At 74.8% G+C, this 115,343-nt stretch carries 99 protein-coding genes, 1 rRNA gene and 1 pseudogene (1 of these 101 running past the window's edge); 23 read left to right on the top strand and 78 right to left on the bottom strand.

Annotated elements, in window-relative coordinates; translation table 11 throughout:
* From Q0840_RS11770 to hflX, 3 genes are all read right to left on the bottom strand, one after another.
* Positions 1–625, bottom strand: the 5' portion of a protein-coding gene (locus Q0840_RS11770) for an L-lactate dehydrogenase (protein WP_298459669.1). 380 nt of this gene lie to the left of the window's left edge; only the first 625 of its 1,005 coding nucleotides appear in the window; it begins with the start codon at positions 623–625; its stop codon lies beyond the left edge, outside the window.
* Between the two features lie 51 nt (positions 626–676).
* The gene (locus Q0840_RS11765; protein WP_298459780.1) at positions 677–2,935 is read right to left on the bottom strand and encodes an ATP-dependent DNA helicase; all 2,259 of its coding nucleotides are present in this window, start codon (positions 2,933–2,935) and stop codon (positions 677–679) included.
* A gap of 157 nt (positions 2,936–3,092) precedes the next feature.
* Complete coding sequence (gene hflX / locus Q0840_RS11760) at positions 3,093–4,652, bottom strand: GTPase HflX (RefSeq protein WP_298459668.1); 1,560 nt, start codon at positions 4,650–4,652, stop codon at positions 3,093–3,095.
* 174 nt (positions 4,653–4,826) lie between these two features.
* On the opposite strand from hflX, the gene Q0840_RS11755 reads away from it, so the two are divergent.
* Positions 4,827–5,558: a class I SAM-dependent methyltransferase gene (locus tag Q0840_RS11755; protein WP_298459667.1), complete on the top strand. Its 732-nt coding sequence runs from the start codon at positions 4,827–4,829 to the stop codon at positions 5,556–5,558.
* Here Q0840_RS11755 and Q0840_RS11750 read toward each other — a convergent pair.
* The 4 genes from Q0840_RS11750 to Q0840_RS11735 are packed head-to-tail and all read right to left on the bottom strand — an operon-like array spanning position 5,545 to position 8,791.
* Positions 5,545–5,898: a thioredoxin family protein gene (locus tag Q0840_RS11750; RefSeq protein ID WP_298459666.1), complete on the bottom strand. Its 354-nt coding sequence runs from the start codon at positions 5,896–5,898 to the stop codon at positions 5,545–5,547. The genes Q0840_RS11755 and Q0840_RS11750 overlap by 14 nt on opposite strands.
* Before the next feature lie 39 nt (positions 5,899–5,937).
* Positions 5,938–6,984 carry a diaminopimelate epimerase gene (gene dapF, locus Q0840_RS11745; protein WP_298459665.1) on the bottom strand — a complete coding sequence of 349 codons (1,047 nt, stop codon included), beginning with the start codon at positions 6,982–6,984 and terminating at the stop codon, positions 5,938–5,940.
* Positions 6,981–7,952 (bottom strand): tRNA (adenosine(37)-N6)-dimethylallyltransferase MiaA, encoded by a 972-nt coding sequence (gene miaA, locus Q0840_RS11740; RefSeq protein WP_298459664.1) that lies wholly within the window; start codon positions 7,950–7,952, stop codon positions 6,981–6,983. The genes dapF and miaA overlap by 4 nt, the downstream gene beginning before the upstream one ends.
* The gene (locus tag Q0840_RS11735) at positions 7,949–8,791 is read right to left on the bottom strand and encodes a hypothetical protein (protein WP_298459663.1); all 843 of its coding nucleotides are present in this window, start codon (positions 8,789–8,791) and stop codon (positions 7,949–7,951) included. Before Q0840_RS11735 ends, miaA begins: the two co-directional genes overlap by 4 nt.
* Positions 8,792–8,907: 116 nt before the next feature.
* Between Q0840_RS11735 and Q0840_RS11730 the strand changes: the two genes are divergently transcribed.
* Positions 8,908–9,543 (top strand): YbjN domain-containing protein, encoded by a 636-nt coding sequence (locus Q0840_RS11730; protein ID WP_298459662.1) that lies wholly within the window; start codon positions 8,908–8,910, stop codon positions 9,541–9,543.
* Positions 9,540–10,049 carry a YbjN domain-containing protein gene (locus Q0840_RS11725; RefSeq protein ID WP_367183119.1) on the top strand — a complete coding sequence of 170 codons (510 nt, stop codon included), beginning with the start codon at positions 9,540–9,542 and terminating at the stop codon, positions 10,047–10,049. The genes Q0840_RS11730 and Q0840_RS11725 overlap by 4 nt, the downstream gene beginning before the upstream one ends.
* 82 nt (positions 10,050–10,131) lie before the next feature.
* Here Q0840_RS11725 and miaB read toward each other — a convergent pair whose 3' ends face one another.
* Positions 10,132–11,745, bottom strand: a complete 1,614-nt coding sequence (miaB, locus tag Q0840_RS11720) for a tRNA (N6-isopentenyl adenosine(37)-C2)-methylthiotransferase MiaB (protein ID WP_298459776.1) — start codon at positions 11,743–11,745, stop codon at positions 10,132–10,134.
* A 232-nt stretch (positions 11,746–11,977) separates the two neighbouring features.
* Between miaB and Q0840_RS11715 the strand changes: the two genes are divergently transcribed.
* The 4 genes from Q0840_RS11715 (at position 11,978) to Q0840_RS11700 (ending at position 15,445) form a co-directional block, all read left to right on the top strand.
* Positions 11,978–12,769: an amino acid ABC transporter ATP-binding protein gene (locus Q0840_RS11715; RefSeq protein WP_298459661.1), complete on the top strand. Its 792-nt coding sequence runs from the start codon at positions 11,978–11,980 to the stop codon at positions 12,767–12,769.
* Between the two features lie 90 nt (positions 12,770–12,859).
* Entirely contained in the window at positions 12,860–13,744 is an 885-nt protein-coding gene (locus Q0840_RS11710; RefSeq protein ID WP_298459659.1) for a glutamate ABC transporter substrate-binding protein, read from the top strand.
* A 154-nt stretch (positions 13,745–13,898) separates the two neighbouring features.
* Positions 13,899–14,549 (top strand): amino acid ABC transporter permease, encoded by a 651-nt coding sequence (locus Q0840_RS11705; protein WP_298459658.1) that lies wholly within the window; start codon positions 13,899–13,901, stop codon positions 14,547–14,549.
* Positions 14,546–15,445 carry an amino acid ABC transporter permease gene (locus Q0840_RS11700; protein ID WP_298459657.1) on the top strand — a complete coding sequence of 300 codons (900 nt, stop codon included), beginning with the start codon at positions 14,546–14,548 and terminating at the stop codon, positions 15,443–15,445. Before Q0840_RS11705 ends, Q0840_RS11700 begins: the two co-directional genes overlap by 4 nt.
* 28 nt (positions 15,446–15,473) lie before the next feature.
* Here Q0840_RS11700 and rny read toward each other — a convergent pair whose 3' ends face one another.
* The 4 genes and pseudogenes from rny to Q0840_RS11680 form a co-directional block, all read right to left on the bottom strand.
* The gene (gene rny, locus Q0840_RS11695) at positions 15,474–17,048 is read right to left on the bottom strand and encodes a ribonuclease Y (protein WP_298459656.1); all 1,575 of its coding nucleotides are present in this window, start codon (positions 17,046–17,048) and stop codon (positions 15,474–15,476) included.
* Between the two features lie 39 nt (positions 17,049–17,087).
* Positions 17,088–17,816, bottom strand: coding sequence for a regulatory protein RecX (locus Q0840_RS11690; RefSeq protein WP_367183118.1), 729 nt, complete (start codon positions 17,814–17,816; stop codon positions 17,088–17,090).
* A gap of 56 nt (positions 17,817–17,872) precedes the next feature.
* A pseudogene (gene recA / locus Q0840_RS11685) lies at positions 17,873–18,862 on the bottom strand (recombinase RecA); the annotation flags it as partial.
* A 270-nt stretch (positions 18,863–19,132) separates the two neighbouring features.
* Positions 19,133–19,366 carry a DUF3046 domain-containing protein gene (locus Q0840_RS11680; RefSeq protein WP_298459655.1) on the bottom strand — a complete coding sequence of 78 codons (234 nt, stop codon included), beginning with the start codon at positions 19,364–19,366 and terminating at the stop codon, positions 19,133–19,135.
* Between the two features lie 62 nt (positions 19,367–19,428).
* Here Q0840_RS11680 and Q0840_RS11675 point away from each other — a divergent pair, with 62 nt between their 5' ends.
* Complete coding sequence (locus tag Q0840_RS11675; RefSeq protein WP_298459654.1) at positions 19,429–24,687, top strand: DEAD/DEAH box helicase; 5,259 nt, start codon at positions 19,429–19,431, stop codon at positions 24,685–24,687.
* A gap of 3 nt (positions 24,688–24,690) precedes the next feature.
* Positions 24,691–25,491, top strand: coding sequence for an Fpg/Nei family DNA glycosylase (locus tag Q0840_RS11670; RefSeq protein WP_298459653.1), 801 nt, complete (start codon positions 24,691–24,693; stop codon positions 25,489–25,491).
* Between the two features lie 153 nt (positions 25,492–25,644).
* Here Q0840_RS11670 and Q0840_RS11665 read toward each other — a convergent pair whose 3' ends face one another.
* The 3 genes from Q0840_RS11665 to pgsA form a co-directional block, all read right to left on the bottom strand.
* Positions 25,645–25,992, bottom strand: a complete 348-nt coding sequence (locus Q0840_RS11665; RefSeq protein ID WP_298459652.1) for a helix-turn-helix domain-containing protein — start codon at positions 25,990–25,992, stop codon at positions 25,645–25,647.
* Between the two features lie 214 nt (positions 25,993–26,206).
* Positions 26,207–26,746, bottom strand: coding sequence for a CinA family protein (locus Q0840_RS11660; RefSeq protein WP_298459651.1), 540 nt, complete (start codon positions 26,744–26,746; stop codon positions 26,207–26,209).
* A 102-nt stretch (positions 26,747–26,848) separates the two neighbouring features.
* Positions 26,849–27,424: a CDP-diacylglycerol--glycerol-3-phosphate 3-phosphatidyltransferase gene (gene pgsA, locus Q0840_RS11655; RefSeq protein WP_298459650.1), complete on the bottom strand. Its 576-nt coding sequence runs from the start codon at positions 27,422–27,424 to the stop codon at positions 26,849–26,851.
* 91 nt (positions 27,425–27,515) lie between these two features.
* Between pgsA and Q0840_RS11650 the strand changes: the two genes are divergently transcribed.
* Positions 27,516–28,817, top strand: a complete 1,302-nt coding sequence (locus tag Q0840_RS11650; RefSeq protein ID WP_298459649.1) for a CapA family protein — start codon at positions 27,516–27,518, stop codon at positions 28,815–28,817.
* Positions 28,818–28,842: 25 nt separating this feature from the next.
* Here the strand turns inward: Q0840_RS11650 and Q0840_RS11645 are convergent, their stop codons facing one another.
* Together Q0840_RS11645 and Q0840_RS11640 are read right to left on the bottom strand one after the other, a co-directional pair.
* Positions 28,843–31,059, bottom strand: coding sequence for a bifunctional diguanylate cyclase/phosphodiesterase (locus Q0840_RS11645; RefSeq protein WP_298459648.1), 2,217 nt, complete (start codon positions 31,057–31,059; stop codon positions 28,843–28,845).
* Positions 31,056–33,806, bottom strand: coding sequence for a DNA translocase FtsK (locus Q0840_RS11640; RefSeq protein WP_298459647.1), 2,751 nt, complete (start codon positions 33,804–33,806; stop codon positions 31,056–31,058). The genes Q0840_RS11645 and Q0840_RS11640 overlap by 4 nt, the downstream gene beginning before the upstream one ends.
* Before the next feature lie 343 nt (positions 33,807–34,149).
* On the opposite strand from Q0840_RS11640, the gene Q0840_RS11635 reads away from it, so the two are divergent.
* The 3 genes from Q0840_RS11635 (at position 34,150) to Q0840_RS11625 (ending at position 37,520) form a co-directional block, all read left to right on the top strand.
* Positions 34,150–35,562, top strand: coding sequence for an ABC transporter substrate-binding protein (locus Q0840_RS11635; protein ID WP_298459646.1), 1,413 nt, complete (start codon positions 34,150–34,152; stop codon positions 35,560–35,562).
* Between the two features lie 78 nt (positions 35,563–35,640).
* The gene (locus Q0840_RS11630; protein ID WP_298459645.1) at positions 35,641–36,588 is read left to right on the top strand and encodes a carbohydrate ABC transporter permease; all 948 of its coding nucleotides are present in this window, start codon (positions 35,641–35,643) and stop codon (positions 36,586–36,588) included.
* On the top strand, positions 36,588–37,520 hold the full coding sequence (locus Q0840_RS11625; protein WP_298459644.1) for a carbohydrate ABC transporter permease: 933 nt from the start codon (positions 36,588–36,590) through the stop codon (positions 37,518–37,520). The genes Q0840_RS11630 and Q0840_RS11625 overlap by 1 nt, the downstream gene beginning before the upstream one ends.
* Before the next feature lie 103 nt (positions 37,521–37,623).
* Here the strand turns inward: Q0840_RS11625 and Q0840_RS11620 are convergent, their stop codons facing one another.
* The gene (locus Q0840_RS11620) at positions 37,624–38,034 is read right to left on the bottom strand and encodes a hypothetical protein (protein WP_298459643.1); all 411 of its coding nucleotides are present in this window, start codon (positions 38,032–38,034) and stop codon (positions 37,624–37,626) included.
* Positions 38,035–38,117: 83 nt separating this feature from the next.
* Here Q0840_RS11620 and Q0840_RS11615 point away from each other — a divergent pair, with 83 nt between their 5' ends.
* Complete coding sequence (locus Q0840_RS11615; RefSeq protein ID WP_298459642.1) at positions 38,118–38,789, top strand: TetR/AcrR family transcriptional regulator; 672 nt, start codon at positions 38,118–38,120, stop codon at positions 38,787–38,789.
* An 83-nt stretch (positions 38,790–38,872) separates the two neighbouring features.
* On the opposite strand, the gene Q0840_RS11610 is transcribed toward Q0840_RS11615, so the two are convergent.
* Both Q0840_RS11610 and dapA read right to left on the bottom strand, forming a co-directional pair.
* Positions 38,873–40,558, bottom strand: a complete 1,686-nt coding sequence (locus Q0840_RS11610; RefSeq protein WP_298459641.1) for a ribonuclease J — start codon at positions 40,556–40,558, stop codon at positions 38,873–38,875.
* Positions 40,559–40,599: 41 nt separating this feature from the next.
* Positions 40,600–41,520, bottom strand: a complete 921-nt coding sequence (gene dapA, locus Q0840_RS11605) for a 4-hydroxy-tetrahydrodipicolinate synthase (protein ID WP_298459640.1) — start codon at positions 41,518–41,520, stop codon at positions 40,600–40,602.
* 221 nt (positions 41,521–41,741) lie between these two features.
* Here dapA and Q0840_RS11600 point away from each other — a divergent pair, with 221 nt between their 5' ends.
* A complete protein-coding gene (locus tag Q0840_RS11600) occupies positions 41,742–42,527 on the top strand; it encodes a glycerophosphodiester phosphodiesterase family protein (RefSeq protein WP_298459639.1) in 786 nt (261 codons plus the stop codon).
* A gap of 78 nt (positions 42,528–42,605) precedes the next feature.
* On the opposite strand, the gene Q0840_RS11595 is transcribed toward Q0840_RS11600, so the two are convergent.
* A complete protein-coding gene (locus Q0840_RS11595) occupies positions 42,606–43,124 on the bottom strand; it encodes a dihydrofolate reductase (protein WP_298459638.1) in 519 nt (172 codons plus the stop codon).
* Positions 43,125–43,131: 7 nt separating this feature from the next.
* A complete protein-coding gene (locus tag Q0840_RS11590; protein ID WP_298459637.1) occupies positions 43,132–43,947 on the bottom strand; it encodes a thymidylate synthase in 816 nt (271 codons plus the stop codon).
* Positions 43,948–44,038: 91 nt separating this feature from the next.
* Here Q0840_RS11590 and Q0840_RS11585 point away from each other — a divergent pair, with 91 nt between their 5' ends.
* Genes Q0840_RS11585 through Q0840_RS11575 form a run of 3 tightly spaced genes read left to right on the top strand, consistent with a single transcriptional unit; the run spans position 44,039 to position 46,641 of the window.
* Positions 44,039–45,514 (top strand): NAD-dependent succinate-semialdehyde dehydrogenase, encoded by a 1,476-nt coding sequence (locus Q0840_RS11585; protein WP_298459636.1) that lies wholly within the window; start codon positions 44,039–44,041, stop codon positions 45,512–45,514.
* A gap of 48 nt (positions 45,515–45,562) precedes the next feature.
* Complete coding sequence (locus tag Q0840_RS11580) at positions 45,563–46,327, top strand: AzlC family ABC transporter permease (protein WP_298459635.1); 765 nt, start codon at positions 45,563–45,565, stop codon at positions 46,325–46,327.
* Positions 46,324–46,641: an AzlD domain-containing protein gene (locus Q0840_RS11575; RefSeq protein ID WP_298459634.1), complete on the top strand. Its 318-nt coding sequence runs from the start codon at positions 46,324–46,326 to the stop codon at positions 46,639–46,641. Before Q0840_RS11580 ends, Q0840_RS11575 begins: the two co-directional genes overlap by 4 nt.
* A gap of 14 nt (positions 46,642–46,655) precedes the next feature.
* Here the strand turns inward: Q0840_RS11575 and Q0840_RS11570 are convergent, their stop codons facing one another.
* Positions 46,656–47,504, bottom strand: coding sequence for a mechanosensitive ion channel family protein (locus tag Q0840_RS11570; protein WP_298459633.1), 849 nt, complete (start codon positions 47,502–47,504; stop codon positions 46,656–46,658).
* A gap of 180 nt (positions 47,505–47,684) precedes the next feature.
* On the opposite strand from Q0840_RS11570, the gene Q0840_RS11565 reads away from it, so the two are divergent.
* Positions 47,685–48,275: a GNAT family N-acetyltransferase gene (locus Q0840_RS11565; RefSeq protein ID WP_298459632.1), complete on the top strand. Its 591-nt coding sequence runs from the start codon at positions 47,685–47,687 to the stop codon at positions 48,273–48,275.
* 66 nt (positions 48,276–48,341) lie between these two features.
* Here Q0840_RS11565 and Q0840_RS11560 read toward each other — a convergent pair whose 3' ends face one another.
* The 11 genes from Q0840_RS11560 to Q0840_RS11510 form a co-directional block, all read right to left on the bottom strand.
* Positions 48,342–49,112, bottom strand: coding sequence for a DUF6518 family protein (locus Q0840_RS11560; protein ID WP_298459631.1), 771 nt, complete (start codon positions 49,110–49,112; stop codon positions 48,342–48,344).
* 130 nt (positions 49,113–49,242) lie between these two features.
* Entirely contained in the window at positions 49,243–49,692 is a 450-nt protein-coding gene (locus Q0840_RS11555; RefSeq protein ID WP_298459630.1) for a hypothetical protein, read from the bottom strand.
* Positions 49,693–49,734: 42 nt separating this feature from the next.
* The gene (dapB, locus tag Q0840_RS11550; RefSeq protein ID WP_298459629.1) at positions 49,735–50,517 is read right to left on the bottom strand and encodes a 4-hydroxy-tetrahydrodipicolinate reductase; all 783 of its coding nucleotides are present in this window, start codon (positions 50,515–50,517) and stop codon (positions 49,735–49,737) included.
* Positions 50,514–51,881 (bottom strand): pitrilysin family protein, encoded by a 1,368-nt coding sequence (locus Q0840_RS11545; protein ID WP_298459628.1) that lies wholly within the window; start codon positions 51,879–51,881, stop codon positions 50,514–50,516. The genes dapB and Q0840_RS11545 overlap by 4 nt, the downstream gene beginning before the upstream one ends.
* A 1-nt stretch (position 51,882) precedes the next feature.
* Positions 51,883–54,120, bottom strand: coding sequence for a polyribonucleotide nucleotidyltransferase (locus Q0840_RS11540; protein ID WP_298459627.1), 2,238 nt, complete (start codon positions 54,118–54,120; stop codon positions 51,883–51,885).
* Between the two features lie 224 nt (positions 54,121–54,344).
* A complete protein-coding gene (rpsO, locus tag Q0840_RS11535; protein WP_298459626.1) occupies positions 54,345–54,614 on the bottom strand; it encodes a 30S ribosomal protein S15 in 270 nt (89 codons plus the stop codon).
* A gap of 119 nt (positions 54,615–54,733) precedes the next feature.
* Positions 54,734–55,861 carry a bifunctional riboflavin kinase/FAD synthetase gene (locus Q0840_RS11530; RefSeq protein ID WP_298459625.1) on the bottom strand — a complete coding sequence of 376 codons (1,128 nt, stop codon included), beginning with the start codon at positions 55,859–55,861 and terminating at the stop codon, positions 54,734–54,736.
* A gap of 140 nt (positions 55,862–56,001) precedes the next feature.
* Positions 56,002–56,994 carry a tRNA pseudouridine(55) synthase TruB gene (gene truB / locus Q0840_RS11525; RefSeq protein WP_298459624.1) on the bottom strand — a complete coding sequence of 331 codons (993 nt, stop codon included), beginning with the start codon at positions 56,992–56,994 and terminating at the stop codon, positions 56,002–56,004.
* Positions 56,995–57,084: 90 nt separating this feature from the next.
* Positions 57,085–58,305, bottom strand: coding sequence for a hypothetical protein (locus Q0840_RS11520; protein ID WP_298459623.1), 1,221 nt, complete (start codon positions 58,303–58,305; stop codon positions 57,085–57,087).
* Between the two features lie 227 nt (positions 58,306–58,532).
* Complete coding sequence (locus Q0840_RS11515; protein ID WP_298459622.1) at positions 58,533–62,453, bottom strand: glycoside hydrolase family 9 protein; 3,921 nt, start codon at positions 62,451–62,453, stop codon at positions 58,533–58,535.
* Between the two features lie 162 nt (positions 62,454–62,615).
* Entirely contained in the window at positions 62,616–64,388 is a 1,773-nt protein-coding gene (locus Q0840_RS11510; protein ID WP_298459621.1) for an FAD-dependent oxidoreductase, read from the bottom strand.
* A 165-nt stretch (positions 64,389–64,553) separates the two neighbouring features.
* On the opposite strand from Q0840_RS11510, the gene Q0840_RS11505 reads away from it, so the two are divergent.
* Entirely contained in the window at positions 64,554–65,027 is a 474-nt protein-coding gene (locus tag Q0840_RS11505) for an SRPBCC family protein (RefSeq protein ID WP_298459620.1), read from the top strand.
* 35 nt (positions 65,028–65,062) lie between these two features.
* Here the strand turns inward: Q0840_RS11505 and Q0840_RS11500 are convergent, their stop codons facing one another.
* The 6 genes from Q0840_RS11500 to rimP form a co-directional block, all read right to left on the bottom strand.
* Positions 65,063–65,929, bottom strand: a complete 867-nt coding sequence (locus Q0840_RS11500) for a hypothetical protein (protein ID WP_298459619.1) — start codon at positions 65,927–65,929, stop codon at positions 65,063–65,065.
* 130 nt (positions 65,930–66,059) lie between these two features.
* Entirely contained in the window at positions 66,060–66,500 is a 441-nt protein-coding gene (gene rbfA / locus Q0840_RS11495) for a 30S ribosome-binding factor RbfA (RefSeq protein WP_298459618.1), read from the bottom strand.
* A gap of 184 nt (positions 66,501–66,684) precedes the next feature.
* Complete coding sequence (infB, locus tag Q0840_RS11490) at positions 66,685–69,594, bottom strand: translation initiation factor IF-2 (RefSeq protein WP_298459617.1); 2,910 nt, start codon at positions 69,592–69,594, stop codon at positions 66,685–66,687.
* A gap of 106 nt (positions 69,595–69,700) precedes the next feature.
* A complete protein-coding gene (locus Q0840_RS11485) occupies positions 69,701–70,024 on the bottom strand; it encodes a YlxR family protein (RefSeq protein ID WP_367183114.1) in 324 nt (107 codons plus the stop codon).
* Positions 70,025–70,114: 90 nt separating this feature from the next.
* Positions 70,115–71,182, bottom strand: a complete 1,068-nt coding sequence (gene nusA, locus Q0840_RS11480; protein WP_298459615.1) for a transcription termination factor NusA — start codon at positions 71,180–71,182, stop codon at positions 70,115–70,117.
* Between the two features lies 1 nt (position 71,183).
* Positions 71,184–71,711, bottom strand: a complete 528-nt coding sequence (gene rimP / locus Q0840_RS11475) for a ribosome maturation factor RimP (protein ID WP_298459614.1) — start codon at positions 71,709–71,711, stop codon at positions 71,184–71,186.
* A 127-nt stretch (positions 71,712–71,838) separates the two neighbouring features.
* Between rimP and Q0840_RS11470 the strand changes: the two genes are divergently transcribed.
* On the top strand, positions 71,839–72,927 hold the full coding sequence (locus tag Q0840_RS11470) for a DUF4439 domain-containing protein (RefSeq protein ID WP_298459613.1): 1,089 nt from the start codon (positions 71,839–71,841) through the stop codon (positions 72,925–72,927).
* Positions 72,928–72,993: 66 nt separating this feature from the next.
* Here Q0840_RS11470 and Q0840_RS11465 read toward each other — a convergent pair whose 3' ends face one another.
* Positions 72,994–74,838, bottom strand: coding sequence for a proline--tRNA ligase (locus Q0840_RS11465; protein WP_298459612.1), 1,845 nt, complete (start codon positions 74,836–74,838; stop codon positions 72,994–72,996).
* 73 nt (positions 74,839–74,911) lie between these two features.
* On the opposite strand from Q0840_RS11465, the gene Q0840_RS11460 reads away from it, so the two are divergent.
* Positions 74,912–75,799 carry a DNA-formamidopyrimidine glycosylase family protein gene (locus Q0840_RS11460; protein WP_298459611.1) on the top strand — a complete coding sequence of 296 codons (888 nt, stop codon included), beginning with the start codon at positions 74,912–74,914 and terminating at the stop codon, positions 75,797–75,799.
* Positions 75,800–75,812: 13 nt separating this feature from the next.
* On the opposite strand, the gene Q0840_RS11455 is transcribed toward Q0840_RS11460, so the two are convergent.
* The 11 genes from Q0840_RS11455 to rpsB all read right to left on the bottom strand — a co-directional run bounded on the left by Q0840_RS11455 (position 75,813) and on the right by rpsB (position 87,175).
* Positions 75,813–76,700 carry a GNAT family N-acetyltransferase gene (locus Q0840_RS11455; RefSeq protein WP_298459610.1) on the bottom strand — a complete coding sequence of 296 codons (888 nt, stop codon included), beginning with the start codon at positions 76,698–76,700 and terminating at the stop codon, positions 75,813–75,815.
* A gap of 150 nt (positions 76,701–76,850) precedes the next feature.
* On the bottom strand, positions 76,851–78,005 hold the full coding sequence (ispG, locus tag Q0840_RS11450) for a flavodoxin-dependent (E)-4-hydroxy-3-methylbut-2-enyl-diphosphate synthase (RefSeq protein ID WP_298459609.1): 1,155 nt from the start codon (positions 78,003–78,005) through the stop codon (positions 76,851–76,853).
* 95 nt (positions 78,006–78,100) lie between these two features.
* A complete protein-coding gene (locus Q0840_RS11445) occupies positions 78,101–79,420 on the bottom strand; it encodes an RIP metalloprotease (protein WP_298459608.1) in 1,320 nt (439 codons plus the stop codon).
* 371 nt (positions 79,421–79,791) lie between these two features.
* Complete coding sequence (gene dxr / locus Q0840_RS11440) at positions 79,792–81,042, bottom strand: 1-deoxy-D-xylulose-5-phosphate reductoisomerase (protein WP_298459607.1); 1,251 nt, start codon at positions 81,040–81,042, stop codon at positions 79,792–79,794.
* 1 nt (position 81,043) lies between these two features.
* Positions 81,044–81,598, bottom strand: coding sequence for a DivIVA domain-containing protein (locus tag Q0840_RS11435; RefSeq protein ID WP_298459606.1), 555 nt, complete (start codon positions 81,596–81,598; stop codon positions 81,044–81,046).
* A complete protein-coding gene (gene rlmN / locus Q0840_RS11430) occupies positions 81,595–82,806 on the bottom strand; it encodes a 23S rRNA (adenine(2503)-C(2))-methyltransferase RlmN (protein ID WP_298459605.1) in 1,212 nt (403 codons plus the stop codon). The genes Q0840_RS11435 and rlmN overlap by 4 nt, the downstream gene beginning before the upstream one ends.
* An 18-nt stretch (positions 82,807–82,824) precedes the next feature.
* Positions 82,825–83,676 (bottom strand): phosphatidate cytidylyltransferase, encoded by an 852-nt coding sequence (locus tag Q0840_RS11425; protein WP_298459604.1) that lies wholly within the window; start codon positions 83,674–83,676, stop codon positions 82,825–82,827.
* Complete coding sequence (gene frr / locus Q0840_RS11420) at positions 83,676–84,233, bottom strand: ribosome recycling factor (protein WP_298459603.1); 558 nt, start codon at positions 84,231–84,233, stop codon at positions 83,676–83,678. The genes Q0840_RS11425 and frr overlap by 1 nt, the downstream gene beginning before the upstream one ends.
* Before the next feature lie 85 nt (positions 84,234–84,318).
* On the bottom strand, positions 84,319–85,047 hold the full coding sequence (gene pyrH / locus Q0840_RS11415; protein WP_298459772.1) for a UMP kinase: 729 nt from the start codon (positions 85,045–85,047) through the stop codon (positions 84,319–84,321).
* Positions 85,048–85,255: 208 nt separating this feature from the next.
* A complete protein-coding gene (gene tsf / locus Q0840_RS11410; protein ID WP_298459602.1) occupies positions 85,256–86,095 on the bottom strand; it encodes a translation elongation factor Ts in 840 nt (279 codons plus the stop codon).
* Between the two features lie 45 nt (positions 86,096–86,140).
* The gene (gene rpsB / locus Q0840_RS11405; RefSeq protein WP_298459601.1) at positions 86,141–87,175 is read right to left on the bottom strand and encodes a 30S ribosomal protein S2; all 1,035 of its coding nucleotides are present in this window, start codon (positions 87,173–87,175) and stop codon (positions 86,141–86,143) included.
* A gap of 374 nt (positions 87,176–87,549) precedes the next feature.
* On the opposite strand from rpsB, the gene Q0840_RS11400 reads away from it, so the two are divergent.
* Positions 87,550–88,152 (top strand): M23 family metallopeptidase, encoded by a 603-nt coding sequence (locus Q0840_RS11400; protein ID WP_298459770.1) that lies wholly within the window; start codon positions 87,550–87,552, stop codon positions 88,150–88,152.
* A 58-nt stretch (positions 88,153–88,210) separates the two neighbouring features.
* On the opposite strand, the gene Q0840_RS11395 is transcribed toward Q0840_RS11400, so the two are convergent.
* The 26 genes from Q0840_RS11395 to rrf form a co-directional block, all read right to left on the bottom strand.
* Positions 88,211–88,993 (bottom strand): FliA/WhiG family RNA polymerase sigma factor, encoded by a 783-nt coding sequence (locus Q0840_RS11395; protein WP_298459768.1) that lies wholly within the window; start codon positions 88,991–88,993, stop codon positions 88,211–88,213.
* A 221-nt stretch (positions 88,994–89,214) separates the two neighbouring features.
* A complete protein-coding gene (locus Q0840_RS11390) occupies positions 89,215–90,312 on the bottom strand; it encodes a tyrosine-type recombinase/integrase (RefSeq protein WP_298459600.1) in 1,098 nt (365 codons plus the stop codon).
* 218 nt (positions 90,313–90,530) lie between these two features.
* On the bottom strand, positions 90,531–91,862 hold the full coding sequence (locus Q0840_RS11385; protein WP_298459599.1) for a DNA-processing protein DprA: 1,332 nt from the start codon (positions 91,860–91,862) through the stop codon (positions 90,531–90,533).
* The gene (locus Q0840_RS11380; RefSeq protein ID WP_298459598.1) at positions 91,859–93,400 is read right to left on the bottom strand and encodes a YifB family Mg chelatase-like AAA ATPase; all 1,542 of its coding nucleotides are present in this window, start codon (positions 93,398–93,400) and stop codon (positions 91,859–91,861) included. Before Q0840_RS11380 ends, Q0840_RS11385 begins: the two co-directional genes overlap by 4 nt.
* Positions 93,397–93,753, bottom strand: a complete 357-nt coding sequence (locus Q0840_RS11375) for a YraN family protein (protein WP_298459597.1) — start codon at positions 93,751–93,753, stop codon at positions 93,397–93,399. Before Q0840_RS11375 ends, Q0840_RS11380 begins: the two co-directional genes overlap by 4 nt.
* Positions 93,754–93,905: 152 nt before the next feature.
* On the bottom strand, positions 93,906–94,229 hold the full coding sequence (locus Q0840_RS11370) for a DUF2469 domain-containing protein (protein WP_298459596.1): 324 nt from the start codon (positions 94,227–94,229) through the stop codon (positions 93,906–93,908).
* A gap of 34 nt (positions 94,230–94,263) precedes the next feature.
* Entirely contained in the window at positions 94,264–95,241 is a 978-nt protein-coding gene (locus tag Q0840_RS11365) for a ribonuclease HII (RefSeq protein ID WP_367183112.1), read from the bottom strand.
* 2 nt (positions 95,242–95,243) lie between these two features.
* Entirely contained in the window at positions 95,244–96,164 is a 921-nt protein-coding gene (lepB, locus tag Q0840_RS11360; protein WP_298459595.1) for a signal peptidase I, read from the bottom strand.
* A 176-nt stretch (positions 96,165–96,340) separates the two neighbouring features.
* Entirely contained in the window at positions 96,341–96,703 is a 363-nt protein-coding gene (gene rplS, locus Q0840_RS11355) for a 50S ribosomal protein L19 (RefSeq protein ID WP_298459594.1), read from the bottom strand.
* A gap of 233 nt (positions 96,704–96,936) precedes the next feature.
* The gene (trmD, locus tag Q0840_RS11350) at positions 96,937–97,716 is read right to left on the bottom strand and encodes a tRNA (guanosine(37)-N1)-methyltransferase TrmD (protein WP_298459593.1); all 780 of its coding nucleotides are present in this window, start codon (positions 97,714–97,716) and stop codon (positions 96,937–96,939) included.
* 1 nt (position 97,717) lies between these two features.
* Positions 97,718–98,329: a ribosome maturation factor RimM gene (gene rimM / locus Q0840_RS11345; RefSeq protein ID WP_298459592.1), complete on the bottom strand. Its 612-nt coding sequence runs from the start codon at positions 98,327–98,329 to the stop codon at positions 97,718–97,720.
* An 89-nt stretch (positions 98,330–98,418) separates the two neighbouring features.
* Entirely contained in the window at positions 98,419–98,658 is a 240-nt protein-coding gene (locus Q0840_RS11340; protein ID WP_298459591.1) for an RNA-binding protein, read from the bottom strand.
* Positions 98,658–99,083: a 30S ribosomal protein S16 gene (rpsP, locus tag Q0840_RS11335; RefSeq protein WP_298459590.1), complete on the bottom strand. Its 426-nt coding sequence runs from the start codon at positions 99,081–99,083 to the stop codon at positions 98,658–98,660. The genes Q0840_RS11340 and rpsP overlap by 1 nt, the downstream gene beginning before the upstream one ends.
* A 190-nt stretch (positions 99,084–99,273) precedes the next feature.
* Positions 99,274–100,374, bottom strand: coding sequence for an amidohydrolase family protein (locus tag Q0840_RS11330; protein WP_298459589.1), 1,101 nt, complete (start codon positions 100,372–100,374; stop codon positions 99,274–99,276).
* Positions 100,375–100,402: 28 nt separating this feature from the next.
* A complete protein-coding gene (gene ffh / locus Q0840_RS11325; protein ID WP_298459588.1) occupies positions 100,403–101,989 on the bottom strand; it encodes a signal recognition particle protein in 1,587 nt (528 codons plus the stop codon).
* Between the two features lie 42 nt (positions 101,990–102,031).
* The gene (locus Q0840_RS11320) at positions 102,032–103,849 is read right to left on the bottom strand and encodes a [protein-PII] uridylyltransferase (RefSeq protein ID WP_298459587.1); all 1,818 of its coding nucleotides are present in this window, start codon (positions 103,847–103,849) and stop codon (positions 102,032–102,034) included.
* A 3-nt stretch (positions 103,850–103,852) separates the two neighbouring features.
* The gene (locus tag Q0840_RS11315) at positions 103,853–104,194 is read right to left on the bottom strand and encodes a P-II family nitrogen regulator (RefSeq protein WP_298459586.1); all 342 of its coding nucleotides are present in this window, start codon (positions 104,192–104,194) and stop codon (positions 103,853–103,855) included.
* Positions 104,191–105,576: an ammonium transporter gene (locus Q0840_RS11310; protein ID WP_298459585.1), complete on the bottom strand. Its 1,386-nt coding sequence runs from the start codon at positions 105,574–105,576 to the stop codon at positions 104,191–104,193. The genes Q0840_RS11315 and Q0840_RS11310 overlap by 4 nt, the downstream gene beginning before the upstream one ends.
* Before the next feature lie 158 nt (positions 105,577–105,734).
* The gene (ftsY, locus tag Q0840_RS11305; protein ID WP_298459584.1) at positions 105,735–106,937 is read right to left on the bottom strand and encodes a signal recognition particle-docking protein FtsY; all 1,203 of its coding nucleotides are present in this window, start codon (positions 106,935–106,937) and stop codon (positions 105,735–105,737) included.
* A gap of 153 nt (positions 106,938–107,090) precedes the next feature.
* Positions 107,091–107,447 carry a hypothetical protein gene (locus Q0840_RS11300; RefSeq protein WP_298459583.1) on the bottom strand — a complete coding sequence of 119 codons (357 nt, stop codon included), beginning with the start codon at positions 107,445–107,447 and terminating at the stop codon, positions 107,091–107,093.
* A 100-nt stretch (positions 107,448–107,547) separates the two neighbouring features.
* The gene (gene smc / locus Q0840_RS11295) at positions 107,548–111,114 is read right to left on the bottom strand and encodes a chromosome segregation protein SMC (RefSeq protein WP_298459582.1); all 3,567 of its coding nucleotides are present in this window, start codon (positions 111,112–111,114) and stop codon (positions 107,548–107,550) included.
* An 80-nt stretch (positions 111,115–111,194) separates the two neighbouring features.
* Positions 111,195–111,632, bottom strand: a complete 438-nt coding sequence (gene ndk, locus Q0840_RS11290; RefSeq protein WP_298459581.1) for a nucleoside-diphosphate kinase — start codon at positions 111,630–111,632, stop codon at positions 111,195–111,197.
* Positions 111,633–111,675: 43 nt separating this feature from the next.
* Entirely contained in the window at positions 111,676–112,140 is a 465-nt protein-coding gene (locus tag Q0840_RS11285; RefSeq protein ID WP_298459580.1) for a DUF4233 domain-containing protein, read from the bottom strand.
* A complete protein-coding gene (locus Q0840_RS11280; protein ID WP_298459579.1) occupies positions 112,140–113,966 on the bottom strand; it encodes an MDR family MFS transporter in 1,827 nt (608 codons plus the stop codon). The genes Q0840_RS11285 and Q0840_RS11280 overlap by 1 nt, the downstream gene beginning before the upstream one ends.
* Before the next feature lie 152 nt (positions 113,967–114,118).
* The gene (locus Q0840_RS11275; protein WP_298459578.1) at positions 114,119–114,772 is read right to left on the bottom strand and encodes a TetR/AcrR family transcriptional regulator; all 654 of its coding nucleotides are present in this window, start codon (positions 114,770–114,772) and stop codon (positions 114,119–114,121) included.
* Between the two features lie 485 nt (positions 114,773–115,257).
* A 5S ribosomal RNA gene (rrf, locus tag Q0840_RS11270) occupies positions 115,258–115,343 on the bottom strand; the annotation flags it as partial.

Genomic DNA, 115,343 nt, shown 5'->3' with positions numbered 1-115,343 from the left:
CGATCGTGGCCGACGTCCACAGCGGGAACTCGGTGTCCCCGTGCTCGCCGGCGATGTAGGCGTGCACGTTCTGCACCGCGACCCCGGTGTGGTGGGCGACGAGGTAGCGCAGGCGTGAGGAGTCCAGCACCGTGCCGGACCCGAACAGCTGCTCGGGCGGCAGCCCGGAGATCTTCCCGGCGGCGTAGGTGACGATGTCGACGGGGTTGGTCACCATGACGAAGATCGCGTGCGGCGCCACCTCGACCAGGGCCGGGAGCATCGTGCGGACCAGCGAGATCGTGTTCTCGGCGAGGTCGATCCGGGTCTGGCCGGGCTTCTGCTTCGCCCCGGCGGTGACGACGACGACGTCGGCGTCCGCGCACACCGCGATGTCGTCGGAGCCGATCACCTCGGCCATCGGCATGAACTGGATGCCGTGGCCCAGGTCGAGGGCCTCCGCGCGCACCTTGGCCGCGTTGACGTCGTAGAGCGCCACCGTGCGCGCCGCTCCCCGCATCAGGGTCGCGTACGCCATCGTCGCGCCGACCGCCCCCGCGCCGACGACCGCGACCTTGGTGGTCCGGCGGGCGGGGGGCAGCGGCGCGGTGCCGTGGGGCTCGGGCTGGGTCGGGCTCTCGGTCACGGGGTCCTCCGCGGGGGTCGGTCGGTGCGCTCCGGCGGGCGCCGGTCCAGGCTAGGTGGGCAGTCGTCCGAGCGCGGCGACGACCCGCGACCGGTCGGTCGTCCGCCAGAAGTCCGGCAGGGACCGGGTCAGGAACTCCCCGTACCGGGCCGTCGCCAAGCGTGGGTCCAGCACCGCCACCACGCCGCGGTCGTCCGTGCCGCGGATGAGCCGTCCGGCCCCCTGGGCGAGCAGCAGCGCGGCATGGGTGGCCGCCACCTGCATGAACCCGTTGCCGCCGGCCGCCACGACGGCCTCTGACCGCGCCGAGCGGACCGGGTCGTCCGGCCGGGGGAACGGGATGCGGTCGATGAGCACGAGCCGGCAGGAGGGTCCGGGGACGTCCACGCCCTGCCACAGCGACAGCGTGCCGAACAGGCACGTGCCCGGGTCGTCGGCGAACCGCCGCACGAGCGTGGGCAGCTGGTCGTCCCCCTGGACCAGGACGGGCACATCGAGGCGCTCACGCATCGCCTCGGCCGCCGCCGTCGCGGCGCGCCGGGACGAGAACAGCCCCAGCGTCCGGCCGCCCGCCGCCGTGACCAGGGTGGCGATCTCGTCGAGCTGGGCGTCGGTGGTGGGCTCGCGTCCCGGGGCCGGCAGCCGCGAGGCGATGTAGAGGATGCCCTGGCGCCGGTAGTCGAACGGGCTGCCCACGTCGACCGCCCGCCAGGGTCGCTCCGCCTCACCCGACGGCCGCCCCGCTGCCGGCGGGCCCGTGGTACCGCCCGCCGTGCCGCCCGCGGCCGGGCCCGCCGTCGCCGTCCCGCCGTCCGTGACGCCCGGGGCCTCCGGCGCGTCCGAGGCGTCGGAGGCTGTCGGGGCGCCGGCGGGCCGGGCGCCGGCACGGGGCTCGGCGTCGGTGGCGGCGTCCGACCGGGCCGGCGTCCCCAGCCCCACGGCACGCGCGAGCGACTCGAACGACCCGCCCAGCGCGAGCGTCGCGGACGTCAGGACGCCCGAGCGCCCGGCGAGCAGGTGGGTCCGGATCAGCCCGTTCACCGCCAGGGGTGCGGCGTGCAGCTTCGACATCCCGCCGCCGCGCCGGCCGCCGGGGACGTCCTCCCCGCGCGAGCACCACAGGACGTCGTGCTGCGGGCGCGCGGGGTCGCCCGCCATCCGGTCGGCGATCTCGAACAGCGCGAGCATCGCGGACGCGGCCATCTTCACCCCGCCCTCGGCCGCGGCCTGCGCGGGGGCGCCGTCGGGCTTGAGCGCGCTCAGCAGGCCGCGCGCGGCGTCCCGGACGGCCGCGACGGCGTCGACCGCGGCCGGCGGCAGCCCGTCGCGGAACCGCCCCTCGGGCAGCTCCACCAGCACCGCACCGAGCGCCACGCTCGCCGCGTCGAGGTCGTCGGTCGGCACCCCGCCGTGGCGTCGGGCCAGCCGCGCGGCGTGCTCGATGCTCGCGACGGACAGGTCGACGGTCGCCTGGGCGGTGACCCGGTCGGTCAGCTCGTGCGCCTCGTCCACGACCAGGACGTCGTGCTCGGGCAGGACGCCAGGCGACCCGGACGCCGCGATCCCCAGCATCGCGTGGTTCGTCACCACGACGTCGGCCTCCTTGGCGAGCCCGCGCGCCCGGTTCGGGAAGCACTCCTCGATCATGGGGCAGCGCGGCCCCAGGCACTCCAGCGAGGTGACCGACACCTGCCGCCACGCGCGGTCGGTCACGCCGGGCACGAGGTCGTCGCGGTCGCCGGTGTCGGTCTCGTCGGCCCACTCGCGCAGCCGCAGCACCTGCGCCCCGAGGTCGCCGACGCGCTCACCCTCGGCCGGCGGGTGGTCGGCCGCGCCGGCGTGCTCGGCACGGGCGTCGACGGGCAGGGTGAACAGGGTGCCGCCGTCCTCGACGGGGTACCCCCCGGACGCCTTGTGCAGGCACAGGTAGTTGTGCCAGCCCTTGAGCAGCGCGACCTGCGGGGCACGCGGCAGGCTCGGCGCGATCGCCTCGGCGACGAGCGGCAGGTCGCGGGTGACGACCTGGCGCTGCAGCGCGAGGGTGGCCGTCGAGACGACGACGCGCTCGTCCTCGCGGACGGCGTGCCGGACCGCCGGGACGAGGTACCCCAGCGACTTTCCGGTGCCGGTGCCCGCCTGGACCAGCAGGTGCTCCCCCCGGTCGATGGCCTCGGCGACCGCCCGCGCCATCGCGTGCTGGCCGTCGCGTCGCCCGCCGCCGAGCCGGTCCACCGCCAGGTCGAGGAGCGCCTCGACCTCGTCCGCGGCCGACCGCGCCGGCGCTTCGCCGGACGACGTGCCCGACGCCACGCCGGAGGACGTGCCCGACGCCGTCGTCGAGGAGGTCGCAGACACCGGCACAGCCTAGTCGCCCGGCCCATGGGGACGGTGCGCGCCGGCCGACTGTGGAGCGCCGCCGGCCCGGCCGGCGGGCCGGGCCGTCCGCCGCCACCGGGCGGCCGCCCGGTCAGGAGGCGGCGACGGCCGCCTGCTCGAGCTCGGCCGCGAGCGCAGCGTCCACCTTGGCGCGCAGCGCGGTGCCGCGCTCGGTGTGCTGCTCGACCTCGATCTCGCCCTCGGTGTGCACCCGGCTGACCAGGTCACCGCGGCCGTAGGGGATCACCACGTCGACGTGCACGCCGGGCCGCGGCAGCTGGTCCGCGATCAGGCTCAGCAGCTCCTCGACGCCCTCGCCGGTGCGCGCGGACACGACGATGGAGTGCACCTCACGCGACCGGAGCCGGGCGACCACGGCCGGGTCGGCGGCGTCGGCCTTGTTCAGCACGATGACCTCGGGTACGTCCATGGCCCCGGGGATGTCGGCGAACACCTGCCGGACCGCGGAGATCTGCCCCTCGGGGTCCGGGTGGGACACGTCCACGACGTGCAGCACGAGGTCGGCCTCGGCGACCTCCTCCAGCGTCGACCGGAACGCCTCGACGAGCTGGTGCGGCAGGTGCCGGACGAACCCGACCGTGTCCGACAGGGTGTACAGCCGCCCGTCCGGCGTCTGGGCCCGGCGCACGGTGGGGTCCAGGGTCGCGAACAGGGCGTTCTCGACCAAGACCCCCGCGCCGGTCAGCCGGTTCAGCAGCGAGGACTTGCCGGCGTTGGTGTATCCCGCGATCGCGACCGACGGGACCCCGTTGCGTCGGCGCGAGGAGCGCATGGTGGCCCGCGCGGGCTCCATCGCGGCGATCTCCCGACGCAGCTTGGCCATCCGGTTGCGGATCCGGCGGCGGTCCAGCTCGATCTTCGTCTCACCGGGTCCGCGCGAGCCCATCCCGGCGCTCGCGCCACCGACCTGGCCACCGGCCTGGCGGGACATCGACTCGCCCCATCCGCGCAGGCGCGGCAGCAGGTACTCCAGCTGCGCCAGCTCGACCTGGGCCTTGCCCTCCCGCGACTTGGCGTGCTGGGCGAAGATGTCCAGGATCAGCGCGGTGCGGTCGATGACCTTGACCTTGACGACGTCCTCGAGCGCTCGGCGCTGGGACGGCGCCAGCTCGTCGTCGACCACGACCGTGTCCGCGCCGGACGAACGCACCAGCTGCCCCAGCTCGGCCGCCTTGCCCGAGCCGAGGTAGGTGCTGGGGTCGGGGTTGCGCCGACGCTGGATCAGCGCGTCGAGCACGACCGAGCCCGCCGTCTCCGCCAGCGCCGCGAGCTCGCGCAGGGAGATCTCGGCCTCCTCGGCGGTGCCCTCCCCGGAGATGCCCACCAGGACGACGCGCTCGAGGCGCAGCTGGCGGTACTCGACCTCGGAGACGTCCTGGAGCTCGGTGGACAGCCCGGCGACCCGGCGCAGCGACGTCCGCTCCTCCAGGTCCAGCTGGTCGCCGTCGTAGGACGTGTGCCCCGTCGGACCGGTCTGCACCGCGGCGCCCGCTCGCGCGAGAACCCGGGCGACGACGTCGCCGGCGACGTCCTGGGGGCTGCGCTCGGCGGTCGTCCCGTCGCCCGCGACGGTGCGGTCGTCGTCGGGTCGCCCGGTCGCGCCGGGGTGTCCGGTGTGGGGATGGGTCACGTGTCCTTCTCTCTGCTCTGGTCTGCGATCCAGCGTGACATGCGCCGTCCACGGTCGCGAGGCAATTCGCTGGCAGCGTGACGCGCCACCCGTCGCGACGTGCGGGCGCGCCGGGCCGGTCCCGCGCCGGTGCCCGGCTCGGGACCGCCGACGGCTCGGGCTAGGCTCGCGGGCGTGCCCGACGACCCCTCCGACGACGTCGCCCACGACCCCGGGGGGCCCGGCACCGCCGGGGAGCACTACTTCACCGCCCGGCCGGCCTCCGCGGACGAGCGCCGCACCCTCAGCGTGCGCCTCGCCGGACGTGACGTCACGGTGGAGACCGCCGGCGGTGTGTTCTCCCCCGGCCGGCTCGACCTGGGGACGGAGGTGCTGCTGCGCAGCGTGCCGCAGCCGCCGTCGACCGGGGACCTGCTCGACCTCGGCTGCGGGTGGGGGCCGGTCGCCCTCACCCTGGCGCTGGAGTCCCCGGACGCGCGGGTCTGGGCCGTGGACGTCAACGAGCGCGCGCTCGACCTCGTGCGGCGCAACGCGGACCGGCTCGGTCTGACCGGGGTCCGCGCCGTCACGCCCGACGCCGTGCCGGACGACGTCGCCCTGGCCGCGCTGTGGTCCAACCCACCCATCCGGGTCGGCAAGCAGGCCCTGCACGCGATGCTGGTCGCCTGGCTGCCCCGGCTGGCACCCGGCGCGCAGGCGCACCTGGTGGTGCAGCGCAACCTCGGTGCCGACTCGCTGCAGCGCTGGCTCGCCGAGGCGCTCGTCGGCGCTGGGCCGGCGACGGACCTCACCGACGAGGTGGGGTCGGCGGCCGGGCCGGGACCCGGCGAGCGCCTCGGCGAGCTGACCGTCGAGCGCGCCGCGAGCGCGAAGGGGTTCCGGGTGCTGCGGGTCAGCCGCGCCTGACCGGTCGGGAGTCGTCCGCCACGGCCGCCGCCCGCGCGACCGCCGCGCGCGCCTGGGCGAGGCTCGGCGCCCCCGAGGCCCGCTGGACCAGGACGCCGTCGCGGTCCAGCACCAGCACCGTGGGCGTGACCGTCACGTCGAGCCGCTCGCCGAGGTCGCCGCGGTCGGCGACGTCCAGCTCGACGTGCGCGACGCCGTGGTCGGTCGCGACCAGTCGCTCCAGGACGCGCCGGGTCGCGCGGCAGGGCGCGCAGAAGGTGGACGAGAACTGCACGAGCGTGGCGCGCGGCCCGAGCGGCCCGCCCAGGTCGTCGGCGGTCAGCCGGAGGTCCGTGGTCACGTGCGGTGGAACGCGTGCCCGTGGTCTCGTGTTCCGCGGTCAGTCGGCCGGCAGCCGGTCGAGCTCGACCTCCCCGGACCCCACCAGCACCGCCGGACCGGCCAGCTCGACGTTCCCCGACGGCAGCAGGCGGACCCGCACGGTGCCACCCGGGACGTCGACCAGCCACACGTCGGGCGCACCGGCGCCGGCCCAGGTGCGCACCGCCAGCGCGGCGGCGCACGCGCCGGTCCCGCACGACCGCGTCTCCCCCACGCCGCGCTCGTGCACCCGCATGCGCACCCGGCCCACCAGGTCCCCGCCGGCGGCGGTGATCTCCCCCAGCGGCACCACGAGCTCGACGTTCGTGCCGTGCGGGGGCACCGGGCGCACGTCCGGGGCGCGAGTCAGGTCGGCGCTGGCGAGCTCGCCCTCGTCGGCCAGCGCGAGCACCGTGTGCGGGTTGCCGAGGTCCAGGCTGAGCGCCGGCCGGACGACGTCCAGACCGACCACCGCCACCTCGGCGTCGAAGCCCGCGACGGCGGCGTCCGGACCGCCCGCGAGCCGCCACGGCCCCATGTCGACCGCGTACAGCCCGCCCGTCTCCCGGTGCACGGAGCGCACCCCGGCCCTCGTCCCGACCGCGAGCGCGCCCATGGGGCGGTCGGCGGTCCGCTCGGGCACCTCGGCGAGCCCGAGCCGCTCGAGGAATGCGGCGAACACCCGCACGCCGTTGCCGCACATCTCCGCGACCGAGCCGTCGGCGTTGCGGTAGTCCATGAACCAGGTCGCCGACGGGTCCTCGGCCAGCAGGGCGGCGCCCTCGGGGACGGCGTCGGTGCGGATCACCCGGATCACGCCGTCGCCGCCGATCCCGGCCCGCCGGTCGGCCAGCCCGCGCACGAGCCGCGGGGTCAGCTGCAGGGCGCCGTCCCGGTCGTCCAGCAGCACGAAGTCGTTCTGGGTGCCGTGCCCCTTGGTGAACCGCAGCGTCGCGGGACCCGCGGGCCGGCCGTCCGGGCTGCCGTCGTCGCCGCCGGCCGTGCCGCCGGCCGTGCCGCCGACCGTGCCGCTCACCGGGGACGGGGCGGTCGCGGACGCGTTCATGAACCCAGCGTACGGCGAGGTCCCGCGTCGCCCGGGTCGACGCCCGGCTGCCCGGCCGGCGCACGGTCGGCGGCCGCGACGACCGCGAGCGCCCGGTCGACCAGGTCGGGGTCGCGGGCGTCCAGCCACTGGACCCGCGGGTCACGCCCGAACCACGTCATCTGCTTGCGGGCGAGCCGGCGGGTCCCGGCGACGACGGCGTCGCGCGCACCGGCCTCGTCCAGCTCACCACGGACCATCGCGAGCACCTCGGCGTAGCCGACGGCGCGGGCGGCCGTCCGCCCCATGCCCCGGGCGAGGAGCTGCAGCGTCTCGGCGACCAGCCCCTGCTCCCACATGCGGTCGACACGAACCTCGACACGCGCATCCAGGACGCCGCGGTCGCAGTCCAGCCCGATCTGCACCGCGGGGACCCGGTAGACCTGCTCGGGGAGGTTGGCGGTGTACGGCCGGCCGGTGATCTCGATGACCTCGAGGGCCCGGACGATCCGGCGGGTGTTGGCCGGCCCGATCGCGATCGCCGCTGCCGGGTCGAGCCGGGCGAGCTCGTCGTGCAGGTGCCGGGTGCCGTGCCGCTCCGCGCGCTCCTCCAGCCGCGCCCGGACGGCGGCGTCGGTGCCGGGGAACTCCAGCTCGTCCAGCAGCGCCCGAACGTACAGTCCCGACCCGCCGACGACGACGGCGCGGTGCCCACGGTCGGCGATCGCCGCGAGGTCGGCGCGGGCCTCGGTCTGGTAGCGGGCCACGGAGGCGTCCTCACTGACGTCGAGGACGTCGAGCTGGTGGTGCGGGACGCCGCGGCGCTCGGCGACGGGGAGCTTCGCGGTGCCGATGTCCATCCCGCGGTACAGCTGGAGCGCGTCGGCGTTGACCACCTCGCCGTCGAGCCGCTCGGCGAGCGCCACCCCGAGGTCGGACTTGCCGGTCGCGGTCGGGCCGACGACGGCGACCACCGGTGGCTGCGTCACCGCGGGCTCCAGGTGACGACCGCGAGGGTCACGCCGTGCGGTGCCGCGACGTGGTGGACCTCCCCGGCGACCTCCGTGCCGCGGCCGATCCCGCCCATCGCCACCTGCCACGGCGCCCACGCGGTCACGGCCAGCTCGGCCGCCAGATCCGGGGCCATGACGGCCAGGCGGCGCCGGGCGTCCGGCCCGGCGTCGGCGAGATCGGCGAGCATGCCGCCGTCCACCGCGACGGCCCGCGGGTCCTCGGCCAGTGCGGCGTCGGGGCCGCGCCGGGCGCTGAGGGATCCGGCGACCAGGACACCGACCCGCTCGGGGCCACCGGTGACGCCGTACCCCAGGGCCGCGAGCTCCGCGGCGCGCCCGGGTGCCCGGGTCACGGCGTCGTGGCCGGGCGGCGCGACCTCGACCAGGGTCACCGGTCCGGCCCAGCCCACCTGGTCCAGCAGGAGCAGCGCGACGGACGCCGGCACGCCGTGCACGACGGTCGGCACGACGGTCGACCGGTCGGTGGGCCGGTCGGTCGGCCGGTCGGCCGGCCGGTCGTTCGACCCAGGCGTGGTCCCTGCGGTGGCAGCGGTGCCCGGCCGGGTGCCCGGCGCACCCCAGCCGAGGCCGGCGTCGTCGATGCCGGCCGCGGCGAGGGAGGGGGTCAGCGGGCCCGGCACCATGCGGTCGGCGTCGCCCGGCGCCACCACGACGACCCGCGCCGGCGCGGCGGCGACCAGCGCCCGGGCGGCGTCGAGCGCGGCGGACCGGACGTCGGGCAGGACGTCCGCGGTGCCGGCTGCGCCGGGCACGAGCAGGGCGGTGTCGGGCACGAGCGTGGCGATGGCGAGCACCCGCCGACGGTAGCCGGTGTGGTGGGGACGGCAGGACGCCGCGGCCCCACGCCGGCCGGGCGGGCGCGCGGGGGCGCGGGGCGGTCGGTGGCTGCGGTGCGAGGTACTGTGCGGCGATGGGCTTCCACTGGGGCGGTCGCCGGGGATGGTGGGCCGGACGCGACCCGGACCGTGACCGCGCCGGCGCCGGTCTCGACGACGACGAGCTCCAGGCCAAGGTCGAGGAGCTCCTGGCGCGCGAGCTCGGCGCGCAGCCGATCGGCGCGCCCCGGGCGGGCGGCTCCGCGGGTGCGCCGTCGTCGCAGGGCGGCCACGACGACGTCCCCGCTCCGCTGAGCGTCGCCCGGATCGTGGAGTGGTTCGAGGACAACGGCTTCAGCTACTTCATCGACAACGACGGCGACCTCGGCGGCCTGTGGCGCGGCCGGCTGTTCTACTTCTTCCTGTTCGGCGACCGGTCCGAGATCCTCCAGATCCGCGGCCAGTGGAACCGCGAGGTCGCCATCGAGCGCCTTGAGGAGGTGCTCGAGGCGTGCAACGAGTGGAACGCGGACCGCATCTGGCCCAAGGCGTACGTACGCGTGCGGGACAACGGGATGGTGCACATCGTCGCGGAGGTGGCGACCGACCTCGAGCACGGCGTCACCGACGCCCAGCTCGCGCAGCTGCTGCACTGCGGGCTGAGCAGCGGCAGCATGCTGTTCGACGCGATCGACGAGATGTACCCCGACCCGGCGGCGGCGGCCCCGTGACCCCCGACGCGCTGCCCGGCTGGATCCAGCGGATGTTCGGCAACGCCCGGCCGAAGCCGCACGAGGCGCTGCCCTCGCGCGAGCGCGCCGCACCGCTGACCCGCGACCGGATCGCCACCTACCTGCTCAGCCGGGGCTACCGCTTCCTGCTGGACGACGACGGCGACCTGACCGGCACCTGGGACGGGAGCCGGTTCTGGTTCCTGCTGCTCGGCGAGCGCGGGGAGATCCTGCAGATCCGTGGCCGCTGGCAGCGGACGCTGCCCACCAGTCGGCGCACGTCGGTGCTGCTGGCCGTCAACGACTGGAACCGTGAGCGGATCTGGCCGAAGGTCTACCTACGTGAGGAGGACGGGGAGCTCGCGCTGTACAGCGAGGTCTCGGTCGACCTGGAGCACGGGGTCACCAGCACCCAGCTCGCCCAGCTGATCGCCTGCGGGCTGGGCACGGGCGTGCAGATGTTCACGGTGCTGGACACGCTGCTGCCGGACGGCCTCGAGGACTGACGGTCCCGCCGGCGGGTGCGGTGCGCGTCGGTGGTCGCCGTTCCGAATCCGTCGCCGGGTCGCAGTGCCGTCGGCGGGGCGATCAGGCCGTGCGGACCGTCGGGAGCCCGAGGACGACCGGCCCGCCGGCCGCCGCCCCGCCACCGTCGTGCCCGCCGTGCCCGTGCCCGTCGTCGCCGATGCCCGCGCGGGCCCGCCCCCGCGCCGCCCAGGCGTCGCCCGCCCGGGTGCGGCGGACCGCGTACGGCCCTCCGGCCAGCGCCGAGTCGGCGACCAGGTGGTGCGGGGCCGCGTGCGTGACCGCCACCGTGACGAGGTCGCCCGGTCGGGGCAGCCGCGGGTCGACGTCGGGCAGCAGGCGCGGGTCCGGCGCGTCGGCGGCGTCGGGCCCGCCGGGCCGCGACCCGGCGGGCGACAGGCCCTGGGGCAGGGCGAAGTGCACGAGACGGTTGTCGGCGGCACGGCCGGACACCCGCAGCGACGCACCGTCCTTGCGGCCGTCGGTGTCGGCGACGAGCACCTCCACGGCCCGGCCGAGCTGCGCCCGGTTCTCCTCGAGTGCGATGCGCTCCTGCAGCGCCTGGAGCCGCTCGTACCGCTCCTGCACCACCGCCTTCGGCAGCTGGTCGGGCAGGTCGGCCGCGGGTGTCCCGGGGCGCGGGGAGTACTGGAAGGTGAACGCCGACGCGAAGCGGGCGGCCTCGACCACCCGCATGGTCGCGGCGAAGTCGTCCTCGGTCTCGCCGGGGAAGCCGACGATGATGTCGGTCGTGATGGCGGCGTCCGGCGTGCGGGCCCGGACCCGCTCCAGGATGCCGAGGAACCGGTCGGACCGGTAGGAGCGGCGCATCGCCCGCAGCACCCGGTCCGAGCCCGACTGCAGCGGCATGTGCAGCTGCGGCATCACGTTCGCCGTCTCGGCCATCGCCTCGATCACGTCGTCGGTGAACGCCGCGGGGTGCGGGCTGGTGAACCGCACCCGCTCCAGGCCGTCGATCGTGCCGCACGCCCGGAGCAGCTTCGCGAACGCGCCACGATCCCCGAACTCCACGCCGTAGCTGTTGACGTTCTGGCCGAGCAGCGTGACCTCGACGGCGCCGGAGTCGACCAGCGCCTGCACCTCGGCGAGCACGTCCCCGGGCCGGCGGTCGCGCTCCTTGCCACGCAGGTGCGGCACGATGCAGAACGTGCACGTGTTGTTGCAGCCCACGCTGATCGACACCCAGCCGGCGTAGACCGACTCGCGCCGGGTGGGCAGCGTGGAGGGGAAGACCTGCAGCGACTCGGCGATCTCGACCTGCGCGGCCTCGTTGTGCCGCGCCCGCTCGAGCAGCACGGGCAGCGCGTCGAGGTTGTGGGTGCCGAAGACGACGTCGACCCACGGCGCGCGGTCGACGATCCCGGCCCGGTCCTTCTGGGCGAGGCAGCCACCGACGGCGATCTGCATGCCGGGGCGGCCGCGCTTGACCGCCGCGAGCTGCCCCAGGTTGCCGTACAGCTTGCCGGCCGCGTTCTCCCGGACGGCGCAGGTGTTGATCACCAGCACGTCGGCGCTGCCGGCGGCGGCCTCCTGCGCGGAGGCCGGCACGTACCCGGCCTGCTCGAGCATGCCGGCCATGTGCTCGGAGTCGTGCACGTTCATCTGGCAGCCGAGCGTGCGGACGGCGTAGGTCTTCACCGCACCGGGTGGGGGCATCCGCGTCGAGGCGGAGGCCGACGTGAGGCTGGACGTCGACGCCGCCGACGCCGGCGCGGGGCGTGCGGGCACGGCGGCCCCCGGACCGCTGTCGGTCGGGGCGTGCGGGGAGGTCGGAGCGATCGTGTCCATCACCCTCCAGGGTAAGCGGCGTGCGTGGGTGCCCGGCACGTTGCGGTTCCGTGACCTGCGCAGGTAGCGACACGCAACCTGCGCCACCTAGGTTCAGCGCATGGTCGACCCCTCCTCCGCTGCCGCCGTGCCCCCGGCCGGCTCCCGTGCCACCGGTGAGCCGCTCGTCGTCCTGGACGGCGTGAACAAGCACTTCGGGGCGCTGCACGTGCTGCAGGACATCGACCTGACCGTCCACCGCGGCGAGGTCGTCGTCGTCATCGGTCCGTCCGGGTCCGGCAAGTCGACGCTGTGCCGGACGATCAACCGGCTGGAGACGATCGACTCCGGGACGATCACCATCGACGGCAAGCCGCTGCCCGCCGAGGGCAAGGCGCTGGCGCGGCTGCGCGCGGACGTCGGCATGGTCTTCCAGTCGTTCAACCTGTTCGCGCACAAGACGGTGCTGGAGAACGTCATGCTCGGGCCGGTCAAGGCCAAGGGCGTCAAGCGCGGCGAGGCCAAGCAGCAGGCGCTCGCGCTGCTCGAGCGGGTCGGGGTCGCCAACCAGGCCGACAAGCTCCCGGCGCAGCTGTCCGGCGGCCAGCAGCAGCGGGTCGCCATCGCCCGGGCTCTGGCGATGAGCCCCAAGGTCATGCTGTTCGACGAGCCGACGTCCGCCCTGGACCCCGAGATGATCAACGAGGTCCTCGACGTCATGGTGTCCCTCGCCCAGGACGGCATGACGATGATCGTGGTCACCCACGAGATGGGGTTCGCCCGCCGGGCCGCGCACCGCGTGGTGTTCATGGACGCGGGGCGGGTCGTCGAGGAGGCGGAGCCGGAGACGTTCTTCACGGCACCCCGCAGCGACCGCGCCCAGGACTTCCTGTCCAAGATCCTCACCCACTGACCATCCGGTCGGGCGCCCGCCGCCCGGCCGCGCCGCCGACAGCGGTCGTCACGCACCCTCGAGACGCCCGCTCGACGAAGGAGACACACCATGAAGATCCGTCACGCCGGGCTGATCGCCCTGCTGTCCGCCGGTGCCCTGACCCTGTCCGCCTGCGGCGGGGACGACGTCGCCGAGCCGGTCCCCGGCGACGCCGGGGGCGAGGAGGTCACGGAGGTCGGCGACTTCCCCGAGGGGTCGACGATGGCCGAGCTCGCCGAGGCCGGGGAGATCACGATCGGGACGAAGTTCGACCAGCCGCTGTTCGGTCTGGTGGGCCCCAACGGCGAGCCCGAGGGCTTCGACGTCGAGATCGGCACGATGATCGCCGCCGAGCTCGGGATCGCCGAGGAGGACATCAACTGGGTCGAGACGATCTCGTCCAACCGCGAGCCGTTCATCGAGTCCGGCCAGGTCGACATCGTTGTGGCCACCTACACGATCAACGACGCACGCAAGGAGATCATCTCCTTCGCGGGCCCGTACTACGAGGCGGGCCAGTCGATCCTCACGCTGGCGAGCAACGAGGACATCCAAGGCCCCGACGACCTCGCGGGCAAGCGGGTGTGCACCGTCTCCGGCTCGACCCCGGAGCAGAACCTGCTGGAGAACTACCCCGAGGTCGAGGTCGTCGCATTCGGCGCCTACTCCGACTGCATCGACCCGCTCAAGAACGGCCAGGTCGACGCCGTCAGCACGGACAACGTCATCCTCGCCGGCTTCGCCGCCGACGACCCCGAGCTCGAGGTCCGCGGCGACCCGTTCACCGAGGAGCCGTACGGCATCGGCCTCGCCAAGGACGACGAGGAGTTCCGGATGTGGATCAACGACGTCCTCGAGGCCAGCTACGAGGACGGCTCCTGGACGCAGGCGTGGGAGGAGACCGCCGGGACGGTGCTGCCGACGCCCGAGCCGCCGGCCGTCGACCGGTACTGACGCGACCCGTGATGCCCGGGGCTGGCCTGCCGCCCCGGGCACCGCAGGTCCGGGGCCCGGCCGGCCCGCGACGACCGCCGACGACGGCGCCCCACCCTGGCGCACCCGACCCGCGCCTTCCCATCCCCCCTGCGCGTGACCCGGAGGACAGCCCGTGGACGTCATCCCCGACAACCTGCCCGCGTACCTGGGCGGGTTCCGGACCACGCTGTCGCTGACCGTCGTCTCCGGACTGATCGCCCTGGCGGTCGGCGTCCTGCTCGCCGGGCTGCGGGTCTCGCCGCTGACCCCGCTGCGCGCCCTCGCGACGACGTACGTCGAGGTGCTGCGCAACACCCCGCTGACGCTGGTGTTCTTCTTCATGGCGTTCGTGGCACCGCAGTTCGGGCTGCTGGCCCCGCTCGGCTACTGGACGGCGGTCATCTGCCTGTCCGCGTACACCGCCGCGTTCGTGTGCGAGGCGGTCCGCTCGGGCATCAACAGCGTGGGGATGGGCCAGTCCGAGGCGGCCCGGGCGATCGGGCTGACGTTCGGCCAGACGCTGGGCCTGGTGGTGCTGCCGCAGGCCGTGCGGTCCGTGATCCCCCCGCTCATCAACGTCCTGATCGCGCTGGCCAAGAACACCTCGGTCGCCGCCGGGTTCGCCGTGGTGGAGCTCACCGCGAGCGGCCGCCGGCTGGCGCTGTCCAACCCGGCGGACACCCTGTGGGCGCTGGCCGGCGTCGCGCTGTTCTACCTGCTGATCACGATCCCGGCCGGTCTGCTCGCCGGGGTCGTCGAGCGAAAGGTGGCGTTCGCCCGATGAGCTCCGTCCTGTACGACGTCCCGGGCCCCGTCGCCCGTCGCCGCGAGCGGATCGGGTCCGTCATCGGCGCGGTCGTCGTCCTCGTGCTGGTCGGGCTGGCGGCGCGCTACGCCGCCGACCGGGGCATCTTCGCCGCCGACCGGTGGAACGTCCTGTACGACCCGCCCAAGGGGCAGACCGCGGCCGACGTGTGGCAGTCCATGATCGTCCGGGGGCTCGGGGCGACGCTGCGGGCCGCGGTCGTCGCGGCCCCGCTGGCGCTCGCGCTCGGCCTGCTGCTGGCGCTGTGGCGCACCGCCCGCGGACGGTGGGTCCGGCTGCCGGCGATCATGCTCATCGAGCTCTTCCGCGGGCTGCCCGTGCTGCTGATGATGCTGTTCGGTCTGCTCGGGTTCGGCTGGGACGCCTTCACCGCGGTCGTGTTCGGCCTGGTCGTCTACAACATGGCGATCATCGCCGAGATCCTGCGGGCCGGGCTGGCGTCGCTGCCCCGCGGGCAGGCCGAGGCCGCCTACGCCGTCGGGCTCACCCGGTCCCAGACGCTGCTGACGATCCTGCTCCCGCAGGCGGTGCGCACGATGCTGCCGAGCCTGATCGCCCAGCTCGTGGTGCTGCTCAAGGACTCCTCGCTCGGGTTCATCGTGGGCTACCCCGAGCTGCTCAAGTCGATCCAGAACAACGCCCAGTACTTCGGCAACGAGACCTACATCGCCCTGTTCGTGGTGGGCGCCGGCATCTACCTCGCGGTCAACCTGTCGTTGACCCGGCTGGCGGTCTGGCTGGAGCGGCGGACGGGCCGGACCTCCGCACCGACCCCGGGGCCCACGGCGGGGACGACGGACGCGGTCGGCTCGGCGCGCGTGGGAGGCACGTTCGGGACCGGCACGGACCGCTGACCCCGGCGTCCGGCCCCTCCCGGGCCGGTCAGCCGGCGGTCGCGCTGGCGCGGATCTCCCGGATGACGGTCACCTTGATCTCGCCGGGGTACGTCAGGTCCGCCTCGATGTGCCGGGCGATCGCGGTGGCCAGGCCCGGCAGGCTGTAGTCGTCGACCACCTCGGGCTGGACGATGACCCGGACCTCGCGGCCGGCCGACATCGCCAGGACCCGGCGGACGCCCTCGTGGTCCGCGACGAGCTTCTCGATGGTGTCCATCCGCTCGACGTACTGGTCCAGCTCGTCCCGGCGGGCGCCGGGCCGTGCGGCCGAGCACGCGTCGGCGGCCTGGACCAGCACCGCCTCGACCGACTCCGGCCGGACCTCGTCGTGGTGCGCGGCGATCGCGTTCACCACGACGTCGCTCTCGCCGCACCGGCGGGCGAGGTCGGCGCCGACCGCCGCGTGCGTCCCGCCCAGCTCACCGGTCAGCGCCTTGCCGACGTCGTGCAGGAACGCCGCCCGGCGGGCGACGTCGACGTCCGCGCCGAGCTCGGCCGCCATGGTCGCGGCGATCTGCGCGGTCTCCACGAGGTGGGCGAGCACGTTCTGCCCGTAGGACGTGCGCAGGCGCAGCCGGCCCATGGTGCGGACCAGCTCGCGGTGCAGCGGTCCGACGCCGGCCTGCTCGGCAGCGAGGTGACCGGCCGCCAGCGTGCGCTCGTCGGCGCCCGCGAGGGCCTCGGCGTACGCGGTCTCGATCCGCTGGGGGTTGATCCGCCCGTCCGCCATGAGGGCCTCCAGGGCGACCTGGGCCACCTCGCGCCGCTCGGCGTCGAAGCACGACAGCGTGACCGCGTCCGGCACGTCGTCGATGATCACGTTCACGCCGGTGAGCGCCTCGAACGCCCGGATGTTGCGGCCCTCCTTGCCGATGATCCGGCCCTTCATCTCCTCCGTGGGCAGACGGAGGTGCACCACCACGCCCTGAGAGCTCGTCGGGCCGGAGAGCCGCTGGACCGCCGTGGCGACGATGCGCCGGGCGCGCTCGTCGGCCTCGGCCTGGATCCGGGCCGCCGCCCGGCGCCCGGCCGCCTCGGCCTCGTGCGTGGCCTGCTCCACGACCTGCCGTTCGATCTCCGCGCGTGCCTGGGCGCGGGTCAGCCCGGCGACGGCCTCGAGCTCGGTGGCCAGTGCCGCGCGGTCGGCGAGAGCCGCCGCACGCTCGCTCCGGGCCGCCTCGTGCTCGCCCGCCGCGGCCGCGCGGTCCGCCGCCACGACGTCACGCTCGGCGGCCACGGCGGCGCGCTCGGCGGCCAGCGCGCGCGTGGTCTGCTGCTCGGACTCGGTGAGGGCCAGCGCCCGGTCGCGCAGCGACTGCGCGAGGTCCGCCGCGGCAGCCCGGTCCTGCGTCAGCGCCTGCTCGCGGGTCGCCACCGCATCGGCCCGGCGGTCGAGCTCGGCCTCGGCCCGCCGCAGCTCCTCGGCGGCCCGGGCCGCGTCGGCCGCCGCACGCCCGCGCAGCGTGGCCGCGGCTCGCCGTGCCGCGAGCACGATGGCCACCGCGACCACCACCGCGATCACGATCGGCCCGACGACGGCCAGCGCCTCACCCGTGGTCATGTGCGTCCCCCCGACGATCCCGGGTGTGACGGTACGGCGTCAGTGGTCCTGCGCGTACACCGGACCGTCGTCGGTCCAGCCGCCGTCGCCCCAGCCGTCGTCGGCCGAGGCGGCGTCGGCACCCGAGGTGCGGTCGGCCTCCTCCTCCGCGAGCAGCTCACGCACGAGCCGGTGCGCGAGGCCGCCGGAGTACCCCTTGCGGCCCAGCATCGCCGTCACCCGACGCACCCGGACCTCGCGAGCGAGCCCGGACGTCGCCGCGAGACGCCGGCGAGCGAGCTCACGCGCGGTCGTCTCCTCCTGCTCGGCGTCCACCGTGCCGAGCGCCTCCGCGGCCAGCTCGTCGTCGATGCCCTTGCGCCGGAGCTCGACACCGAGCGCGCGACGGGCGAGGCCGCGGTCGGCGTGCCGGGATCGGACCAGGATGCGCGCGTACTCGGCGTCGTCGATCAGGCCCACCTCGGTGAACCTGTCCAGCACGCGCTCCGCCACCGGCTCCGGGACGTCCTTGCGGGCCATCGCGGCGGCCAGCTGCGCACGGCTGCGCGGCGCCCCGGTGAGCAGGCGCAGCGCGATCGACCGGGCGACCGACTCGGGGTCCGGCTCGCGGTCGGCCGCGGCCGGCCCGTCGAGCGGCGGCTCCGAGGTGCGCGCCCGGCGCCCGGACCGCGGGCCGGGGCGCCGAGCACCCCGACTCACCGGGTCGTCCCCCGGTCCACGGTCGGCGCCGGGCCGCTGGTCGTGCTGGTCGTCCGCAGCGGCGGCCATCGGACTCAGAAGTCCACCGCGGGGCCGGGGTCGGCCGGGGCGTCCATCTTGGCGCCCACCCCGAGCTTCTCCTTGATCTTCTTCTCGAGCTCGTCGGCCAGGTCGGGGTTGTCCCGCAGGAACCCGCGCGCGTTCTCCTTGCCCTGCCCGAGCTGGTCGCCCTCGTAGGTGAACCACGAGCCCGACTTGCGCACGAAGCCGTGCTCGACCCCCATGTCGATCAGTCCGCCCTCACGGGAGATCCCCACGCCGTACAGGATGTCGAACTCGGCCTGCTTGAACGGCGGGGACATCTTGTTCTTGACGATCTTGACGCGGGTCCGGTTGCCGACCGCGTCGGTGCCCTCCTTGAGGGTCTCGATGCGGCGGATGTCCATGCGGACCGAGGCGTAGAACTTCAGCGCCTTGCCACCCGTGGTGGTCTCCGGGGAGCCGAAGAACACCCCGATCTTCTCGCGCAGCTGGTTGATGAAGATCGCCGTCGTGCCGGAGGCGTTCAGGGCACCGGTGATCTTGCGCAGCGCCTGGGACATCAGCCGCGCCTGCAGGCCGACGTGGCTGTCACCCATCTCGCCCTCGATCTCCGCCTTCGGCACCAGCGCGGCGACGGAGTCGATGACCACGATGTCGATCGCGCCGGAGCGGATCAGCATGTCCATGATCTCCAGCGCCTGCTCGCCGGTGTCCGGCTGGGAGACGAGGAGCGCGTCGGTGTCGACGCCGAGCTTCTTGGCGTACTCGGGGTCGAGGGCGTGCTCGGCGTCGATGAACGCCGCGATGCCGCCGGCGCGCTGGGCGTTGGCCACGGCGTGCAGGGCGACGGTCGTCTTGCCGGAGGACTCCGGGCCGTAGATCTCCACCACGCGCCCACGCGGCAGCCCGCCGATGCCGAGCGCGATGTCGAGCGCGATCGACCCCGTGGGGATCACCTCGACGGGGGCGCGGCCCTCGTCACCGAGGCGCATGATCGAGCCCTTGCCGAACTGACGGTCGATCTGGCCGAGGGCGGCCTCGAGAGCCTTCTCGCGGTCCTGGGGAGCGGGCATGTCACACCTCGTGTCTGAAGGCAGCGGTCGCTGCGCCTGTGGGACTGGTCTGTTGCTTCCCGGCGACGCTATGCCCGACCACCGACATCCGACGCGGCCCCTCCCCGACGTGTGGACGGGCCGCCGCCGTCATCACCTGTGGAGAGCCTAGCCGAACACCTGTTCGATCCGGGGCCGGCGCCCGCGACACGCCGCGGCGTGGTCCGGGGCTCGGTCCGCCACCGCGCCCGGAGACGCCGGCACGGCGCAGGACGCCCTCCCGGTGCTCGCTCAGCCGCGCGGCGGGGCCGGGCGTCGCACGTCCAGGCCCCACCGCTGCTGGTCCGGGACGTCCATCGCGTCGCACAGCACGTGCCACACGGTGCGCGGCTCGACGCCGTCCTCGATGGCCTGCGCGGCGGTCCGGTCGTCGAGCTCCCCGAGCACCTGGTCGGCCGCCAGCGTCCGGCCGTAGCGCTCCCCGAACACCTCGTCGACCAGCTGCCAGAACTCGCGGTTGCGCATGCACCCAGCCTGACACGGGCGACCCGGGGCGCATGTCGGTGGCGACCCGCACAATGGCACCCGTGACCACGGACGGCGGTGCGGGCGGACCCGGCGGCGACGCTGCGTCCGACCCCCTGGCGCGCTTCTCCCCTGCGACCCGGGACTGGTTCACCGGCGCCTTCGCGACCCCGACCACCGCCCAGGCCGGCGCGTGGGACGCGGTCGGCTCCGGCCAGCACGCCCTCGTGGTCGCTCCGACCGGCTCCGGCAAGACCCTGGCCGCGTTCCTGTGGGCGCTCGACGGTCTCCTCGCGCCGCGCGCCGGGGAGCCGGAGCCCGCGTCCGCGGTCGAGCGCTGCCGGGTGCTGTACGTCTCCCCGCTCAAGGCGCTGGCGTCCGACGTCGAGCGCAACCTGCGCTCGCCGCTGGTCGGCATCCGCCAGGCGTCGACGCGGCTGGGGCTCGCCGTCCCCGACGTGACCGTCGGCGTGCGCACCGGCGACACACCACCGGCGGAGCGGCGCGCGTTCGCGACCCGGCCCCCGGACATCCTCATCACGACCCCGGAGTCGCTGTACCTCGTGCTGACATCGGCCGCCCGGGTCGGGCTCTCCGGGGTGCGCACGGTGATCCTCGACGAGATCCACGCCGTCGCCGGCACGAAGCGCGGTGCGCACCTGGCCGTGACGCTCGAGCGGCTGGACGCGCTGCTGCCGGCGCCGGCGCAGCGCATCGGCCTGTCCGCGACCGTCCGCCCCGTCGACGCGGTCGCGTCCTTCCTGGGCGGGTCGCGCACCGCGGCGGACGGCGGACGCGGCGTCGTCGTCGTGCAGCCCGAGTCGCGCAAGCGCATCGAGGTCGACGTCGTCGTGCCGGTCCCTGACCTGTCGGACCTCGCCGGCGCGCCGCTGCCACCCGGTGCGGCGGACCGCGAGCTGCCGCCGCTGCCGGCGGGCGAGGTCGACCTCAGCGGCCCGGCGGCCGGCAACCCGCCGCGGCCCTCGATCTGGCCGCACGTCGAGGAGCGGGTCGTCGACCTGGTGGCGGACCACCGCTCGACCCTCGTGTTCACGAACTCCCGCCGCGGCGCCGAGCGCCTCACCGCCCGGATGAACGAGGTCTGGGCGACCCGCCGCGGCGAGGACGTGCCCGACCCGGGCACCCTGCAGCCCGCCCAGGTGCTCGCGCAGTCGGGGACGGCGGTCGGCGTCGGAGCGGGCCTGCCGCCGTCCGACGACGTGGTGCTCGCCCGGGCGCACCACGGGTCGATGAGCCGCGCGGAGCGGACCCGCACGGAGACCGAGCTGAAGGCCGGGCGGCTGCCCGCGGTGGTGGCGACGTCGTCGCTGGAGCTGGGCATCGACATGGGGGCGGTCGACCTCGTGGTGCAGGTGGGGTCCCCGCCGTCGGTCGCCAGCGGGCTGCAGCGCATCGGCCGTGCCGGTCACCAGGTCGGTGCGGTCTCGCGCGGGGTCCTGTTCCCGACCTTCCGCGGGGAGCTGGTGCCCTCGGCGGTCGTGGCGGGACGGATGCGCCGCGGCGAGATCGAGCACCTGTCCGTGCTGCGCAACCCGCTCGACGTGCTCGCCCAGCAGGTGGTCGCGATGGTCGCCGTCGAGGACTGGACGGTGACCGACCTCGCCGAGGTGGTCCGCCGGTCCGCTCCGTTCGCGGGCCTGGGCGACGGTGCGCTGCGGGCCGTGCTCGACATGCTTGCCGGCCGCTACCCGAGCGAGGACTTCGCCGAGCTGCGCGCCCGGATCGTGTGGGACCGCACCCGGGACCTGCTCTCCGCCCGCCCCGGGGCCCTGCGGCTCGCGGTCACGAGCGGCGGCACGATCCCCGACCGCGGGCTGTACGGCGTCTTCCTGGCGACCGGCTCGTCGCCCACCGCGGGCCCGGCGGCGGGCCTGGACGTGCCGGCCGACGAGGAGCGCGCGGGCGGCGGGCGGCTGCGCGGCGGCAAGCGCGTCGGCGAGCTGGACGAGGAGATGGTCTACGAGTCGCGGGTGGGCGACACCTTCACCCTGGGCTCGAGCACCTGGCGCATCGAGGACATCACCCCCGACCGGGTGCTGGTCACCCCCGCCCCGGGGATCCCGGGCCGGCTGCCGTTCTGGAAGGGCGACTCGCCCGGCCGGCCGGCCGACCTGGGGCGGGCGATCGGTGCGTGGGTCCGCGCCCTGGTGCCGATGGCGCCCGAGGCCGCGCGGGCCGAGGTGGAGGGTGCCGGGCTGGACCCGTGGGCGGCGGACAACCTGCTCGGCTACCTGCGAGAGCAGGGCGAGTCGACCGGGACGGTGCCGGACGACCGCACCCTGGTCGTCGAGCGGTTCCGTGACGAGATCGGCGACTGGCGGATCGTCATCCACTCCCCGTACGGTGCCCACGTGCACGCGCCGTGGGCGCTGGTGATCGGCGCGCGGATGCGCGAGCGGTACGGCGTCGACGCGGCCGCCATGCACGCCGACGACGGGATCGTGCTGCGGCTGCCCGACGTCATCGTCGGGGACGGCGCGGCGAGCTGGGACGACGCCGGACCCGCGCTGGACCCCGCCGACCTGCTCATCGCGCCGGAGGAGGTGGCCGACGCGGTCCGCGAGGAGCTGGGGGGCTCGGCCATGTTCGGCGCCCGGTTCCGGGAGGCTGCCGCGCGCGCCCTGCTGCTCCCCCGCCGCCGGCCGGACCGGCGGCAGCCGCTGTGGCAGCAGCGCCAGCGCTCGGCGCAGCTGCTGAGCGTCGCGGCCCGGTACCCCGACTTCCCGATCCTGCTCGAGGCGGTCCGCGAGTGCCTGCAGGACGACTTCGACGTCGAGGCGCTCACCGAGCTGATGACCGACGCCGCCGCCGGCCGGGTCCGGGTGGTGGAGGTGACGACCCCGACGCCGTCCCCCTTCGCCCAGTCGCTGCTGTTCGGCTACACCGCCCAGTTTCTCTACGACGGCGACGCGCCGCTGGCCGAGCGTCGTGCGGCGGCCCTCACGCTGGACCCCACGCTGCTCGCCGAGCTGCTGGGCCAGGGTGGGGCCTCGCAGCTGGCCGACCTGCTCGACCCGGCGGCGGTGGAGCGCACCGAGGCCGAGCTCATGGGGCTCGCGCCCGAGCGCCTCGCCCGGCACGCCGAGGACCTGGCGGACGTGCTGCGTCGGCACGGTCCGCTGACCACGGCGGAGGCCGAGCTGCGCACCCGGGAGGAGGTGCGCGGGGACGTCGCCGCGTGGCTCACCGAGCTCGAGCGCGCGCGCCGGCTGATCCAGGTCCGCCTCGCGGGTGCAGCGCCGGGACCGGACGGCGCGGACCGCACCCAGCAGTGGGCGGCGGTGGAGGACGCCGGCCGGCTGCGCGACGCCCTCGGTGTCGCCCTGCCCGTGGGCGTGCCCGAGGTGTTCACCAAGCTCGTCCCCGACCCGCTCGGGGACCTGCTGCGACGGCACGCGCGCACGCACGGCCCGTTCCCGGCCACGCAGGTCGCGGCGCGGTTCGGGATCGGCGTCGCGGTCGCGACCGACGTCCTGCGGCGGCTGGAGTCGTCGGGTGTGCTGGTGGCCGGTCGACTCCGGCCCGAGGTGCTCGGCGGCAGCGGCGAGGAGTACTGCGACACCGAGGTGCTGCGCACCCTGCGGCGGCGGTCGCTGGCCGCTCTGCGCGCCGAGGTCGAGCCGGTGGACCAGGGCGCGCTCGGGATCTTCCTGCCGCGGTGGCAGGGGGTCGGCCGGCTGCGCGGCGTGGACGGGCTGGCGCGCGCGATCGAGCAGCTCGCGGGCTCGGTGATGCCGGCGTCCGCGTTGGAGTCCCTGGTGCTGCCGGCCCGGGTGGTCGACTACGTGCCGGCCATGCTGGACGAGCTGACCGCCGCGGGCGAGGTCGTCTGGGCAGGGCACGGAGAGCTGGCCGCGCACGACGGGATGGTGAGCCTGCACCCGGCCGCGACCGCCGACCTGACGCTGCCGCCGATCGCGCCGATCGAGCCCGGCGACGTGCTCGACACGCCCCTGCACCGGGCCGTGCTCGCGGTGCTCGCCGACGGCGGCGCCTGGTTCCTGTCCGGCATGGTGGCGCGGGTCGGCGAGGAGCTGCACGCGGCCGGGGCAGCCGGCGCGGACGGCGCGGATCGAGCGGGCAGGGCGGACGGCGCGGGTGGCGCGGGTAGGGCGCCGACGCGGGGACCGGGCACGCCCGCCGAGGCACCGTGGGTCGCGCCGGGGCTCACGTCGATCGCGGCCGCGCTCTGGGACCTGGTCTGGGCGGGACACGTGACGAACGACGGGCTCGGCCCGTTGCGAGCCAGGCTGGGCGCGGGCGGGCGTCGCGGGTCGGGCACCGCGCACCGCACCCGCGCGCCGGCTCCCCGCACACGCGCGATGGCGCGGGGGGGTCGCCTCGGGCTGCGCCCGGGGCTGTCCCGCCCGGCGGCGTCGATGGCGGAGCTCGCGAATCCCGACGCGGGAGGGCGCTGGTCGCTGCTCCCCGAGCGCGACACCGACCCGACGGTGCGCGCACACGCGCTGGCCGCCCAGCTGCTCGACCGGCACGGCGTGCTCACCCGGGCGGTGGCACCCGCCGAGGGCATCGCCGGCCAGTTCGGCCTGGTGTACCGGGTGCTCGCCGCGCTGGAGTCGGCGGGACAGGTGCGGCGGGGGTACTTCGTCGAGCACCTCGGCGGCTCGCAGTTCGCGCTCCCCGGCGCCGTCGACCAGCTGCGGTCGGACGCCAAGGAGGCGTCAGCCGGCTCGGACGACGAGCTGGTGGGACATGCGCCCGGCGGCCACGGCGGGTGGGACGCGACCGGGCGCGCGCCGGCCGCGGCCGTCGTGCTGGCCGCGACGGACCCGGCCAACCCCTACGGCGCGGCGCTGGCCTGGCCGACGCAGGCCGGCACCGACGGGTCGGTGACGCCCCGTCGCGACGGCGGCCCGCCGACGGGACCGGGCGAGGCGTCGTCCGGCTCCCGCGCTCGTCCCGGCACGGCGGGCGCCGCCGACACGGCGGGGACCACGGTCGCCGTGCCCCCCGCCCCCACCCGCGACGGCGGCGGGACGCGCCACCGGCCGGGCCGCAAGGCCGGCTCGGTGGTGGTGCTCGTGGCGGGCGCACTCGTCCTGTACGTGGAACGAGGGGGCCGCACGGTCCTGTCCTTCACCGACGACGAGGTGGCCCTGGCGGTCGCCGCCACCGGCCTGGCCGACGCCGTGCGCGCCGGTCGGCTCGGACGGAGCGCGATCCAGCGCGCGAACGGCGCCGAGCTGCTCGGCGAGCTCCAGAGCCCCGTGGGTCGCGCTCTCGTCGGCGCGGGCTTCGGCCCGACCCCGAGCGGTCTGCGGCTGCGCGGGCAGGCCTGAGCCGTGCCCGAGGGAGACACCGTCAAGCGCACCGCGCGCACGCTCGACCAGGCGCTGACCGGCCGGGTGCTCGAGCGCGCCGAGCTGCGCTGGCCGTCCGCGGTGGGGACCGACCTGTCCGGGCGCACCGTGCTGGGCACGCGGGCCGTGGGCAAGCACCTGCTCACCCGGGTGGACGACGGCCGCACCCTGCACACGCACCTGCGGATGGAGGGGTCGTGGAAGATCGCCCGGACCGGCTCGTCCGGCGCTCGGGGTCGGGGTCCGTACCTACGGGCGGTGCTGGGCAACGCGCTCTGGACGGCGCTCGGGGACCGGCTGGGCATGCTCGACGTCGTGCCCACCCGGGACGAGGGGACGCTGATCGGTCACCTCGGCCCGGACATCCTCGACGACGCCTTCGGGACCGACGGGCTCGCCGAGGCGCTGCGGCGCGTCGCGGTCCGCGGTTCCACGCCCATCGCCGAGGTGCTGCTCGACCAGACCGTGCTGGCCGGGATCGGCACGATCTGGACGGCGGAGCCGCTGTTCCTGCGCCGGCTGTGGCCGTGGACCCCCGCGGACGAGGTCCCGGACCTCGCCGACCTGCTGCTGACCACCCGCGGCCTCATGGTCCGCTCGGTCGAGTCGACGTCCGGGCCCACGGTGACCGGCGAGGGTGGTCGCGGCCAGGGGGCGTACGTGCACAGCAGGATGGGCCGGCCGTGCCGGCGGTGCGGCACCCCGATCGAGCGTGGCGTCGCGCGCAAGCCGCCCACCGAGCGGCCGATCTTCTACTGCCCGCGGTGCCAGGCCCCGCGCTGAGCGACCGGCTCCGGACGCAGGAATGCCCGCCCCCCGGGGGGCGGGCAGACATGCTGGGTCGGGCTGTGGAGACCTGCCCCGTCCGTCGCGCCGGTCGTGTCCGGATGATGCCTGCGCGCCACCGCGTCAGGCTCCGCCCCACGCCGGCGGGGCTCACCCGGTCGGGGCGAGCTCCCCACGGGCGCGGGCCCAACCGAGGCCGGGCTCGGGCACCGACCGCATCGACGTGGCGAGCTCGACCGGGACCGTGTCCGGGATGAGCAGGCCCTCGGCGACGGCGACCCGGTCGCTGACCTCGCGCAGGACGAGGGACAGCGGGATGTCGAGTGCGTCGCAGATGCTGCCGAGCAGCTCCGAGGACGCCTCCTTCTGACCTCGCTCGACCTCGCTGAGGTAGCCGAGCGACACCCGTGCAGCAGAGGACACCTCACGCAGGGTCCGGCCCTGTCGCTGGCGGGCATCCCGCAGCACGTCACCGATCTCGCGGCGCAGTACCACCATCTGGCGTCCCCCTCCCGTGTCCCGTGCGACCGACGACCGCGGCACTCCCGGTCGGGCCTCCGGCGCTCGTCCGACGACCGCCGCGTTGACCCGTCCCCGTGCGGGGACGTTCCTACCGTACCCCGGTGCATCGAGCCTGCCCTGTGGGCGGGCTGTCACCGGTCCTGTGTTCTGCACATTTCATCCAACGCGCTGCTCCACCCGAGTGTTCCCCTCACCGGCGCCCACCGGCCAGCACGTCGGCCGCGCAGGTCAGCACCGCACGCACGGCCCCGGCACGCACCGCGGCACGGTCCCCGGCGAGCCGCAGGGAACGGACCACGACGGCGTCGGCGGTCGCCACCGCCACGTGCACCTCGCCCGGCGCGTGGCCGTCCTGAGGGTCGGGCCCCGCGACGCCGGTGGTGGCCAGGCCGACGTCGGCCCCCAGCCGGGTCCGCACCCCGCGGGCCATCTGCCGGGCGACGTCGGGATCGACGGCGCCGGCTCGGCGGAGCAGGTCGCGGTCGACGTCGAGCAGCTCGGCCTTCAGCACGGTGGCGTACGAGACGATGCCGCCGCGCAGCGCGCGCGAGGCCCCCGGCACGTCGACGAGCGCGGAGGTGACCGAGCCGCCGGTGAGCGACTCCGCGACGGCCACCGTCAGTCCGCGTCCGACCAGTTCGGCGACGAGCGCCTGCGCCTCGGCCAGGACGGCGCCCGGCGCCGGTGGGGCGGCGGCGTCCCCGTGCGGGCCGGCGTCGGTGCCGGTCATGCGCCCCTCACAGGGCCCGTCACGAGGCCCGTCACGAGGCCCGTCACGTGGCCCGCCACGTGCCGGTCACGTGGCCGCTCGCGCGGTCCGCCACGCGCGGGGTCATGTCTGCGCGGTGTGACGCAGGCGGACCGCCTGGCGGACGTAGTCGACGCCGGTCACCAGGGTCACCGCGACCGCGGCACCCATCGCCACCGCGGCGAGCACGCCGATGAACGACGGGAGGCGGTCGAGGGGCAGCAGGTAGAGCGCGATCGCAACCACCTGCAGCACGGTCTTGAGCTTGCCGCCGCGCGAGGCGGGCATCACCGCGTACCGCAGCACCATGAACCGCATGGCGGTGATCCCCAGCTCGCGCGCCAGGATCACGACCGTCACCCACCACGACAGCTCGCCGAGGACCGACAGTCCGATCAGGCCGGAGCCGATGAGCAGCTTGTCCGCGATGGGGTCGAGCAGCTTGCCCAGGTCCGTCACGAGGTTGTCGCGGCGAGCCAGGTACCCGTCGAGCCGGTCGGTGACCGCGGCGAGCAGGAAGATCCCCGTCGCCGTCAACCGCCAGGCGACCGAGTCGCCCCCGTCCGCGAGCAGCGCGACCACGAAGAAGGGCACCAGCGCGATGCGCGCGAGCGTGACCGCGTTGGCGACGTTCCAACGGGACGGAGCAGCGGTGACCACCCGTCCAGACTAGGGCTCCGGGCAGCGGTCGCCCGTCGGGGACGTCGCCGCGGCGCGGCTGCATGTCGGTCGGCCTCGCTAGGGTCGCCGCGTGAGCCCCGCCGACGCCGCCCGCACCCACCCCGGCACCGTGCGCCGCGCCGTCGTGGTCGGGGTCGTCCTCGTGCTGCTGGCCGTCGTCGCCCTCGGGATCGTCGTCGCCACGGTGTGGCGGACCGACGACGCCGGCGTGCCGGGTCAGGCCGAGGCGCCGCCGTCCGTGACCCGCACGGACACGCCCTCGCCGACGCCGTCGCCCACCCCGACCACTCCGCCGGACGCGACGTTCACGATCGTGGCCGCCGGTGACGTGCTGCCGCACCTGTCGGTGCTGGCGTCCGCCCGCACGGAGCAGGGGTACGACTTCGGTCCGCTGCTGGCCCCGCTCGACGCATGGGTGCAGGCCGCCGACCTCGCGCTGTGCCACCTGGAGGTGCCGGTGGTCCCGGACGGCTCCACGCCGTCCGGCTATCCCGCGTTCGGTGCCCCGCGCGAGCTCACCGGCGACCTCGCACGCCACGGCTGGGACGGGTGCTCCACGGCGTCCAACCACTCCCTGGACCGCGGGCGCGAGGGGCTGGTGACGACCCTGGACGCGCTCGACGCCGCCGGACTGGGTCATGTGGGGACCGCGCGCACGCAGGCCGAGGCGCAGCAGCCGCAGCTGTACCGGCTGGAACGGGCCGGGCACACGCTCACCGTGGCGCACGTCGCCGCGACCTACGGGCTCAACGGCCTGCCGCTGCCGCCGGATGCACCGTGGTCGGTCACCCTGCTCGACCCGCAGGTGCTCGTCGCACAGGCGACCGCCGCCCGCCAGGCCGGTGCTGATCTCGTGATCGCGAGCGTGCACTGCTGCGTGGAGTACGTGACGGCGCCCAGCGGCGAGCAGGTGGAGGTGGCCCAGGCGCTCGCGGACTCCGGCGTGGTCGACCTCGTCCTGGGTCACCACGCCCACGTGCCGCAGCCCGTGGTGCACCTCGAGGGCGGTCCACGCGGCGAGGGCATGTGGGTCTTCCACGGCCTGGGCAACCTCCTGTCGAACCAGGACGGCGAGTGCTGCCCACCCGCGACGTCGTCCGGGCTGCTCGGGTGGGCGGACGTCGTCACGAGCGCGGACGGACCGGCGCGCATCACCGGGGTCGGCTGGACGGGGGTGACGGTCGACCGCGGCACGGACCACCACGTGCACGCGCTCCCGGACGTCCCCGACGGCACGGGCACGCTGGATGCGGCGGAGATCGCGGCGCGGGCGCAGCGGGTCGCGGAGGCGGCCGGCCCTCAGGCGCCGCAGCGCACGCGGCCGCCCGTGCCCACCGGTCCACCACCCGAGGTGGTGGCCCGGGTCGGCTGACCTCCCCGCAGGCGGCGGCGTCGGTTCAGGACGGTGCCGAGGCCGGCTGGGCAGCCCCGAACAGCCAGCCCTGCCCGTAGCGCCAGCCGCCGTCGCGGAGCACCGCGGCCTGCTCCTGGGTCTGGACGCCGGGTGCGATGGTCGCGAGCCCGAGCTCCTGGGCCAGGGCACCGACGGCGCGGGCGACCCGGGCCGCGGCCGGGTCGTCGGTGAGACCGGCGGTGAAGGACACGTCCAGCCGGACACCGTCCAGCGGCAGGTCGCGCAGCGCGGCCAGCGACGCACCGGCTCCGAACCCGTCCAGCACGACCGGCACACCCGCGGCGCGCAGCGCCTCCACCGCCCGCCGGACCCGTCCGCCGTCGTCGGCCCAGGATGCGCCGCTGAGCAGGACGAGGAGCCGCTGCGGGAGCACCCCGGCGGCCGTGAGGTCGTGCACCACCGCGTCGGCCAGCTCGCCGTCGGCCAGCAGGTCCGCGGGGACCTGGACGGCGAGCCTGCCGTCCGGTCCGCCGGCCGAGCCGTCCGGCCGGCCCCCCGGCGCCGGCGTCCGGACCAGCTGGGCGACGGCGAGCGCGAGGACGTGGCGCGTCACCGTGACCCCCAACCCGGCGGCGTCCGCGGCCGGCGCGAAGGAGGCCGGCAGCAGCAGCCCGCGCTCGGGGTGCTGCCAGCGGACGACGGCCTCGTGGCCCACGACCGACCCGTCGCGCAGGTCGACCAGCGGCTGCAGGTGCAGAACGAGCTCACCGCGCTCGATCGCGCCCAGGATCTCGGTCGAGGACGCGACCGGGGCCCCCGCCACCTGCATGCCCGGGTCGTACACCTCGGTGCGGGACCGGCCCGCCGCCTTGGCCCGGTACAGGGCGGCGTCGGCGGCGGCGAGCACGGCCGGGGCCCCGCGCTCGAGCAGGTCGGGCGAGCCGAGCGCGACCCCGATGCTGGCCCGCACGGTCACCGGGTGCCCGTGCAGGCGGACCGGGTCGCGCAGCCCGGCGTGCACGGCGCCGGCCACCTCCTGGACCCGGCGCGGTCCGTCGATCGCGTGCAGCACGATGACGAACTCGTCCCCGCCGAGCCGGGCCACCGTGCCGGAGCCACCGGTAGCCGCGCGCAGCACGCCCGCGACGTGCACGAGCACCTCGTCGCCGGCCGCGTGCCCGTACCGGTCGTTGATGGGCTTGAAGCCGTCCAGGTCGCACGCCAGCACCGCGACGCGCTGGTCGGCGCCGGGCTCCTCGAGCGCGGACTGCAGCACCTCCTGGAGCAGGGCGCGGTTCGCCAGACCCGTCAGCGGGTCGTGCATCGCCCGGTGCGCCATCGCCTCGGAGCGCTCGCGGTACTCGCTCAGGTCCCGGGCCGCCACCAGCAGGGCGTCCGGCCGACCCGCCCCCGGCCGGACCAGCGCGACGTCGACGACGACCCACGCCGGGCGGTCGCCGGGACGCGGGTACCACCGCTCGACCGCGAACCGGGCGTCCCCCGCCTGCAGCCGCGCCACCCCGTCGTGCCACCGGGCGGCGTCGGGCCCGGGACGGCCCGCGAGCGCGTGCCCGACGGCGCCGGCCGGCCCCGTGCCGAGCAGCGCGGCGAAGGCGTCGTTCGCGGTGACGACCGTGCCGTCCAGGTCGGCCACGGCCATGGCGACCGGCATGCCGGCGAGCGTCGCGCGCAGGGTGTCGGGGTCGGTGGCGAGGCCGCCGCGCCGGTCGGTCACGTCCAGCAGCACGGTCACGACCGCGTCGTCGCCGCCGGGCATCGTCCGGCTGCGCACGTGGACCCGCCGGGGCTCGTCGTCGGGCGTCCGGGGTGATGCCACGCCCACGACCGTCCCGGCGGCGTCGTCGGGCCCGCGGGCCCCGGCCGCCGCCCGGCCCAGGACGGCCCCGGGAGCGAGCCGTCGGCCGGCGTCGTCCACGAGCACCGCGGGCAGGTCGCCCACGGCGCGACCGCGGACGTCGTCCGGGGCCAGGCGCAGGACACGCAACGCGCCGTCGCTGACCGACGCCGGCCGACCGTCCCCGGCCTGCACGATGGTGCCCGCACCGGCCAGCTCCTCCAGCGCGTCGGTGCGCGCGCCGGCCGCGCGCAGCCGGGTCTGCAGGTCCGCGGCACGGGCGGCCTCGCGCCGAGCGCGCCGGCCCAGCAGATACGCCACGACGACCGTCACGACCACGAGCCCGACCAGGGCACCGACGACCGGCGCCGGCAGGACGCCGGCAGCGGTCGCGGCGTCGGTCACCGACCGGTCCACCGGTCGGCGTCCTCCTCGTCCGCGCCGTCGTGGTAGTCGGTCGCGACCGGCGGCAGGGAGTCGCCCACCGGGTCGTCAGCCGCCGGCGGCTCACCACGCAGCATCGCCAGCGTGCCCGGCAGGTCGTCCGGCTGCACCAGGACCTCGCGGGCCTTGGAGCCCTCCGACGGCCCGACGATCTCGCGGGACTCGAGCAGGTCCATCAGCCGGCCGGCCTTCGCGAACCCCACCCGCAGCTTGCGCTGCAGCATCGACGTCGATCCGAACTGGGTCGTCACGACCAGCTCGGCGGCCTGCAGCAGCAGGTCCAGGTCGTCGCCGATGTCCTCGTCGACGGCCTTCTTCTCGACCGTGGGGATGACGTCCTTGCGGTACACCGGCTTGAGCTGGGTCTTGACGTGCTCGACGACGGCGTGGATCTCGCTCTCGGACACCCACGCACCCTGGGTGCGCATGGGCTTGGACGCGCCCATCGGCAGGAACAGCGCGTCACCCTGGCCGATGAGCTTCTCCGCGCCCGGCTGGTCCAGCACGACCCGCGAGTCGGTGAGGGAGGACGTCGCGAACGCCAGCCGGGACGGGACGTTCGCCTTGATCAGACCCGTGACGACGTCGACCGAGGGGCGCTGCGTCGCCAGGACGAGGTGGATGCCCGCCGCGCGCGCGAGCTGGGTGATGCGCTGGATCGACGCCTCCACGTCCCGGGGGGCGACCATCATGAGGTCGGCGAGCTCGTCGACGATGACCAGCAGGTACGGGTAGGGGGCGATCTTGCGCTCGCTGCCCGGCAGCGGGTGCACCTTGCCGGCGCGCACCGCGACGTTGAAGTCGTCGATGTGCTTGAAGCCGAACATCGCGAGGTCGTCGTAGCGCGCCTCCATCTCCCGCACCACCCACTCCAGGGCCTCGGCGGCCTTCTTGGGATTGGTGATGATGGGGGTGATCAGGTGCGGGATGCCCTCGTAGATCGTCAGCTCGACGCGCTTGGGGTCCACGAGCACCATGCGCACGTCGTCCGGCGTGGACCGCATGAGGATCGAGACGATCATCGAGTTGACGAAGCTGGACTTGCCCGCCCCGGTCGCGCCCGCGACCAGCAGGTGCGGCATCTTGGCGAGGTTGGCGACCACGTAGCCGCCCTCGACGTCCTTGCCGACGCCGATCACCATGGGGTGCTCGGTACGCCGGGCCGCGGAGGACCGCAGCACGTCCCCGAGGGACACCGTCTCGCGGTCGGTGTTGGGGATCTCGATCCCGATCGCCGACTTGCCCGGGATCGGCGACAGGATCCGGACGTCAGCGCTGGCGACCGCGTAGGCGATGTTCTTGCTCAGCGCGGTGACCCGCTCGACCTTGACCGCCGGGCCCAGCTCGACCTCGTAGCGGGTCACCGTCGGCCCGCGCATGAACCCGGTGACCTGCGCGTCGATCTCGAACTGGTCGAGCACCGTGGTCAGCGCCTCCACGACGCGGTCGTTCGCGGCCGAGCGCACCTTGTGCGGGGCGCCCTTGGCGAGCACCTCGTCCGAGGGCAGCGAGTACACGACGTCGCCCTCCAGCATCGGCTGCTCGCCGCGCGGCACGCCCGACGTCGGCGGCGGCGCGAGGTCCCGGCCATCGGCACCGGACGACGGCACGACGACGGTCGGCGCGGTCGGGGCGGAGTCCGCCGCCGGCGCACCGGCGCGTGCGCCGCGGCCCTGCCCGGCACCCGCGGGCCCCTCAGCGCCGTCGGCGCCGTCGGCGTCGTCGGCCGGCGCCACGAAGGCAGCGCGTTCGAACGCCTCGTCGGCCTCGTACTGGGCGAGCAGCGCGGCGGCTGCCTCGGCCTCGGCCTGCTCGGCCTTCTCCGCACGCTTCTTGCCTCCACCGAGCCGCAGGCCGCGCTTGGCCGGCGGCTCGGTGGGCTCGGGCAGGGCGCTGTGCCCGGCGTTGATGACCAGCGGCGCGTCGTCGTCGGGCTCGCCACCGGCGTGCTCCCCGGCCTCGCGGTGCTCGCCGCCGGTGAGCCTCGTGTACGCGGCCCGCAGGCGAGGGACGACCATGTGCACCGGCGTCGCGGTGACGACCAGGACGCCGAAGAACCCGAGCATGAGCAGCAGCGGCACGGCGACCCAGGCGGTGAGCGCGCTGGCCAGGGGCGTGGCGGTGAGGTAGCCGACGATCCCGCCGGCCTCGCGCAGCACGGCGAAGCCGTCGGACGGGGCGGGCAGACCCGCGGACAGGTGGACCAGCCCGCAGGCGGCGACGCCCAGCGCGCCGATCCCGATGGCGATGCGTGAGTTCGCCTGCCCGTGGTCGGGGTGCCGCAGCAGCCGGACGGCCAGTCCCAGGAGCACCAGCGGGACGACGACCCCGACCCGGCCGAACGTCCCGGCGACGACCGCGTGGATGACGTCGCCGGCGGTGCCCTCCAGGCCCCACCACTCCCGGGCGGCGACGATCACCGCGAGCGCGAGCAGCGTGAACCCGATGCCGTCGCGGCGGTGGGCGGGGTCCAGCTCGCGCGCACCGTGCCCGATCCGGCGGGCCGTACCGCCCACCACGTGCGCGCACCCCATCCAGACCCCGCGCACCATGCGCACCGGCAGCGCGGGTCGGTGCGTCGCGGGGACGGCCGTCGCGCCGCGGCCGGACGGGCGCGGCGAGCCGCTGCCCGTGGAGGCCCGCGGACCGGTGGAGCCGGTCCGCGTCGCCTGGGCGGACCGGCCGGAGGAGGACGTGCGGGTGGCCATGGTGCCCGAAGGTACCCCGGGCCGAGCGGCCGGCCCGCCCGACACCCCGGAGCCGGCCCGGGGCACCCGGTGCACCGGTGCACACCCCGGCGCACGGGTCCCCCGCCGGGCGGCGACGGCCGCGCATCGTGACCCGTCTGTGACCACGGGGGTGGTTGACCCATCCGGCACCTCGATGGTTACATCGTTGTCTACAACGATGTACCTGCTCCGGCAGGACGCCGTGCGCATCGCCGGCGAGGGCGGCCACGCAGGGCACGCCGTCGGCGTCGCGCCACGACGCCGGAGCAGAGCACAGGACCACCGGGCGTCGCCCGGGGCCACAGGATCAAGGAGGATTCGGATGAGGACAACCACACGCCGATCGCCGGCCCGGCGGCGCCTGGGCGTCGCCGCCGGCTTGACGCTGTCCGCGATGGCACTGGCCGCCTGCAGCGGCGGCGGCGATGGCGGCACGGACGTCACCGGTGACGCCGGCGCGGGCGGCGGGGGCGGGGGCGCGAGCAGCGGGTCCTGCACCAACGAGATCGTCAACGACGACGCCGAGCAGGTCAGCGTCTGGGCCTGGTACCCGTCGTTCGAGCTCGTCGTGGACAACTTCAACCAGACGCACGACGACGTGCAGATCTGCTGGACGAACGCCGGCCAGGGCGCCGACGAGTACACCGCGTTCTCCACGGCCATCGAGGCCGGGACGGGCGCCCCGGACGTCATCATGCTCGAGTCCGAGGTCATCCCCACGTTCACGATCCGCGACGCCCTGGTGGACCTCTCGGAGTACGGCGCGGGCGACCTGGAGGACCAGTTCACCGAGGGCGCGTGGAGCGACGTCACGAACGGCGACGCCATCTACGCCATCCCGGTCGACGGCGGCCCGATGGGCATGCTGTACCGACAGGACATCTTCGACCAGTACGGCGTGACGCCCCCCACCACCTGGGAGGAGTTCGCCGCCGCGGCGCAGCAGCTCAAGGACGCCGGGTACGAGGGGTACATCACCAACTTCCCGATCAACGGCAACGCCTTCATCCACGCCCTGCTCGCGCAGAAGGGCTGGGAGCCGTTCACGTACGACGCGGCCAACCCGGCCGAGATCGGCATCGACGTGAGCACCGCCGAGGCGCAGGAGGTCCTGACCTTCTGGGACGACCTGGTCGACCAGGGCCTGGTCGCCACCGACGAGGCCTTCACCGCCGACTACAACACCAGCCTCGTGGACGGCACGTACGCCGTGTACCTGGCCGCGGCCTGGGGACCCGGGTACCTCCAGGGCCTGTCGGACGCCGACGAGGGCGCCGTCTGGCGCGCCGCCCCGATCCCGCAGTGGGAGGGCGAGGAGCCGGTGCAGATCAACTGGGGCGGCTCGACCTTCGCGGTGACCACCCAGGCACGCAACGCCGAGCTGGCCGCACAGGTCGCGAAGGAGGTCTTCGGCACCGAGGAGGCGTGGGACATCGGGATCGAGGAGGCAGCGCTCTTCCCGCTGTGGAAGCCCGTCCTGGAGTCGGACGAGTTCGCCACGCGTGAGTACCCGTTCTTCGACGGTCAGCAGATCCAGGGCGACGTCTTCCTCGACGCGGCGGCCGGCTACAGCGGCTTCACGTTCGCGCCGTTCCAGACCTACGTCTACGACCAGCAGACCGAGGTCCTGCAGTCGATGATCGAGGGCAGCGCCGATCCCCAGGCGGTCCTCGACGACTTCGAGCAGCGCCTGGTGGCCTACGCCAACTCGCAGGGCTTCACCGTCGTCGAGTGACGGTCCCGGGCCGGCCGGACGGCGCATGACGCCGTCCGGCCGGCCCTGTCCCTCCGCTTCTTCCCCCTGGAGACAGTGATGTCCACACAGACGGTCACGGCCGACCCGGCCACGCGCCAGCAGCCGGTGACGCCCCACGGCGGCGCGAACATGGACGCCAAGCGGCAGCGGTGGGGATGGTTCTTCATCGCCCCGTTCGCGCTCGTCTTCCTCGTGTTCCTCGTCGGCCCCCTGGCGTACGCGTTCTGGATGAGCCTGCACACGAGCACCCTCGTGGGCGGCGAGTCCTTCACGGGACTGGCGAACTACGGTCGGGCCTTCACCGACCCGATCTTCCTCGAGGGCTTGCTGCGGGTCGGCAAGTTCGTGGCGGTGATGGTCCCGATCCAGATCGCGGTCGCCCTCGCGGCGGCGCTCGTGCTGGACACGCTGGCCACCCGGCTGTCGAAGTTCTCGCGGCTGATGATCTTCGCCCCGTACGCCATCCCGGGCATGATCGGCGCCCTGATGTGGGGCTTCCTGTACAGCCCCCGGTTCGGCCCGGCCAGCGACCTCTTCGGCCTGTTCGGGGCGACCGCACCGAACTTCCTCTCGGCCAACCTGATCTTCGCCAGCCTGGTGAACATCGTGACGTGGCAGTGGGCCGGCTACTACATGATCATCATCTTCGCCGCCCTGCGCGGCATCGACCCGAGCATCTACGAGGCCGCTCGCATCGACGGCGCCTCGGCCCTGCAGATCGCGATGCGGATCAAGGTGCCGATGATCTCCTCGGCCATGGTGATGGTCGTCATCTTCTCGCTGATCGGGACGCTGCAGTTCTTCACCGAGCCCGCCGTGCTGCGCACCGTGGCGCCCGGCGCGATCCCCGGTGACTACACGCCGAACATGTACGCCTTCACGCTGGCGTTCTCCTTCAGCCAGTTCAACTACGCCTCGACCATCGCCTTCGCCCTGGGGATCGTCGTGTTCATCTTCTCCTTCATCTTCCTGCACCTGACGCGCAAGCAGAGCGGACTCCGGTGATGGCCGAGCTCCAGACGATGGGCGGAACCGCCGCTCCCCAGACGACGAACACCGCACGCCGGCGCCAGCCACGCCGCCAGGCGCAGGGCGGGGCCCGGGTCGGCTCCCACCTGTTCCTGGTCGCCCTGGTGCTCTACTTCATCACGCCGCTGTGGTGGCTGGTGGTCGCGAGCACGAAGACGAACTCCGGCCTGTTCACAGGCTCGGGTGGGCCGCTGTGGTTCAACAGCGAGTTCAACCTCCTCCAGAACCTCGCCGACCTGACCCGGTACCAGGGCGGCATCTACTGGACCTGGCTGGGCAACTCCTTCCTCTACGCGCTGACCGCCGGGGTCGGCGCGACGCTGTTCGCGGTGCTGGCCGGGTACGGGTTCGCGAAGTACAACTTCCGCGGCCGGAACTTCTCGTTCGCGCTGCTGCTGGGCTCGGTGATGGTGCCGCTGACCGCACTGGTGATCCCGACGTTCGTGCTGCTCGCCGAGTTCCAGCTCGTCGACACCCGGTGGGCGATCATCCTGCCCTCGCTGCTGAGCCCGCTGGGGGTCTACCTCATCCGGGTGTACGCCCAGGACGTGGTGCCGAGCGAGCTGCTCGACGCCGGCCGGGTCGACGGCGCCGGTGAGCTGCGGCTGTTCGTCCAGGTCGCCCTGCCGCTGCTGCGGCCGGCGATCGTGACGGTGCTGCTGCTGTCCGTCGTGGCGACGTGGAACAACTTCTTCCTCGCCCTGGCGATGGTGCGCAGCCCGAACCTGCTGCCGGTCACCGTGGGGCTGGACAGCTGGCAGGCGCTGTCGAACGCTGGCGCGGGTGGGGAGCAGGTGTGGAACCTCATCGTCACCGGCGCGCTGGTCTCGATCCTGCCGCTGATCATCGCGTTCCTGTCCCTGCAGCGGTACTGGCAGGGCGGCCTGTCGCTGGGCTCGCTGAAGTAGTCACCGCCCAGCACGCTCGACCCGACCGCCGTGGCCCGGCGTCCCCGTCCGGGACGCCGGGCCGCGGTGCGTGTCGGGGTGGTCCCTGCACCCGGCCGCACCGCTACCCCGCCAGCAGCCCGACCCCCAACGTCACCACACCGGCCGCGAGGACCAGCGCGCCCACCACGAGCAGCCCGATCCATCGGCTGGGGCGGACCCGCCCGGCGCCCATGGCCGAGAAGAAGAAGCCCGCCGGCATGAGGATCGCGGCCACGAGCACGCCGGTCTGCGCGAGCCAGCGAGCCGCGCCGGACAGCGTGGTGGCCTCCGCGAGCAGCAGGCAGACCAGCCCCAGCGTCACCAGCACGCCGGCGTGCGCGTGCCCGGCCCGGTAGAACCGCCGCTGGAAGTCGGTGACCGGGACCCCGCCCGTCACGACCCGGACCATGAACGCCCCGCCGGACTCCACCGCGACGACGGTCAGCAGCACGATCCCGGCGGTCGTGCGTGCCGCCTCGGTGAGCTCGAGCATGGTGCGGCCTCCTCGGTCCCGGGTTCTATAACACTGTTATGGAACACCGCTCCGGAACCTCGGTCAAGCCCTAGACTCGGCCGGTGGCCCGACCCCGTGTCCGTGACGACGCCGTGCGCACCCGCCTGCTCGAGGTGGCGTCCCGGGTGGTCGCCGACGGCGGACCCACCGCGCTGACCGTGCGGGACGTCGCCGCGCGCGCCGGGACCTCGGCATCGGCGGTGTACGACCTGTTCGGTGACCGGTCGGCGCTGCTGGGCGCGGTCGGCGAGGAGGCGCTGCGCCGGTTCGCCGCGCACCTCGCCGCCGCGCCGCGTACGGACGACGCCGAGCGGGACCTGCTCGCGCTCGGGCTCGCCTACCGGGCCAGCGCGCTGGACGACCCGCACTTCTACCGGGTCATGTTCGACACCGCGGGCCTCGGCGCCCGCGGTGCGGCGGCGACCGGGCGGGTCGGCCCACCGGCGGCCGGACCCGCCACCGCACCGGCCACCTCCCCCGCGACCGACCAGCCGACCTTCGCGGTGCTCGCCGACGCGGTGGCCCGGGTGCTGCGTGCACGGGGTGTTGCGGACCGCGCGGCCGCGCCGGCCGCCGTGCCGGCCGCGCTGGCGCTGTGGGGCCTGGTGCACGGACTCGTCGAGCTCGAGCTCGCCGGTCTGCTGCCCGGTGACCGGGACGCCCACGCGGAGCGGTACGCGGCCACCCTGCGCGCGGCGGGCCCGGCCCTCGTCGCGGACCTGAGCCGCCCCTGACGCCCGGGCCGCGCCGACGGACGCCCGGGGCCGCCGGCGCGGCCGGCAGACGGACGCGCCGCCCCGCCGGCACCAGGCCGACGTCAGGCCTCGACCACCACCGGCATGATCATCGGCCGCCGCCGCAGACGACCGCTCACCCACCGCCCCACCACGCGGCGCACCACCTGCTGCAGACCGTGGGTGTCCACACCGCCGGCGTGCGGGGCCTCCTCGAGCGCCCGGGTGATCTCGGGGAGGATGTCGCCGAAGACGGCGTCGTCCTCGGCGAACCCGCGGGCCTGGATGTGCGGTCCGGCGAGCACCTTGCCGCTGGTGGAGTCCACGACGACGAAGATCGAGATGAACCCCTCCTCGCCGAGGATCCTGCGGTCCTTGAGCTCGGCGTCGGTGAGCTCCCCGACGCTCGCGCCGTCCACGTAGACCAGCCCGCACGGCACGGCACCGACGACGGTGGCGCGGCCCTCCACGAGGTCGATCACCACGCCGTCCTCGGCGAGTACGACGTTCTCGGCGGGGACGCCGGTCTGCACCGCGAGCGCGGCGTTGGCCACCAGGTGGCGGACCTCCCCGTGCACGGGCATGACGTTGCGCGGCCGCACGATGTTGTAGCAGTACAGGAGCTCGCCGGCCGACGCGTGCCCGGAGACGTGGACCTTCGCGTTGCCGCCGTGCACCACGCGCGCCCCGAGCCGGGTCAGGCCGTTGATCACCCGGTACACCGCGTTCTCGTTGCCCGGGATGAGCGACGACGCGAGGACCACCGTGTCCCCCGGGCCCACCGCCACCTTGTGGTCGCCGCCCGCGATCCGGGACAGGGCCGCCATCGGTTCCCCCTGCGACCCCGTGCACATCAGGACCAGCTCGTCGTCGGGCAGGGTGTCGATCGCCTTGGCGTCGACCAGCACGCCGTCGGGCACGGACAGGTAGCCCAGGTCGGCCGCGATGGTCATGTTGCGCACCATCGACCGGCCCACGAGCGCGACCCGGCGGCCGTGCGCGACGGCGGCGTCGAGCACCTGCTGGACGCGGTGGACGTGGGAGGCGAACGACGCCACGACGATGCGCCGGTCGGCGGCGGCGAACACGGAGTCCAGCACGGGGCCGATCTCGCGCTCGTGCGTGGTGAACCCCGGGACCTCGGCGTTGGTCGAGTCGACCATGAACAGGTCGACCCCCGCCTCACCGAGCCGGGCGAACGCGCGGAGGTCGGTGATCCGGCCGTCCAGCGGCAGCTGGTCCATCTTGAAGTCGCCGGTGTGCAGGACAGTCCCGGCCGGGGTGTGCACGGCGACGGCCAGCGCGTCGGGGATGGAGTGGTTGACGGCGACGAACTCGCACCCGAAGGCGCCGAGCTGCTCGGTCTGCCCCTCCCGGACGGCCAGGGTCAGCGGGGCGATCCGGTGCTCGCGGAGCTTGGCCTCCACGAACGCCAGGGTCAGCTGCGAGCCGACCAGCGGGATGTCGCGGCGCATGCGCAGCAGGTACGGGACCGCGCCGATGTGGTCCTCGTGGCCGTGCGTCAGGACGATGGCCTCGATGTCGTCCAGCCGGTCGGCGATGTGCCCGAAGTCCGGCAGGATCAGGTCCACCCCGGGCTGGTGGTCCTCGGGGAACAGCACGCCGCAGTCGATGACCAGCAACCGGCCGCCGTACTCCAGGACGGCCATGTTGCGGCCGATCTCCCCCAGCCCGCCGAGCGCGACGACGCGCAGCGTGCCGTCGGCCAGCGGCGGTGGAGGTGCGAGCTCGGGCGCGGGCTGGGACATCGGACCTCCGGGTCGGTCGGCGTCGGGCGCCGTGGTGCGGGTCAGTCGGCGTCGAGCAGGCCGGCGGCGACCATCGCCGCGCGGACCGCCGCGACCTCGTCGTCCCCGGCGGTCGCCTGGGGCAGGCGCATGGTGCGGTCGGGGATGAGGCCGAGCAGCTCGAGCGCGACCTTCGCCCGCAGGGCGCCGTTCCCGGAGCCGCAGATGATGTCGATGGCCGGCAGCATGGCCACCAGGGTGGCGCGGGCGGCGGCCAGGTCGCCGGCGTCGACGGCCCGGACCAGGGCCGCGAGCGCGTCGCCCGCGACATGGCCGACCATGCTGACCACGCCGGCGGCGCCGTGGCTCAGGAACGCCAGGTTCAGCGGGTCGTCCCCGGAGTAGTACGCGAGGCCGGTGCGCTGCATGACGCGCAGGGCGGCGAACACGTCGCCGGTCGCGTCCTTGACCGCGACGACGCGGTCGTGGGCGGCGAGGCGGTCGAGCGTCTCGGGGGCGTAGCGCACGACGGTGCGTCCCGGCACGTCGTAGAGCATCACCGGCAGGTCGGTCGCGTCGGCGACCGCGACGGTGTGCAGGTACACGCCCTCCTGCGAGGGGCGTGAGTAGTACGGACTGACCACGAGCAGGCCGTGCGCACCGGCCTCGGCCGCCTGCTCCGCCATGCGGACGGCGTGCACCGTGTCGTTCGACCCGGCCCCGGCGACGACGACGGCGCGGTCGCCGACGGCGTCGACCACGGCGGCGATGAGGTCGGCCTTCTCGGGGGCGTGCGTGGTGGGCGACTCCCCGGTGGTGCCGTTGAGCACGAGGCCGTCGTGACCGTGGTCGGCCAGGTGCCGGGCGAGCGCGGCGGCGGCGTCGAGGTCGACCTCGCCGGCCCGGTCCATGGGCGTGACCATCGCGGTCAGCACCGCGCCGAACGGCCGTGCCGGGGTCATCAGGCTCGTGGGGGCGGGCATGGCTCCAAACTACCGTCCTGCACGGGTCGGCCACCCTCCGGGCTCCGCGCGCGACCCGGTCGTGGAGATCCGGCGAACATCCGGCAAACCTTTCCCGGGTCGCGCCCGCGGAACTTCTCCTCGCCGTGGGTGCCTGATGGGATCGATGACGGCCGGCACTCCCCGGCCCGGGGTCCGTCGCCGACCGGACCGTCGTCCCGCACCGACCCGGAGGCACTCACGTGCACCGCACCACCGACCCGCTCGTCATCGCCCACCGCGGCGACTCGCAGTCGTTCCGCGAGAACACCGTCGCGGCGGTCGAGGCGGCCGTCATCGCCGGCGCCGACGCCATCGAGGTCGACGTCCAGCTCGCCGCGGACGGCACCCTCGTGGCCGTGCACGACGACACCTTCGAGCGGCTGTGGGGGGACCCGCGCCCGGTGGCGGCCATGACGTGGGACGACATCTCGCGGCTGGGCGCCGGCGAGCAGCGGGTGCCCCGGCTGGCGGAGCTGCTCGAGGTCTCCCGCTCGAGCGGCATCCCCCTGGTGCTCGACCAGAAGCACCCGGTCGCGGCGATGGCCGCGGCCCGCCTGGTGGACCGGATGCACATGCCGTCCACCGCCTTCTGCGGGTCGACCGAGGGACTCGTCGCGATCCGCTCCGCACGCCCGGACGCGACCATCTACCTCAACGACGCCTCGCTCCAGCCGCCGGACATCCGGCTGCTGGCCGCCGTCCGGCCCCAGTTCTACAACCCGATGTGGACGCTGCTCTCGGCCGGGACGGTGCACGCGATGCGCACCTTCGACATCGGGCTGTGCTGCTGGACCCCGAACGACGACGCCGAGCTCGCCCTCGTGCTCGACCTGGGGGTCGACGCCGTGATGACCGACCGGCCGCACCGGCTGCGCACGATGCTCGAGGAGCGCCGTGCGGTGCCCGCGAGCGGGGCGCGGACCGGTGCGCCGGCCGCCGCGGCGCGCCGCGGCGACCTCACCGTGGCGGCCGGCGCACGCGTCTGACCGCGGGAGCGGGCCCGCGCCGTCGGGCGCGCCCGGCCGTGCGACCCCGCACGGCGCTGGCCCCGCGTCCCACGGCGATCAGCGCCGGACGAAGCTCGTGAAGCGGTAGCGGACGCCGGACGACGACGTCCGCCACCCGTCGCGGTCGGCGTCTGCGCCGTCCGCCGAAGCGGCGGGCACGGCCTGCCACCGCACCGCGTCGACCGGGGGCGCGACCGCGTCACCGGCCACGTCCAGGTCGACCTCGGTGACCTCCAGCCGGTCGGCCCGGTCCAGGAACGCGGTGTAGACCTGCCCCCCGCCGATCACCCAGGCGTCCCGGTCGCCGAGCACGCGGACGGCGTCGGGCACGCCAGTCGCCACGACGGCGCCGCGCGCGCTCCAGCCGGGCGACCGGGTCAGCACGACGTTCTCACGCCCCGGCAGGGGGCGGAACCGCGCGGGCAGGGACTCCCAGGTGGCCCGGCCCATGACCACCGGGTGCCCGGTCGTCAGCCGCCGGAAGCGGGCCAGGTCCTCCGGGACGTGCCACGGGATCCCGCCGTCGGCGCCGATGATCCCGGCCGGAGTCTGCGCCCAGACCAGGCCCAGCGTCATCGGTGTCTCACACCGCCACCGGCGCCTTGATGGCCGGGTGGTGCCGGTAGTCCAGGACCTCGACGTCGTCGGGGGTGTAGTCGAGCAGAGACGGCGCGCGGCGCAGCCGCAGGGTCGGCAGCGGGTAGGGCTCGCGGGTGAGCTGCTCGGTGACCTGCTCCACGTGGTTGTCGTAGATGTGGCAGTCCCCGCCGGTCCAGATGAACTCGCCGACCTCGAGGTCGACCTGCTGGGCGACCATGTGGGTCAGCAGGGCGTAGCTGGCGATGTTGAACGGCACGCCCAGGAACAGGTCGGCGCTGCGCTGGTACAGCTGGCAGCTCAGCCGCCCGTCGGCGACGTAGAACTGGAACAGCGCGTGGCACGGCGCGAGCGCCATCGCGTCCAGGTCGGCGACGTTCCACGCCGAGACGATGATCCGGCGCGAGTCGGGGTCCGAGCGCAGCTGGTCCAGGACCCGGGCGATCTGGTCGATGTGGCGGCCGTCCGGGGCCGGCCACGACCGCCACTGCACCCCGTAGACCGGGCCGAGCTCGCCCTCGAGGTCGGCCCACTCGTCCCAGATGGTCACGCCCTGCTCGCGCAGCCAGGCGACGTTGGACTCCCCCCGCAGGAACCACAGCAGCTCACCGACGACGGACCGCAGGTGCACGCGCTTGGTGGTGACGAGCGGGAACCCGTCGCCGAGGTCGAACCGCATCTGGTGCCCGAAGACGCTGCGCGTGCCGGTCCCGGTCCGGTCGGCCTTGGGCGTGCCGGTCCGCAGCACCAGCCGCAGCAGGTCCTCGTACGGGGTGGCGACCGAGGGGTCGGCGGCAGTCATGACGCCATCGTAGGTCCGTGCGCCCACCCGCCCACGCCGGCCGGCGGCCGGTGCCCGTGCCGCCGGTGACCGGCGGCGGGATACTCGCCCCATGTCCGCCGCGCACGCCCTCCCCCGTCACCTCGCCGACGCGGTCCCCACGGGCCTGCTGGTCGACGGCGAGTGGCGCCCCGCCGCCGGCGGGGCGACCTTCGCCGTCGAGGATCCCGCGACCGGCCAGGTCCTCGCCGAGGTCGCCGACGCGGGCCCGGCGGACGGGCTGGACGCCCTCGCCGCCGCCCACGCGGCCCAGCCCGCGTGGCGCACCGTCGCCCCCCGCGAGCGCGCGGAGCTGCTTCGGGCCGTGTTCGAGACGCTCGTCGCGCGCACCGAGGACCTCGCGGCGCTCATCACCGCGGAGGGCGGCAAGCCCATCGCCGAGTCGCGCGCCGAGGTGGCCTACGCCGCGGAGTTCGTGCGCTGGTACTCCGAGCAGGCCGTGCGGATCAACGGGCTGACCCGGACCGCCCCGTCGGGGACGAACCGGCAGATCGTGCTGCGCCGACCGGTCGGCCCGGCGTTCCTCATCACGCCCTGGAACTTCCCCATCGCGATGATCACCCGCAAGGTCGCGCCGGCCCTGGCGGCCGGGTGCGCGGTGGTGGTCAAGCCGTCCGAGCTGACGCCGCTGACCACCGGGGTGTTCGCCGAGATCGTGCGGGCCGAGCTCGAGCGCCGCGAGCTGCCGACCGGCGTGGTCAACGTGGTGCCGACGTCGGCGGCGGGCGCGCTGACCGAGCCGCTGCTCGCCGACCCGCGCCTGCGCAAGCTGTCGTTCACCGGGTCGACGGAGGTCGGCCGGGTCCTGCTGCGCGGCGCCGCGCAGAACGTGCTGCGCACCTCGATGGAGCTCGGCGGCAACGCCCCGTTCCTGGTGTTCGACGACGCCGACGTGCCCGCGGCCGTGGAGGGTGCCGTCGCGGCCAAGATGCGCAACTCCGGCCAGACCTGCGTCGCCGCGAACCGCTTCCTGGTCCACGAGCGGGTCGCCGCGGAGTTCACCGCAGGCCTGACCGAGGCCTTCGGCCGGCTCGTCGTCGGCCCCGGCGCGGACCCGGCGACAACCGTCGGACCGCTCATCGAGGAGCGGGCGGCCGCCCGGGTCGCCGAGGTGGTGCAGCAGGCCGTCGACGGCGGCGCCCGCGTGACCGTGGGCGGGGACCGGCCCTCGGGTCCCGGCTCCTTCTACCGGCCCACCGTGCTGACCGGGGTGGACCCCGGCGCCCGCGCGGTCCGGGAGGAGATCTTCGGGCCGGTCGCCCCGGTGGTCACCTTCGGCTCGGAGGACGAAGGCCTGGACCTGGCGAACTCGACCGACTTCGGCCTGGTCGCGTACGCGTACACGCGCGACGTCGACCGCGCCTTCCGGGTCGCCGAGCGGGTGGACGCCGGCATGGTGGGGCTGAACCGCGGCATGGTCTCCGACGCCAGTGCGCCGTTCGGCGGGGTCAAGCAGTCCGGGATCGGCCGGGAGGGCGGCGAGGCCGGCATCGAGGAGTACCTGGAGAGCGTGTACGTCGCGCTCTGAGCGGGGGCGCACGGGGTGCGGCGGCGGCGCGCGACTAGGGTGTCCGCCGTGCCTCGCCGGTCCCGCAGCCCCGAGGACGGCGCCGCCGTCCGGCAGGCGGTCAGCGTCTCGGTGGCCACGGGGCTGTACGGCATCTCGTTCGGTGCGCTGTCGGTGGCCGCGGGTCTGGACGTGCTCCAGACCATGGCGTTGAGCCTGCTGATGTTCTCCGGCGGGTCGCAGTTCGCGTTCATCGGCGTGATCGGTGCCGGCGGGGCCCCGTTGGCGGCCGTGACGACGGCCGGCCTGCTGGGTGCCCGCAACGGGCTGTACGGCGTCCAGGTCGCCCCCCTGCTCGGTGCCCGCGGCTGGCGCCGGCCTCTCGCGGCGCACCTGACCATCGACGAGTCGACCGCGGTCGGCACCGCCCAGACCACGCCCACGGCGGTCCGCACCGGGTTCTGGTGGGCCGGTGCGGGCGTCTTCGCGCTCTGGAACGCGTTCACCCTGCTGGGCGCGCTGCTTGGTGACGCGCTGGGTGACCCCAGCCGGTACGGCCTCGACGCCGCCGCCGCGGCGGCCTTCCTCGCCCTGCTGTGGCCCCGGCTCGGCACGGGCGCCGCGAGGCTCACCGCAGCGTCGGCCCTGGGGGTCGCGCTCGCCCTCACCCCGCTCGTGCCCGCCGGGCTCCCGGTCCTCGCGGCGGCAGCGGTGGCCGTCGTCGTGGGCTGGCGCTCCCCGTCGCGGCCGCTCCCGCGGCCAGGCACGGCAGCGGGTGCCGCTCCCGGTGCGCCGGGGGCCCGGTCGGCGTCATCCCCGGAGAACCGCGCATGAGCGCCGACCTGACCGTGTGGCTGGCGGTCCTCGCGGCGTCGGCGGCGTGCTTCGGGATCAAGCTCGTCGGTCACGTCGTGCCCGAGCACTGGCTGGCCGAGCCACGGGTCGCCCGGACCGCGTCACTGGTGACCGTGGCGCTGCTCGCGGCGCTGGTCGGGGTGCAGACCGTGACCACCGGTCAGCACGTCACCCTCGACGCGCGCCTGCCCGCTCTGGCGGTCGCGGCCGTGGCGCTGGCGCTGCGGGCGCCGTTCGTCGTGGTCGTCCTGCTGGCCGCGGCGACGGCGGCGGGGCTGCGCGCGCTGGCCTGACCCCGCCGCCGACCTCAGACGTCGTCGGCGGACGGCGCCTGCCACAGGACCCGCTGGGGGAACGGGATCGTCATGCCCGCGCCGTCGAGGGCAGCCTTGACCGCGATGGCGACGTCGTTGCGCACCCGCCAGCGGCTGGCGATGTCGGACGCGTGCCAGTACCGCACGACGAGGTCGACGGACGACTCGCCGAACGCGTGCACCCAGACGTCGGGAGCGGGCGCGAGCTCGACCCCCGGGCTCCTGCGGCAGGCCTCGAGCAGCACCTCGCGCGCCCGGGTGAGGTCGGTGTCGTAGGCGACGCCCACCCCGAGGTCGGTGCGGTTGAGCGGCGTGCGGGTGTAGTTGACGATCGGTGTCGTGAGCACCTCGGCGTTGGGGACGAACACCGTCACGCCGTCGTAGGTGTCCAGCACCACCGTGCGCAGGTTGACGTCGCGGACGACGCCCTCGTAGTCCCCCGTGCTGATCTGCTCACCCACCCGCAGCGGACGGCGGATCTGGAGCAGCACCCCGGCGATGAGGTTCTGCAGGATGTCCTGGGCGGCGAACGCGATGGCGATGCCACCGACGCCGAGCGCGCCGAGCAGCGGCGCGATCCGCACCCCGAGCACGTCCAGTGCGTACACCGCGCCGACACCGACCACGACCAGCCCGAGGAAGCGGCCGACCAGCCGACCGGTGTGCCGGTCGGCGTCGCCCCGGTCGATGGTGTGCACCAGCAGGCGTTGCAGCACCACGGCCAGCAGGATGGCGCCGGCCAGCACGGCCAGCGCCCCGGCGACGTCGGGCACCGTGATCTCGTCGGTGAGCACCTCCTCCGCGGGCTCGACGGCGGCCGTCAGCCAACCATGCGGTGCCACCAGCGTCTCCTCGCCCGCGGGCGGGCGCCCACGTCCCGACCAGCCAAACACGCGACCCCGCGGGATGCACCCGGGCCGTTGTTAGCCTCGGGGCACCGTCCGCCGGACCGTCCACCCGACCGAGGAGCACCCCGTGAGCGCACCGACCCCGCACCATCGCGTCACCGGGCGTGGGCGCTGATGTCCCTGTTCCGGGAGCAGGCCGACGTCTCCGTGCGCCCGGCGGTGGCCGACGACGCGGACGCCGTCGCGGACGTGCAGCTGGGCGCCTGGCGAGTCACCCACGCCGACACCGTCGGGGCCGACGTGCTGACCGGGCTGGACCGGGACGCCGTGCAGGCGCAGTGGGCGGCCGCGATCACCCGACCTCCCGGCCCCGGGTACCGCGTCCTGGTGGCGTGCGAGGGCGCGACCGTGGTGGGCCTCGCGGCGGTCGCCCCGCTGCCGGCCTCGCCGCAGGCACCGCTGGACGCTCCCGGTGGTGAGCTCGTCGCGCTGGAGGTGTCGCCGTCGTCGCGCCGGTCCGGGCACGGCTCGCGGCTGCTGACCGCCGTCGTCGACGGCCTGCGCCAGGACGGAGCCGGCTACCTCACGGCCTGGGTGCTCGACGGCGACAGCGCGCGGGCGCAGTTCCTGCGGTCCGCGGGCCTCGGTCCGGACGGCACCGTCCGTGAGCTGGCGACCGGACCGGTGGCCGACCCGGGGGCGCCGGACGGCTCTCCAGCCGTCGAACGGACGGTCGCCGAGCACCGGTGGACCGCGGCGATCTGACGGCGCGGCGCCGGTGACCGGAGGTCCGCCGCCGCGCAGGGCGCGGCCGGACGTCGCTCGGCTGCTTCACGCACCGTTCCCGGAGCCGGCGGGAGAGCTCATCAGCTCGTGCATCCCCGCCACCCCGGCCGCGCCCAGGGCGAGCACCACCAGCAGCCAGATCGCCGCGGCACCGACGCCCCGACCGCGCGCCCCGGCTGCCCGCGCGGCCGGCGAGCCGGCCCCGAGCACGACCGCCAGCAGCGCGCCGATGACGCAGAAGAGCACGGCGTTGCCGGGGTAGCGCAGGATCAGCCCGTACTGGACGACGCCCTCGGCGAGGAAGACGCCGCCGAGCAGCGCGGCGCCCAGTGCGCCGGCCCGCACGGTCGTCGCGCGGCGCCAGCACCACCCGGCCGCCCCGAAGACCGTCCCGCCGACCAGGCCGGCGCACGCCCACACCGCGACCATCGACGGGTTGACGCCGAAGCCACGCGCCGCGGAGACGAGGTAGTACCCGGCGACCTCACCGGAGCACGCGAGGACGCCGGCGGCGACGGCGACCCACGGGCGCCGGCTCAGCGCGCCGACCACGAAGGCGGGCACGACCCAGGGACCGACCGCATTGGCCAGCCCGGAGGTCGGCAGCAGCGTCTGCAGCCCCGAGGTCGCCGCGCCCCAGGCCAGGCCGATCACCAGGCCCAGGGCGAGCACCACCGGCGCACGCCGGCCGGGGTCCCCCACCGGAGCCGGCGCAGGGTGCCGGCGGACGGTGTCGCCGGGTCCACCGCTGCGACGGACCGTCCCCGACCACGGTGCGCGGGGTGATCGGGGCGTGGCGGAGGTCGACGTGTCCATGGGTCGACCCTGGCCCAGGACCCGTCGGCGGGTCATCACCCCACGGGCGTGGACGCGGTCATCCCGGGGGCTGACGTCGGCCGGTCCGGTCCGGACCCGCAGGCCCGGCGCGCCGCACCGGGGACAGCCGCTACGCGGCCTCGCGTCGCAGCCGGGCCGCGAGCCGGAGCGTGGCTCGGGCACGGCGCCGGTCGCCGGCGGCGTCGTAGGCGAACGCGAGCCGGTACCGCGCCGCCCAGTCCTCCGGGTGGGCCTCTGCCTCGGCGCGTGCCTCCTCGAAGGCGGCGCGCGCGGCCGTGCGGTCGATGCGGCCGCCCGGCGACCGGGGCAGGGTGTCCACCGGCAGCTCCCCGCGCGCGGCGAGCTCGTCGGCCATGCGCTGCACGGCCGCACCGAGCATCCACTCCCGCGCCACGAGCGCGACCGCGAGGACCGGGAGCAGCAGCACCCCGAGGCCGAGCCCGATGCCCACCGGCTCACCCGACGCGATCAGCGCGATGCCGCGCAGGGCGACCACCACGACGTAGATCGCGAGCAGCGCCGTGAGCGCGAGCGCCCCGAGGACCGACCGCGTCCTCATACCGCCCCCGGCCGGCGGCTCGTCCCGGCGGTCACCGTGCGCTCACCGGGACTCAGGACCGGCACCGTCGAGGCCGAGCAGCGCCTCCAGCCCGACCGTGAGCCCCGGTCGGCGTCCGACCTCGCGGACCGCGAGCAGCACACCGGGCATGAACGAGGCCCGGTCGAAGGAGTCGTGCCGGATGGTCAGCTGCTCCCCCGCGTTGCCCAGCAGGATCTCCTCGTGGGCGACGAGCCCTCGCAGCCGGACGCTGTGCACCCGCACGCCGTCCACGTCGGCGCCGCGGGCACCGTCCAGGCCCGTCGCCGTGGCGTCCGGCATGGCGGGCATTCCCGCGGCCGTGCGGGCCGCCGCGATCGCCGCGGCCGTGTGCCGCGCCGTGCCGGACGGTGCGTCGACCTTGTCCGGGTGGTGCAGCTCGACGACCTCGGCGGACTCGAACCAGCGCGCCGCCTGCGCCGCGAAGTGCATCGCGAGCACCGCGCCGAGCGCGAAGTTCGGCGCGACCAGGACGCCGACGCCGGGCGCCTGTGCCAGGTGCTCCGCGACCCGCCCGAGGGACGCCCCGGTCCAGCCGGTCGCCCCGACCACGACGTGCACGCCGTCGTCGATCAGGGCGTGCACGTTGGCCTCGGTCGCCGCCGGGACGGTGAAGTCCACGGCCACCGCGGCACCGGCCGCTGCCGCCCCCGCGGGCGCATCGCCCCGGTGCAGCGCGGCGGCGAGGTCGAGGTCACCGGCGGCCCGGACGGCGTCGCACACGTGCGACCCCATCCGCCCGCCGGCGCCCAGCACCGCCACCGGGATGCGGCCGGCAGCGCTCACGCGGCCGCCCCGGCACCCGAGCCCGCGCCGCCCGACCCCACCGGCCCGACCAGCACGCTGGAGCGCGGCATCGCGGCCAGCTCACCGGCGAGCACCCGGACCTCCTCCGCCGTGACCGCACGGATGCGCTCCAGCGACTCGTCCAGGCCCAGCAGCTCGCCGTGCACCAGCTCGGACTTGCCGAGCCGGCTCATCCGCGAGCCGGTGTCCTCCATGCCCAGCACCAGGCCGCCGGAGAGCTGGCCGATGCTGCGCTCGAGCTCACCCGGGGCCAGACCGTCCTGGGCGAGCCGGTCCCACTCCTGCGCCAGCAGGGCCGTGACCTCGTCGACCTTGGCCGGCGTGCAGCCCGCGTACAGGCCGAACACGCCGGTGTCGGCGTGCCCCGAGGAGAACGAGTACGTCGAGTACGCCAACCCGCGCTTCTCCCGGATCTCCTGGAACAGCCGCGACGACATCCCGCCGCCGAGCGCGGCGTTCAGGACCGACAGCACGAACCGCCGCGGGTCGGTCGCGGTGAGCCCGGGCCCGCCGAGGATGACGTTCGCCTGCTCGGTGGGCCGGTGCACGACGACGTCGGTGCCGGTCCGCGGCGCCCACGACGACGTCGCAGCGTCCACGCCCCGGCGCGGCAGCGGTGCGCTGCCGGACGCCGTGTCCCAGCCGCCGCTGCGCAGGGCGGTCAGCACCTGCTCGCACAGCATGTCGTGGTCGACTCCGCCGGCGGCGGTGACCACGAGCGTGCGCGGCCCGTAGTGCTCGCGGTAGTGGTCCCAGACAGCCTCGCGCGGGACCGCCATGATCGTCTCGGGCGTGCCCCCGATCGGCCGCCCGAGCGGGTGCTCGCCGAGCACCGCCGTCGCGAACTGCTCGTGGGCGACGTCCGACGGGTCGTCGTCGTTCATCGCGAGCTCTTCGAGGATGACCCCGCGCTCGGTCTCGAGCTCACCCGCGTCCAGCCGGGCCGAGGTCACCATGTCGCCGATCACGTCGACCGCCATCGGCAGGTCGAGGTCGAGCACCCGGGCGTAGTAGCAGGTGTGCTCCTTGCCGGTGGCGGCGTTCGCCTCACCGCCGACGGCGTCGAACGCCTCGGCGATGTCGAGCGCAGACCGCTTCTGCGTGCCCTTGAACAGCAGGTGCTCGAGGAAGTGGGTCGAGCCGTGGTGGCCGTCGCGCTCGTCGCGCGACCCCACCCCGACCCAGGCACCCACGGTCGCCGAGCGGAGCCCGGGCATCCGCTCGGTCAGGACCCGCACACCGCCGGGCAGGACGGAACGGCGCACGGTGGCGCCGCCGTCCTGCCCGGCGGAGAGCTCGCTGCCCGGGTCACCGGGGGACGCGAGCGGGAGTGCGAGCGGCACGTCAGGCGTCAGCGCCCACCGCGGGCGCCGGGGCGGCGTCCGCAGCTGCGCCGTCGGCCGACTCCTCGACCACCGCGTGCAGCGAGAGCTTGCCGCGCGGGTCGATCTCGCCGATCTCGACCTGGACCTTCTGGCCGACCCCGAGGACGTCCTCGACGTTCTCCACGCGCTTGCCGCCGACGAGCTTGCGGATCTGGGAGATGTGCAGCAGGCCGTCCTTGCCCGGGGACAGGGACACGAACGCGCCGAAGGTCGTGGTCTTGACGACCGTGCCGACGAAGCGCTCGCCCACCTCGGGCATGTGCGGGTTGGCGATCGCGTTGATCGCCGCCCGCGCGGCCTCCGCCGACGGACCGTCGGTGGCGCCGATGTAGACCGTGCCGTCGTCCTCGATCGAGATGTCGGCGCCGGTCTCCTCCTGGATCTGGTTGATCATCTTGCCCTTCGGCCCGATGACCTCGCCGATCTTGTCCACCGGCACCTTGACCGCGATGACCCGCGGGGCGTTCGGCGACATCTCGTCCGGGACGTCGATGGCCTCGGCCATGACGTCCAGGATCGCCAGCCGCGCGTCGCGGGCCTGGGTCAGCGCGCCGGCCAGCACCGACGCGGGGATGCCGTCGAGCTTGGTGTCGAGCTGGATGGCGGTGATGAACTGCTTGGTCCCGGCGACCTTGAAGTCCATGTCACCGAACGCGTCCTCCGCGCCGAGGATGTCGGTCAGCGCCGCGTAGCGCGGCTGGCCGTCGACCTCGTCGGAGATGAGGCCCATCGCGATGCCGGCGACCGGCGCACGCAGCGGCACACCGGCGTTGAGCAGCGACAGGGTGGACGCGCAGACCGAGCCCATCGAGGTGGACCCGTTGGAGCCCAGCGCCTCGGAGACCTGGCGGATCGCGTAGGGGAACTCCTCGCGGCTCGGCAGCACCGGCACCAGCGCGCGCTCGGCGAGCGCACCGTGGCCGATCTCGCGGCGCTTGGGCGAACCCACGCGGCCGGTCTCACCGGTCGAGTACGGCGGGAAGTTGTAGTTGTGCATGTAGCGCTTGCGGGTCTCGGGCGCGAGGGTGTCCAGCTGCTGCTCCATGCGGAGCATGTTCAGCGTCGTGACCCCGAGGATCTGGGTCTCGCCACGCTCGAACAGGGCCGAGCCGTGCACCCGGGGCAGCACCTCCACCTCGGCGGACAGGGTGCGGATGTCCGCGAGCCCACGGCCGTCGATCCGCACGCCGTCGGTCAGCACGCGCTTGCGGATGAGGGACTTCTGCACCGAGCGGTACGCCGCGGACAGCTCCTTCTCGCGACCCTCGAACTGGGCGCCGAGCGACTCGACCATCCCGGCCTTGATCTCGTCGATCCGGCTCTCGCGCTCCTGCTTGCCGGCGATCGCCAGCGCCGAGGTGAGGTCGGTGGCGACCGCGGCCTCGACCGCCGCGTACGCGTCGTCCTGGTAGTCCAGGAACCGGGGGAAGTCCTGCACCGGCTTCGCGGCGCGGCGGGCGAGGTCGGCCTGCGCCTCGCACAGCGCCCGCAGGAACGGCTTCGCCGCCTCCAGGCCCTGCGCCACCACGTCCTCCGTGGGTGCCGAAGCACCCTCCGAGATCAGGTGCCAGGAGCCCTCGGTGGCCTCGGCCTCGACCATCATGATCGCGACGTCGTCCCCGACGACCCGGCCGGCGACGACCATGTCGAAGACGGCGCGCTCCTTGTCGGAGTGCTTGGGGAACGCGACCCACTGGCCGTCCACGAGCGCGATCCGCACCCCGGCGATCGGGCCGGAGAACGGCAGGCCCGACAGCTGCGTGGACAGCGACGCGGCGTTGATCGCGAGCGTGTCGTAGGCGTCGTCCGGGTGCAGCGCCATGACGGTGATGACGACCTGGACCTCGTTGCGCAGACCCTTGGCGAACGTGGGACGCAGCGGGCGGTCGATCAGGCGGCAGGCCAGGATCGCCTCGGTCGACGGGCGGCCCTCGCGGCGGAAGAACGAGCCGGGGATGCGGCCTGCGGCGTACATCCGCTCCTCGACGTCGACCGTGAGCGGGAAGAAGTCGAACTGGTCCTTCGGGTGCTTGCCGGCCGTGGTGGCCGACAGCAGCATCGTCTCGCCGTCCAGGTAGGCGGCGGCGGAGCCGGCGGCCTGGCGCGCGAGACGGCCGGTCTCGAAGCGCACCGTGCGGGTGCCGAACTTCCCGTTGTCGATGACGGCTTCGCTGAACTCGATCTCGGGACCCTCCATGGGTGCCCTCCTCTGTCGTGAGGCGCCGCCCCGGCACCGGCGCGATCAACGGTCGACGTGCGCGGAGCGGGTGCTCTGCGGACCTCGGCCGGCGACCGCACGCGGCGGGCGGCGCGCGGGTGGTGCTCTTCGGTGGTGCTCTTCGGTGGTGCTGCGCGGGTCACGCGAGCCCCATGCGACACAGCCCGGACCTGCAGGCAGGTCCGGGCTGGGTCGGTGAGGTGCTAGCGGCGCAGGCCGAGGCGCTCGATCAGGCTCCGGTAGCGGTTGATGTCAACCTTCTGCAGGTAGCCGAGGAGGCGCCGGCGCTGGCCGACGAGGAGCAGCAGACCACGACGGCTGTGGTGGTCGTGCTTGTGCTCCTTGAGGTGCTCGGTGAGGTCCTTGATGCGCTGCGACAGCATCGCGATCTGGACCTCGGGGGAACCGGTGTCGCCCTCGTGCGTGGCGTACTCGGTCATGATCGACTTCTTGGTGGCTGCGTCGAGGGGCACGGCTCTCCTGGTGGTGTCTCGCTGCGCGGTGCTCCGGGGCATGTCCACCCGGGCGCTCTGGGTCCGCGGCCGATCTGACGGCTGCATGAGTTTACCAGGTGCGCGTGCGGGCCTGGCGCCTAGGACGGCGCCGCGGTGGCGGTGAGCGCGGCGCGGACCCGTTCGACGTCGCCGTCCATGGTCGCGACCAGCTCGTCCACCGACTCGAACCGCAGCGTGGGGCGGATCCGGGCGACGAACTCCACGACCACCTCGCGATCGTACAGGTCCAGGTCGGTGCGGTCCAGCACGTACGCCTCGACCCGGCGCGCGACGCCGTCGAAGGTCGGGTTGGTGCCCACGGAGATGGCCGCCGGCCACCGGTCGGGCTCGGCGCGACGGGCAGCGGCCTCGTCGGCGGCCCTGACCGCGTCGACCTCGGGGGTGCACTCGGTGAAGCCCTGCACGGGTCGGCGGGTGACCCGCAGCCAGCCGGCGTAGACGCCGTCGGCGGGGACCATGCCGGCCGACCGCGGGTCGAGGTTCGCGGTCGGGTAGCCGAGCTCGCGGCCGCGCGCGTCGCCGTGCACGACCTCCCCGCGCATGCGGTGCGGGCGGCCCAAGATCTCGGCGGCCTCCGCGACGCGGCCCGCGGCGAGCAGCTCGCGCACCCAGGTCGAGGACCAGCGGCGGTGCAGGGGCTCGGCGACCTGCCGCAGCCGGGCCACCTCGGCGCGGGCCACGTCGTCGTCCTCGTCCGGGCCGCCGTCGTCGCCGGTGGCACCGTCCGGCTCGGCCGCCTGGTCGTCGATGACCTCGACGGCGAAGCCGTACTGCTCGCCGAGAGCCGTCATGGTCGCGAGGTCGCCCCGGTTCTCCCAGCCGAAGCGCACGTCCCGGCCGACCACCACGGTCCGGGCCCCGAGCGCCTCCACCAGGTACCGCCGCACGAAGCCCTCGGGCGACTGGCGGGCGAACTCCAGCGTGTACTCGACCAGGAGCACCGCGTCGAGGCCGGTCTCGGCCAGCAGCTCCAGCCGGTCCTCGACGCCGGTCAGCAGCGGCGGGGCGTCCTGCGGGTGGTGGACCTGCGCCGGGTGCGGCGCGAAGGTGACCACCACGGCGCGGGCGTCGGCGGCCCGGGCGTCGGCGACCATCCGCGCGAGGACGGTCCGGTGGCCGCGGTGCACGCCGTCGAAGTTGCCCAGCGTGACCACCGACGGGCCGAAGCCTGCCGGGACCTGGGCCAGATCCGTCCAGCGGTGCACCTGTGCTCCTGTTCAGCGGGCGGGGGACGTCGCGGTCGGGCGTCGTGGGTGGGGCGGCGGTCGCGGCGCGCCTGGGCAAGCCTGCCACGCGGGGACGGCAGGCCACGACCGGCGCCCCCGGCTGGGTGGCGCGGGCGCTGCTACGCCGGTGCGAACACGATCACCGGCTTGGCCTGCGGCCCGGCGCTCTGCAGCAGGGCGACCAGGGTGCCGTCCGGCGCGATGGCCGCGACCGGCTCCGTCGGCGTCGGGGCCCCCGGGGCGATGCGGTGCCCGAACGACAGGGAGCGGGCCTCCGCGTCCGTCAGGTCGCGCACCGGGAAGGTCGCCCGGGCGGCGTCGGCGAGCGTGGTGACGGTCAGCGGACGGTCGGCCGGGGTCCGCTCCAGCTCCTCGAGCGTGCGGGCCTCCGCGAGCCGGTACCCGCCGACCCTCGTGCGCCGCAGCGCGGTGAGGTGCCCGCCGACCCCGAGGGCGGCGCCCAGGTCGCGGGCCAGCGCGCGGATGTACGTCCCGGACGAGCAGACGACCGTGACGTCGACGTCGACCGCCGCCGGCCCGTCCGGGCCGTCCCGTCTGTCCGCGTCGTCGGGACCGGCGGCATGCACCGGGCGCACGGCGTGGACGTCGAACCGCGACACCGTCACCGGGCGGGACTCGAGCTCCACGGACTCCCCCGCCCGGACCCGGGCGTAGGCGCGGCGGCCGTCGACCTTGATCGCGCTGACGGAGCTGGGGACCTGGCGGATGTCCCCCGTGAGCGGCCCGACCCCGGCGCGCACCGCCTGCTCGCTGACCGCGGCGGCGTCCGTGCGCGCCAGCGTCTCGCCCTCGGCGTCGTCGGTGGTCGTGGTCACGCCGAGCCGGATCGTCGCGGTGTACTCCTTGTCCGCCCCCACCACGTAGGTGAGCAGCCGGGTCGCCCGGCCGATGCCGACCACGAGCACGCCGGTCGCCATCGGGTCCAGGGTGCCCGCGTGGCCGACCTTGCGCGTGCCCGCCAGCCGCCGCATGCGCGACACGACGTCGTGGCTGGTCCAGCCGGCGGGCTTGTCGACGACGACGAGCCCGTCCGGGGCGGTCGGCCGGCGCGCGGGCCGTTCGGTGCCGTCGTGCGCAGAGCTGTCGGCCATGAGGCCGAGCGTATCGGCGCGGTGCCCGGCGCCGGACGCGACGATGCCCGGGCGGGTGGCCCGCCCGGGCATCGTGGTGGTCGCGGTGGATCAGTCGGTGATGTACCCGACGAGGTCGATCGCGACGTCGGCGGTGCCGGCACCGGCCTGGTCGGAGTACAGGCTGATCAGCCCGTCCTCTGGAAGGTCGACCACGACGAGGTTCGCCACGTCGCGGCCCGGGATGTAGTTGACCGACGACGCGTTCGGCGGCTCACCCTCGCCCGGGTACACCCGCAGGTTGCCCCGCTCGCTCGGCGCGATCGCGGTGACGTTGAGCACCACCGCCGTCGCCTCCGCCGGGACGACGTCGGCGCCCATCTCGAGCGTGTACACGGTGTCCGACTCGAGCGGGCCCCCCTCGTCCTCGCGGGTGTCGATCACCCGGGTCGGCGTGACGCCCACGTGGCTGGACCCGGCCTGCGTGTACCCCAGCACGTCGACGATCACGTCGAGCGGCCGGTCGGCGTCCGCGTACAGCGAGATCGAGCCGTCGTCAGCCAGGTCGACCACCGTCGTGTTCGCCTTCTCCACGCCCGGCGCCAGGTTGAGCAGCGAGCTGTTCGGCACCTCACCGCCGCCGAACACCCGCAGGTTCCCCAGGCTCGAGACGTTCGCCACCGTCACGTTCACCACGACCGACTCCGCGTCGGCCGGGACGCCCTGCAGGATGCCGGCGACCTGCAGGGTCGTCGGGGTGCGCGGGGCGAGCGGCTCGCTCAGGCCCCCTCGCCACGGCGTCCGGGTGTCGGCGAGGCGGTCCGGCGCGGTCAGGGTGATGCCCGAGTCGGCCGTCACGTAGCCCGACACATCGATCAGCAGCGCCCGGGCCGGGCCACCCTGCGTCGCGTAGCACAGGTCCCCGTTCGGCCCGAGCTGCGTGAACGTCGCCGTCGAGACGTCCTGACCGGTCTCGAAGTTCACCGTCGACGTGGTCGGCATCGGAGTCGTCCCGTCGCCCTCGGTGTCCGGGAACACGACCACGTAGCCCGCGCTCGCCGCCGCGACGGCCGTCACGTTGATCACCACGCCGGTCGCGTCCGCCGGGATGCCGCTCTCCCCTGCCACCGACAGGCACCGCACGGTGTCGCCGAACGGCAGCGAGACGTCGACGAGGATCCGCTGCGGCGCCATCGTCACCAGGCTCGCAGGAACCGCGTCACCCGCCGGCGGCTGCTCCGCCGCCCACGCCGGCGCGGCCAGTGCACCCGCGAGCAGCATCGCCGTCGCCGCGCCGCCGACACCGACCGTCCTCAGTCGTGATCTGGTCAAAGAAATCACCGTGCCCCCCGTTGCGTGGAGGCGCTCCCTCGGAGGCGGGCGCCGATGCCACGAGACGCGAAGGTAACGGCGCACCCCGGCCTCGGCAAGGGAAAGCAAAAATCGGCCGGTCGCCGCCCGGCGCGGTTCCCCGTCCGGCCGAACGACGACCGGCCCCGCTGCGGACGCGACGATGCCCGGGCGGGGGCCCGCCCGGGCATCGTCGTCCTCGGGGTCAATCAGCGGGTGACGTACCCGACCACGTCGATCGCGACGTCGACGGTGCCTGCGCCGGCCTGGTCGGAGTACAGGCTGATCAGCCCGTCCACCGGCAGGTCGACCACGACCAGGTTGGCCACGTCACGCCCGGTGATGTAGTTCACCGACGAGGCGTTCGGCGGCGCCCCGGCTCCCGGGTACACCCGCAGGTTGCCCCGCTCGCTCGGCGCGATCGCGGTGACGTTGAGCACCACCGCCGTCGCGTTCACGGGCACGACGTCGCCGCGGACCGGCACCGTGTACACGGTGTCCGCCGCGAGCGGACCCTCCTCACTCTCGCGCGTGTCGAGCACGCGGGTCGGAGTCACCCCGACGTGGTCGGTGCCCGCCCGGGTGTACCCCAGGACGTCGACGATCACGTCCAGCCGCCGGTCGGCGTCCGCGTACAGCGAGATGGTGCCGTCGTCGGCCAGCTCGACCACCGTGGTGTTGGCCTTCTCCACGCCCGGCGCGAGGTTCAGCAGCGAGCTGTTCGGCACCTCACCGCCGCCGAACAGCCGCAGGTTGCCCAGGCTCGACACGTTCGCCACCGTCACGTTGACCACGACCGACTCCGCGTCGGCCGGGACGCCGAGCCGGCCGGCGACCTGCAGGGTCGTCACGGTCCGCGGGGCGAGCGGCTCGGTGAGCCCCCCACGCCACGGGGTCCGGCTGTCGGCCAGTCGGGCCGGCGCCGTCAGCGTGATGCCCGAGTCGGGAGTCACGTAGCCGGACACGTCCACGAGCAGCGCCCGGGCCGGCCCGCCCTGCGTCGCGTAGCACAGGTCCCCGTTCGGCCCGAGCCGCGTGAAGGTGGCCGTGGACACGTCCTGGCCGGGCTCGAAGTTGACCGTCGACGTCCTCGGCATGCGGGTCGTCCCGTCACCGTTCGTGTCGGGGAACACCACCGCGTAGCCGGGGCTGCCCGGTGCCACGGCGGTCACGTTGACGACCACACCGGTCGCGTCCGCCGGGATGCCGTTCTCCCCCGCCACCGACCAGCACCGCACGGTGTCGCCGAACGGCAGCGAGTCGTCGACGAGGATCCGCGTCGGCGCCATGGTCACCAGGCCGCTGGGGGCGGCGTCGCCTGCGTCGCCCTGGTCGGCCGCGAAGGACGCGACCCAGGACAGCACCGAGTTCCAGTTGACCGTGATCTCGTTGGTCGCCCAGGACTGGATGTGGTCGATGTAGCACAGCTGCGGCATGCACATGTGCTCCGGTCCGTACAGGCCCGAGATCGTCGGGTCCCAGGTGCCGGTGTTGGAGTTCGGGCCACCGGCCAGCGACCCGGGGGGCGGGGTCGGCAGGCTCGGGTCCAGGGAGTTGGCGAACCACCGGCTGTGCTGGTTGTGCGAGCTCACCTCGCCGTACCCGGTGACGTAGGACTGGTTGAGCGCGTTACGGCCCAGCAGGTAGTCCATGCCCTCCAGGACGGCGTCCCGGAACACCGGGTCGCCGGTGAGGTCGAACGCGGTACCCAGCACGACCTGGTTGTTGGCGACCATGCTGTTCGAGCCCCACTCGTAGTCCCCGTCGAGGCCGGGGTAGGTGGTGCCGAACGGCTGCTCGGACTGCCAGGCCAGGTACGTCAGCGCACCGTCGACAACCGACTCCTGGACCGCGATCCGGTTCGGGAGGTCGCTGGGGACCGTCGCCAGGTCGAGGCGGCCGAGGCCGGCCGTGGCGCCCCAGGTGATGCCGCTGGGGCCCCAGATGTCCGCGGTGTGCAGCGGGTTGGCCAGGACGTCGGCGAGGTAGCCGTCCTCGCCCGTGGTGAGGAAGAGCTCGGCGGCGGCCCAGTAGAACTCGTCACCGACCTCGTCGTCGTCGTACGCCCCGCCACCGAAGTTGCCCGCGGCGGCCGGTGCGTACAGGTCCGGGGTTGCAAGGGCCGCGGCGTACGCGGTCTCGGCGGCCTCGAGCAGCCGGTCGGCGTAGCCGGGGTACTCCTCCTCGTAGTCGTCGAAGAGCCGGGCGCCCTGCGCCGCCGCGGCGGCCAGGTTCAGCGTCGCCGCCGTCGACGGCCGGTGCAGGCGACGCTCCTGCGGGTCCTGCGCCGGCAGCAGCGGCAGGCCGGTCCAGCCCACGTCGTGGATCTTGTGGTGGACCATGCCGGCCAGCCTCTCGTTGGCCGGCACCTGCATGCTGAGCATGAAGTCGAGCTCCCAGGCGGCCTCGTCCAGCACGTCCGGGACCCCGTTGCCGGTCTCCGGCAGGTTCAGCGTCGAGTCACCCAGCGCGCCGGCGTCGGCGGTCGGGGCGGTCAGGGTGCGCTCGTAGGTGCTGAGCAGCTGGGCGGTGGAGATGCCGCCGTTGACGACGTACTTGCCGTGGTCCCCGGCGTCGTACCAGCCGCCGACGACGTCCAGCGCGTACCCGTCGCTGCAGGTCCAGTCCCCGTACGCCCAGTTCGCGCCCTCGTCCTCCGCTGTCACGCAGGGCACGTCGAGGTCACCCTTGTTGGGGCTGTCCTCGACGAGCGTGCTGGCCGGGTTCTCCAGGTGGCCCGCCTGCCGGGCGTACTCCTCGCCGACGATCCCGGCCTCGATGTCGATGCCGCTGCGGGCGAGGTAGAAGTAGTTCAGCGCGTCGTAGCGCAGGTCCTGGTAGAGGTCGGCGTCGATCGCGAACGGGTGGCTGACCTCGTCGCCCACCGCGAGCGTGTACGCCTCGCCGGGCGTGGTGAACCCGCTGAAGTCGATCACCTGCACGGCGAGGCCCGACGTCGGGTCGACGCCGGCCGGGACCGCGGTCCCGGACGCCACGACGGTCGCGCCGTCGCGCAGCTGCCACGCCTGGCCGGCGATCTCAGCGCCGGTCACGACGGTGGCGCGCTTGGGCCCCTCGGGCAGGTAGCCGACCTGGTTGACCCGCACCGCCGGGCCGGTCTCCGGCTCGTACGGTGGCGGCGGGGTGGTGCTCTCGACGAGCGAGACGTCGTCCAGGCACAGCGTCCACTCCTCGCCGCGACCGCCCACCTGGAAGGCGAGCTGGCCCTCGAACGGGCCGCCAGGCGTGGTGACCGCGGGGTACGACGCGGTCGCGGTGAAGGTCTGGGAGTACTCGGCCATCTCGGGACCGAGCTGCGCCGTCTCGTCGAGCACGGTGCCGAAGGCGCCGCCGTTCTCACCGACCAGCGTGCGGATCGTCCGCGGCGACGACGCGCTGGCCCGGTAGCTCAGCGTGTAGGTGGTGCCCTCCTCGATCGCCAGCCCGTTGAAGCCGACCCCCTGGAACTGGGTCGACGTGGCCGGGACGACGACGCACAGGCCGCCGCTGGAGAAGTCGGGCGTGCCGACGGCGGAGAACCACGGGTCCAGCTGCCCGCTGGCGAAGTCGCCGTTCGGGACGAGGTTCGCCCCGGCGCCGGCCTCGTCGAACGAGGCGCCGGCGACGCAGAACGTGTACGGCTCGGTCGAGCCGACGCCCTCGGTGGCGGTGTGGCCCAGCTGGAAGGCGACCTGACCCCCGGCGTCACCGCCCGGGACGGCCTCGGTCGCGGTGAACGTCAGCTCGTGCGCCGACATCTCGGTGCCCAGGTCGGCGGTGGTCGCGGCGACGGTCGGGTACGGCGCGGCGTTCACCCCGACCTGGGCGTGCACCGTGACGTCCGCGCTGGCCGAGGCCTCGAAGGCGAGGGTGTACTCGACGCCGGCCTGCAGCTCCACGCCGTTGTAGCCGAGGATCGCGTCCCACCGGTTGGCGGTACCGCCCGGGACATCGACGCACAGGGCGCCGTCCGTCTCGGTCCGGTCGGTCAGGTTCCCGGTCGCGAACCACGAGTCCCACTCCGACGGCAGCTGCTCCACCGCCTGCGCGGGCGCCACCACGACGCCGGCGAGCATCACGCCGGCGGCCAGACCGCCGACAGCAGCCGATCGGCTGCGAGATCTGATCAAGAGAACCACCTTGTCCCCGTCGCGTGGGAGCGCTCCCTCCGATGCGAGCGCTCTGCCACGAGAGGCGAAGGTAACCGCAGGCCCGGGCCAGGGCAAGGCGGTCGCGGCGCGGGTGGTCGCGCTCCCATCCGCCGGCGCCCGGTGCCGGACGCGCGGCGTGTCTCAGTGCCGGCCCTGGGCGGTGCGCTCGGCCGTCCCGGCCTGCGCGGCCTGGCCGGCGAGGTACTGGTGCAGCAGGTGCACCCCGAGCGCACCCTCCCCGACGGCGGACGCCACGCGCTTGATCGAGTTGCGCCGCACGTCGCCGACCGCGAACACGCCCGGGACGCTCGTCTCGAGCAGCGCGGGCGGTCGGCGCAGCGGCCAGCGCGGGGTGACGTCGTCGGCGGCGAGGTCGTCGCCGGTGACGATCGACCCCCACCGATCGCGCGCGACGACACCCTCGAGCCAGTCGGTCTTCGGCGCGGAGCCGATCAGCACGAAGAGGAACCCGGGCACCGACGTCTCCTCGCCGGTGTCGAGGTCGCGCAGCCGGACGGACTCCAGGAACTCCTCGCCCGTACCGCCGACGACGGCGGTCCGGTAGCGGACGTCGATGGTGGGGTCGGACTCGATCTGCTGGACGAGGTAGTCCGACATGGTCTCGGCGAGGGTGGCGCGCCGGACCAGGACGGTCACGCGCTGCGCGTACCGCGCCAGGTGGATCGCGGCCTGCCCCGCCGAGTTGGCGCCGCCGGCCACGAGCACGTGCCGTCCGCGCATCGCGGGCGCCTCGGTGACGGCCGCGCCGTAGAACACCCCGCGCCCCTGCAGCCGCTCGAGCTCGGGCACGTCCAGCCGCCGGTAGCTGACCCCGGTCGCGACGATGACGGCGCGCGCGGACACCGACGTGCCGTCCGACAGCTCCACCACGCGCCGGTCGCCCTCGACCCGCAGCCCCTGCGCCGAGCGGGCGAAGTGGAACACCGCACCGAAGGTCCACGCCTGCCGGTAGGCGCTCTCGGCCAGCCGGTTGCCGCTGATGCCGGTCGGGAAGCCGAGGTAGTTGCGGATCAGCGAGCTCGTGCCGGCCTGACCGCCGACGGCCACGGGCTCCACGACCAGGGTCCGGAGCCCCTCGGACGCGGCGTACACCGCCGCGCCCAGCCCCGAGGGGCCCCCGCCGACGATCACGACGTCGAACTGCGCATCCGACGGCAGCGGTGTCGTCAGGCCGAACGCCTCGGCGATCTGCACCGGCGTGGGGCTCTCCAGCACGAGGTGGTCGGGGCGGAACCGCAGCACCACCACCGGGAGCCGGGGCTCGTGGTCGAGGTGCAGGGCGGCCAGGGCGCGCTCGCCGTCCGGCGAGCCGACGTCGTGGAAACCGATCGGGATCCGGTTGCGCCCGAACATGTCCCGCAGCCACTGCGACTGCGGGTCCCAGCCCTGACCGATCACCCGGACGGCCTCGAAGCCGCCGCCCTCCCGGGCGGTCCACTCCTCGAGCGCCTCGGTCACCGCCCGGTGGAAGTCCTCGTCGGGGCGGGCCTCGGGCCGGTAGGTCCAGCGGTCCAGACGGCCGACCGTGAGCGCCTGGAACAAAGGGCCGGCGGTGGAGAAGTCCCCCCAGCGCACCACGGCGAACCGCATGGACCCGGGCGCGAGGTGGCACAGCGACGTCATGACGTCGAGCCCGTCCGGGTCCGACCCGCCGTACCCGGCCATGAACAGCGCGACGGGCGTGCCCGACCCGTGCAGCCGGGCGAGCAGCGCGTCGGCCTGCTCCGGCGCCTCCCCGGCCACGAGGTAGTCACGGGCGTACCGCCGCCCGAGCTCGTCGACGAGAAGGGTGCGCACCTGCGGGTCCCGCGACACCACGACGATCGCGGCGAGCGGCCCGTCGGCCGAGGGCTCGTGCTCGACGCCGGACGGCGTCGCCTCCTGCAGCGGCATGAGACCTCTGTGTACGCCCGCCCCGGGGGGTGGTCAAGGGGTTCTCGCGGAGGCGGTCGCGGTGCTGGAATGGTCCCGCGTCCGCCCGGGCGCACCCGCGCCCCACCCGGCCGACCCACCGACCCGTCCCACCCCTCTCGCCCCTCTCACCCCCGGGAGCGTGTGGTGCCCGCCCTCCGCTTCGTGTCCTCCTGGCACCTGCCCGGGACCGCGCAGGACGCGTGGGACGCCGTCGTCGAGCACCCCGAGCAGTGGCCGTCCTGGTGGCCCGCGGTGCAGAGCGCGCAGGTCGTGGAGACCGGGGACGACGACGGCGTGGGGCGCCGGTCCCGCTACCGGCTGCGGGCCCCGCTGGGCTACCGGCTCGCGGTGTGGACCCGCATCACGCAGGCGGAGCCGCCCCGGCTGGTCGTGGTCGACGTCGCCGGCCAGCTCGCCGGGACCGGACGGTGGGAGCTCGTCCCCGAGCCGGGCGGTGTCCGCGTCGACCAGGAGTGGGAGGTGGCGCCGACGCGGCGGTGGATGCGGCTGCTGGCACCGGTCGCCACGCCGGCGTTCCGCTGGAGCCACGACCGCGCCGCGCGCCGCGGCGAGCAGGGTCTCGCCCGGTGGCTGGCCGCCGGGCCGCGCCGAGGCTGACCGGGTCGCACCGTCGCCGGCGCGTGGGCGACCGGTCAGGACCGCCGCCCGCGCGCACCGGCCGCGGCGCCGCGGCCGCCCAGCGCCCAGCCGACCGCGCCCGTCACGACCACGGCGACCAGCATCGCGACGAGCACCCACGCCGGGGCCCGGGCCCACTCCACCGTGCCCCGGAACCGGACCAGGGTCACCAGCTGGAACGCCCCGAACGCGGTGTAGGCGACGGTGGCGACGCGCAGCCGCCGGAGGTCGCCGTCGGCGACGGCGAGGGCGACGGCGACCGCGAAGGCCAGCAACCAGGCGGCCACGACCCGGGCCGTGAACGGGGTCAGCGTCCACGGCCACAGCACCTCGGCGGACGCCGGGACGACGAACAGCGCAGCACCGACGAGGAGCAGCACGGCCCCCTGGACGACGAGCGCCGCCGTCAGCGGCCGCGGCGTCGTCACCGCGGGCGGGCGGGCGGCACGGCGGCTGCCCTGCCGGGTGAGCAGCACGGCCATGCCGACCGGGATCGCGACGTACACCACCAGCCACAGCCAGGCGGCCGGCTCGGCGACCGGCCCGCTGCCGGGTGCGCGCATGTGCAGGCGGTCCAGGTGCACGAACGTCGCCGCCGCGGTGAGCCAGGTGAACACGAGCACGGTGACGAAGGGGACCCGCACGACGGCCCAGTCGTCCGCGCGCAAGGACAGCGCGCTCAGCACCAGACCGGCGGCGTAGCCCGACCCGAGGAAGGCCGCGGTGACCGGCGGCTCGATGGTCCACGCGAAGGTCTCGTCGGTGCGGGCGGCGAGCCCGACCAGCGAGACCACCGCGGCGGCCGTCAGGCAGCAGAACGCCAGCAGCAGCACCCGGACGCCCGGGGTGGGGCGTCGCGTGAAGGCGACGGGCTCGACCATGCACGGCTCCCGGTGACGGCGCCGCGGGCGCGCGCGCCCGGCGGCGGCCCCCCGCGGGGACATTCCACCACCGGCCCGCCCCGACCGGAAGCGGCCGGACGCGGGTGGGGGCGCGCCGGTCGGCGGCCGGTCAGGCCGGCTCGTCGTCCGCGGGCTCGGGCTTGCGGTACGGGTCGGCCTCGCCCGCGTACGCCGCGCGGGCGGCGAGTGCCGCGACCTCGGCGTCCCGGCGGGCCGCCTCCTGGAGGGCGGCGTCGAGCTGTGCGGCGGTCTCCGGGACGGCGTCGAGGAAGAAGTCCAGCGACGGGGTCAGGCGGATGCCGGTCTGCTTGCCGACCTCCGACCGCAGCAGCCCCTTGGCGCTCTCGAGCGCCGCGGCGGTGCCGGCGCGGGCCTCCTCGTCCCCCAGGACGGTGTAGAAGACCGACGCGTGCTGCAGGTCGCCGGTGACCTTGACGTCGGTGATGGTCACGAAGCCCAGCCGCGGGTCCTTGACCCGGGTGTCGAGCAGGTGCGCGACGATCTGCTGGATCCGGTCGGCGAGCTTCCGGGCGCGTGCGGGATCCGCCATGGCGGGCTCCTCTCCTGTGTCCCCGCCGACGCGGGGCGTCGCGGGGGCCTGGCGCGTCCGGTGCGGGTGGCGCGGGCGCGGGTGGGTGGGACGGCGGCGGGGCCGAGGGCGACGTCCGCCCTCGGCCCCGCCGGACGGCCGGCCGCGCGCCCCACCCGGGTGCACGACCGACCGGTCGATCTGATCAGCTGCGGGGCTTGACCCGCATCTCGAACGTCTCGATGACGTCGCCGATCTCGACGTTGTTGAACGACCCCAGGCCGATACCGCACTCGTAGCCCTCGCGGACCTCGGTGGCGTCGTCCTTGAACCGCTTGAGCGACTCCACCGTGAGGTTGTCCCCGATGACGGCGCCGTTGCGCAGCACCCGCGCCTTGCTGTTGCGGGTGATCGTCCCGGACCGCACCAGCGACCCGGCGATGTTGCCGAACTTGGAGGAGCGGAACACCTCGCGCACCTCGGCGGTGCCGAGCTGGGCCTCCTCGTACTCCGGCTTGAGCATCCCCTTGAGCGCCGCCTCGACCTCGTCGATGGCCTGGTAGATGACCGAGTAGAACCGGACGTCCACACCCTCACGCTCGGCGAGCGCCTCGACCCGCTCGGCGTACTTGACGTTGAACCCGATGATGATCGCGTTGTCGACCGTCGCCAGGTTGACGTCGTTCTGCGTGATCGCACCCACGCCGCGGTGGATGACGCGCAGGTCCACCTCGTCGCCGACGTCGATCTTGAGCAGCGCGTCCTCGAGCGCCTCGACGGCACCGGACACGTCGCCCTTGAGGACCAGGTTGAGGGTCTCGACCTTGCCCTGCTGCAGCGCCTGGGTGAAGTCCTCGAGGCTGATCCGCTTGCGACGCTTGGCCAGCAGCGCGGCCCGCTCGGCGGCCTCGCGCTTCTCGGCGATCTGCCGCGCGGTCCGCTCGTCGGGGGCCACCAGGAAGGTGTCACCCGCGCTCGGCACCGACGCCAGGCCGAGCACCAGCACCGGACGGGCCGGTCCCGCCTCGGTGACGTTGTTGCCGTGCTCGTCGAACATCGCCCGGACCCGACCGTGGGCCGTGCCGGCCACGATCGCGTCGCCGACCCGCAGCGTCCCGGACTGGACCAGGACGGTCGCGACCGCGCCGCGGCCCTTGTCCAGGTTGGCCTCGACGGCGACGCCGCGGGCGTCCTTGTCGGGGTTGGCACGCAGGTCGAGCGCCGCGTCTGCGGTGAGCAGGACGGCCTCGAGCAGGTCGTCGATGCCCATGCGCTTGAGCGCGGAGATGTCGACGAACATCGTCTCGCCGCCGTACTCCTCGGCCACCAGGTTGTACTCGGTGAGCTGCTGGCGGATCTTGGCGGGGTTGGCCCCCTCCTTGTCCACCTTGTTGACCGCGACCACGATCGGCACACCGGCCGCCTGGGCGTGGTTGAGCGCCTCCACGGTCTGCGGCATCACGCCGTCGTCGGCCGCGACCACGAGGATCGCGATGTCGGTGACCTGGGCACCACGGGCACGCATGGCGGTGAACGCCTCGTGACCCGGGGTGTCGATGAACGTCACCGCACGGTCCTGACCCTCGTGGGTCGTGTGGACCTGGTAGGCACCGATGTGCTGGGTGATGCCACCGGCCTCGCCGGCGACGACGTCGGTGCTCCGGATCGCGTCGAGCAGCTTGGTCTTCCCGTGGTCGACGTGACCCATGACGGTCACGACCGGCGGACGCGCCGCCAGCTGGGAGTCGTCCTCGTCCGCGAGCTCGGCATCCAGGTCGATGTCGAAGGCCCCGAGCAGCTCGCGGTCCTCCTCCTCGGCCGAGACCATCTCGATGCGGTAGCCCAGCTCGCTCGCGAGCGTGCCGAACGTGTCCTCGTCGAGCGACTGGGTCGCGGTCGCCATCTCACCGAGGTGGAACAGCACCGTGACCAGGCTGGCGGGGTTCGCGTCGATCTTGTCGGCGAAGTCGTTCAGGGACGAGCCGTGCCGCAGCCGCACGATCGTCGTGCCGTCCCCACGGGGGACCTGCACGCCGCCGAGCGACGGCGCCTGCATCTGCTCGAACTCCTGGCGCTTCGCCCGCTTGGACTTGCGTCCCCGGACCGGGCGACCACCGGCACGACCGAAGGCGCCCTGGGTGGAGCCGCGACCGGCGCCACCGGGTCGGCCGCCGCCGCCCGGTCGGCCGGCGAAGCCGCCGCCACCGCCGGGTGCGCCGCCGGGGCCACCACCGGGACGGCCGCCGAAGCCACCGCCGCCGGGACGCCCGCCGGGGCCACCGCGGCCGGGTGCGGCCGGACGCTCACCGGGACGGCCGACACCGCTCGAGGAGCGGCCCGGCATCATGCCGGGGTTGGGACGCGGCGCACCGGGACGAGGACCGCCGGGGCGGGGGCCGCCCGGGCGCTCACCCGCGCCGGCCGGGGCTCCGGCCGACGCCGCCGCCGCGGGGTCGGCGGCGCGACGGTCACCGGGCCGGGGCATGCCCTGGCTCGGCGCGAACGGGTTGTTGCCGGGACGGGGGCCGCCGGGACGGGGGCCACCGGCCGTACCCGAGCCCGCACCGGCGCCGGGACGGGGGTTGGCGCCGCCGCCGCGCGGCATGCCCTGGCTGGGTGCGAACGGGTTGTTGCCCGGACGCGAGGACCGAGCCGCCGGGGCGGCCGGGGCAGGCGCCGCCGGACGCGGGGCCGCCGGACGGGGCGCTGCGGGCGCGGGGGTGCCGGCCGACGCGGCGGGAGCCGGCGAGGCGGCCGGGGTCGTCGCAGGCGCCGCAGCCGCCGGGGCCTGCGGTGCCGCGGCGGCAGGTGCCTGCGGTGCCGGGGCGGCCGGAGCAGCGGGGGCGGCGGCGGCCGGGGCCGACGGAGCAGCGGGGGCGGGCGTCGCCGGGGCGGACGGCGCCGCGGTCGGCTTGGGGGCCGCCTGCGCCGGTGCGGACGTGCCGTTCGAGCCACCGCCGGCGGGGTACAGGTCGCGCAGCTTGCGCACGACGGGCGGCTCGATGGTCGAGGACGCCGAGCGGACGAACTCACCGAGCTCGGTCAGCTTGCCCATGATGGTCTTGCTTTCCACACCGAGCTCTTTCGCGAGCTCGTAGACGCGGACCTTGGCCACAACTCTCCCTGTCTCGGCCCGCCCGGACAGGGTCGGACCGTGGTTAGTGCTGGGTACTCATCGCTGGGTACTCATCGGTCAGTGCTCATCGGGCAGCCATCGGCTCTCAGACCCGCTTCCCATGTCGCAGTTGACGTGCCTCACGGCCCGGGACCTGACCCAGGTCGTGCTCCTGCCCCGACTCCTCGAGGTGGTCGGACACCGCACGGAGATCCACCGGTCCCGGCACACGCAGGGACCTGGGGAACGCTCGTCGGCGTTCGGCCAGCTCGAGACATCGTCGGTCGGGGTGCAACCAGGCACCCCTGCCCGGCATGCTGCGCGCCGTGTCGACCACCAGCACGGACTCCGTGGAGCCGTCCCGGGTCGCCACCACGCGGAGCAGGTCGGACCTGTTCCCGGTGCCCCGGCACCCGACGCACGTCCGCACCGGACCTGTGTCGAGGCCCGGGGTGCGTGATCGGGGTTGCCGGGCGCCTGGCCCAGATGACTCCACTCTACCGCCCCCGGCCACCGGGCGTTACCCCTGGTGACCAGCGCCACCCCGGGAGGGTCCCCGGTCGGGCCGGCCCGCCCGGTCGGCTCCGCCGTCGGTCGCGGTCTCCGGGGCGGCGTCGGAGCGGATGTCGATCCGCCAGCCCGTGAGCTTGGCGGCGAGCCGGGCGTTCTGCCCCTCCTTGCCGATCGCCAGGGACAGCTGGAAGTCGGGCACGACGACGCGGGCGGCGCGGGCCTCGGCGTCCACGACCTCCACCGACAGCACCCGCGACGGCGACAGCGCGTGCGCCACCATCTCGGCGGGGTCGTCGCTGTGGTCGACGATGTCGATCTTCTCCCCGTGCAGCTCGGCCATGACGGCGCGCACGCGGGCCCCCATCGGGCCGATGCAGGCGCCCTTGGGGTTCAGCCCGGGCACCTTGGCACGCACTGCCATCTTGGTGCGGTGCCCGGCCTCGCGGGCGATCGCGGTGATCTCGACCGACCCGTCGGCGATCTCGGGGACCTCCATCGCGAACAGCTTGCGCACGAGGTGCGGGTGGGTGCGGGACAGCACGATCGACGGCCCCTTGGGGCCGCGGGTGACCTCGAGCACGTACGCGCGCAGACGCTCGCCGTGCACGTACTTCTCGGTGGGCACCTGCTCGTGCGCGGGCAGCACGGCCTCCGTCCCGCCGACGTCGACCAGCACGACCCGCGGGTCGCGCCCCTGCTGGATGACGCCGCCGAGGATCTCGCCTTCCTTGCCGCGGAACGCTCCCAGGATCTGGTCGTCCTCGGCGTCGCGCAGGCGCTGGACGATGACCTGCCGGGCGGTCGCGGTGGCGATCCGGCCGAACCCCTCGGGGGTGTCGTCGTACTCCGGGCCCGGGTCCCCGGCGACGCCGTCGGCGTCGACCACGGGCGGGTCGGTCGCCCACACCGTGACGTGGCCGGTCCTGCGGTCCACCTCGACGCGGGCCTTGGCCCGGGCGCCCGGTGTGCGGTGGTAGGCGGACAGCAGCGCCTGCTCGATCGCGGAGACCAGGACGTCGAGGCTGAGGTCGCGCTCACGCTCCAGCAGCCGCAGCGTCGTCATGTCGATGTCCATGTCAGGCCTCTTCGTCGATGTCGTCGTCGTTCGTCACCCGGGACAGCTCGACCTCGACGAGGCCACGCGCCACGTCGGCGAGCGCGACCCGGGTCGGCTCCCCCGTGGTGTCCCGGCCACGAGCGGGGTCCACCGGGGTCAGCACCAGGGTGTCGCCGTCGACCTCGTGCAGGCGGCCGAACGCGGCGCCGCCGTCGCGCAGGGTCAGCCGCACCAGACGCGTGCGGGCGCGCTTGAAGTGCCGTCGCTCGGTCAGCGGGCGGGACGTGCCTGGGGTGGACACCTCGAGGGTGTACTCGCCGGCGACGGCGTCGGTCTCGTCCAGCGCGCTGCCGACGTCGCGGGAGACGTCGGCGAGGCTGTCCAGGTCGAGGCTGCCGACGGCGTCCTCGTCGAGGTCGACCACCAGCCGCACCACCGAGCGCTTGCCGGCGCGGCCCACCTCGACGTCCTCCAGGACCAGGCCCGCCGAGCTCACCACGGGCTCGGCAGCATCCCGGACCCGCTGCGTACTGGCTGACGCCACCATCGATCACTCCTGTCGTCCCCGGTACGGACACCGCACAGCACCGCGGTGCGAGATCGACGCTGTGGTGTTGTGGGACCACAGCCTATCGAGGTCGCAGGGAGCCGGACGCATGGCAGGATCACCGGCGATGAGCCACCCCCGCACGCCGACCGCGCATGCCCGCCGGGCGCCGGGCGCGGTGCTGCTGGTGCTCGTGCTGGCGCTGGTGTCCGGCTGCGGCCTGCGCCTCGAGACGCCGCCGCCCGCGGCACCGACCCCCGATGCCCGCGAGGCCGCGCGGCAGCGGGCGTCGGCGGACGCGGTGGCGATCGACGTCCTCGCCGCGGCCGGTGCACCCGCCGGTGACCCCGCGGCCGCCCCGCCGTCCGATCCTGCGGGCGAGGCGGTGGCGGCGGCACGCGCCGCGGCGGCGTCCGACGCGCAGGTGCACCTGGACGCGCTGGGCGCCCTGGACCAGCCCGAGGGGGCCACGACCGGTGACGACGCCGACCCCGGCGCGGGCTCCGACGCCGCGGCGACCGACGGGACCACCGACGGAACACCGCCCGCGCCGGACGCCGTCACCCCCGCCCCCGAGCCCACGGCCGCTGCGCCGGAGGTGCTCGCGAACCGCCTCACCGAGGCCGCGGCGACGGCTCGTGCCGACGCCGCCACGATCGGCGACGGCCCGCTCGCCCGGCTGCTCGGGTCGATCGCGGTGAACCGGCTGCTGTCCGCCGCTCGGCTGGCGGACGCCGCCGGGCTGAAAGCCCCACCCGTACCGGCGGTGGTCCTGCCCGAGTCGGTGCCCGACGGCGTCGGTGCGGCCGACCTCGAGGCGCTGATCGCCAGCGAGGACGCGGCCGGCTACGCGCTCGAGGTGGTGGCGGCCAAGCACGACGGCGACCTGCGGAGCCGCGCGGGCGACCGCGCCGCGGTGCACCGGGACCGGGCGCAGACCTGGGCGGAGCTCGCCGACGTCGACGGCACCGGACTGGACCCGCGGCGGGTCGCCTACGCACTGCCGGACGGCCTGGACGACGCCGCGACGGCGGCGGACCTGGCGCAGAGCCTCGAGACCGCGCTCGCGGACCACTACGCCGGCCTGGTGGCCGCCGCCGGACCGGACGCCCGGGTCGCGTTCGTGGACGCCGTCGCGGAGGCGACCGCGCAGGCGGTCGCCTGGGGCGCGCCGCTGCCCGCACTGCCGGGCCTGCCGGAGCGCGGGCAGGGCTGACCCGGCCGCTGCCCCGGCGACCGACCCGGGGCCTGCTCAGGCCTGCTCAGGCCTGCTCAGGACCGCTCAGGCCTGCTCAGACCCACCGGAGCCGGCGAGCAGCGCGTCGACGAGCTCGCCGACGCGGTCGGCGGCCCGCTCGACGGGGACCTGCTCCGCGCCGGTCCCCGCCTGCCCCGCACGCCGCGGGCGCACCTCGACGACGCCGTCGGCCAGGCCTCGCCCGACGACCACGAGCAGCGGCACGCCGAGCAGCTCGGCGTCGGCGAACTTGACCCCCGGGGAGACCTTGGGCCGGTCGTCGTAGAGCACCGCGGTGCCGCGACCCGCCAGGGTGGTCGCGATCGACTCCGCCGCGGCGAACACCGCCGGGTCCTTGCCGGTGGCGACCACGTGCACGTGCGCGGGGGCCACCTGGGCCGGCCAGGCGAGCCCGGCGTCGTCGTGGTTGGCCTCGGCCAGCGCCGCCATGACCCGGCTCACGCCGATCCCGTAGGAGCCCATCGTCACCACGACGGACTTGCCGTTGCGGTCCAGCACGGTCAGCCCGAGGGCGTCGGCGTACTTGCGGCCCAGGGCGAAGATGTGGCCGATCTCGATGCCGCGCGCGAGCTCGAGCGGACCGGAGCCGTCGGGCGCCGGGTCACCGGCGCGCACCTCGGCGGCCTCGACGGTGTTCTCGGCGCCGTCCTGCCCGGCGGCGATGAAGTCCCGTCCGGCGACGAGGTCGAACACGTGCCGGCCGGGGACGTCGGCGCCGGTGATCCACCGCGTGCCGGGGACCACGCGCGGGTCCAGCAGGTAGCGCACGCCGAGCGGGGCGCCGTCGGCGTCGACCCCGCGGTTCGCGCCGAGCACGCCCGGGCCGATGTAGCCCCGGACGAGCTCGGGGTGCCGGGCGAAGTCGGCCTCGGTGGCCGTCTCGACCTCGGCGGGTGCGACGGCGGCCTCGAGGCGCTTGAGGTCCACCTCGCGGTCGCCGGGCAGCCCCACGACGAGCAGCTCGCGCTCCCCGGTCGGGCTCACCAGGGCCAGCACGACGTTCTTGAGCGTGTCCGCGGCGGTCCACTCGCGGTCGGGCCGGGCGAAGCGCGCGTTCGCGACCGCGACGAGGCTGTCGATGGTCGGGGTGTCGGGGGTGTCCTCGACGTGCGCGGCCGGGGCGTCGTCCCAGGGCACGGCGGGCGGGACCACGGTCGTGACCGCCTCGACGTTGGCGGCGTAGCCACCGGCCGACCGGACGAAGGTGTCCTCGCCGATCTGCGTGGGGTTGAGGAACTCCTCGCTGCGTGAGCCGCCCATGGCGCCCGAGGTCGCGGCGACGACGACGTACTCCAGCCCGAGGCGCTGGAAGACCCGCTGGTAGGCGGCCCGCTGGTTCGCGTACGAGGCGTCCAGGCCCTCGTCGTCGACGTCGAAGGAGTACGCGTCCTTCATCACGAACTCGCGGCCGCGGATGAGCCCCGCGCGCGGCCGGGCCTCGTCGCGGTACTTGGTCTGGATCTGGAACAGGGTCAGCGGCAGGTCCTTGTACGAGGAGTACAGGTCCTTGACGAGCAGCGTGAACAGCTCCTCGTGGGTGGGGGCCAGCAGGAGGTCGGCGCCCTTGCGGTCCCGCAGCCGGAACAGGTTGGGGCCGTACTCGGTCCACCGGCCGGTCGCCTCGTAGGGCTCCTTGGGCAGCAGTGCCGGGAAGTGGACCTCCTGCGCGCCGGCGGCCTCCATCTCCTCGCGGACGACGGCCTCGACCTTGCGCAGCACGCGCAGGCCCAGCGGCAGCCACGTGTAGATGCCCGGCGCGGCCCGGCGGATGTAGCCCGCGCGCACCAGCAGGCGGTGGCTCGCCACCTCGGCGTCCGCCGGGTCCTCTCGCAGGGTCCGCACGAACAGGGACGACATCCGCAGCAGCATGCGCGCCAGCCTAGTGGCCGCCCTGGGCGTGCCCGGTCCGGCCAGGACCGGCCACGTGCGCCACCATGGGCCCATGCCCGAGCTGCCGGAGGTCGAAGCGCTGGCCCGGTTTTTGCGGGAACGGACCGTGGGGGTCGCGATCAGCGGGGTCGAGGTGGGTGCGATCAGCGCCCTCAAGACGTTCGCGCCCGCGCCGGCGGACCTCGCCGGCCGGGTGGTCGCCGACGTCGTCCGGCACGGCAAGTGGCTGGACGTGGTCACCGTGCCCGACGGCGGCCCGGTGCACCTGGTGTTCCACCTGGCCCGGGCGGGCTGGCTGCGGTGGTACGACAAGGTCCCGGCCACGGCGGTGCGTCCGGGCAAGTCCCCGATCGCCCTGCGGGTACGGCTCGCGGACGGGGCGGGGTTCGACCTGACGGAGGCCGGCACGCGCAAGCGGCTCGCGGTCCACGTCGTGACGGACCCGGTGCAGGTGCAGGCCATCGCGACCCTCGGGATCGAGCCGCTGTCCGCGGAGTTCACCGCCGAGCGCTTCGCCGCGCTGCTGGCCGCGCGCAACAAGCAGATCAAGGGCGTGCTGCGCGACCAGGGCACGATCGCCGGGATCGGCAACGCCTACTCCGACGAGATCCTGCACGCCGCCCGCACCAGCCCGTTCGCGCTGACCCGCTCGTTCGACACCGTGGGCGCAGGCGTCCTGCACGCGGCGATCCTGCGGGTGCTGCGCGAGGCGGTGGACGCGGCCGGCGGCAAGCCGGCCGCCGAGCTCAAGGACGCCAAGCGGCGCGGCATGCGCGTGCACGGGCGCACCGGGCTGCCGTGCCCGGGCTGGGACGGGGTGCCGTGCGGCGACACGGTGCACGAGGTGTCGTTCGCGGACTCCTCGTTGCAGTACTGCCCGACCTGCCAGACGGGCGGCCAGCCGCTCGCGGACCGGCGGATGTCCCGGCTGCTGCGCTGAGCGGGCTCCGGGGTCAGAACAGCACGGTGGCGTAGGTCCCGACCTGCCGGAAGCCGACCCGGCGGTACGCGGCCAGCGCGCGCACGTTGTAGTCGTTGACGTACAGCGAGACGGTCGGCGCGACCTCGCGCCGGGTGAGCTCCACGACGGCGGCCATCCCGGTCTCGGACAGCCCGCGCCCGCGCTGCCCGGGCGCGACCCACACCCCCTGGACCTGCGCCACACCACCGGCCAGCGCACCGAGCTCGGCCTTGAACTCCACCTCGGCGCCGATCGGGCCGCGCCGGAGGCGCACGAACGACCGTCCCTCCGCGATCAGGGTCCGCACCCGCTGCTCGTACGGGCCGTGCGGGCCGGACGCCGGCGAGTAGCCGACCTCCTCGGCGAACATCTCGATGCAGGCGGGCAGCACGACCGGGTACTCCTGCGGCACGGACCGCCGCACCACGGGGTCGGGCTTGACCAGCGGGTCGTGGTCGATCACCAGCGACGGCTGGTTCGCCCGGATCTCGCGGGGGGCGGGCCAGATGTCGCGCAGCCGCTCCCACAGGCCCAGGGCGGCGTCGGCCTGCCCCACGATCGACGACGACCGGCGCCCCTGCTCCCGGGCCAGCCGGGCGAACACGTCCAGCGCGCGCGGGTCGCCGTCGGGCACGACCGGGACGACGTTCGCGCCGGCCCAGCACACGGCCACGAGCTCCCCCTCGCGCTCGTACCCCCACAGCTGCCCGCCGGCGGACGTCAGGCCGGACCGCGCGGCCACCGCGATGCGGCTGGCGGCCAGGACCGAGTCCACGGGGACGCGTGCGCAGACCGCCTCGGCGGCCTCGATGTCGGCGTCCTGGAGCACGCGGCCCTCAGCCGCTCTGCCGCTCAGGGTGGCGCCGTGCCAGCGTCCCATGGGGTGAATTGTGCACCACCCCGGGGGGCCCCGCCCGCGCGGCAGGCCGGGCCTGTGGAGCCGCCTGCGGGGCTCGCAGCACAGCCGGCTGCGGCGACCCCGGCGGGCCGGCGTGCGGGCGGCCCGCGCACGGTGGCGCGGGCCGTGCCGTCACCGGACGGTGACGACCGGAGCGGCGTCCTCGACCGGCTCCATCCCGTCGGCGATCCGCATGGCCTCCTCGATCAGCGTCTCGACGATCTGCGACTCGGGGACGGTCTTGACCACCTGCCCCTTGACGAAGATCTGGCCCTTGCCGTTGCCGGACGCGACCCCGAGGTCGGCCTCCCGGGCCTCACCCGGACCGTTCACGACGCAGCCCATGACCGCCACCCGCAGCGGGACCTCCAGGCCCTCCAGGCCGGCCGTCACCTTCTCGGCGAGCGTGTAGACGTCGACCTGCGCGCGGCCGCACGACGGGCACGAGACGATCTCCAGCTTGCGCGGCCGCAGGTTCAACGACTGCAGGATCTGGATGCCCACCTTGACCTCCTCGACCGGCGGCGCGGACAGCGAGACCCGGATGGTGTCCCCGATGCCCTTGCTCAGCAGCGCGCCGAACGCGGTCGCGGACTTGATGGTGCCCTGGAACGCCGGGCCCGCCTCCGTCACGCCCAGGTGCAGCGGCCAGTCCCCCGCCTCCGAGAGCAGCTCGTAGGCGCGCACCATGACCACCGGGTCGTTGTGCTTGACCGAGATCTTGAAGTCGTGGAAGCCGTGCTCCTCGAACAGCGACGCCTCCCACACGGCGGACTCCACGAGCGCCTCGGGCGTCGCCTTGCCGTACTTGGCCAGCAGGCGCGGGTCCAGGGAGCCGGCGTTGACGCCGATCCGGAGCGACACGCCGGCGTCGGACGCCGCCTTGGCGATCTGCTTGACCTGGTCGTCGAACTTGCGGATGTTGCCGGGGTTGACCCGCACGGCGGCGCAGCCGGCGTCGATCGCGGCGAACACGTACTTCGGCTGGAAGTGGATGTCGGCGATGACCGGGATCTGCGACTTGCGCGCGATCACGGGCAGCGCGTCGGCGTCGTCCTGGGTCGGGACGGCGACGCGGACGATGTCACAGCCGGACGCGGTCAGCTCGGCGATCTGCTGCAGGGTCGCGTTGATGTCCGTCGTCGGCGTGGTGCACATCGACTGGACGCTCACCGGCGCGTCCCCACCGACGGCGACCTTGCCGACCTGGATCTTGCGCGTGGGGCGCCGGGGGGCCAGCACGGGGGGCGGCGCCTCGGGCATGCCAAGGCTGATCGGGATGCTCACCCGACCAGTATCGCCCCGCGGCGCGCCGGCACGGCCGCCGGGGGGCTGTGATCCCCGTTTCACCCACAGCTCTCACGCGGTGCGCACATCCTGGGTCACCCCGGCAGGGTCACCGGCCGGACGAGGTCGGCGTACACCAGCAGGGCACCCAGGCCGAGGAAGACGACGGCCATCCCCAGGGTGAGCGGCGCCATCCGGGCGATGTCCGCGGGCCGCGGCCGCGGCAGCCCGCGCACGCGCGCGAGCTGCCGGCGGGCGCCCTCGTAGAGGGCACCGGCGATGTGGCCGCCGTCCAGCGGCAGGATCGGGATGAGGTTGAACACGAACAGCGCGATGTTGAGCGAGGCGACCAGCGACAGCAGGTCGAACGCCTCCCCCGCGAGACCGAAGACCCCCTCGTCGGCGGCCGTGACCTCGCCGGCCACCCGGCTGACCCCGACGACGCCGATCAGGCCCTCGGGGTCGCGCGGCGCGGTGCCGAAGGCGGCCTGGGCGACGTCGGCGATACGGCTGGGCAGGTTCGCGACCACACCGACGGTGCGCACGACGTACGTGCCCAGCAGGGCCGGGACCTCGGTCACCGGCTGGCTGATCAGCTCGGGCGTGGGTCCGACGCCGAGGAAGCCCACCGGCTCGGTGGTGATCCGGCCGTCCGCGTCCAGCACCGGACCGTCGTCGGGACCGATCACCGGCCGCTCGGTGACCAGCGGCGTGATGCTCAGGGTGAGCTGCTCGCCGTCGCGGTCGACGACCAGCGGGACCGGCTCGGCGCCGGTCCCGCGGATGGCGTCCTGCAACGCCGCCCAGGAGGTGACCGGCTCGCCGCGGAACGCGACCAGCCGGTCACCCACCTGCACGCCCGCCGCCGCTGCCGGGGCGACCGGGTCGTCCGCGCCGCACTCGCGGGCCTCGGAGTCGGCGGGCACGACGCAGTCCGACACCGAGCCGACGGTGGTGCTCCAGCCCGGCACGCCGATGCCCACCAGCACGACGGTGAGCAGGACCGCGGCGATCACCAGGTTCATCACCGGGCCGCCCAGCATCACGACGAGCTTCTTCGGGGTCGAGAGCCGGTAGAAGGCGCGGTGGTCCTCGCCCGGGCGGATCTCCTGCGCGCTCTGCTCGCGCGCGTCCTGGATCATCTGGCCGGCCCACCCGCGCACCGGGGGGTTGCCCACGGCGTCCGGCGGCGGGTACATCCCGACCAGTCGGACGTACCCGCCCAGCGGGATGGCCTTGATGCCGTACTCGGTCTCGCCGCGGGTCCGTGACCACAGCGTCGGCCCGAAGCCGACCATGTACTGGCTCACCCGGACGCCGAACCGCTTGGCGGGGACCATGTGGCCGACCTCGTGCAGCGCGATCGAGACGAGGATGCCGACCACCATCACCAGCACGCCGACCCCGTAGTCCATCACCGCTCCGTCTCACGCCGGTGCGCGACCGGGCCGCGCGACACGGGGTCCATTCTGCCCCCGCCGTCCGGTCCGCCGTACCGCCACCCGGGTCGGACGGCGGGTCGTCACCGAGCTGTCACCCGGCTGTCACACCTGTGTCGGTGGCGCGTGCCAGGCCGGTCGCCGGCGCACCGGTGAGCCGACCCGCAGCGGGGTGCCGCTCGGATCGACGAGCGCGAACTCGCGCCTGCCGGACGCGGTGCCGGGCGGCCACGAGCCGGCTGCCGGTCGCGGCCGGGAGGATCGGCACCGTGCGCTCGGCGTGCTCGGCCTTGCCGCGACGCACGCCTCGTCGCGGGCCGCCCCGCACCCTCGACCGGCGTCTGCCGTCAGCGGCGGGACAGGACCTCGTTGGCGCGGGCGCGAGCCCACGTCTCGGCCTCGAGCACGCCGTCCAGGGTGAGCGCCGACGCGGCGACGCCGTCGTGCTCGTCCAGCACGGCCGCGACCGTGTCGACGATCTCGAGGAACCCGACGCGGCCGGCCAGGAACGCCGCCACGCACTCCTCGTTCGCGGCGTTGAGCACGGCGGGGTGGGTCGCGGAGGCCGCGACCGCGGCACGGGCCAGCGCGACCGCGGGGAACGCGACCTCGTCCAGCGGCTCGAACGTCCAGCTCGTCGCCGTGCTCCAGTCGCACGCCGGGGCGACGTCGGTGAGGCGCTCCGGCCAGGACAGGCCCAGCGCGATCGGCAGCCGCATGTCCGGCGGCGACGCCTGCGCGATCGTCGAGCCGTCGACGAACTCGACCATGGAGTGCACGACCGACTGGGGGTGCACCACGACCGTGATGTCGTCGGTGGGCAGCCCGAACAGCAGGTGGGCCTCGATCAGCTCCAGGCCCTTGTTGACCAGGGTCGCGGAGTTGATCGTGACGACCGGACCCATCGACCAGGTGGGGTGCGCGAGCGCCTGCTCGGGGGTGATGGTCGTCAGGTCGTCGCGCGACCGGCCGCGGAACGGCCCGCCCGACGCGGTGAGCAGGAGACGTCGGACCTCGGAGCGGGGCCCGCCGTGACGTCCGGACCGCAGCGCCTGGGCGATGGCCGAGTGCTCGGAGTCGACGGGGACGATCTGGTCCGGCCGCTGCAGCTCCGCGGCGACCAGGGCGCCCCCGACGACGAGCGACTCCTTGTTCGCCAGGGCCAGCGTGCTGCCCGCCCGCAGCGCGGCAAGGGTCGGGCCCAGGCCGACCGACCCGGTGATGCCGTTGAGGACCACGTCGGCGCCCCGGGCGGCGAGCTGGCTGGCGGCGTCGGGGCCGGTGAGCAGCTCGACGCCCGCGAAGGGCCGACCGGAGGAGAAGGCGGCGTCGGCGACGGCGGCGAACACCGGTCCCGCGGCGTCGGCGTCCGCGACGGCGATCGTCTGCGCACCGAGCTCGACGGCCTGCCGGGCCAGCGCGACCGGGTCGGCGCCGCCGGCGCTGATCCCGGTGACGCGGAACCGCTCGGGGTGGCGCCGCAGGACGTCGACGGCCTGGGTGCCGATCGAGCCGGTCGAGCCGAGCAGGACCACGCTGCGGGGCTCGGCGGAGGGTCCGGCGGTGGGCTCGGGCAGGACGTCGGGGACCTGAGTCACGTCACTCCACCCCCATGAGGACCTCGACGGCACGGGCGAGGAACGCGTCCACCGGCGCCTCGGCGTACCCGGCCGCGCCGCGTCGGCGGCCGAACGTGGCGGACCGGATGTCCTGGGCGCTGAGCTGCTCTCCGTGGTCGAAGTAGGCCACGAGACGGCGGCACAGGGCGTCGACGTCGTCCCGGTCGTACGCCGCCTCACCACGGCCCGCCGGCGCGAAACGCTCGCCGCCGGGCCGGGTCAGGCGCCCGTAGAGGGTGCGAGCCCCGTCGGCGAGCTGCGTCATCCACGCCGCCTGGCCGTGCTCGGCGATGTACTGCTCCCGCGCGCGCGACGCGAACGCGGCCTCGAGCCGGTCCAGCGCGGCGTCGACCGCACCGGTGACGTAGCCGCCGCGGACGAGGTCGAAGGCGGTGCCTCGCACGTCCCGCCCCGTGAGCACGTCCGAGACCCTGCCCTCGTACACCTGCCGGGCGTGGTCGAAGAACGTGTCGACCTCGGCGGGGTCGTACCCCGCGTGCAGCCGCGACACCGTGCGGAACATCCCCTGGTTCATGCCGACGGGTCCTCCTCCGCGGCGAGCTGGCCGCACGCCCCGTCGATGTCGCTGCCCCGGGTGTCACGGATCGTCGTCGGGATGCCGTGCGCGCGCAGCCGGCGGACGAACTCGTCCTCGACCTCGGGCTCGCTCGCCGTCCACTTGGAGCCCGGCGTGGGGTTCAGCGGGATCGGGTTGCAGTGCACCCAGCCCTTGCCGCGCGCGGCCAGCTTCTCGCCCAGCAGGTCGGCCCGCCACGCGTGGTCGTTCATGTCCTTGATCAGCGCGTACTCGATCGACACGCGGCGACCGGTGACGTCGAAGTAGCGGCGTGCGGCGTCCAGGGTCTCGTCGACGCTCCAGCGCGTGTTGATCGGCACCAGCTCGTCGCGCAGCTCGTCGTCGGGGGCGTGCAGCGACACGGCGAGCGTGACCGGGATGCCCTCCTTGGTCAGCTTCTCGATGGCCGGCACGAGGCCCACCGTGGAGACGGTGATGTTGCGCGCCGACATGCCCAGGCCGTCCGGGTTCGGGGCCACCAGGGTCCGCACGGTCTCCATGACGGCCCGGTAGTTGGCCAGCGGCTCGCCCATGCCCATGAACACGAGGTTGGACAGCCGGGTGGGACCGCCGGGCACGTCACCGTCGGCCAGCGCCTTGGCCGCGCAGCGCACCTGCTCGACGATCTCGGCGGTGGACAGGTTGCGGGTCAGCCCGAGCTGACCGGTGGCGCAGAACGGGCACGCCATCCCGCAGCCGGCCTGACTCGAGACGCACAGCGTCGAGCGGTTCGGGTAGCGCATCAGCACGGACTCGACCTTGGCGCCGTCGAACAGGTGCCACAGGGTCTTGACCGTGGTGCCGCCGTCGGCCTGCATCGTGCGCACCGGCGTGAGCAGCTGCGGGAACAGCCCTCGGACGAGCGTGTCGCGGCTCGCCTCGGGCAGGTCCGTCATGGCGGCCGGGCTCGGGTCCAGGTGCGTGAAGTAGTGCGTCGCGAGCTGCTTGGCCCGGAACGGCTTCTCCCCCAGCTCGGTCACCGCCGCGACCCGCTCCTGCGGCGTGAGGTCGACGAAGTGTCGCGGCGGCTTGCCGCGCTTGCCGCGGGTGGTCGGCGGGGCGAGGTTCAGCGGGATCGGCGTCGCCGGGCGCGGCGACACCTGGACCTGACCGGCTCGGTCGGGCCCGGTCGAGGTCGGGGTCACGGTCGGGGTGGTGGCGGTCATCGTGAGGTCTTCCATCCGTCAGTCACCCACCGGCAGAGCAGCCAGCAGGACGAGGTACACGACCGGAGCGGTCAGCAGCATGGAGTCCAGCCGGTCCAGGACCCCACCGTGCCCGGGCAGCAGGCTGCCCATGTCCTTGAGCTCGAGGTCGCGCTTGATCAAGGACTCCGCGAGATCACCCAGGGTCGCGGTGGCGACGGTCGCCAGGCCGAGTCCCACACCGATCAGCGGGTCACCGCCGAGCAGCCAGGTGATCCCTGCCGCCCCGACGAGGCAGGACAGCAGGACGGATCCGCCGAGCCCCTCCCACGTCTTCTTGGGACTGACGGAGGGCGCCAGCGGGTGGCGCCCCACCAGCACGCCGGCGACGTAGCCGCCGACGTCGCTGGCCACGGCCAGCAGGACGAACAGCAGGGCCCGGCGGGCCCCGTCGGGCATCGCCAGCATGAGCATCACGAAGCCGCCGAGGAACGGCAGCCAGGCCGCGGCGAGGACGCCGGCGGTGCTGTCACGCAGCGCAGACACACCGGTCCCGTCGATCACCCGCCAGACGACCACGCCGCCCGCGGTGAGCATGAACGAGACCAGCAGCGCCTCCTCGCCCGCGACGTACGCCGAGACGAGGATGCCCCCTGCACCCACCAGCAACGGCAGCAGCGGCAGGTTGATTCCCCGGCGTGAGAACGCCTGCGCGAGCTCCCACAGCGACAGGCACACCGCGACCAGCGCGACGAGGACGAAGCCCTCCTTGACCACGAACAGGGACGCCCACACCACCGCGAGCAGCGCGAGGCCCACGGCGATCGCGACCGGGAGGTTGCGACCGGCGCGGGGCGCCTTCTCGGCGGTGTCGGCGGCGAGCTCAGTCATCAGACCGCCAGCAGCTCGCTCTCCTTGGCGGCCAGCACGGTGTCGATCGCGTCGATCCGCTTGCGGGTGAGGGCCTCGAGCTCCTTCTCCGCCCGGGCGACCTCGTCCTCGCCCGCCTCGCCGTCCTTGGCGATGCGGTCCAGCTCCTCCTTGGCGCGCCGGCGGATGTTGCGGACCGAGATGCGCGCGTCCTCCGCCTTGGTCTTGGCGAGCTTGACGTACTCCTTGCGGCGCTCCTGCGTCAGCACCGGCAGGTTGATCCGGATGACGTTGCCGTCGTTGGACGGGTTCACCCCGAGGTCGGAGTCGCGCAGGGTCCGCTCGATGGTCCCCAGGGACGACTTGTCGAACGGCGAGATGAGGATGGTGCGCGCCTCGGGCGTGGTGAAGGAGGCCAGCTGCTGCAGCGGCGTGGGGCTGCCGTAGTACTCCACGGTGATCTTGGAGAACATCGCCGGGTTCGCGCGACCCGTGCGGATCGTGGCGAAGTCCTCCTTGGCGACCTCGATCGCCTTGTCCATCTTCTCCTCGGCCTCGAAGAGGGTCTCGTCGATCACCGGTGCTCCTTCGTCAGTGGTGCCGCCCGCGGACGGGGCCGCGGGCGTCGGTCGTGTGCGTCGGTGGTGCCCGTCGCGGCCCGCGTCAGGCGGACGTGACGAGCGTGCCGATCTTCTCACCCTGCAGCGCCCGGGTGACGTTGCCGGCCTCGTTCATGCCGAACACCCGCATCGTCACGTCGTTGTCGCGGCACAGGCTCATCGCCGTGGCGTCCATGACGGTCAGGTCCTGCACGAGGGCGTCGGTGTAGGTGAGGTGGTCCAGCCGGACGGCGCTCGGGTCGGTGCGCGGGTCGGCGGTGTAGACGCCGTCGACGCCGTTCTTGCCCATCAGCACCTCCTGGCAGTGCGTCTCCAGGGCGCGCTGCGCGGCGACCGTGTCGGTCGAGAAGTACGGCATGCCGGCGCCGGCGCCGAAGATGACGACGCGGCCCTTCTCCAGGTGCCGGATGGCGCGCAGCGGGATGTACGGCTCGGCGACCTGGCCCATCGTGATGGCGGTCTGCACCCGGGTGTCGACGTCGGCCTGCTCGAGGAAGTCCTGCAGGGCCAGGCAGTTCATGACCGTGCCCAGCATGCCCATGTAGTCGGCGCGGGCCCGGTCCAGGCCGCGCTGGGAGAGCTCGGCGCCGCGGAAGAAGTTGCCGCCGCCGACGACGATCGCGACCTGCACGCCGCTGCGCACGGCCACCGCGATCTCCGCCGCGACGCGCTGCACGACGTCGGGCGCCAAGCCCACCGAGCCACCGCCGAACGTCTCACCGGAGAGCTTGAGCAGCACGCGGCGTGCTCCGTCGCGGTCGACGCCGCGCACCCTGCCGGTGCGGGCGACCGTCCCTGCCTCGAGCCCGTGCGTCACGTGTCCTCCAGTTGCCGGTCCTGCGGGTGCGGTGCTGCGTGGGTGCGGTGCAGCTCACGCGCGGGGCTGATCAGGCGCGGTGCTGCGGTGTGCTGCTGGACGTGCCCGCCTGCGCAGGTGGCCCCGGTCCTGCCGGACCGGGGCCACCTGCGTCAGTGCTGGGTCAGGCGCCGACGCGGAACCGGGCGAACCCGGTCACCGTGCCGCCGGCCTCGGTCAGCACCTGGCCGACCGTCTTCTTCGGGTCCTTCGCGAAGGCCTGCTCGACGAGCACGTTCTCCTTGAAGAAGCCGTTGAGGCGACCCTCGATGATCTTCGGCAGCGCGGCCTCCGGCTTGCCCTCGTTGCGGGAGGTCTCCTCGGCGATGTGACGCTCCGAGGCGACGACGTCGGCGGGGACGTCCTCGCGCGTGAGGTAGGTCGGGGAGTACGCCGCGATGTGCATCGCGATGTCCTTGGCCACGCCGGCCGCCTTGGCGTCCGAGGCGACGAGGACCCCGACCTGCGGGGGCAGGTCCTTGTTCACCTTGTGCAGGTACGTCGCGACGTTCTCGCCGGTGACGCGGGCCACCCGGCGCACGACGATCTTCTCGCCGAGCGTCGCGGCGGTCTCGTCCACGACCGACTGCAGCGTGCCGCCGTCGACCGCGGCGGCGGCGAGCTCGGCGGCGTCGGCCGCGCCCGTCGCGACGGCTGCGCCCAGGACCTTGTCCGCCAGCGCCAGGAACGTGTCGTTCTTGGCCACGAAGTCGGTCTCGGAGTTGATCTCCACCAGGACGCCGACCTGGCCGTCGCCGGACGCCGAGACGTCGGCGGCGACGAGGCCGTCGGAGGCCGCACGGCCCTCGCGCTTGCTCACGCCCTTGAGGCCCTTGACGCGGATGATCTCCAGCGCCTTGGCGGAGTCGCCCTCGGCCTCGTCGAGCGCCTTCTTGACGTCGAGCATCCCGGCACCGGTGCGCTCGCGGAGCGCCTTGATGTCAGCGGCGGTGTAGTTCGCCATAGGTCCGTGTCCTTACGTCGTCAGATGAGTTGGGCAGGCGGTGTCTCAGGCCTGCTCGGGGGCGTCCGTGCTCTGCGCGGCGGCGATCTCCGGCTCCGCGGCGGCGGCCGCGGCGTCGACGGCGGGGGCCGCGTCCTGACCCGGGGTGGTGGCGACCTCGGCCGGACCCGGCTGGCCGGGCTGGGTCTCGGTCAGGTCGTCGACGACCGCCGGCTCCGGGGTCTGGGTGGCGTTGACGACGGACTCGGCGGAGTCGGTGCCCGGGTTGGTGTCGACCGGCGCCTCGACGGCGGACGGCGAGGACAGCTCGGCCTCGGAGCCGGCGAGCAGCTCGCGCTCCCACTCGGCGAGCGGCTCCGCAGCGGCGTCCGCACCGGCGGACTTGCCGGAGTGACGCTGCATGAGGCCCTCGGCGACGGCGTCGGCGATCACCCGGGTCAGCAGGGTGACGGCGCGGATCGCGTCGTCGTTGCCCGGGATCTTGTAGTCGACGACGTCCGGGTCGCAGTTCGTGTCGAGGATCGCGACGATCGGGATGTTGAGCTTGCGCGCCTCGTCGACGGCGAGGTGCTCCTTGTTCGTGTCGACGATCCACACGGCGGAGGGCACGCGGCCCATGTCGCGGATGCCGCCCAGGGTCTTGGCGAGCTTGTCACGCTCGCGCCGCATGATCAGCAGCTCCTTCTTGGTGAAGGAGGAGCCCGCGACGTCGTCGAAGTCGATCTGCTCGAGCTCCTTGAGACGCTGGAGCCGCTTGTTGACCGTGGTGAAGTTGGTGAGCATCCCACCGAGCCAGCGCTGGTTCACGTACGGCATGCCGACGCGGGCGGCCTGCTCGGCGACCGGCTCCTGCGCCTGCTTCTTCGTGCCGACGAAGAGGATGGTGCCGCCGTGGGCGACCGTCTCCTTGACGAAGTTGTACGCGTTGTCGATGTACGACAGCGACTGCTGCAGGTCGACGATGTAGATGCCGTTGCGCTCGGTGAAGATGAAGCGCTTCATCTTGGGGTTCCAGCGACGGGTCTGGTGCCCGAAGTGGACACCGCTCTCGAGCAGCTGGCGCATGGTCACGACGGCCATGGCACGTCCTCTCGGCGCACGCAGTGGCGTGCGCACACAGTGCAGGCGGGTCCGGCGGACCCGCATCTCGGTTGTCGGCGCCGGCCGGGTGGTCGGCGCCCCTGGCGCCCATCCGTGCTGACGCCGGCACGGGGCCGGACCGCTGTCAGCGCGGCGTCCCGTCGCTCCTCGGACACCGGTCCGGGGATGCTGCGACAGGAGAAGGGCGCGCGAAGTCGACCGGCGCAGGCCGGTCGCGTCCCCCACTGTACCCGACCCCCGCGGTCGTCCCGCTGCCCGGCCGACCTCCGGCACCGTGACGTCCGCCCGCGTCCACAGGGTCCGCGGCCCGAGGTCCCGGACCGGCCTCGCCGCGGCGGACGGTGGGCGTCGTGATGCGGGCAGCAGCGGTCGTGGCGGCGGTGGCGGTGGGCGTCTCGGTGAGCGCGGTCGGCCTGGTGGCCGGGCCCAGGTCCGGCGCACCGCCGGGCGGCGTCGTCGCTGCGCGAGGCGCGACGACGCCCGAGGGTGCGGGATCGGCGGACGACGGCAGCCTTCCGGGGGCACCGGGCGCCGTTCCTGCCCGCGCATACGCGCCCCCGCTCGACGCACCGCTCGTGGTGGTGCGCGACTTCGACGGTCCGCCGCAGCCGTGGGCCGCCGGCCACCGGGGCGTGGACCTGGCAGCCGACCCGGGGCAGACGGTCCGGGCACCGCAGGGCGGGGTCGTCACCTTCGCCGGGACGGTCGTGGACCGCGGGGTGGTCACGGTGACCCACGACGACGGCCTGCGGTCCAGCCTCGAGCCGGTGCGCTGGAGCGTGGGGCTCGGCCAACGGGTCGTGCAGGGTCAGGTGGTGGGCTCGGTGAGCCAGGCCGCGGGGCACTGCGCGCCGGCCACGTGCCTGCACTGGGGTCTGCGGCGAGGCGAGTCGTACCTCGACCCGATGCGGTGGGTGACCGGCCGTGGGCCGATCGTGCTGCTGCCCGAGCGCTGACGGGCGGGACGGCGCGGCCTCGGCGTCCGGGGCGCGGGACGTGCAGCACGTCAGCCGGTCAGTCGCGCTCGGAGGCTGCGAGGGTGGCGCGCAGCCGGAGCATGGCGGTGCTGTGCAGCTGGGAGATGCGCGACTCGGTGACCCCGAGCACCCGGCCGATCTCGCCGAGGGTCATGTTCTCGTAGTAGTACAGGACGAGCACGATCTTCTCCCGCTCGCCGAGCTGCTCGATCGCCCGGGCCAGCAGGTGCTTGGTCTCCCGCGTCTCGAACGAGCCGGCCGGATCCGGGGTGCGCTCGTCCTGCAGGGTGTCGCCGAGGGAGAGCGAGTCCCCCCGCTCCCCGCCGAGCAGCTCGTCGAGTGCGGCGACGTTGACGGTCGCGATCTGCGCGAACACCGACCGCAGCTCACCGGTGCCCATGCCCAGCCGGCCCGCGACCTCGCCCTCGGTCGGCGTCCGGCGCAGCTCGGCCTCGAGCTCCGCGTACGCCCGGTCGACGGCGCGGGCCTTGCTCCGCACGGAGCGCGGGATCCAGTCGGTGGAGCGCAGCTCGTCGATGATGGCGCCGCGGATCCGGGCGCCGGCGTAGGTCTGGAACCGGACCGCTCGACCCGGCTCGTACTTCTCGATGGCGTCGATGAGGCCGAACATGCCGGACGACACCAGGTCGGCGTGCTCCACGCTGCTCGGCAGCCGCATGCCGACGCGACCGGCGACCGCCGTCACCAGCGGCGCGTAGTGCAGGATCAGCCGGTCACGCTGGGAGCGGTCCCCGGTGCGCTTGTAGACGTCCCACGTGGTGCTGATCAGGTCCGCCACGGGCGAGACGGACAGGTCCAGGTCGACGTCGAGGTCGTCGTCGACGTGCTCGATGACCGCCTCCACCTCGGCGACCACGTCCGCGACGATCTCGTCGTCCTCGAACACGATCGTGTGCTGCGGTGGGCGTGGTTCGGGCAGCCCGGTCCCACCCTGCGCGGGTCCGCCGACCGACGGCGGGTGGGAGGGCGCAGCGGACGCGGGGGCGCCACCACCTGGGCCGTGCGGTCTTTCCGTGGTGCTCATGCGCGAGGGTGCGCCTGGCGGAACGAGTCGCGCAGCCGGTCGGCGGACACGTGCGTGTAGCGCTGGGTGGTCGCCAGGCTGGCGTGACCGAGCACCTCCTGCACGCTGCGCAGGTCGGACCCGCCGCCGAGGAGATGGGTCGCCGCGCTGTGCCGCAGCGCGTGCGGCGCGACGTCGGTCACGCCGGCCAGCCGTGCCACGGCGTGCGAGGCCTCGCGCAGCTGGCGCTGGTCCACCCGCCGGCCCCGCCGGCCGAGGTAGAGCGCCGACCCGGAGCCGTCGACCGCGAGCGCCGGGCGGCCCGTGCCCAGCCAGGCGGCGAGCGCCCGGGCCGCCGGGACGCCGAACGGCACCACCCGCTCCTTGCCCCCCTTGCCCATCACCCGCAGTGTCCGCTGCACCAGGTCGGCGTCGTCCACGTCGGCGCCGGCCACCTCGCCCACCCGGGCCCCGGTCGCGTACAGCAGCTCCAGCGCCGACCAGTCGCGCAGGTGCAGGGGGTCGCCGTCGTCGGCGCGGACCCGGGCGACCTCGAGCATCCGGGCGACCGGCTCGACGTCGAGCACGGTGGGCAGGGCGGCCGGGATCCGGGCGGAGGCCAGGCGCAGGGCCGGGTCGTGGGTGACCCGGCCGGTGCGCAGCGCCCAGGCGAAGAACGCCCGGACCGCTGCGGCCCGCCGGGCCAGCGTCGCCCGGCTGAGGTCGGCGGCGACCATCGCCGCGAGCCACTCCCGCAGCATCGGCAGGTCGACGTCGTCGACGCCCCGACGGCCGTGCGCCGCGGCGAACTGCAGCAGGTGGCCCACGTCCCCCACGTAGGCCCGGACGGTGTGCGCCGACAGCCCGCGCTGCAGGGCGAGGTGCCCGGCGAACGCGTCGAGGCTGTCCCCGTGGGCGCTCGGCGCGTCGACGGCCGGTCCGGTCGTCGGCCCCGTGGCGTGCCCGGCCGACGGCGCGTCCCCGGGGGGGTCCTCGGACGGCCTCGCGGCGGCGCCTGCCCGTCGCTCCCCCGGCCCACCCGCAGGGGTGCCCGCCGGTCGCTCCCCCGACTCGCCCACGGAGAGGTTCGCCGACGGGCCCACGGGGACGTCCACCGCCGCATGGGTCGCCGGGGCACCAGCTGCCTGCGCCGCTCGGCGCATCTGCATCCCCCGTCCCCCGTGTGTGACGCCCGTCGTGACGAACGTCACCGTACGTCGCGACCACCACGCGGTCGAACCGGCCCGCCGCCCGGGCCCCACCGACCCCTCGCCGAGCGGCGGCGCCCCCGCCGGGAAGACTCGTCGGCGGGCCCCGCCCGGCGCCGAGCCGCTCAGGGCCCGCCCCCTGCCGCGCGGCGCACGCGACGCCACCCACCCGCCTCGCGCGTCGCCAGCCCCTCCAGCTCGAGCAGACCCAGCGCACCCCGCACGTCGTGCTCGCCCAGACCCGCCGCACGGGCGACCGACGCCACGGGTGCCGGTCGGGTGACGGGCAGCGCGTCGAGGACACGGCGGGCCTCGGCCCCCAGGCCGTCGACGTCCGCGCTGGGTCCCGGGCGTGGCGGCGCGAGGTCCGCGCCCAGCTCCCCCGCGAGCTCCGCGACCTCGGCGGCGTCCGTCACGCACACCGCCGAGCCGTCGCGCAGCAGCCGGTGGCACCCCGCGGACGCCATCGACGTCACCGGGCCGGGCACCGCGCCGACCGGACGCAGCATGGTGACGGCATGGCCCGCGGTGCTGAGCGCTCCCGATCGCCACGCGGCCTCCACCACGACCGTGGCGCGGCTCGCGGCCGCGATCAGCCGGTTGCGCAGCAGGAACCGGGTGCGGCTCGGGACGCTTCCGGGCGGCACCTCGCTCACCACCGCGCCGCCGGCCCCGACCACCGCTCTCAGGAGCCCCGCGTTGCCGGCCGGGTACGGACGGTCGACCCCTCCGGCGAGCAGCACGACCGTCGGTGCACGGGCCACGACCGACCCCCGGTGGGCCGCGGCGTCGATCCCGTAGGCGCCGCCCGAGACGACCGTGAAGCGACGGTCGGCCAGCCCGACGGCGAGCTCGGTGGCGACGTGGTCGCCGTACGCGGTCGACGCCCGGGCGCCCACCAGGGCGACGGAGCGGTGCACCAGCGACCCGAGCTGTCCGTTCCCCCGGACCCACAGGCACGGCGGCGCGGCCGGGCCGAGGTCGTCGACACCGGTCGGCCAGGCGGGCACGCCCGGGTGCAGGAGGGTGCCGCCCAACGCGTCCAGGGCGTCCAGGTCCCGGCGCGGGTCCAGGCCCGGCCAGCGCACCGCCCACCGCACCACCGCGGCGGCCAGCCGGCGTCGGGCAGCCGCGTCCAGCGGGCCGCACCTGCTGGCCAGAGGGGCGAGATGCCGACCGGGCAGGTCGGGCACCGCGGTCGCGGCCCCGGGGTACGGCGCACGGCCGTGCGCCGCTGCCCGTGTCCCGCCACCGCCCGCGACGCCGTTGCCCGCGACGCCGTTGCCCGCGACGCCGTCCGCGACGACGTCCGCGACCCACGCCAGCGCGTCGCCGGCGCCCAGCAGCCCGATCAGGGTGCCGGCCGCGGTGTCGCCGGGCTCGGCGAGCCTGCTCCACGCCGCGCGAGCGCATCGCTCGTCGTGCAGCCAGGACGCAGCCGCGGGCGCCGCGCTCATGCTCCCGCCTGCCCACGGGTGCGCAGCAGAAGCCCCTGCCCGATGTCGGCGCGCCCGGGAGCCGCGCGGCCGGCCAGGTCCGCGAGCGTCCAGGCGACGCGGAGCACCCGGTCGACGCCGCGCAGGCTCAGCACACCGCGGTCCAGCGCCCGGTCGAGCTCGGTGAACAGCGACGGGTCACCGCGCAGGGCGGCACGCATCCAGTGGCCGGGGACCTCGGCGTTGGTGCGCCACGGCGTGCCGGCGAGCCGGTCCGCCTGGCGGCGACGCGCCGCGAGCACCCGGGCCGCCACGGCCGCCGTGCTCTCGCCCTGCGGCGCACCGTCCAGCTGGGCCCGTGAGGCGGCGTGCACCTCGACCTGGAGGTCCACCCGGTCGAGCAACGGGCCGGACAGCCGCGACCAGTACCGGCGCCGGGTGATCGGCGGGCACACGCAGTCCAGCCCCTTGCCGACGGCCTTGCCGCACGGGCACGGGTTGGCGGCCAGGACGAGCTGGAACCGGGCGGGGTAGCGCGCGGACCCGCCCGCGCGCTGGATGACGAGCTCGCCGTGCTCGAGCGGCTGCCGCAGGGTCTGCAGCACGCCCGGGGAGAACTCGGGGGCCTCGTCCATGAACAGCACCCCGCGGTGCGCGCGTGACGCGGCCCCGGGTCGCGGCACGCCGGACCCGCCGCCGATCACGGCGGCCGCCGTCGCCGTGTGGTGCGGGTCCTCGAAGGGTGGGCGGCGCAGCAGCCCGCCGGCCGGGTCGAACGTGCCCGCGACGGAGTGCACCGCGGTCACCTCCACGGCCTCCTCCTCGTCGAGGTCGGGCAGCAGGCCCGGCAGCCGCGCCGCGAGCATGGTCTTGCCGGCACCGGGTGGTCCCACCATGAGCAGGTGGTGCCCACCCGCCGCGGCGACCTCCAGCGCGGCGCGCGCCTCGTGCTGGCCGAGCACGTCGCTCAGGTCCGGCGGCGCCGCCCGCGGCGCCGGGACGGCGGGCGCGAGCGTGGGCACGACGGCGGCCGGCTCGGGGATGTCGGCGCCGAGCCGCCAGGCGACCTCGGCCAGGTTCTCGGCGGCGAGGACCTGCGCGCCGGGTACCAGCCGGGCCTCGGCCGCGTTGGCCGCCGGGACCACCACCCGGACGTGGCCGGTGGCGACGGCGGCGGCGACCGCCGGGAGCACACCCCGGACCGCCCGCAGCCGACCGTCGAGGCCGAGCTCGCCGAGGTGGACGACCGGGGCGGCCCGCGCGGGGTCGAGCACCCCGGCACCGGCGAGCATCGCGACCGCGATCGCGAGGTCGAACCCCGATCCCGCCTTGGGCAGGGACGCCGGGGAGAGGTTCACCGTGATGCGCCGCTGCGGCCAGCCCAGACCCGACGAGGTCACCGCGGCCCGCACCCGGTCCCGCGACTCGGCCAGGGCGGTGTCCGGCAGGCCCACCAGGGTGAAGCCCGGCACGGACGCGGCCAGGTGGGCCTCGACCTCGACGAGATGGCCGGACATCCCCAGCAGGCTGACCGCGAGGGTCCGTCCGAGCCCCGTCACAGGATCCCGACCAGGTGCTCGACCTGGGCCGCACCGCTGCGCGGCACCAGGACGGCGATCACGTCGATGCGGATCGAGCGCGGCCGCACCTCGTGCGTCGCGACCCACTGCGCGGTCAGCCGCCGCAGCCGGGCGACCTTGCGATCGGTGACCGCCTCGGCCGGGTGCCCGAACCCGACGCCACGGCGGGTCTTGACCTCGACGGTGACCAGCGCCGTGCCGTCGAGCGCGACGATGTCGAGCTCGCCGCCGGTCCCGCGCCAGTTGCGGTCCAGGACCTGCCACCCGGCGTCCTGCACGAACCGCGTCGCGACGTTCTCGCCGTAGCGCCCCACTGCGTCCTTCGCCCGCACGTGACCACCTCCGCCCACAGCGTGGGTCGGAGCCCGCCGGGCGTGCGGGCGTCGCGGTGCGCGGTGTGGACGGCCGGGCCCGTCACAGGGCCGGGGGTGCGGCCGCTGCCGGACGCCGCCGGCTCGGACCTCGTGCCGGGACGGTGGTCCCGTCAGCCGCGGAACGCGCTCCCGCCGGACAGGTCCAGCTCGGCCTTGGCGAGCTCCTCGACGTTGACGTCCTTGAAGGTGACGACCCGCACCGACTTCACGAAGCGCGCCGACCGGTACACGTCCCACACCCAGGCGTCGCCCAGCCGCAGCTCGAAGTAGACCTCGCCCGCGGCGGACCGCACCTGCAGGTCGACCTGGTTGGCGAGGTAGAACCGCCGCTCGGTCTCCACGACGTACGCGAACAGGCCGACCACGTCGCGGTACTCGCGGTAGAGCGCGAGCTCCATGTCGGTCTCGTAGTTCTCGAGGTCCTCGGCGCTCACCGGACCATCATGGACCATCGGCGCCGGCCGACGGTCACCGACCGTCGGCCGCGTCCCGACCACCACCGGCGCCCCGTGCGACGTCCAGCCCCATGCCCCGGCCCACGCCCGGCTCGGCCACCGGCTCGGCATCCAGGTCGGCGTCGGCAACCGGGTCCGCAGTCGGGTCGGTCGGCCCCACCTTCGCTACCGCGCCGCCCGCGAGGTCCGGGACGACGGGACGCGTCCCGTCGTCCCACAGCCCGTCGCAGTCCGGCGTCGCCAGCTCGGGCAGCCGCCAGCTCTGCCGGTGGTGGACGCACGGGCCCAGCCGGCGCAGCGCCTCGACGTGCCCGGCGGTGGAGTACCCCTTGTTCTCCTCCCACCCGTACCCGGGGTGCTGGCCCGCGAGCCGCACCATGAGGGCGTCGCGCTCGGTCTTGGCCAGCACGCTCGCGGCCGCGACCGACGCGCACTGCAGGTCGGCCTTGATCATGGTGGCCACGCGGGGCGGCGCCGGCTCGGCGAGCGGGGTGCCGTCGAACAGCGTGGGCCGGCGTGGGCTGGACAGCCAGTCGTGGTTGCCGTCGAGCAGGACGACGTCGGGCCGGGCCGGCAGGGCGGCCAGCGCCCGGTGCCCGGCCATCCGCAGCCCCGCGATGATGCCGTGCTCGTCGATCTCCTCGGCGGTCGCGTGCCCGACGGCGTGCCCGACCACCCACCGCCGGATGCGCGGCACGAGCGCGACCCGCGCCGCGGGCGTGAGCAGCTTGCTGTCCCGCACGCCGGCCAGCGGACGCTGGACGCTGGCGTCCACCAGCACGATGCCCACGGTCACCGGACCCCCCAGGGCGCCGCGGCCCACCTCGTCGCACGCGCCGAGCAGGGTGTGCCCGGATCGCAGCAGCCGCTTCTCGACCCGCAGGCCGGGGACCGTGGACCGTCCCGGCGGGGTGCGCGTGGCGGGCGTGGCGCGCTGCTGCCCGGCCCGGTCCGACGTGGCACGCCGGGCTCGCGCGGTCCCCGTCGTCACGGTCACCCGGCGTCGGGGACGGCCTCGAAGGTCGCCCCGGGGTTGCGCAGGAGGGTGGCCCGGTCCAGCGGCCAGACCGTCGTGAAGGCGACGCCGACGACGTTGTCCATCGGCACGGCGCCACCGCCCGGGTCCCCCAGGTGGTAGCGCGAGTCCTGGGAGTTCTGCCGGTTGTCGCCCATCACCCATACGGCGCCCTCGGGCACGACGACTTCGAACGGCACCTCGCTGGGGACCGACGACGGACGCAGGTACGGCTCGTCGATCGGGACGCCGTTGACGGTGACCGGACCACCCTCGCCGTCGGACGCCACCCGGTCACCGGGAAGGCCGATGACGCGCTTGATCAGGTGCTCACCGGAGTCCTGCGGCAGCAGCCCGACGTAGGTCAGCACCGAGGTCACCCGGTCCCGCAGAGCGGACTGCTCCGTCGGCACGACCGGCGGCAGCCAGCCGCCCGGGTCCTTGAACACCACGATGTCGCCGCGGCTGACGTCGAACGGCCCCGGCGCGAGCTTGGTGACGAGCACCCGGTCCCCCTCGATGAGGGTGTCGCGCATCGACGCGCTCGGGATGAAGAACGCCTGGAAGAGGAACGTCTTGATGATCAGGGACAGCACCAGGGCGCTGACCAGGATGATCACGGTCTCCTTGAGCAGCGCGACACCCGACGCGTACCCGTCCCGGGCGCCGCGTGCACCCTCGCCCCGGTCCGCCACCACGGCGCCGTCGACGTCGTCGGGGTCCGCGGCCACGGTGGCCCCGGGGGGGCCGGCCACGCTCACGCCGTCGGCGGAGGGCTCCGGCGAGGTGCGCGCACCGACGCCGTCACGGCCCGCCGGTGCGTCGGGGACGACCACGTCACCGGGGTCGGTGGGCTCGTCCCGGCTGGTGTCCGGCACGGGCGGCGGCTGGTCCCTCACCCCCTCACTGTGCCATCGACGTGCGGTGGTGGCCTAACCGCCCACCGGCGGCACCGCCCGGCGAGCCCGGCGAGCCGAGCGGCGAGCCGATCGGCGAGGGCCGACGTGCCGGGACGCCGACGGGCGGCCACCCCCGCAGGGGTGACCGCCCGTCGTGGAGCGCGCGCGGCTGGCGACTACTTGCCGGCCGGGACGTTGTCGCGCTTCTCCTTGATCTTGGCCTTCTTGCCGCGCAGCTTGCGCAGGTAGTACAGCTTCGCGCGGCGCACGTCACCGCGGGTCAGGACCTCGATGGACTCCAGCGTCGGGGAGTGCACGGGGAAGGTGCGCTCGACGCCGACGCCGAAGCTGACCTTGCGGACGGTGAACGTCTCGCGGACGCCCCCGCCAGTGCGCGAGATGACGGCGCCCTGGAAGACCTGGATGCGGGACCGGTTGCCCTCGACGACCTTGACGTTGACCTTGAGCGTGTCCCCGGGGCGGAACGCCGGGATGTCGGTGCGCAGCGATGCTGCGTCGACGGAGTCGAGCGTGTGCATGGGATGTGTCGCTTCCTCGCGCTGCCACAGGTCAGCCGCGTTGTCGATGGGCGCCGCGCGGCGCCCATGGGCGGTGGTTCGGGTGTGTGCGCCCCGCGGCCCTGTCGTCCCCCCTGTGGCAGGGACGTCGGCCGGCGCACACCGACCGACCAGTCTGCCACACCGGGGGCCCGGCACCGGCCCGCACCGGCGGCGGCCGGTATGAGCCCGGTCACCAGCGGGCCACCCGCCGATCAGCCCTGCCGGTGGACCCCGGTGGCGTCCACGACCCAGCCGAGCTCGGCGAGCAGGGCGACGTCGTGCCGGTCCAGGCCCTCGGGCGCGAGCGCGGCGACCAGGTCGGGGCGGCGGGCGGACGTCCGGCGCAGGGCCTGGTCCCGGCGCCACCGCTCGACCCGGGCATGGTGGCCGGACGTCAGCACCTCGGGGACGTCGAGCCCCGCCCACGTCGGCGGCTTGGTGTACACCGGGTACTCGAGCAGCCCCGCCGCCCCGTGCGACTCCTCGACCAGCGAGTGCGGGTTCCCGACGACCCCCGGCAGCAGCCGGGCGACGGCCTCGACGACGACCAGCGCCGCGACCTCGCCGCCGTTGAGCACGTAGTCCCCCAGCGACAGCTCGGTGACCCGCAGGTCCTCGCGCGCGCGGTAGTGCTCGACCACGCGCGCGTCGATGCCCTCGTACCGGCCGCACGCCACGACGAGGTGCTGCTCGCCCGCGAGCGCCTCGGCCGTGCGCTGGGTCAGCGGCGCGCCGGACGGCGTCGGCACCAGCAGGTGCGCACCCGGGTCGAGCACCTCGTCCAGCGCGGCGCCCCACACGTCGGGTCGCATGACCATCCCGGCGCCGCCGCCGAAGGGCGTGTCGTCGACCGTACGGTGCCGGTCCGTGGTCCAGCCCCGCAGGTCGTGCACCCGCACGTCCAGCAGCCCCGAGGCCCGCGCCTTGCCCACCAGGGACAGCTCGAGCGGCGCCAGGTAGTCGGGGAAGATCGTCAGGACGTCGATGCGCACGTCAGTCCCGACCGCCGGCGCTCGCTGGACCGCCCCCGTGCTCGTCCCCGTCCGGGTCGTCGGACACGTCGGCGCCCCCGGTCTCCGGGGAGACGACGAGGTTCTCCACGTCGGACGCCAGCAGGCCGCCGGGCGGGTCGAGGACGACCCGCCCACCGGGCACGTCCACGACCGGCACGATGGCCCGCACGAACGGCACGAGCGTCCGGGCACCGGAGCCGGCCTCGACGAGCACCAGGACGTCGTGCGCGGGCAGGTGCTCCAGTCCGTCGATCCGGCCCACGACCGTGCCGTCGGCGAGCTCCGCGCGCAGCCCGGCCAGCTCGTGCGGGTACCAGGCGTCCTCGTCGTCGTCGGCGTCCGCGTCCACCACCAGCTCGACGCCCTGCAGCGCCTCGGCGGCGGTCCGGTCCCGCGCCTCGGCGAAGCTCGCGAACCAGCGCCCGTGCTGGGACCGGGTTCCAGCGACGGTCAGCGGTCCGGCGGCTGCCGGCTCGGTCGCCAGCACCTGTCCGACGGCGAGCCGCTCCTCAGGGCTGTCGGTGCGCAGGTCGAGTGCGACCTCGCCGCGCAGCCCGTGGGCGCGGCCGATCCGGGCGACGGTCAGCTGCATGGTGGCTTCCTCCGGGACGGGTCTGGGGTGGACGACCTCAGGCCCGGCCCCCGCATCGGGGGCCGGGCCTGGAGGAGGTGCAGAGCGGGTCAGCGCCGGTCGACGTCGACGACGTCGACGCGCACGGTGCCGTCCGTGGACAGCGCGCCGACCACCGTGCGCAGCGCGCGCGCGGTGCGCCCGCCGCGACCGATGACGCGCCCGAGGTCCTCGGGGTGCACCCGGACCTCGAGCACCTCACCGCGGCGCAGCGACTTCGTGCTCACCTGGACGTCGTCCGGGTGGTCCACGATGCCGCGCACCAGGTGCTCGAGCGCGTCGGCGAGCATCAGGCCTGCTCGTCCGCGGTGTCGCTCTCGGGCTCGGCGGCCGGGGCCGCGGCCTTCTTCTCGGCCGCGCGCGCCTTGACCTTCTCGGCGTCGGCGGCGGCGGCCTCGATGGCCGCGGCCGGGTCGACCTTCTCGCCCTTGACCCGCAGGGTGCCCTCGGCGCCCGGCAGGCCCTTGAACTTCTGCCAGTCCCCGGTCACCTTGAGCAGGGCCATGACCTGCTCGGTCGGCTGCGCCCCGACGCCGAGCCAGTACTGCGCGCGCTCGGAGTTGATGTCGATGAGGGACGGCTCCTCGGTGGGGTGGTACTTGCCGATCTCCTCGATGGCGCGACCGTCCCGCTTGGTGCGGGAGTCGGCGACGACGACGCGGTAGTAGGGCTGACGGATCTTGCCCATGCGCTTCAGACGGATCTTGGTGGCCACGGTGTGGTCTTCTCCTGGATGTGAGCTGAGGTGGCCGAGGGTGCGTTCCCGTGGGGGCAGGTCGCAGCCCGGCCGAGGGACTCCGAGCGCGGCTAGAGGGTCCGCGCACCGAGTACAGCCCGCCATTGTGCCAGACGGACGCCGGGCTCCCAACACGGCGTGCGTCACGCCGCCGCGACCGGCCGGCCTGCTACCGGCCGCCCACGACGGCGCCGCGCAGGACGACGGCGAGCGGGTCGGCGAGCACGCGCGCGTCGACCCGTGGGTCCGCCCCGTACACGACGAGGTCGGCGCTGGCGCCCTCCGCGAGCCCGGGCGCGCCCAGCCAGTCCCGGGTGCGCCAGCTCGCGGCGGCGACGACGTCGGCGTCGGGGATGCCGGCTCGCACGAGCTCGGCGACCTCGGCGGCGATGCGGCCGTGCTCGATGGTGCCGCCGGCGTCGGTGCCCACGAGCACGCGCACGCCGGCGTCGTGCAGGTCGCGCACGTGCTGGTAGCGGCGGGCGTGCATCCGGCGCATCCGGTCGGCGTAGACCGGGTAGCGGTGCGCGGCGTCGGCGATCGCGTCGAACTGCCCGACCTGCAGCAGCGTGGCGGTGACCGGGATGCCGCGGCGGGCGACCTCCTCGATGCCCTCGGGGGTGAGCCCGGTCCCGTGCTCGAGGCAGTCGACCCCCGCGGCGAGCAGCCCGGGGACGGCCTCGGCGGCGAAGGTGTGCGCGGTGACCCGTGCGCCGTGATGGTGCGCGACGGCGACCGCCTCGACCAGCACGTCGTCGGGCCACAGCGGGCGCAGGTCGCCGTCGGGGCCGAGGTCGCGGTCGATCCAGTCCGCGACGATCTTGACCCAGCCGTCGCCGCGCTCGGCCTCCTCGGCGACCGCGGCGGGCAGGTCGGCCGGGTCGGCCAGCTCGCGGCCGTAGTGGCGCAGGTACCGCTTGGGCCGGGCCAGGTGGCGCCCGGACCGGATGAGCCGGGGCAGGTCGTCGCGGTCGTGCACCCAGGAGGTGTCCGCGGGCGACCCCGCGTCGCGGACCAGCAGCGTCCCGGCGTCGCGGTCGGCGACCGCCTGGGCCCGCGCGGTGTCCCGGTCCACCGGGCCGTCGGCACCCAGGCCGATGTGGCAGTGCACGTCGACCAGCCCGGGCACCGCCCAGCCGTCGACCACGACGACGTCGTCGGCGGTGCGGGGGCGCTCGAACGTCACCCGGCCGTCCACCGCCCACAGCTCGCCGACCTCGCGGTCGTCGTCGAGCACGACGGTGCCCCGCACGTGGATGACCGGGCTCATCGTCGTCGGCCTGTGTCGGGCGGCGGGGTCAGCGACCGAGGAACTTCTCGAGCCCGGCCGGCAACTCGAGCGACGACGGGTCGGCGTCCTGGGCGGCCGGCAGGCCGAACGCGGACCCCTGCGCGGCGCGCTGGCCGGCCACTGCGCGCTCCGCGGCGAGTCGCTCCTGCTCCGCCCGCTTGGCCGGGTTGCCGGACTTGCCCTTCTTGCCGCGCGGCGGCGGGGCGGACTTGCCGCGGGACTTCTTGCCGCCCATGCCCACCCCGGGCATGCCCGGCATCCCGGGCATGCCGCCGCCCTTGCTCATCTGCGCCATCATCTTCTGCGCGGCGCCGAACCGCTCCAGCAGACCGTTGACGTCGGTGGCCGTGGTGCCCGACCCCTTGGCGATCCGGGCGCGTCGGGACCCGTTGATGATCTTCGGGGTGCGGCGCTCGGCCGGGGTCATGGAGCGGATGATCGCCTCGATGCGGTCGACCTCGCGCTCGTCGAAGTTGTCCAGCGCCTCACGCATCTGACCCATGCCCGGCAGCATGCCGAGCATCTTCTTCATCGAGCCCATCTGCTTGATCTGCTGCATCTGGACGAGGAAGTCCTCGAGCGTGAACCCCTCCCCCGAGGCGAGCTTGGAGGCCATCGCCTCGGTCTGCTCGGCGTCGAACGCCCGCTCGGCCTGCTCGATGAGCGTCAGGACGTCGCCCATGTCGAGGATGCGGGACGCCATCCGGTCGGGGTGGAACACCTCGAAGTCGGTGAGCTTCTCACCGGTCGAGGCGAACAGGATCGGCCGCCCGGTGACCGAGGCGACCGACAGCGCCGCGCCACCGCGCGCGTCACCGTCGAGCTTGGACAGCACCACGCCGGTGAACCCGACGCCGTCGGCGAAGGCCTGGGCGGTCGCGACGGCGTCCTGGCCGATCATCGCGTCGATCACGAAGACGGTCTCGTCCGGCTGCACGGCGTCGCGGATGTCTGCGGCCTGCTGCATCAGCTCGGCGTCGACGCCGAGGCGGCCGGCGGTGTCGACGATGACGACGTCGTGGTGGCGGGCCCGGGCGGTCGCCACGCCCTCGCGGGCCACCCAGACCGGGTCCCCGGTGGGCACCTCGTCCTCGCCCGCGACGCCGGGGTGCGGCGCGAACACGGGCACGCCCGCCCGCTCGGCGACGACCGCGAGCTGGGTCACGGCGTTGGGCCGCTGCAGGTCCGCGGCGACCAGCAGCGGCGTGTGGCCCTGCGAGCGCAGGTGCAGCGCGAGCTTGCCGGCCAGGGTCGTCTTCCCGGCGCCCTGCAGGCCGGCCAGCATGATGACCGTCGGCGGGTTCTTGGCCAGGTGCAGCTGGCGGGTGTTGCCGCCGAGGATCGCGACGAGCTCGTCGTTGACGATCTTGACGACCTGCTGGGCGGGGTTCAGCGCGCCGGAGACCTCCGCGGACAGCGCCCGCTCGCGCACCCGCCCGGTGAACGCGCGGACCACGGTGACCGCGACGTCGGCGTCCAGCAGGGCGCGGCGGATCTCCCGCACGGTGGCGTCGATGTCCGCCTCGGACAGCCGCCCCTTGGTGCGCAGGTTCTTGAAGGTCGACGTCAGTCGGTCGGACAGGCTCGCGAACACCGCAGGATCCTCACGTTCGCTGGTCGGTCGGGAACGTCCAGCCTACCCGTGCCGGTCCGCCGGTCCCTCGGCGAGGGCGTGCTCCGCGCGCGCGGTGAGGTCGTCGACCAGCCGCGCCCGCCACGCGGTCCACGCGGTCGGCCCGGCCGCCGACGCGTCGGCCTCGGTCAGCGCGCGCAGCAGACGCAGCACGTCGGCGCGGTGGTCGACGGCGTCCAGCAGCTCGGCCAGGGTGGCGTCGTCGTCCGGGTCCTGCGTGGTGGCCAGCCGGGCCAGGGTCAGGTGGTGGCGCACCAGTCGGACCACGTCCGCGGCGTCGTGGGCGCCGACCCCCATCCGGGCCAGGACGGGACCGGCGAGCCGGGCGCCCTCGACCGAGTGGTCCCGCGACCCCGCACGCTTGCCGATGTCGTGCAGCAGGGCGGCGAGCAGCAGCACGTCGGGCCGCTCGACGTCGCGGCGCAGCCGGCCGGCGCGGGCGGCGGTCTCCACGAGGTGCCGGTCGACGGTGTGCCGGTGGATGACGGCGCGCTGGGGCCGGTTGCGCACCCCCGCCCACTCCGGGATCCAGGTCGTAACCACGCCGGCGAGGTCCAGCGCCTCCCACACCGGGATCTGCGCGCGCCCGGTGGACAGCAGCTGGAGGAACGACTCGCGCGCGGCGGCGGGCCAGGGCTCGGGCAGCGGCGGGGTGCGGGTCAGGCTGGCCACGGTCACCGGCGACAGCGTCAGCCCGGTGCGGGCCGCCGTCGCCGCGGCTCGCAGCGACACCAGCGGGTCGGTGGCCGGCCGCGCCTCGACCCCGAGCAGCAGCTCGCCGTCGTGCTCGACGAGGTCCTCGCCGACCGAGCGCAGGCGCGGTGCCCCCCGGCGTCCCCGGACGAGCACGGGGCGACGCGTGGTCAGCGGCCGCTGCAGGGCCTGGCGGGCGTTGCGGGCGGTGGTGTCCAGCGCGTACGAGATCACCCGTCCGGCCTCGGCGACCCCGGCGAGCAGGTCGTCGGCGTCCCCGGCGCCGCACAGCTCGGCCACCTCGTCCTGGTCGGCCAGCAGCAGCCGGTTGGTGTGCCGCCGGGTCACCACCTGCAGCGCGTCGCGCACGTCCAGCAGGTGCTCCAGGGCGTGGTCGACCGAGCCGTGCGGCCGGTCGGTCAGCCAGGTGGCCGCGAGCGCGGAGAGCACCACCGCGTCCCGGATGCCTCCGCGGGCCTCCTTGAGGTCGGGCTCGATGAGGTACGCGAGCTCGCCGTGGCGCTCGGCCCGGTGCTTGGTCGAGGACAGCAGCTCGGGCAGCCGTCGCCGGGCGGCGGCCCGCCAGTCGGTCAGCAGCGCCGACTTCGCCCGGTGCACCACGACGGCGTCGCCGGCCACCGGGCGCAGATCGAGCAGCCCGACCGCGGCCGGCAGGTCCTTGGAGGCCACCTGGCGGCACTGCGCGAGCGAGCGGAGCGAGTGGTCCAGGTCCAGGCCGGCGTCCCAGATGGGGTACCAGAGCCGTTCGGCCAGCCCGGCCAGGTCCTGCGGGCTGCGGCCGCGGCCGTCGTGCACGAGCAGCAGGTCCAGGTCGCTGCACGGGCTCGGGTCGCACCGGCCCACGCTGCCGACCGCGCCCAGCGCGAGCCCGTCGGTGCTGGGCAGGTCGGCGGTCGCCGCGTCCCACAGCTCCGCGAGCCGCGCCGTGACCAGGTCGGCGACCGCGGCGCGCCGGTCGGCGCCCCGGGTGTCGGTCCGGCTCAGCCCCGTGGCCAGGTCGAGCCGCTCGGACCGGAGGTCCCGCACCCCGATGCCGGGCTGCGGGACCTCCTGGTCGATGTCGGTCGCGTCCGCCGTGCCCCCCGAGGGCAGCCGCTCCGGGTCCATGGGCTACAGCGCGTCCGTCCCGTGCTCGCCGGTGCGGACGCGGGCGACGTCGTCCACCGGGACGGTCCACACCTTGCCGTCGCCGATCTTGCCGGTCTGCGCGGCCTTGACGATCACCTGGGTGATCAGGTGGGCGTCGACGTCCTCCACGAGGACCTCCACGCGCACCTTGGGCACCAGGTCCACCGTGTACTCCGCACCGCGGTACACCTCGGTGTGGCCGCGCTGGCGGCCGTAGCCGCTGGCCTCGCTGACCGTCATGCCCCGCACGCCGGCCGCCTCGAGGGCCGACTTCACGTCGTCCAGCCGGTGCGGCTGGATGATCCCCGTCACGAGCTTCGTCATCGCTTCGCCTCCGTCGTCACCCGGGCGTCGCCCAGTCCGTCGTGCCCGGTCTCGTACGCGGTCTCGCCGCGCCCCGTCATGTCCACACCCGTCCGGCGGGCGCCGGCCCCCAGCGTCTCGTACGCGGTCTCGCCGTGGATGGCGAGGTCGACGCCGCTGACCTCGACCTCGTCGGTGACCCGCAGGCCGATGGTGGCCTTGAGGATCATCGCGATGACGTAGGTCACCACGGCCGAGAAGATCATCGCGACGACGGCCACGACCACCTGCGTGACGAGCTGCGTCGGTCCGCCCCCGTAGAAGAGCCCGTTCACCGCGCCGTCGGGGTACCAGGCGTTGTTCGCGTCCGTGGCGAACAGGCCGATCAGCACGGTTCCGGTCAGCCCACCCACGAGGTGGACGCCGACGACGTCGAGCGAGTCGTCGTAGCCCAGCTTGTACTTCAGGCCGACGGCGAGGGCGCACAGCACGCCCGCGACCGCACCGACCGCGATCGCGCCGAAGGTGTCCACCGCGGCCGCGGCGGGGGTGATCGCCACCAGACCGGCGACGACGCCGGACGCGGCGCCGAGCGAGGTCGCGTGACCGTCGCGAAACTTCTCGGTGACGAGCCAGGCGAGCATCGCCGCGCACGTCGCCACGAGCGTGTTCAGCCAGGCCCGGCCGGCGACGTCGTCCGCCGCGAACTCCGAGCCGGCGTTGAAGCCGAACCAGCCGAACCACAGCAGCGCGGCACCGAGCATGACGAACGGCAGGTTGTGCGGGCGCATCGGCTCGCGACCGAAGCCGCGGCGCTTGCCGATCACCAGGGCGAGCACGAGCCCGGCGATGCCGGCGTTGATGTGCACGACGGTGCCGCCGGCGAAGTCGATCGGGGTCGACAGGCCGCTGGTGATGCCGTCGGCACCGAGCAGGCCGCCACCCCAGACCATGTGCGCGATCGGCACGTAGACGACCGTGACCCAGATCGTCACGAAGACGAGCCACGACCCGAACCGGGTGCGGTCGGCGATGGCACCGCTGATCAGGGCGACGGTGATGATCGCGAACGTCGCCTGGAAGCCGACGGCGACCAGGGCCGGCACACCGGACCCCGCCATGAGGCTCGCGTCGTCGGTCAGGCCCGCCAGGCCGAAGTACTCCACCGGGTTGCCGATGAAGCCGCCGATGTCGCTGCCGAAGGTGCCGGAGTACCCCCACAGCACCCAGACGAGACCCACGACGCCGATCGCGCCGAAGCTCATCATCATCATGTTGAGGACCGACTTGCCGCGCACCATGCCGCCGTAGAAGAACGCCAGGCCCGGCGTCATCAGGAGCACGAGCGAGGACGCCATCAGTATCCACGCGGTGTTACCGGTGTCGAGCGCGAAATCTTCCATACTGGTCACCTTCCCCTCGTCGGCCTGGTGGCCGGATCGGGAACAGGCTGGTGCACCGCAGTTTCGGGAAGAGGCGCCCGGGCGTTACGGCGACGTGACGACTGCCCGCCCGAGGTAAACATCGTGTTTCGCCGCGGGCGGTTGCAGCGTGGTCGTGCTCAGCCGAGCAGTGCGTCGACGAAGTCGTCCGGGACGAACGGCGCCAGGTCGTCGGGACCCTCCCCCAGGCCGACGAGCTTGACCGGCACCCCGAGCTCGCGCTGCACCGCCACGACGATGCCGCCCTTGGCGGTGCCGTCCAGCTTCGTCAGCACGATGCCGGTGACGCCGGCGACCTCGGCGAACACGCGGGCCTGGTTCAGCCCGTTCTGCCCGGTGGTCGCGTCGAGCACGAGGAGCACCTCGCTGAGCGGGGCCTCCTTGGTGATGACCCGGCGGATCTTGCCGAGCTCGTCCATGAGCCCGGCCTTGTTCTGCAGCCGCCCGGCGGTGTCGACCAGGACGACGTCGGCTCCGGTCTCACGCCCCTGACGGACGGCGTCGAAGGCGACGGCAGCCGGATCGGCGCCGTCGCGGTCGGAGCGGACCGTGGGCACGCCGACCCGCGCGCCCCAGGTGGTCAGCTGGTCGGCCGCCGCCGCGCGGAAGGTGTCGGCCGCGCCGAGCACGACGGAGCTGCCCTCGGCGACCAGCACGCGGGCGAGCTTGCCGACCGTGGTGGTCTTGCCGGTGCCGTTGACCCCGACGACGAGCACGACGGCGGGCACCTGGTGATCGCCGTCCTCGGACAGCGTGGGCACCGTGTTCAGCGAGCGGTCCAGGGTCGGGTCGACGAGCTCGATGAGCTGTTCGCGCAGGATCAGGCGGACCTCGAGCGGGTCGCGCACGCCCTCGACGCGCACCCGCGTCCGCAGGGCGTCGACCAGCTCACCGGTCGGGCCTGCGCCGACGTCGGCGAGCAGCAAGGTCTCCTCGATCTCGTCCCAGTCGTCCTCGGTGAGGTGGTCACGCGACAGGACCGACAGCAACCGGGTGCCGAACGGCGACCCCGAGCGGGCGAGGCGGCTCCGCAGCCGGCTCAGGCGCCCGAGGACCGGTTCGGGGACGTCGAGCTGGGGGGCGCGCGGACGGTGCTCGTCGACCGTGGGCTCGACGGCTGCGGTCGGCACGGCGTCGTCGGTGTCGACGTCACCGGACGCCGGCGGCCGGGTCGCGGTGACGGCGTGGCCGGTCGGGCGGTCGGCGGGGCGCTCACCGCGCGAGCGCCGGCGCAGCAGGACGCCGGCCGACGTCCCCACGACCGCGAGCGCCGGCAGGCCGAAGGTCAGGATGAGTTCGAGGGTCTCGTTCACACCCGGCATTGTCGCAGCCGTGGCCGCGTCGTCGGCCGGAGCCGGTCAGGACGAGACGGCTGACGAGAGACCGGCGGTACGAAGGCGACCGGCGGCGCAGCCTGCAGTCAGCCCGCAGTCAGCCCGCAGTCAGCCCGCAGTCAGCGCGGAGTCAGCGCGGTGTCAGCGGCGCGAGAGCCCGTGCACGCCTCGGGCGGCACGCTCGCGGGCGCGGGCCAGGGTGTCCGTCAGGTCCTCGACGGCGACGTACGCGGGCGCCTGGACCTCGGTCGCGGCGAAGAAGTCCTCCAGGGTCGACTCCGCTGCGCCCTCGTCCGCGGCACGACGCGCCTGCCGTGCTCCTCGGCCGTGCTGACCGCGCTCACCCCGCAGCGTGCGGACCCCGGCGCGCAGGTCCTGCAGGTACCCGCGGACGCCGGTGCGCCCGTCCCCGGTGGGCGTCTCGGCCACGCTCGCGATGACGAGCACGAGGGCGGCCGCGGCGAGCGCGACCAACGTCCAGACGACCATCGTGACCATGGTGCCAGTATCGCCGACCGGTGCCCGGTCCGGCTGCCCGAACCGCTCGACAGCCCGGGTGTGTCCACTCTCACGTCGGTCGGTCGGGCGACGACGTCGGTCACGCGCTGACGTCGTCGCGCATGCGCTGGCTGACCACCGTGGTGACGCCGTCGCCGCGCATGGTCACGCCGTAGAGCACGTCGGCGATCTCCATGGTGCGCTTCTGGTGGGTGACGACGATGAGCTGGCTGTCGTCCTGCAGCTCGCGGAAGATCTCCAGCAGCCGGCCGAGGTTGGCGTCGTCGAGCGCCGCCTCGACCTCGTCCATGACGTAGAACGGGCTGGGTCGCGCCTTGAAGATCGACACCAGCAGCGCGACCGCGGTCAGCGAGCGCTCCCCGCCGGAGAGCAGCGACAGCCGCTTGACCTTCTTGCCGGCGGGACGGGCCTCCACCTCGATGCCCGTGGTGAGCATGTCGCCGGGTTCGGTGAGCACCAGGCGTCCCTCGCCGCCGGGGAACAGCCGCGGGAACACCCGGTCGAACTGGGCGGCGGTGTCCCGGTAGGCGTCGGCGAAGACCTGCTCGACGCGGGCGTCGATCTCCTTGACGATGTCCAGCAGGTCGCTGCGGGACTTGCGCAGGTCGGCCAGCTGGTCGGTGAGGAACTTGTGCCGCTCCTCGAGGGCGGCGAACTCCTCCAGCGCGAGCGGGTTGACCCGGCCCATCTGCGCCAGGGTCCGTTCGGCGGACCGCAGACGCTTCTCCTGCTCGGCGCGCACGTACGGCACCTCGGGCGGCGGGTCGTCGGCGGCAGCGGCGGCGTCGGCGTCGGCGACGGGAACGCCCCGGTGCGGCCCGAACTCCTCCATGAGGACCGCCGGGTCGAGCCCGAGCTCCTCGACGGCTCGGGTCTGCAGGCCCTCCAGCCGCAGCAGCTGCTGGGCGCGGGCCACCTCGTCGCGGTGCGCGACGTCGGTCAGCTCGGCCAGGCGCGCCGCGAGCCCGTCGACCTCCGTGCGCAGCGCCGCCAGGGTTCGCTCACGCTCGGCCCGTGCCGTCTCGGCGGCCTCCCGCTCGGCGCCCGCAGCGCGCAGCGACACCTCCAGGGCGCCCAGCGCCAGGTCGGCGCCGACCCGGACCGACTCGGCCCGGCGCGCCTGACGCGCCCGGGCGGCCTCGCGGCGGGCGGCGCGCTCGCGGGCCTCACGCTCCGCGGCGGCTGCCCGCTGCAGGGACTGCGCGCGCCCGGCGAGCGCACGTGCACGCTCCTCGCTGGTGCGCAGGGTCAGGCGCGCCTCGGTCTCCCGTGCGCGCGCGGCTGTCGCGAGCCCGGCGAGCCGGTCCCGGTCCGCGGTGCCGTCGGCGATCGCCGCCTCGGACTCCTCGGGTGCGGAGTCGGCGGCGGCGAGCCGCGCGGCGAGGTCGGCCAGCTCGGCCTGGTCGACGGCGAGCGACTCGGTGGCCGCCGCGAGGGACCGCTGGACGCGCTCGGCCTCCGCCCGGGCGGCCCGGGCCGTGGCGCCCAGGTGCCCCAGCTGCTCGGCGACCGCGGCGAGCGCCGCATCGGACTGGTTGAGCCGGTCGAGCGTGTCGGCGTACGCGGCCTCGGCCTCGGCCAGTGCCTGGGTGGCGGTGGTCAGCTCGAACTGGGCCCGCTCCCCGCGCGCGACGGCGTCGGCGCGAGCCGCGACCGCTTCCTCCAGCGCGGCCTGCAGGTGCAGCACGCTCGGGGCGGTCGCCGACCCCCCGGACGCGCGGACGCCGGACAGCAGGTCGCCGCCCGTCGTGACCACGGTGACGCGTGGCTCGCCGGCCACGACGGCACGCGCCGCGGCGAGGTCGTCGACCACGAGCACGTTCACGAGCAGCGCGTCGACCGCGCTGCGGGCGCTGTCGGGCGCCCGGACCAGGTCGCGAGCCCGGTGGGCGCCGGCCGGGACGTCGGCCAGGTCGGTGGGGACGGCCGCGGGGGCGCCGACCACCAGGGCGGCGCGTCCCGCGTCGTCGGTGCGCAGCCACCGGATCGCGTCCACGGCGGCGTCGACGGACTCCACGACGACCGCGTCGGCGACCGCACCGAGCGCCGCGGCGATGGCGTCCTCGAACCCGGGCTCGATGCTCAGCAGGGCGGCGAGCGAGCCGACGGTGCCGACCAGGTCGTCCGCCCCGAGCAGGGCACCGGCTCCGTCCTTGCGGTCCAGGCTCAGCTCGAGGGTCTCGATCCGGGACGCGACCGCAGCGCGGTCACGGTCCGCCGCGGCCAGCCGCTCGCGGATCGCGGCGACCGCGCCCGTGGCCTGCTCGACGGCGTCGGCGGCGGCCTCGTGCTCGGCGTCCAGGCCCTCCTCGCCCTCCTCCACGCCGGCGACCTGCGTCTCCAGGGCGGCGAAGTCGCTGGTGGCCTGCGCGCCACGACGCTCCGCCTCGGCCAGGGACTCGCGCAGGCGGCCGATCTCGCTCTCGGTCGCCTCCACCCGGCTGCGCCGGGCGGCGACCTGGCCGGCGAGCCGGGCCAGCCCCTCGCGCCGGTCGGCGGCCCCGCGCAGCGCCGTCGCCAGCGTCCGCTCGGCGGCCTGCGCGGCCGCCTCGGCCTCCTCCCGCTCGGTCACCGCCGCCGCGAGCGCGGTACGGGCGACGTCGACCTCGGCCGCGAGCTCGGCCTCCGCGGCGCGGACCCGTTCGGCCTGCGCCTCGAGGTCCTGCGGGTCGCGGCCCGGGTCGGTGGCGGGGCCGGACGACCCGAGGAGCCGCAGCCGCTCGGCGGCCAGGGTCGACGTCGACCGCAGCCGCTCGCGCAGCGACGACAGGGCGTACCAGACCTCGTTGGCCGCCGAGAGTGCGGGGGCGGACTCGGCCGCCTCGCGCTCGAGGTCCCCGAGGCGGCGTCGGGCAGCGGTGAGCGCGGCCTCGGCCTCGTCGCGGGCCGCGCGCAGCAGCGACTCGTCGGCCAGCTCCTGGTCGAGGGTGGAGGTCAGCTGGACCAGGTCGTCGGCGAGCAGGCGCGAGCGGGCGTCGCGCAGGTCGGTCTGGACGACCTGTGCCCGGCGGGCCACCTCGGCCTGCCTGCCGAGCGGCCCGAGCTGTCGGCGGATCTCGGTGGTCAGGTCGGCGAGCCGCGTGAGGTTGGCCTGCATCGCGTCGAGCTTGCGCAGCGCGCGCTCCTTGCGCTTGCGGTGCTTGAGGACCCCGGCGGCCTCCTCGATGAAGCCGCGCCGCTCCTCGGGCGTCGCACGCAGGACGGCGTCGAGCTGGCCCTGCCCGACGATGACGTGCATCTCCCGGCCGAGGCCCGAGTCGGAGAGCAGGTCCTGGATGTCCAGCAGCCGGCACGAGCTGCCGTTGATGGCGTACTCCGAGCCGCCGTTGCGGAACAGGGTCCGCGAGATGGTCACCTCGGTGTACTCGATCGGCAGGGCGCCGTCGGAGTTGTCGATGGTCAGGGCGACCTCGGCCCGGCCGAGCGGGGCGCGCCCCGACGTGCCGGCGAAGATGACGTCCTCCATCTTGCCGCCTCGCAGGGACTTGGCTCCCTGCTCACCCATCACCCAGGCGAGGGCGTCGACGACGTTGGACTTGCCCGAGCCGTTCGGACCGACGACGCACGTCACCCCGGGCTCGAAGCTCAGCGTCGTCGCCGAGGCGAACGACTTGAACCCGCGCAGGGTGAGGGTCTTCAGGTGCACGGGTGCAGCCTAGGAGTTCACGCCGCGCGGCCGGTCGAGGCGCGTGCGCGCCGGGCCCGTCTCCGCGGGCACGGCGGGCCTCAGAGCGCGGGGAACCAGAGCGAGATCTCGCGCGCGGCCGACTCGGGGGAGTCCGAGCCGTGCACCAGGTTCTGCTGGACCTTCAGCCCCCAGTCGCGCCCCAGGTCACCGCGGATCGTCCCGGGCGCGGCGGTGGTCGGGTCCGTCGTGCCGGCCAGCGAGCGGAACCCCTCGACGACCCGCTGCCCCTCGGCGACGACGGCGAGGACCGGTCCGGACTTCATGAACTCCACGAGCGGGGCGTAGAACGGCTTGCCCTCGTGCTCGGCGTAGTGGGCCGCCAGGACGTCGTCGTCGGCGGTGCGCAGCTCGACCGCGACGAGGGCGTACCCCTTCGCCTCGATGCGGCGCAGCACCTCCCCCGAGAGCCCACGACGGACGCCGTCGGGCTTGACGAGGACGAGGGTGCGTTCGACGGCGGCGTGGGTGTCGGTCATGGGCACGACCCTACCGAGGGTCCCGGGACGGGGACGCCAGGCTTCAGCCGTCGGCGTGGGCGGCATCCCACTCCGCACGCTCACGGTCGATGCGTCCCCCGACCCGCAGGGAGACCACCCACAGCAGCGCGAACAGGCCCGCCACCACGAAGACGATCGTGGCCGCGAACCCCGACCCGGTCACCGGCGACAGCAGCAGCACCACACCGCAGCCGATGACGGGGATCTGCACGAGGGAACCGGCGAGGTACCCGCCCGGCGAGCGCAGCATCCCCGACAGCAGGAGCAGGACCAGCGCCAGCCCACCCCCGGCGGCCCACAGCGCGCCGGCCGGGGCGACCCGCAGCCCCAGGGCCACGAGCGTGACGAACAGGACCACGAACGCCTCGGTGGCCAGGGTCGTCGCGGCGAACTGGCGCCGTGCCGACCGGCGCCGCCGGGGGGCCGTCGCGCCCGGTGCGGGCGCTCCCGGGCTCGCGGGCACGTCGGGGCCGGGGGACGCGGTCATCACCCCAGGCTACCGGCGCGGCCGGGCTCCGCCGTGCCCCCTGTGCCGCCCTGGTCACCCGGACCGCCCGCGTCGCCCGGGTCCCCGTGGGGCGAGGCGCCGGCCTGCGGCCCAGCCGTCGTGGGCGACAGCGCACCGGCCGCGGCGGTGCCCACCGGCACGGCGCCGTCACCGGTCACGGTGGCCGTCGACTCCACCGCGGCGCCGACCGGCACCGCGGAGCTCGTCACCGGTGCGGCGACCGCCTCACCGCGCGCCACCATGCCGGCGACGTCGGACAGCGCGACCTCGCGCAGGAACAGCGTGAGGACGAAGCCGGCAGCGAGCAGCGGGACGAGGTACCAGAACGCCGGCGCCAGTGCGTCGGCGAATGCGTCGACCACGCCCTCGCGCAGGGCGTCCGGCAGCGCGTCGACGACGGCGGGGGTCAGCGAGGACACGCCCTCCCCTGCGGCGTCCGGCACCGGCGCGCCGGCGAACACCGCCTCGAGCCGGTCGGAGAGCCGACCGGTGAAGATCGTGCTGAACAGCGCGACGCCGACGGCGGCGCCGATCTCGCGGAAGAAGTTGTTCGAGCTCGTGGCGGTGCCCAGCTCGCGCGGGTCGACCGAGTTCTGCACCGCCAGGACGATCGTCTGCATGACCAGGCCCAGGCCGGCACCGAGGACGAAGATCATCGCGCTGAACAGGAGCATCGAGACGTCGCCGTCGAGCTGCGTCATCCACACCAGGCCCAGCGTCGCGATCGCCATCCCCGCGATCGGGTACCTGCGGTACCGGCCGGTCCGGGTGATCGCGATCCCGGAGCCGATGGACGTCAGCATCACGCCGGCCATCATCGGCAGCATGAGGAACCCGGACTGGGTCACGCCCGCGCCCGTGGCCATCTGCAGGAATGTCGGCAGGAACGTCAGGGCCGCGAACATGCCCATGCCGATGACCAGACCGACCAGGGTGGCGATCGCGAAGGTGGGATTCCTGAACAGGTGCAGCGGCAGCAGCGGCTCCTCGGCACGGCGCTCCACCGCGACGAACGCGACGGCGGCGGCGACCGTCACGAGCACCAGGGCGATCAGGCGCAGGTCGGACCAGTCGTAGCCCGCCCCGCCGCTGAACGACTCCCAGCTCGTGGTGAGGATGAGACCGGACGTGGCCAGCACCATCAGGACGATCCCGGCGACGTCGATGCTGCGCCCGGACCGGTGACTGGGAAGCCGCAGCGTCACCCACGCGACCGCGAACGCCGCGAGGCCGATCGGCACGTTGATCCAGAACGCCCAGCGCCAGGTCAGGTGGTCGGTGAACAGACCACCGAGGAGCGGGCCGATCACGGCCGAGATCCCGAACAGGGCACCCATCGGCCCCATGTACTTCCCGCGCTCCTTGGCGGGCACGACGTCGGCGATGATCGCCTGCGACAGGATCATCAGTCCCCCGCCGCCCAGCCCCTGCACGGCGCGCCAGGCGACGAGCGCACCGAAGCTCTGCGCCATCCCGGCGCCGACGGACGCGACCGTGAACAGGCCGATGGCGAACAGGAACGGGTACCGGCGGCCCCACAGGTCGCCGAACTTGCCGTACAGGGGCATCACGATCGCGATGGCCAGGATGTAGGCGGTCATCAACCACCCCTGGTGCTCGAGCCCGTTCAGCTCGCCCACGATCGTGGGCATCGCGGTACCGAGGATCGACTGGTCGAGCGAGGACATGAACATGCTCGCCATGAGCGCGCCGAAGATCAGCCACACCGTGCGCTGGGTCAGCACGACGAGGGGTGCGCCCTCGGCGGGCGGCGCGCCGGAGGTGGAGGTGGCGACGGATGACATGCGGGGGACCTCGTTCATCGGTGCTGTGCGGTGGTGGCTCGGTGCTCGACCCGTGACTGGCGGCGAGCGCCGGCCGGGCGGTGCGCCCGCGCAGACGGCGCGGACAGAGGTGACGGCCGGTGGGGCGTGGCTGCCGCAGCGGTGAACGGCGCTCAGGTCGTGCCAGGACGCGGCGCGTCCGCCGACGACCCAGGGGGCGGCGCGCCGAGGAGTCGCAGCAGGTCGGCCGACACGGGCGTCAGGTGGTCCGCCACCGCGCCGCGCGCCCCGTGCACCTCCCATCGCGACATCGCGCCGCGGACCAGCATCATCAGGGTCATCCCGGCGAGCTCGACGAGGTGCTCCTCCGCACCGCCCTCGAGTCGGCGGCGCAGCAGTCCGTCCAGCTCCGTGCGGTACTGCTCGAGCCATGCCACGTGACGGACCAGCAGGCGGGGCTCGCGGTGGGCCAGCGCAACGGCCGCCGCCATCCGGCCCCGGTCCAGCAGCGGGCCGGCGACGATGGAGCCGGCCAGTGCGCGCAGGTCCGCGGGCAGGACGCCGCTGGGACCGCCCTGTGCGAAGGCCTCCGCGACCGCCGGGTCCAGCCGCACCGGCTCCATCCCGAGCACGGCGTCGTCCTTGGACTCGAAGTAGTTGAAGAACGTCCGCGTCGACACGCCGGCCTCGGCGCAGATCGCCTCGACGGTCACCGCGTCCAGTCCCTCACGCTCGACGAGGCCGTGCGCGGCATCGATCAGAGCCTCACGGCGGGCGCGCTTCTGACGCTCCCGAAGCCCCGCCGGATCCCCCGTCTGACCACTCACCACACAACAACCTTACACTCACTGCAAGTTTGCGTCGACTGCACCATCATCCGCCCCCAGCTCCCGGTGGCACAGGCTCGCGGGCGGCCGCCAGCAGCCGGGCCAGCCAGCACGTCGGGGGCCGCACCTCGTCCGGCCCGCTCGCGGTTCAGTCACGCCGGATTCGGGTGTGTCGTTGTGGACCGTTCACGCCCCACGAGTGGTCCACAACGTCGCACTCGGCGCAGAGAGTCGGTCGAGTGTGACGTTGTGGCCCGTTCACGGCCGTGGATGGGTCCACATCGTCGCAGTCGGCCACGGGTGGGGTGGGGACCGGCGGTGCGGGTGGCTGCCGACGGCGGCATGGGTGGCGTCGGCGGGTGCGTGCCGTCGGCGAAAGGGCGGCTCGGGGGCGCGGTGTGCGCGCTCCGGTCACGAAGGCCGCACGCGCCCGGGGCAAAAGAAAAGAGCCACCCCGGGTGGGGTGGCTCTTTTCGTGAATGGTTGTCCGGCGACGACCTACTCTCCCACACAGTCTCCCGTGCAGTACCATCGGCGCTGAGGGGCTTAGCTTCCGGGTTCGGAATGGGAC

The organism is uncultured Cellulomonas sp., from assembly GCF_947494015.1.
GTDB lineage: Bacteria > Actinomycetota > Actinomycetes > Actinomycetales > Cellulomonadaceae > Pengzhenrongella.
The sequence above is the reverse complement of the archived record's forward strand: the minus strand, read 5'-3'. Positions and strand labels throughout refer to the sequence as shown.

Bases quoted from the DNA above. Each gene is read 5' to 3' on its own strand.
- Q0840_RS11280 (WP_298459579.1), bottom strand. From the start codon at position 113,966: ATGTCATCCGTCGCCACCTCCACCTCCGGCGCGCCGCCCGCCGAGGGC.
- Q0840_RS11585 (WP_298459636.1), top strand. From the start codon at position 44,039: ATGTCCGCCGCGCACGCCCTCCCCCGTCACCTCGCCGACGCGGTCCCC.
- dapF (WP_298459665.1), bottom strand. From the start codon at position 6,984: ATGAACGCGTCCGCGACCGCCCCGTCCCCGGTGAGCGGCACGGTCGGC.
- rimM (WP_298459592.1), bottom strand. From the start codon at position 98,329: ATGCAGCTGACCGTCGCCCGGATCGGCCGCGCCCACGGGCTGCGCGGC.
- Q0840_RS11640 (WP_298459647.1), bottom strand. From the start codon at position 33,806: ATGGCCACCCGCACGTCCTCCTCCGGCCGGTCCGCCCAGGCGACGCGG.
- Q0840_RS11425 (WP_298459604.1), bottom strand. From the start codon at position 83,676: ATGACTGAGCTCGCCGCCGACACCGCCGAGAAGGCGCCCCGCGCCGGT.
- Q0840_RS11565 (WP_298459632.1), top strand. From the start codon at position 47,685: ATGTCCCTGTTCCGGGAGCAGGCCGACGTCTCCGTGCGCCCGGCGGTG.
- Q0840_RS11540 (WP_298459627.1), bottom strand. From the start codon at position 54,120: ATGGAGGGTCCCGAGATCGAGTTCAGCGAAGCCGTCATCGACAACGGG.
- Q0840_RS11285 (WP_298459580.1), bottom strand. From the start codon at position 112,140: ATGACCGCGTCCCCCGGCCCCGACGTGCCCGCGAGCCCGGGAGCGCCC.
- miaB (WP_298459776.1), bottom strand. From the start codon at position 11,745: ATGCCCCCACCCGGTGCGGTGAAGACCTACGCCGTCCGCACGCTCGGC.
- rpsB (WP_298459601.1), bottom strand. From the start codon at position 87,175: ATGGCCGTCGTGACCATGCGCCAGCTGCTCGAGAGCGGTGTCCACTTC.
- Q0840_RS11460 (WP_298459611.1), top strand. From the start codon at position 74,912: ATGCCCGAGCTGCCGGAGGTCGAAGCGCTGGCCCGGTTTTTGCGGGAA.
- Q0840_RS11690 (WP_367183118.1), bottom strand. From the start codon at position 17,816: ATGGCCGCCGCTGCGGACGACCAGCACGACCAGCGGCCCGGCGCCGAC.
- Q0840_RS11665 (WP_298459652.1), bottom strand. From the start codon at position 25,992: ATGGTGGTACTGCGCCGCGAGATCGGTGACGTGCTGCGGGATGCCCGC.
- Q0840_RS11700 (WP_298459657.1), top strand. From the start codon at position 14,546: ATGAGCTCCGTCCTGTACGACGTCCCGGGCCCCGTCGCCCGTCGCCGC.
- Q0840_RS11320 (WP_298459587.1), bottom strand. From the start codon at position 103,849: ATGGACCCGGAGCGGCTGCCCTCGGGGGGCACGGCGGACGCGACCGAC.
- Q0840_RS11625 (WP_298459644.1), top strand. From the start codon at position 36,588: ATGGCCGAGCTCCAGACGATGGGCGGAACCGCCGCTCCCCAGACGACG.
- dapA (WP_298459640.1), bottom strand. From the start codon at position 41,520: ATGCCCGCCCCCACGAGCCTGATGACCCCGGCACGGCCGTTCGGCGCG.
- Q0840_RS11435 (WP_298459606.1), bottom strand. From the start codon at position 81,598: ATGAACCAGGGGATGTTCCGCACGGTGTCGCGGCTGCACGCGGGGTAC.
- Q0840_RS11595 (WP_298459638.1), bottom strand. From the start codon at position 43,124: ATGACGCTGGGCCTGGTCTGGGCGCAGACTCCGGCCGGGATCATCGGC.
- rplS (WP_298459594.1), bottom strand. From the start codon at position 96,703: ATGCACACGCTCGACTCCGTCGACGCAGCATCGCTGCGCACCGACATC.
- Q0840_RS11400 (WP_298459770.1), top strand. From the start codon at position 87,550: ATGCGGGCAGCAGCGGTCGTGGCGGCGGTGGCGGTGGGCGTCTCGGTG.
- rny (WP_298459656.1), bottom strand. From the start codon at position 17,048: ATGACCACGGGTGAGGCGCTGGCCGTCGTCGGGCCGATCGTGATCGCG.
- Q0840_RS11470 (WP_298459613.1), top strand. From the start codon at position 71,839: ATGAGCCACCCCCGCACGCCGACCGCGCATGCCCGCCGGGCGCCGGGC.
- Q0840_RS11715 (WP_298459661.1), top strand. From the start codon at position 11,978: ATGGTCGACCCCTCCTCCGCTGCCGCCGTGCCCCCGGCCGGCTCCCGT.
- truB (WP_298459624.1), bottom strand. From the start codon at position 56,994: ATGGCCGACAGCTCTGCGCACGACGGCACCGAACGGCCCGCGCGCCGG.
- Q0840_RS11510 (WP_298459621.1), bottom strand. From the start codon at position 64,388: ATGCCGCTGCAGGAGGCGACGCCGTCCGGCGTCGAGCACGAGCCCTCG.
- rimP (WP_298459614.1), bottom strand. From the start codon at position 71,711: ATGGTGGCGTCAGCCAGTACGCAGCGGGTCCGGGATGCTGCCGAGCCC.
- Q0840_RS11575 (WP_298459634.1), top strand. From the start codon at position 46,324: ATGAGCGCCGACCTGACCGTGTGGCTGGCGGTCCTCGCGGCGTCGGCG.
- Q0840_RS11635 (WP_298459646.1), top strand. From the start codon at position 34,150: ATGAGGACAACCACACGCCGATCGCCGGCCCGGCGGCGCCTGGGCGTC.
- Q0840_RS11560 (WP_298459631.1), bottom strand. From the start codon at position 49,112: ATGGACACGTCGACCTCCGCCACGCCCCGATCACCCCGCGCACCGTGG.
- nusA (WP_298459615.1), bottom strand. From the start codon at position 71,182: ATGGACATCGACATGACGACGCTGCGGCTGCTGGAGCGTGAGCGCGAC.
- Q0840_RS11660 (WP_298459651.1), bottom strand. From the start codon at position 26,746: ATGACCGGCACCGACGCCGGCCCGCACGGGGACGCCGCCGCCCCACCG.
- tsf (WP_298459602.1), bottom strand. From the start codon at position 86,095: ATGGCGAACTACACCGCCGCTGACATCAAGGCGCTCCGCGAGCGCACC.
- Q0840_RS11710 (WP_298459659.1), top strand. From the start codon at position 12,860: ATGAAGATCCGTCACGCCGGGCTGATCGCCCTGCTGTCCGCCGGTGCC.
- Q0840_RS11500 (WP_298459619.1), bottom strand. From the start codon at position 65,929: ATGGTCGAGCCCGTCGCCTTCACGCGACGCCCCACCCCGGGCGTCCGG.
- rlmN (WP_298459605.1), bottom strand. From the start codon at position 82,806: ATGACCGCCACCACCCCGACCGTGACCCCGACCTCGACCGGGCCCGAC.
- Q0840_RS11555 (WP_298459630.1), bottom strand. From the start codon at position 49,692: ATGAGGACGCGGTCGGTCCTCGGGGCGCTCGCGCTCACGGCGCTGCTC.
- Q0840_RS11680 (WP_298459655.1), bottom strand. From the start codon at position 19,366: ATGCGCAACCGCGAGTTCTGGCAGCTGGTCGACGAGGTGTTCGGGGAG.
- ndk (WP_298459581.1), bottom strand. From the start codon at position 111,632: ATGACCGACACCCACGCCGCCGTCGAACGCACCCTCGTCCTCGTCAAG.
- Q0840_RS11300 (WP_298459583.1), bottom strand. From the start codon at position 107,447: ATGGTCACGATGGTCGTCTGGACGTTGGTCGCGCTCGCCGCGGCCGCC.
- Q0840_RS11455 (WP_298459610.1), bottom strand. From the start codon at position 76,700: ATGGGACGCTGGCACGGCGCCACCCTGAGCGGCAGAGCGGCTGAGGGC.
- Q0840_RS11630 (WP_298459645.1), top strand. From the start codon at position 35,641: ATGTCCACACAGACGGTCACGGCCGACCCGGCCACGCGCCAGCAGCCG.
- Q0840_RS11620 (WP_298459643.1), bottom strand. From the start codon at position 38,034: ATGCTCGAGCTCACCGAGGCGGCACGCACGACCGCCGGGATCGTGCTG.
- Q0840_RS11330 (WP_298459589.1), bottom strand. From the start codon at position 100,374: ATGAGCCCGGTCATCCACGTGCGGGGCACCGTCGTGCTCGACGACGAC.
- Q0840_RS11385 (WP_298459599.1), bottom strand. From the start codon at position 91,862: ATGAGCGCGGCGCCCGCGGCTGCGTCCTGGCTGCACGACGAGCGATGC.
- rbfA (WP_298459618.1), bottom strand. From the start codon at position 66,500: ATGGCGGATCCCGCACGCGCCCGGAAGCTCGCCGACCGGATCCAGCAG.
- Q0840_RS11340 (WP_298459591.1), bottom strand. From the start codon at position 98,658: ATGCTCGCCGACGCGCTCGAGCACCTGGTGCGCGGCATCGTGGACCAC.
- Q0840_RS11465 (WP_298459612.1), bottom strand. From the start codon at position 74,838: ATGCTGCTGCGGATGTCGTCCCTGTTCGTGCGGACCCTGCGAGAGGAC.
- Q0840_RS11610 (WP_298459641.1), bottom strand. From the start codon at position 40,558: ATGTCCCAGCCCGCGCCCGAGCTCGCACCTCCACCGCCGCTGGCCGAC.
- Q0840_RS11590 (WP_298459637.1), bottom strand. From the start codon at position 43,947: ATGACTGCCGCCGACCCCTCGGTCGCCACCCCGTACGAGGACCTGCTG.
- Q0840_RS11445 (WP_298459608.1), bottom strand. From the start codon at position 79,420: ATGGACTACGGGGTCGGCGTGCTGGTGATGGTGGTCGGCATCCTCGTC.
- Q0840_RS11315 (WP_298459586.1), bottom strand. From the start codon at position 104,194: ATGACGAAGCTCGTGACGGGGATCATCCAGCCGCACCGGCTGGACGAC.
- Q0840_RS11730 (WP_298459662.1), top strand. From the start codon at position 8,908: ATGGGCTTCCACTGGGGCGGTCGCCGGGGATGGTGGGCCGGACGCGAC.
- Q0840_RS11310 (WP_298459585.1), bottom strand. From the start codon at position 105,576: ATGGAAGATTTCGCGCTCGACACCGGTAACACCGCGTGGATACTGATG.
- ftsY (WP_298459584.1), bottom strand. From the start codon at position 106,937: ATGCCGGGTGTGAACGAGACCCTCGAACTCATCCTGACCTTCGGCCTG.